Source organism: Cobetia sp. cqz5-12 (assembly GCF_016495405.1).
Taxonomy (GTDB): domain Bacteria; phylum Pseudomonadota; class Gammaproteobacteria; order Pseudomonadales; family Halomonadaceae; genus Cobetia.
Genome location: NZ_CP044522.1, coordinates 2647762 through 2762828, shown reverse-complemented (window position 1 = coordinate 2762828; position 115067 = coordinate 2647762). Strand labels below are relative to the sequence as shown.

The 115067-nt window shown below is 60.7% G+C and carries 105 protein-coding genes (2 of these 105 only partly in view); 61 read left to right on the top strand and 44 right to left on the bottom strand.

What is annotated here, in order from left to right:
- The 3 genes from F8A90_RS11545 to F8A90_RS11535 all read right to left on the bottom strand — a co-directional run.
- Window positions 1-1079: the 5' portion of an NAD(P)/FAD-dependent oxidoreductase gene (locus tag F8A90_RS11545; protein WP_200017251.1), read on the bottom strand. It extends 178 nt beyond the left edge of the window; only the first 1079 of its 1257 coding nucleotides appear in the window; it begins with the start codon at window positions 1077-1079; the stop codon falls past the left edge of the window.
- Window positions 1080-1273: 194 nt separating this feature from the next.
- The gene (locus F8A90_RS11540; RefSeq protein WP_200017250.1) at window positions 1274-1846 is read right to left on the bottom strand and encodes a carboxymuconolactone decarboxylase family protein; all 573 of its coding nucleotides are present in this window, start codon (window positions 1844-1846) and stop codon (window positions 1274-1276) included.
- Between the two features lie 64 nt (window positions 1847-1910).
- The gene (locus F8A90_RS11535) at window positions 1911-3239 is read right to left on the bottom strand and encodes an aspartate aminotransferase family protein (RefSeq protein ID WP_200017249.1); all 1329 of its coding nucleotides are present in this window, start codon (window positions 3237-3239) and stop codon (window positions 1911-1913) included.
- A gap of 160 nt (window positions 3240-3399) precedes the next feature.
- Between F8A90_RS11535 and F8A90_RS11530 the strand changes: the two genes are divergently transcribed.
- The 4 genes from F8A90_RS11530 to eat all read left to right on the top strand — a co-directional run bounded on the left by F8A90_RS11530 (window position 3400) and on the right by eat (window position 8398).
- The gene (locus tag F8A90_RS11530; RefSeq protein ID WP_200017248.1) at window positions 3400-4332 is read left to right on the top strand and encodes a MurR/RpiR family transcriptional regulator; all 933 of its coding nucleotides are present in this window, start codon (window positions 3400-3402) and stop codon (window positions 4330-4332) included.
- A 296-nt stretch (window positions 4333-4628) separates the two neighbouring features.
- The gene (locus F8A90_RS11525) at window positions 4629-6035 is read left to right on the top strand and encodes an ethanolamine ammonia-lyase subunit EutB (RefSeq protein WP_200017247.1); all 1407 of its coding nucleotides are present in this window, start codon (window positions 4629-4631) and stop codon (window positions 6033-6035) included.
- The gene (eutC, locus tag F8A90_RS11520; protein WP_200017246.1) at window positions 6032-6919 is read left to right on the top strand and encodes an ethanolamine ammonia-lyase subunit EutC; all 888 of its coding nucleotides are present in this window, start codon (window positions 6032-6034) and stop codon (window positions 6917-6919) included. The genes F8A90_RS11525 and eutC overlap by 4 nt, the downstream gene beginning before the upstream one ends.
- Window positions 6920-6991: 72 nt before the next feature.
- Entirely contained in the window at window positions 6992-8398 is a 1407-nt protein-coding gene (gene eat, locus F8A90_RS11515; RefSeq protein WP_200017245.1) for an ethanolamine permease, read from the top strand.
- Between the two features lie 93 nt (window positions 8399-8491).
- On the opposite strand, the gene thiE is transcribed toward eat, so the two are convergent.
- Together thiE and thiM are read right to left on the bottom strand one after the other, a co-directional pair.
- Window positions 8492-9115 carry a thiamine phosphate synthase gene (gene thiE, locus F8A90_RS11510; protein ID WP_200017244.1) on the bottom strand — a complete coding sequence of 208 codons (624 nt, stop codon included), beginning with the start codon at window positions 9113-9115 and terminating at the stop codon, window positions 8492-8494.
- Window positions 9105-9944 carry a hydroxyethylthiazole kinase gene (gene thiM, locus F8A90_RS11505; protein WP_200017243.1) on the bottom strand — a complete coding sequence of 280 codons (840 nt, stop codon included), beginning with the start codon at window positions 9942-9944 and terminating at the stop codon, window positions 9105-9107. The genes thiE and thiM overlap by 11 nt, the downstream gene beginning before the upstream one ends.
- 237 nt (window positions 9945-10181) lie before the next feature.
- Between thiM and F8A90_RS11500 the strand changes: the two genes are divergently transcribed.
- Window positions 10182-11408 carry an endonuclease/exonuclease/phosphatase family protein gene (locus F8A90_RS11500; protein WP_233593301.1) on the top strand — a complete coding sequence of 409 codons (1227 nt, stop codon included), beginning with the start codon at window positions 10182-10184 and terminating at the stop codon, window positions 11406-11408.
- A gap of 111 nt (window positions 11409-11519) precedes the next feature.
- Here F8A90_RS11500 and yghX read toward each other — a convergent pair whose 3' ends face one another.
- Window positions 11520-12407, bottom strand: coding sequence for a YghX family hydrolase (gene yghX, locus F8A90_RS11495; RefSeq protein ID WP_200017242.1), 888 nt, complete (start codon window positions 12405-12407; stop codon window positions 11520-11522).
- Window positions 12408-12651: 244 nt separating this feature from the next.
- On the opposite strand from yghX, the gene F8A90_RS11490 reads away from it, so the two are divergent.
- The 6 genes from F8A90_RS11490 (at window position 12652) to F8A90_RS11465 (ending at window position 17020) form a co-directional block, all read left to right on the top strand.
- On the top strand, window positions 12652-13830 hold the full coding sequence (locus F8A90_RS11490) for a FecCD family ABC transporter permease (RefSeq protein ID WP_233593300.1): 1179 nt from the start codon (window positions 12652-12654) through the stop codon (window positions 13828-13830).
- Entirely contained in the window at window positions 13827-14678 is an 852-nt protein-coding gene (locus tag F8A90_RS11485) for an ABC transporter ATP-binding protein (RefSeq protein ID WP_200017241.1), read from the top strand. The genes F8A90_RS11490 and F8A90_RS11485 overlap by 4 nt, the downstream gene beginning before the upstream one ends.
- Window positions 14679-14689: 11 nt before the next feature.
- A complete protein-coding gene (locus tag F8A90_RS11480) occupies window positions 14690-15916 on the top strand; it encodes an ABC transporter substrate-binding protein (RefSeq protein ID WP_233593299.1) in 1227 nt (408 codons plus the stop codon).
- Between the two features lie 118 nt (window positions 15917-16034).
- Window positions 16035-16205: a hypothetical protein gene (locus F8A90_RS11475; protein WP_166018387.1), complete on the top strand. Its 171-nt coding sequence runs from the start codon at window positions 16035-16037 to the stop codon at window positions 16203-16205.
- 51 nt (window positions 16206-16256) lie between these two features.
- Window positions 16257-16655, top strand: coding sequence for a Lin0512 family protein (locus F8A90_RS11470; RefSeq protein WP_200017240.1), 399 nt, complete (start codon window positions 16257-16259; stop codon window positions 16653-16655).
- The gene (locus tag F8A90_RS11465; RefSeq protein ID WP_166018383.1) at window positions 16652-17020 is read left to right on the top strand and encodes a Lin0512 family protein; all 369 of its coding nucleotides are present in this window, start codon (window positions 16652-16654) and stop codon (window positions 17018-17020) included. Before F8A90_RS11470 ends, F8A90_RS11465 begins: the two co-directional genes overlap by 4 nt.
- A 213-nt stretch (window positions 17021-17233) precedes the next feature.
- Here F8A90_RS11465 and F8A90_RS11460 read toward each other — a convergent pair whose 3' ends face one another.
- Together F8A90_RS11460 and F8A90_RS11455 are read right to left on the bottom strand one after the other, a co-directional pair.
- A complete protein-coding gene (locus tag F8A90_RS11460; RefSeq protein WP_200017239.1) occupies window positions 17234-18265 on the bottom strand; it encodes an HlyD family secretion protein in 1032 nt (343 codons plus the stop codon).
- An 86-nt stretch (window positions 18266-18351) separates the two neighbouring features.
- The gene (locus tag F8A90_RS11455) at window positions 18352-19929 is read right to left on the bottom strand and encodes an MFS transporter (RefSeq protein WP_200017238.1); all 1578 of its coding nucleotides are present in this window, start codon (window positions 19927-19929) and stop codon (window positions 18352-18354) included.
- Between the two features lie 123 nt (window positions 19930-20052).
- On the opposite strand from F8A90_RS11455, the gene F8A90_RS11450 reads away from it, so the two are divergent.
- Complete coding sequence (locus F8A90_RS11450; RefSeq protein ID WP_200017237.1) at window positions 20053-20802, top strand: IclR family transcriptional regulator; 750 nt, start codon at window positions 20053-20055, stop codon at window positions 20800-20802.
- A 247-nt stretch (window positions 20803-21049) separates the two neighbouring features.
- Here F8A90_RS11450 and F8A90_RS11445 read toward each other — a convergent pair whose 3' ends face one another.
- Window positions 21050-21745, bottom strand: coding sequence for a haloacid dehalogenase type II (locus tag F8A90_RS11445; protein ID WP_200017236.1), 696 nt, complete (start codon window positions 21743-21745; stop codon window positions 21050-21052).
- 133 nt (window positions 21746-21878) lie between these two features.
- On the opposite strand from F8A90_RS11445, the gene F8A90_RS11440 reads away from it, so the two are divergent.
- Complete coding sequence (locus F8A90_RS11440) at window positions 21879-22217, top strand: hypothetical protein (protein WP_200017235.1); 339 nt, start codon at window positions 21879-21881, stop codon at window positions 22215-22217.
- Between the two features lie 449 nt (window positions 22218-22666).
- A complete protein-coding gene (locus F8A90_RS11435) occupies window positions 22667-22912 on the top strand; it encodes a hypothetical protein (RefSeq protein ID WP_200017234.1) in 246 nt (81 codons plus the stop codon).
- Between the two features lie 151 nt (window positions 22913-23063).
- On the opposite strand, the gene F8A90_RS11430 is transcribed toward F8A90_RS11435, so the two are convergent.
- Window positions 23064-23579 (bottom strand): lactoylglutathione lyase family protein, encoded by a 516-nt coding sequence (locus F8A90_RS11430; RefSeq protein ID WP_043333918.1) that lies wholly within the window; start codon window positions 23577-23579, stop codon window positions 23064-23066.
- A gap of 225 nt (window positions 23580-23804) precedes the next feature.
- Here F8A90_RS11430 and F8A90_RS11425 point away from each other — a divergent pair, with 225 nt between their 5' ends.
- Window positions 23805-24680: a LysR family transcriptional regulator gene (locus tag F8A90_RS11425; RefSeq protein WP_200017233.1), complete on the top strand. Its 876-nt coding sequence runs from the start codon at window positions 23805-23807 to the stop codon at window positions 24678-24680.
- A gap of 26 nt (window positions 24681-24706) precedes the next feature.
- On the opposite strand, the gene F8A90_RS11420 is transcribed toward F8A90_RS11425, so the two are convergent.
- The 5 genes from F8A90_RS11420 to F8A90_RS11400 form a co-directional block, all read right to left on the bottom strand.
- Window positions 24707-25675, bottom strand: coding sequence for a LysR substrate-binding domain-containing protein (locus tag F8A90_RS11420; RefSeq protein ID WP_200017232.1), 969 nt, complete (start codon window positions 25673-25675; stop codon window positions 24707-24709).
- Between the two features lie 234 nt (window positions 25676-25909).
- Window positions 25910-26386, bottom strand: a complete 477-nt coding sequence (locus F8A90_RS11415) for a GFA family protein (RefSeq protein ID WP_200017231.1) — start codon at window positions 26384-26386, stop codon at window positions 25910-25912.
- Between the two features lie 139 nt (window positions 26387-26525).
- A complete protein-coding gene (locus tag F8A90_RS11410) occupies window positions 26526-26852 on the bottom strand; it encodes a gamma-glutamylcyclotransferase family protein (protein ID WP_077373980.1) in 327 nt (108 codons plus the stop codon).
- Between the two features lie 261 nt (window positions 26853-27113).
- The gene (locus F8A90_RS11405) at window positions 27114-27713 is read right to left on the bottom strand and encodes an HD domain-containing protein (protein ID WP_077373977.1); all 600 of its coding nucleotides are present in this window, start codon (window positions 27711-27713) and stop codon (window positions 27114-27116) included.
- A complete protein-coding gene (locus tag F8A90_RS11400) occupies window positions 27713-28882 on the bottom strand; it encodes a TauD/TfdA family dioxygenase (protein WP_200017230.1) in 1170 nt (389 codons plus the stop codon). The genes F8A90_RS11405 and F8A90_RS11400 overlap by 1 nt, the downstream gene beginning before the upstream one ends.
- Before the next feature lie 572 nt (window positions 28883-29454).
- On the opposite strand from F8A90_RS11400, the gene F8A90_RS11395 reads away from it, so the two are divergent.
- The 7 genes from F8A90_RS11395 to F8A90_RS11365 all read left to right on the top strand — a co-directional run bounded on the left by F8A90_RS11395 (window position 29455) and on the right by F8A90_RS11365 (window position 36579).
- Window positions 29455-30123 carry an ABC transporter permease gene (locus F8A90_RS11395; protein WP_107336399.1) on the top strand — a complete coding sequence of 223 codons (669 nt, stop codon included), beginning with the start codon at window positions 29455-29457 and terminating at the stop codon, window positions 30121-30123.
- A 45-nt stretch (window positions 30124-30168) separates the two neighbouring features.
- Window positions 30169-31350 carry an ABC transporter ATP-binding protein gene (locus F8A90_RS11390; RefSeq protein WP_200017229.1) on the top strand — a complete coding sequence of 394 codons (1182 nt, stop codon included), beginning with the start codon at window positions 30169-30171 and terminating at the stop codon, window positions 31348-31350.
- 4 nt (window positions 31351-31354) lie between these two features.
- Window positions 31355-32086, top strand: coding sequence for an ABC transporter permease (locus F8A90_RS11385; protein ID WP_200017228.1), 732 nt, complete (start codon window positions 31355-31357; stop codon window positions 32084-32086).
- 102 nt (window positions 32087-32188) lie between these two features.
- Window positions 32189-33070 (top strand): glycine betaine ABC transporter substrate-binding protein, encoded by an 882-nt coding sequence (locus F8A90_RS11380; RefSeq protein WP_200017227.1) that lies wholly within the window; start codon window positions 32189-32191, stop codon window positions 33068-33070.
- A gap of 78 nt (window positions 33071-33148) precedes the next feature.
- Entirely contained in the window at window positions 33149-34033 is an 885-nt protein-coding gene (locus F8A90_RS11375) for a glycine betaine ABC transporter substrate-binding protein (protein ID WP_200017226.1), read from the top strand.
- 164 nt (window positions 34034-34197) lie between these two features.
- Window positions 34198-35565 carry an MmgE/PrpD family protein gene (locus tag F8A90_RS11370; protein ID WP_200017225.1) on the top strand — a complete coding sequence of 456 codons (1368 nt, stop codon included), beginning with the start codon at window positions 34198-34200 and terminating at the stop codon, window positions 35563-35565.
- A gap of 171 nt (window positions 35566-35736) precedes the next feature.
- A complete protein-coding gene (locus F8A90_RS11365) occupies window positions 35737-36579 on the top strand; it encodes a nitrilase-related carbon-nitrogen hydrolase (RefSeq protein WP_200017224.1) in 843 nt (280 codons plus the stop codon).
- Between the two features lie 180 nt (window positions 36580-36759).
- Here the strand turns inward: F8A90_RS11365 and F8A90_RS11360 are convergent, their stop codons facing one another.
- From F8A90_RS11360 to F8A90_RS11350, 3 genes are all read right to left on the bottom strand, one after another.
- Entirely contained in the window at window positions 36760-38247 is a 1488-nt protein-coding gene (locus F8A90_RS11360) for a CoA-acylating methylmalonate-semialdehyde dehydrogenase (protein WP_200017223.1), read from the bottom strand.
- 106 nt (window positions 38248-38353) lie between these two features.
- A complete protein-coding gene (locus F8A90_RS11355; protein WP_176504044.1) occupies window positions 38354-39637 on the bottom strand; it encodes a M24 family metallopeptidase in 1284 nt (427 codons plus the stop codon).
- An 81-nt stretch (window positions 39638-39718) separates the two neighbouring features.
- Window positions 39719-40600 carry a HalD/BesD family halogenase gene (locus tag F8A90_RS11350; protein WP_200017222.1) on the bottom strand — a complete coding sequence of 294 codons (882 nt, stop codon included), beginning with the start codon at window positions 40598-40600 and terminating at the stop codon, window positions 39719-39721.
- 112 nt (window positions 40601-40712) lie between these two features.
- Between F8A90_RS11350 and F8A90_RS11345 the strand changes: the two genes are divergently transcribed.
- Window positions 40713-41651 (top strand): LysR family transcriptional regulator, encoded by a 939-nt coding sequence (locus F8A90_RS11345; RefSeq protein ID WP_200017221.1) that lies wholly within the window; start codon window positions 40713-40715, stop codon window positions 41649-41651.
- 80 nt (window positions 41652-41731) lie between these two features.
- Here F8A90_RS11345 and F8A90_RS11340 read toward each other — a convergent pair whose 3' ends face one another.
- A complete protein-coding gene (locus F8A90_RS11340) occupies window positions 41732-42745 on the bottom strand; it encodes a methylenetetrahydrofolate reductase (protein WP_200017220.1) in 1014 nt (337 codons plus the stop codon).
- The gene (locus F8A90_RS11335; protein ID WP_200017219.1) at window positions 42742-43206 is read right to left on the bottom strand and encodes a methylenetetrahydrofolate reductase C-terminal domain-containing protein; all 465 of its coding nucleotides are present in this window, start codon (window positions 43204-43206) and stop codon (window positions 42742-42744) included. The genes F8A90_RS11340 and F8A90_RS11335 overlap by 4 nt, the downstream gene beginning before the upstream one ends.
- A 721-nt stretch (window positions 43207-43927) precedes the next feature.
- Between F8A90_RS11335 and urtA the strand changes: the two genes are divergently transcribed.
- The 14 genes from urtA (at window position 43928) to zigA (ending at window position 57561) form a co-directional block, all read left to right on the top strand.
- Window positions 43928-45202, top strand: a complete 1275-nt coding sequence (gene urtA, locus F8A90_RS11330) for an urea ABC transporter substrate-binding protein (protein ID WP_200020002.1) — start codon at window positions 43928-43930, stop codon at window positions 45200-45202.
- Between the two features lie 134 nt (window positions 45203-45336).
- Window positions 45337-46989: an urea ABC transporter permease subunit UrtB gene (gene urtB / locus F8A90_RS11325; protein ID WP_442778867.1), complete on the top strand. Its 1653-nt coding sequence runs from the start codon at window positions 45337-45339 to the stop codon at window positions 46987-46989.
- Between the two features lie 3 nt (window positions 46990-46992).
- Window positions 46993-48162: an urea ABC transporter permease subunit UrtC gene (urtC, locus tag F8A90_RS11320; protein ID WP_200017218.1), complete on the top strand. Its 1170-nt coding sequence runs from the start codon at window positions 46993-46995 to the stop codon at window positions 48160-48162.
- Entirely contained in the window at window positions 48159-48986 is an 828-nt protein-coding gene (gene urtD / locus F8A90_RS11315) for an urea ABC transporter ATP-binding protein UrtD (RefSeq protein WP_200017217.1), read from the top strand. Before urtC ends, urtD begins: the two co-directional genes overlap by 4 nt.
- Window positions 48987-49078: 92 nt before the next feature.
- Window positions 49079-49831 carry an urea ABC transporter ATP-binding subunit UrtE gene (gene urtE / locus F8A90_RS11310; RefSeq protein ID WP_200020000.1) on the top strand — a complete coding sequence of 251 codons (753 nt, stop codon included), beginning with the start codon at window positions 49079-49081 and terminating at the stop codon, window positions 49829-49831.
- 11 nt (window positions 49832-49842) lie between these two features.
- Window positions 49843-50739, top strand: a complete 897-nt coding sequence (locus tag F8A90_RS11305; RefSeq protein ID WP_200017216.1) for an urease accessory protein UreD — start codon at window positions 49843-49845, stop codon at window positions 50737-50739.
- A 42-nt stretch (window positions 50740-50781) separates the two neighbouring features.
- A complete protein-coding gene (gene ureA / locus F8A90_RS11300) occupies window positions 50782-51084 on the top strand; it encodes an urease subunit gamma (protein ID WP_024952521.1) in 303 nt (100 codons plus the stop codon).
- Between the two features lie 11 nt (window positions 51085-51095).
- Window positions 51096-51425 (top strand): urease subunit beta, encoded by a 330-nt coding sequence (locus F8A90_RS17585; protein ID WP_054556303.1) that lies wholly within the window; start codon window positions 51096-51098, stop codon window positions 51423-51425.
- 102 nt (window positions 51426-51527) lie between these two features.
- Window positions 51528-53231, top strand: a complete 1704-nt coding sequence (ureC, locus tag F8A90_RS11295; protein WP_176494429.1) for an urease subunit alpha — start codon at window positions 51528-51530, stop codon at window positions 53229-53231.
- 74 nt (window positions 53232-53305) lie between these two features.
- Window positions 53306-53905: an urease accessory protein UreE gene (locus F8A90_RS11290; protein ID WP_200017215.1), complete on the top strand. Its 600-nt coding sequence runs from the start codon at window positions 53306-53308 to the stop codon at window positions 53903-53905.
- Window positions 53895-54596: an urease accessory protein UreF gene (locus F8A90_RS11285; RefSeq protein WP_200017214.1), complete on the top strand. Its 702-nt coding sequence runs from the start codon at window positions 53895-53897 to the stop codon at window positions 54594-54596. The genes F8A90_RS11290 and F8A90_RS11285 overlap by 11 nt, the downstream gene beginning before the upstream one ends.
- Window positions 54597-54677: 81 nt before the next feature.
- Window positions 54678-55316 (top strand): urease accessory protein UreG, encoded by a 639-nt coding sequence (gene ureG, locus F8A90_RS11280; protein WP_054556181.1) that lies wholly within the window; start codon window positions 54678-54680, stop codon window positions 55314-55316.
- 104 nt (window positions 55317-55420) lie between these two features.
- A complete protein-coding gene (locus F8A90_RS11275; RefSeq protein ID WP_200017213.1) occupies window positions 55421-56005 on the top strand; it encodes a HupE/UreJ family protein in 585 nt (194 codons plus the stop codon).
- Between the two features lie 287 nt (window positions 56006-56292).
- A complete protein-coding gene (gene zigA / locus F8A90_RS11270; RefSeq protein WP_200017212.1) occupies window positions 56293-57561 on the top strand; it encodes a zinc metallochaperone GTPase ZigA in 1269 nt (422 codons plus the stop codon).
- A 136-nt stretch (window positions 57562-57697) separates the two neighbouring features.
- On the opposite strand, the gene F8A90_RS11265 is transcribed toward zigA, so the two are convergent.
- Together F8A90_RS11265 and F8A90_RS11260 are read right to left on the bottom strand one after the other, a co-directional pair.
- Complete coding sequence (locus tag F8A90_RS11265; protein WP_200017211.1) at window positions 57698-58300, bottom strand: NADPH-dependent FMN reductase; 603 nt, start codon at window positions 58298-58300, stop codon at window positions 57698-57700.
- 19 nt (window positions 58301-58319) lie between these two features.
- Window positions 58320-59189 (bottom strand): EamA family transporter, encoded by an 870-nt coding sequence (locus F8A90_RS11260; RefSeq protein ID WP_167592985.1) that lies wholly within the window; start codon window positions 59187-59189, stop codon window positions 58320-58322.
- 131 nt (window positions 59190-59320) lie between these two features.
- Between F8A90_RS11260 and F8A90_RS11255 the strand changes: the two genes are divergently transcribed.
- Window positions 59321-59806, top strand: a complete 486-nt coding sequence (locus F8A90_RS11255) for a MarR family winged helix-turn-helix transcriptional regulator (protein WP_084208284.1) — start codon at window positions 59321-59323, stop codon at window positions 59804-59806.
- Between the two features lie 47 nt (window positions 59807-59853).
- On the opposite strand, the gene F8A90_RS11250 is transcribed toward F8A90_RS11255, so the two are convergent.
- Entirely contained in the window at window positions 59854-60705 is an 852-nt protein-coding gene (locus F8A90_RS11250; RefSeq protein WP_233593298.1) for a metal ABC transporter permease, read from the bottom strand.
- Window positions 60705-61517, bottom strand: coding sequence for an ATP-binding cassette domain-containing protein (locus F8A90_RS11245; RefSeq protein WP_200017210.1), 813 nt, complete (start codon window positions 61515-61517; stop codon window positions 60705-60707). Before F8A90_RS11245 ends, F8A90_RS11250 begins: the two co-directional genes overlap by 1 nt.
- Window positions 61518-61649: 132 nt before the next feature.
- Between F8A90_RS11245 and F8A90_RS11240 the strand changes: the two genes are divergently transcribed.
- The 6 genes from F8A90_RS11240 to F8A90_RS11215 all read left to right on the top strand — a co-directional run bounded on the left by F8A90_RS11240 (window position 61650) and on the right by F8A90_RS11215 (window position 67547).
- Window positions 61650-62684, top strand: a complete 1035-nt coding sequence (locus tag F8A90_RS11240; RefSeq protein ID WP_200017209.1) for a zinc ABC transporter substrate-binding protein — start codon at window positions 61650-61652, stop codon at window positions 62682-62684.
- Window positions 62685-62776: 92 nt separating this feature from the next.
- A complete protein-coding gene (locus F8A90_RS11235) occupies window positions 62777-63205 on the top strand; it encodes a DUF4440 domain-containing protein (RefSeq protein WP_084208287.1) in 429 nt (142 codons plus the stop codon).
- A gap of 140 nt (window positions 63206-63345) precedes the next feature.
- Window positions 63346-64245, top strand: a complete 900-nt coding sequence (gene folE2 / locus F8A90_RS11230) for a GTP cyclohydrolase FolE2 (RefSeq protein WP_200017208.1) — start codon at window positions 63346-63348, stop codon at window positions 64243-64245.
- 426 nt (window positions 64246-64671) lie between these two features.
- Window positions 64672-65634, top strand: coding sequence for a TRAP transporter substrate-binding protein (locus F8A90_RS11225; RefSeq protein ID WP_233593297.1), 963 nt, complete (start codon window positions 64672-64674; stop codon window positions 65632-65634).
- Between the two features lie 3 nt (window positions 65635-65637).
- Complete coding sequence (locus tag F8A90_RS11220; RefSeq protein WP_144727211.1) at window positions 65638-66267, top strand: TRAP transporter small permease; 630 nt, start codon at window positions 65638-65640, stop codon at window positions 66265-66267.
- Entirely contained in the window at window positions 66264-67547 is a 1284-nt protein-coding gene (locus F8A90_RS11215; protein WP_084208291.1) for a TRAP transporter large permease, read from the top strand. The genes F8A90_RS11220 and F8A90_RS11215 overlap by 4 nt, the downstream gene beginning before the upstream one ends.
- Before the next feature lie 437 nt (window positions 67548-67984).
- Here F8A90_RS11215 and F8A90_RS11210 read toward each other — a convergent pair whose 3' ends face one another.
- From F8A90_RS11210 to F8A90_RS11165, 10 genes are all read right to left on the bottom strand, one after another.
- Window positions 67985-69565, bottom strand: coding sequence for an aldehyde dehydrogenase (NADP(+)) (locus F8A90_RS11210; protein WP_200017206.1), 1581 nt, complete (start codon window positions 69563-69565; stop codon window positions 67985-67987).
- The gene (locus F8A90_RS11205; RefSeq protein WP_200017205.1) at window positions 69562-70611 is read right to left on the bottom strand and encodes an amidohydrolase family protein; all 1050 of its coding nucleotides are present in this window, start codon (window positions 70609-70611) and stop codon (window positions 69562-69564) included. The genes F8A90_RS11210 and F8A90_RS11205 overlap by 4 nt, the downstream gene beginning before the upstream one ends.
- A gap of 73 nt (window positions 70612-70684) precedes the next feature.
- Window positions 70685-71965, bottom strand: a complete 1281-nt coding sequence (locus tag F8A90_RS11200) for a TRAP transporter large permease subunit (protein WP_200017204.1) — start codon at window positions 71963-71965, stop codon at window positions 70685-70687.
- Complete coding sequence (locus tag F8A90_RS11195; protein ID WP_200017203.1) at window positions 71962-72630, bottom strand: TRAP transporter small permease; 669 nt, start codon at window positions 72628-72630, stop codon at window positions 71962-71964. The genes F8A90_RS11200 and F8A90_RS11195 overlap by 4 nt, the downstream gene beginning before the upstream one ends.
- A gap of 130 nt (window positions 72631-72760) precedes the next feature.
- Window positions 72761-73810 carry a TRAP transporter substrate-binding protein gene (locus F8A90_RS11190; RefSeq protein ID WP_200017202.1) on the bottom strand — a complete coding sequence of 350 codons (1050 nt, stop codon included), beginning with the start codon at window positions 73808-73810 and terminating at the stop codon, window positions 72761-72763.
- A 101-nt stretch (window positions 73811-73911) separates the two neighbouring features.
- Window positions 73912-74922, bottom strand: coding sequence for an amidohydrolase family protein (locus tag F8A90_RS11185; RefSeq protein ID WP_200017201.1), 1011 nt, complete (start codon window positions 74920-74922; stop codon window positions 73912-73914).
- A gap of 37 nt (window positions 74923-74959) precedes the next feature.
- Complete coding sequence (locus F8A90_RS11180) at window positions 74960-75958, bottom strand: TRAP transporter substrate-binding protein (protein ID WP_200017200.1); 999 nt, start codon at window positions 75956-75958, stop codon at window positions 74960-74962.
- Between the two features lie 172 nt (window positions 75959-76130).
- Window positions 76131-77138 carry an AraD1 family protein gene (araD1, locus tag F8A90_RS11175; protein WP_200017199.1) on the bottom strand — a complete coding sequence of 336 codons (1008 nt, stop codon included), beginning with the start codon at window positions 77136-77138 and terminating at the stop codon, window positions 76131-76133.
- A gap of 10 nt (window positions 77139-77148) precedes the next feature.
- On the bottom strand, window positions 77149-78321 hold the full coding sequence (locus F8A90_RS11170; protein WP_077373800.1) for an L-rhamnonate dehydratase: 1173 nt from the start codon (window positions 78319-78321) through the stop codon (window positions 77149-77151).
- Window positions 78322-78381: 60 nt separating this feature from the next.
- Complete coding sequence (locus F8A90_RS11165) at window positions 78382-79410, bottom strand: 4-hydroxythreonine-4-phosphate dehydrogenase PdxA (protein WP_200017198.1); 1029 nt, start codon at window positions 79408-79410, stop codon at window positions 78382-78384.
- 225 nt (window positions 79411-79635) lie between these two features.
- On the opposite strand from F8A90_RS11165, the gene F8A90_RS11160 reads away from it, so the two are divergent.
- Window positions 79636-80364: a FadR/GntR family transcriptional regulator gene (locus tag F8A90_RS11160; RefSeq protein ID WP_200017197.1), complete on the top strand. Its 729-nt coding sequence runs from the start codon at window positions 79636-79638 to the stop codon at window positions 80362-80364.
- A gap of 24 nt (window positions 80365-80388) precedes the next feature.
- Here the strand turns inward: F8A90_RS11160 and F8A90_RS11155 are convergent, their stop codons facing one another.
- The 4 genes from F8A90_RS11155 to F8A90_RS11140 form a co-directional block, all read right to left on the bottom strand.
- The gene (locus F8A90_RS11155; protein WP_200017196.1) at window positions 80389-81015 is read right to left on the bottom strand and encodes a helix-turn-helix domain-containing protein; all 627 of its coding nucleotides are present in this window, start codon (window positions 81013-81015) and stop codon (window positions 80389-80391) included.
- 212 nt (window positions 81016-81227) lie between these two features.
- On the bottom strand, window positions 81228-81608 hold the full coding sequence (locus tag F8A90_RS11150) for a nuclear transport factor 2 family protein (RefSeq protein ID WP_200017195.1): 381 nt from the start codon (window positions 81606-81608) through the stop codon (window positions 81228-81230).
- Window positions 81609-81742: 134 nt separating this feature from the next.
- Window positions 81743-83119, bottom strand: coding sequence for an NAD(P)/FAD-dependent oxidoreductase (locus F8A90_RS11145; RefSeq protein WP_200017194.1), 1377 nt, complete (start codon window positions 83117-83119; stop codon window positions 81743-81745).
- 174 nt (window positions 83120-83293) lie between these two features.
- Window positions 83294-85039, bottom strand: coding sequence for a BCCT family transporter (locus F8A90_RS11140; RefSeq protein WP_200017193.1), 1746 nt, complete (start codon window positions 85037-85039; stop codon window positions 83294-83296).
- A 642-nt stretch (window positions 85040-85681) separates the two neighbouring features.
- Between F8A90_RS11140 and F8A90_RS11135 the strand changes: the two genes are divergently transcribed.
- Complete coding sequence (locus tag F8A90_RS11135; RefSeq protein ID WP_200017192.1) at window positions 85682-87412, top strand: thiamine pyrophosphate-dependent enzyme; 1731 nt, start codon at window positions 85682-85684, stop codon at window positions 87410-87412.
- A gap of 196 nt (window positions 87413-87608) precedes the next feature.
- Here the strand turns inward: F8A90_RS11135 and F8A90_RS11130 are convergent, their stop codons facing one another.
- From F8A90_RS11130 to F8A90_RS11115, 4 genes are all read right to left on the bottom strand, one after another.
- Complete coding sequence (locus F8A90_RS11130; protein WP_233593296.1) at window positions 87609-89837, bottom strand: YjbH domain-containing protein; 2229 nt, start codon at window positions 89835-89837, stop codon at window positions 87609-87611.
- 65 nt (window positions 89838-89902) lie between these two features.
- A complete protein-coding gene (locus F8A90_RS11125; RefSeq protein ID WP_200017191.1) occupies window positions 89903-90835 on the bottom strand; it encodes a capsule biosynthesis GfcC family protein in 933 nt (310 codons plus the stop codon).
- A 109-nt stretch (window positions 90836-90944) separates the two neighbouring features.
- Entirely contained in the window at window positions 90945-91781 is an 837-nt protein-coding gene (locus F8A90_RS11120; protein ID WP_200017190.1) for a hypothetical protein, read from the bottom strand.
- Window positions 91782-91786: 5 nt separating this feature from the next.
- Window positions 91787-92503 carry a hypothetical protein gene (locus tag F8A90_RS11115; RefSeq protein WP_200017189.1) on the bottom strand — a complete coding sequence of 239 codons (717 nt, stop codon included), beginning with the start codon at window positions 92501-92503 and terminating at the stop codon, window positions 91787-91789.
- A 1801-nt stretch (window positions 92504-94304) separates the two neighbouring features.
- Between F8A90_RS11115 and F8A90_RS11110 the strand changes: the two genes are divergently transcribed.
- From F8A90_RS11110 to F8A90_RS11040, 15 genes are all read left to right on the top strand, one after another.
- Complete coding sequence (locus F8A90_RS11110) at window positions 94305-95468, top strand: polysaccharide export protein (protein ID WP_233593295.1); 1164 nt, start codon at window positions 94305-94307, stop codon at window positions 95466-95468.
- Window positions 95469-95549: 81 nt separating this feature from the next.
- A complete protein-coding gene (locus tag F8A90_RS11105; protein WP_233593294.1) occupies window positions 95550-97778 on the top strand; it encodes a polysaccharide biosynthesis tyrosine autokinase in 2229 nt (742 codons plus the stop codon).
- Window positions 97779-97827: 49 nt separating this feature from the next.
- Entirely contained in the window at window positions 97828-99123 is a 1296-nt protein-coding gene (locus F8A90_RS11100; protein WP_200017188.1) for an exopolysaccharide biosynthesis polyprenyl glycosylphosphotransferase, read from the top strand.
- A gap of 63 nt (window positions 99124-99186) precedes the next feature.
- Entirely contained in the window at window positions 99187-100290 is a 1104-nt protein-coding gene (locus tag F8A90_RS11095; RefSeq protein WP_200017187.1) for an O-antigen ligase family protein, read from the top strand.
- Window positions 100283-101404 (top strand): hypothetical protein, encoded by a 1122-nt coding sequence (locus tag F8A90_RS11090; protein WP_200017186.1) that lies wholly within the window; start codon window positions 100283-100285, stop codon window positions 101402-101404. Before F8A90_RS11095 ends, F8A90_RS11090 begins: the two co-directional genes overlap by 8 nt.
- Before the next feature lie 180 nt (window positions 101405-101584).
- Complete coding sequence (locus tag F8A90_RS11085) at window positions 101585-102577, top strand: glycosyltransferase (RefSeq protein WP_200017185.1); 993 nt, start codon at window positions 101585-101587, stop codon at window positions 102575-102577.
- Between the two features lies 1 nt (window position 102578).
- The gene (locus F8A90_RS11080; RefSeq protein ID WP_200017184.1) at window positions 102579-103649 is read left to right on the top strand and encodes a DUF1972 domain-containing protein; all 1071 of its coding nucleotides are present in this window, start codon (window positions 102579-102581) and stop codon (window positions 103647-103649) included.
- Between the two features lies 1 nt (window position 103650).
- On the top strand, window positions 103651-104727 hold the full coding sequence (gene rfbB / locus F8A90_RS11075; RefSeq protein ID WP_200017183.1) for a dTDP-glucose 4,6-dehydratase: 1077 nt from the start codon (window positions 103651-103653) through the stop codon (window positions 104725-104727).
- 2 nt (window positions 104728-104729) lie between these two features.
- The gene (rfbD, locus tag F8A90_RS11070) at window positions 104730-105623 is read left to right on the top strand and encodes a dTDP-4-dehydrorhamnose reductase (protein WP_200017182.1); all 894 of its coding nucleotides are present in this window, start codon (window positions 104730-104732) and stop codon (window positions 105621-105623) included.
- Window positions 105624-105731: 108 nt separating this feature from the next.
- Window positions 105732-106622, top strand: coding sequence for a glucose-1-phosphate thymidylyltransferase RfbA (gene rfbA, locus F8A90_RS11065; protein WP_200017181.1), 891 nt, complete (start codon window positions 105732-105734; stop codon window positions 106620-106622).
- A gap of 245 nt (window positions 106623-106867) precedes the next feature.
- A complete protein-coding gene (gene rfbC, locus F8A90_RS11060) occupies window positions 106868-107413 on the top strand; it encodes a dTDP-4-dehydrorhamnose 3,5-epimerase (RefSeq protein WP_200017180.1) in 546 nt (181 codons plus the stop codon).
- 71 nt (window positions 107414-107484) lie between these two features.
- The gene (locus tag F8A90_RS11055; protein ID WP_200017179.1) at window positions 107485-108651 is read left to right on the top strand and encodes a nucleotide sugar dehydrogenase; all 1167 of its coding nucleotides are present in this window, start codon (window positions 107485-107487) and stop codon (window positions 108649-108651) included.
- 252 nt (window positions 108652-108903) lie between these two features.
- Complete coding sequence (locus tag F8A90_RS11050; RefSeq protein WP_200017178.1) at window positions 108904-110217, top strand: O-antigen ligase family protein; 1314 nt, start codon at window positions 108904-108906, stop codon at window positions 110215-110217.
- Between the two features lie 206 nt (window positions 110218-110423).
- The gene (locus F8A90_RS11045; protein WP_200017177.1) at window positions 110424-111089 is read left to right on the top strand and encodes a DsbA family oxidoreductase; all 666 of its coding nucleotides are present in this window, start codon (window positions 110424-110426) and stop codon (window positions 111087-111089) included.
- 50 nt (window positions 111090-111139) lie between these two features.
- Window positions 111140-112057 (top strand): SDR family NAD(P)-dependent oxidoreductase, encoded by a 918-nt coding sequence (locus tag F8A90_RS11040; RefSeq protein ID WP_200017176.1) that lies wholly within the window; start codon window positions 111140-111142, stop codon window positions 112055-112057.
- A gap of 80 nt (window positions 112058-112137) precedes the next feature.
- Here the strand turns inward: F8A90_RS11040 and F8A90_RS11035 are convergent, their stop codons facing one another.
- Window positions 112138-113472 (bottom strand): aminotransferase class I/II-fold pyridoxal phosphate-dependent enzyme, encoded by a 1335-nt coding sequence (locus F8A90_RS11035; protein ID WP_200019995.1) that lies wholly within the window; start codon window positions 113470-113472, stop codon window positions 112138-112140.
- 312 nt (window positions 113473-113784) lie between these two features.
- A protein-coding gene (locus tag F8A90_RS17580; protein ID WP_233593293.1) for a type I polyketide synthase crosses the window boundary here: on the bottom strand, window positions 113785-115067 show its final stretch. The gene runs 6892 nt beyond the window's last position; 1283 of the gene's 8175 nt are visible here — the last part of the coding sequence; its start codon lies off the right edge, out of view; the stop codon is at window positions 113785-113787.

Below are 115067 nucleotides of genomic sequence, written 5' to 3'. Positions count from 1 at the left end.
GTGGGACGAAAGCCCAGCCAGCGCCGGGCTACCGGGGCATCCAGTCCCAGCACCCTGCGCACTCGGGTTTCCAGATAATCGAAGCGGGCCGGGTTGGCGGGCCCCGCAAGCGAACTCAACTCCACGGTGCCTGCCACTCGCAGACGCGGCCCTTCGGCGCCTCGCAGAGGCGTCATGTAGAAGGCACTCTCCACCGGACAGGTCGGGCGGTTGAGCGGCGAGTGCTCGAGATCGAATTCGATGTGGTAGCCACGCTCGGTATCCAACGGAATCCTGTCGCCGATCTGGCGGGCGAGATGTGCCGACCAGGCCCCGGCTGCCAGTACCACGCGGTCCGCCATCAACCGTCTGCCGTCGGCGTACTCCAGCAGCATGCCGGAGGCCTGAGAGCTCAGGCGGATGACTTCGGCGGTGACGAGCCGGCCCTCCTCGCGTAGCGGAGCGGCCAGGGTGTCGATGAACACCTGCGGGTCATCCAGATGACAGGAGGAGGGGAACAGCACACCGCCGGCGGTATGGCCTGCCATGGCAGGTTCCAGCGCGATCAGCTCATCCGCTGTCAGCACCTGCTGATGGATGCCGAGCTGGTCACGCAGCCGGATGTCACCCTGCGCGGCCTGCAGGTTCTCGGCCTTGCCATAGGCATAAAGGCAGCCCTTGCGCTGAATCATCGCGGCCGCCGCCGGGGCATCGTCCAGCAGCGGCTGATAGTCCGTGTAGGTATGGCTGAGCAGACGCGCCAGCATCTCGCTGTTGGCCCGAAAGCGCGTGGCATTGCACTGGCCCATGAATCGCATCAGCCAGGGCGAGAGCCTCGGCAGGCATTTCCAGTCGATGACGAAGGGCGAGTCAGGCGATAACAGCAGTGAAGGCATGCTACGCCAGATCTCGGGGCGGGCGATGGGCAGGCAGCCATAATCCGCCAGGGTACTGGCATTGCCGAAGGAGGTGCCGCTGGCGATGCCCTCGCGCTCGATCATCGTCACCTCATGGCCGCTGCGCCGCAGCCACAGGGCGCAGGCGACACCGACGGCGCCCGCGCCGATCACGGCCACTTCCGTGTGTTCGCTATCACTCATCGAATGCTCACCATGTTGTCTTGTCGTTGTTGTCGGGGTGTTTGCGCCGCAATGCATCGCGCCCCGGAGTCAGCCGGGGCGCAGAGTGGGGTCTGTCGAGCATGCCTCGCGGTGATTGGCTCGGCAAGGGCGTCATGCGTCTCGGCAGCGTGTCCGCCAAGGCGCAAGGCGATGAGCGACTCACGGCAAGCGGTTCAGGAGCCGTTCGGTTCCTCGAAGGGCAGCGCGATGTCATCGCCACGCCGCACGGCGAAGACATTCAGCGTCATCGCCACCAGGGCGTAGTAACCCAGTATGCCAACCAGTTCGACCACGACCGTCTCGCCGAACATCGCGACGGCCTCGGCATACAGCGCATCATCGACACGTCGCTCGGCGTAGAGCGCGCGAGTGACGCGATAGATCAGCTGCTCATCGTCTTGTTCAAACGCGGGTTCACGCTCCTCGCGCAGTGCCGTGATGACGTCCGGCGAGAGACCGGCCTGCTCGGCGATCGGCGCGTGGATCTGCCATTCCGCCTGGGACTTCCACCACACCGCCGTGGTGAGAATCGCCAGCTCGCTCAGGCGCAGCTCAAGGCCGGTAGCGTAGCGGCAGAAGGCGCCGAGGCGCTGGGCGTGATTGGCAAGCTCAGGACTGTGGACCCAGGCCAGAAATGGGCCATCGAGGTTGCCGCGGGGACCGCTGAGAATCTCGGCGATCACCTCGCGTTGGGCTGCACTCATGCTGGCCTCATCCAGTTCGGTCAGGCGCGATGTGATCGCCATGAAATTCACTCCATTCAAATCGATTCAAGGATCGTGGGTAGGCAATGCGCCTGCAGCTGAGCCGTCACAGGCTGGCCAGGGTGGTGTCGATGGCACGCCCCAGCTTGTCGGTGATCTCGTCCAGATGCGACTCCTGCAGAATGAACGGCGGTGCCAGCAGGATGTGATCGCCCTGGCGGCCATCCAGGGTGCCGCCCATCGGGTAACACATCAGGCCTTCGGCCATGGCGGCCTTCTTGAGACGCGCGTGAAGCTTGAGGGAGGGATCGAAGGGCTTTTTGGAATCGCGATTCGCCACCAGCTCAAGCCCACGGAAGAGGCCGCGACCGCGGATGTCGCCGATGTGGGGATGGTTCGCGAAGCGCTCGTCCAGGCGTGACTGCAGTCCCTCGCCGAGGACGTTGACACGTGTGAGCAGGTCGCGGGCTTCGATGGTCTGCTGGACCGCCAGCGCTGCGGCACAGGCGGTGGCATGGCCGATGTAGGTATGGCCGTGCTGGAAGAAGCCGGAGCCATTGGCGATGGCATCACGGATGCGCTTGCTGACCAGGGTCGCGCCGACCGGCTGGTAGCCGGCGCCCAGGCCCTTGGCGATGGTGATCAGGTCCGCCGTGACACCTTCCTGCTCGGCGGCGAACAGGCTGCCGGTACGCCCCATGCCGCACATCACCTCGTCGAGAATCAGCAGCACGCCGTAGCGATCACAGACCTCACGGATGCGCGTGAAGTAGCCCGGCACCGCCGTGACGGCCCCCAGGGTGGCACCCACGACGGGTTCAGCCACGAAGGCCATCACGTTCTCGGCGCCCAGGCGCAGGATTTCCTCTTCAAGCTCGGCGGCGAGACGCACGCCCATCGCCTCGGGGGTCTCGTCGGGCTGCTGGCCCCGGTAGGCGTAGCAGGGGCTGACGTGGCTGACATTGATCAGCAGCGGCTCGAACTGCTGACGGCGCCAGGCATTGCCGCCGGTAGCCAGCGCGCCCAGCGTATTGCCATGATAACTCTGGCGCCGCGCGATCAGATGCTTGCGCTGGGGCTGGCCGATCTCGACGAAATACTGACGGGCCAGCTTGAGTGCCGCCTCGACCGCTTCCGAGCCACCGGAGACGAAGTAGACGGACTCGAGCCCCTCGGGAGCGCGCTCGATGAGGAAGTCGGCCAGCTGCTCCATCGGCTCGCTGGTGAAGAATGAGGTATGCGCATAGGCCAGCTGGCTGACCTGGTCCTTGATGGCCTGTGCCACAGTCTCGTCGCTGTGCCCCAGGCAGGACACGGCAGCGCCACCGCTGGCATCCAGATAACGGCGACCCTCTCGATCGACGATGTAAGGGCCATCACCCTGCACGGCGGTGGGGTATTCCTGATTGAGGTTGCGATGCAGTACGTGGCTCATGCGGGCTCCGAGGGGCAGGGGTGCGAGAGTGTTATGCAAATATGTAGTGCATTTATGTTTTATGCAATCAGTCATTGCATATAATCGCCTGTGCCTTCGGACTCGACCGGTCAGAGATGCTACCGTTGCCGCCATCTGTCCCTTGCCAAGGAGGCATCCCATGCCCCCATCCTCCCAAGCCCCCGGGCCCGCATCCCCTGATTCGCCGCCGGAAACCCTGGAAGGGTTGAAACAGCTGCTGGTGGCGATCGATCGCCGTGAAGTGGAGATCCGCCTCGGCGCGAGTTCCCGACGCGTGCTGGCCGTGCTGATCGAATCGCCGCAGCGCACGGCGGTGTCTTCCATCAGCCAGCTGGCGGAATTGACCGGTGTGAATGCCTCGACCTTCTCGCGTCTGGCCCAGCGGCTGGGTTACGAGGGCTTCAGCCGGTTTCAGGATGTCTTCCGTCAGGCAGTGACGGACGGCGAGCACTTCTACAGTCAGCAGGCGGCGCGACTCTCGTCACGTGATGCCGACAGTGGTGCCATGGCACAGCTGGCACGACTGGGGCGTCAGGAAAGCGCCAACATCCTCGGCATGCTCGAGAGGGTGGACGCCGCGGACTTCGAGGCCGCGACCACCTTGCTGGCCGAGGCACCGCGCGTGCGCGTGCATGGCATGCGTCAGTTCAATTCTCTGGCACTGTTCATGGCCTATGGACTTGGCATGCTGCGCCCGGACGTGTCGCCGCTGGATGCCAGTCGTCAGGGCGTGGCGGATGCGCTGGCCCAGCTGACGGCCGATGACGTGCTGGTGGTGGCGAGCTGCTTCCCCTATACCCCAAGCGTGGTGGCCTGCGCCGAGGTGGCGGTGAAGCGCGGCGTCGCGGTGATCGCGTTGACCGACTCGTCCAGCTCTCCGCTGGAGCCGCTGGCGCGCCACAGTTTCCATGTGCCCAATCACAGCCTCTTCTACAGCAACAGCATGAGCGCCTTCATGTTCCTCGCCGAAGGCCTGCTCAGCGAGGTGGCCAGCAAGCTGGGCGATGCCGGGGTGGCCTCGCTCAAGCAGCGCGAGGCGATCATCACGGAGCTGGGAGGCACACGTCGCTGATCCGGCGCCGATGCACTTGTCCCATCTCACGCGGCATGACTGGGCGAGCGCACCAATTGGCAGCATCTGTCTGCTCGCATCCGTTCGCGAATGACTGAAGGCGCGCCAAACTGGTGCGAGGGGTGTCGCCGCGGCGATGTTCACTCTCGCCGTCTAGGCGTGTCAGTCATGCAGACACGTCTCGCAGCGTGGGGTCTGCAGGCCTATGCAGGACCAAAGAGGGGCCTGAAGAAATTGGCGTGATTCCTGCAAACCGACTGAGATGAAATGACATCTGTCAGTGCAAGGAATTTCCCATGAGCCGCGAGTACCGTTATACCCTGGGCAGTCAGGTCCATCGTTTCGCCAGTCTGGCGGAGCTGATGGCCAAGGCGACGCCCGCCCGCTCCGGAGATCGTCTTGCTGGCGTGATCGCGGAAACCGCTGAGGAGCGAGTCGTCGCTCAGCTGTGTCTGGCGGAGTTGCCTCTCAAGACCTTCCTCGAAGACGTGCTGATTCCCTACGAACAGGACGACATCACCCGCTTGATCATCGATGAGCATGATCCGGTGGCGTTCCTGCCGATCGCGCATCTCACCGTCGGCGACTTCCGCAACTGGCTGCTGAGTGACCTCGCGACGCCGGCGGTGCTGGCGCAGGTACGTGCCGGCATCACCCCGGAAATGGCCGCCGCGGTCAGCAAGCTGATGCGCAATCAGGATCTGATTCTGGTCGCCAGGAAGTGCGAGGTGGTCACGGCCTTTCGCAATACCATCGGCAAGAGCGGCCATCTCTCGACTCGCCTGCAGCCCAACCATCCCACTGATGATGTCACGGGCATCGCCGCCAGCATTCTCGATGGGCTGCTCTACGGCAACGGCGACGCGGTGATCGGCATCAATCCGGCCACCGACAACGTGGCCCAGAGCATCAAGCTGATGCGTCTGATGGACGAGGTGATCCAGAAGTATTCGATTCCCACCCAGTCCTGCGTGCTCACCCACGTCACCAACACCATTGAATGCATCGAGCAGGGCGCCCCGGTGGATCTCGTCTTCCAGTCCATCGGCGGCACCCAGGCCACCAACGAGAGCTTCGGTGTCGAGCTTTCCGTGCTGGCGGAGGCGCAGCAGGCGGCGCTGTCACTCAAGCGCGGCACGGTGGGCGACAACGTGATGTATTTCGAGACCGGCCAGGGCAGTGCGCTGTCCGCCGATGCCCATCACGGACTGGACCAGCAGACCTGTGAGGCGCGCGCCTATGCGGTGGCCCGCAAGTACTCGCCGTTGCTGGTGAACACCGTGGTCGGCTTCATCGGTCCCGAGTATCTGTTCAATGGCAAGGAGATCATCCGCGCGGGGCTTGAGGACCATTTCTGCGGCAAGCTGCTGGGGCTGCCGATGGGCTGTGACATCTGCTACACCAATCATGCCGATGCCGACCAGAACGACATGGATACCCTGCTGACGCTGCTCGGGGTGGCGGGCTGCAACTTCATCATGGGCATCCCCGGCTCCGATGACATCATGCTCAACTATCAGACCACCTCCTTCCACGATGCCCTCTATGCACGACGGGTGCTGGGCCTGGGCCCGGCGCCGGAATTCGCCGCCTGGCTCGAGGAGATGCAGATCTTCACCGATGTCGCCCAGCAGAAGCTGCCCGCTGACATGCCGTCCTGCTTTGCCGACTCCCTGCGTCAGGTATCCGGAGGTGAGGCATGAGCCACGACTCCTCCCCCAGTGATGCGCCATCCGCGGCTCGCGAGGGCCAGCAGGGAAAGGCTGTCAGCGATTCGCCCGCCATCGTCACGCCCAATGCCTGGCAGCTGCTGGGGCAGTTCACGGATGCGCGCATCGGCCTGGGCCGCGCCGGCATCAGCCTGCCGACCAACCGCTCGCTGGAATTTCAGCTGGCGCACGCCCGCGCGCAGGACGCCGTCCATCTGCCACTGGAGATTCCCCGACTGATCGAGGATCTCCAGCAGCTGCCCGCCCTCGAGAACGCCCCGGACATCCAGCATCTGCACAGTCGCGCCGTGGATCGCACCACCTATCTGCAACGCCCCGACTACGGGCGACGGCTCGATGAGGCCTCGTGTGAGCAATTGTCGAGCCTCGCACCGGAGCCTGCGGATCTGGCCATCGTGATCGTCGATGGGCTGTCGTCTCTGGCGGTGCAGAACAACGCCGCGCCCTTCATCGCGGCATTGCTGGAAACGCTTGCCGAGGATGGTCCGGATGCCTGGACGCTGACACCGATCAGCGTGGTGGAGCAGGGACGGGTCGCGATCGGCGATGAGGTCGGTGAGCTACTCAAGGCGCGGGCGGTGCTGGTGATGGTCGGCGAGCGCCCCGGTCTCAGCTCACCGGACAGCCTCGGGCTATATCTCACCTGGCAGCCGCGCGTCGGCCTCAGTGATGCCAGTCGCAACTGCATCTCCAACGTGCGCCCGGCAGGGCTCGACTTCGCGATGGCTGCCCAGCGTCTGCATTACCTGCTGCGCGAGGCCCGCAAGCTCGGCCTCACCGGGGTGGGGCTCAAGGACAGAAGTGGCGACAACTCGCTGGAGAGCGGGGGCGGTATCCAGAACTTCCTGCTGTCCTGACGGGATGGCAGCGCATCAGCGGGAATCTCCCGATCCAACAATGACAATACTTGACGGCAACAAGGCGGCACCATGACTCGCGACACGAAAGAGCAGGACTATCTGGCCAGACGCCAGTTGAAGAAGGGCACGGCGGGCTGGATTCTGCTGGCGGGACTCGGGGTCTCCTATGTGATCTCCGGTGATTTCGCCGGCTGGAATTTCGGTATCGCGGAGGCAGGCTGGGGCGGCTTCGCGATCGCAGCGTTGCTGATGGGCATCATGTATCTGGCACTGGTGCTGTCGCTGGCGGAAATGTCAGCGGCCATTCCCGCCGCCGGCGGCGGATACAGCTTCGCGCGCCAGGCCATGGGGCCTGCAGGAGGCTATCTCACCGGCCTTGCGGTATTGATCGAATATGCGCTGGCACCTGCGGCCATCGTCATCTTCATCGGCAGCGCGGTTGAGTCGCTTCTGGGCATCAATGGCCCGATCATCTACGCCATCTTCTACCTGGTGTTCATCGGCATCCACCTGGCGGGGGTCGGCGAGGCGCTCAAGGTGATGATGGTGATCAGCGGCCTGGCGGTGTTCGCTATCATCGCCACCGCGGTCGCGCTGATCGGTGATTTCGACAGCAGCCGCCTGTTCGACATCGCGCCGACGGATGCCTGGGGCGCCAGCGATTTCATGCCCAATGGGTGGTATGGCATCTGGGCCGCGCTGCCCTTCGGCATGTGGCTGTTCCTGGCCGTGGAAGGGGTGCCGCTGGCGGCAGAGGAATCGCGCAATCCGGCTCGTGATGTTCCGCGTGGCATCATCGGCGCCATGCTGTTTCTGATGTTCACCGCCGTGCTCGTCGTCTTCCTGTTGGCCGGCGCCGCGGGCGCCGAGGCGATCGGCAGCAGTGCCGTGCCGCTGGTGGATGCGCTGAACGCGACTGGCAGCGAAGGACTGGCGACGCTGGTCAACGTGCTGGCATTGGCCGGGCTGGTGGCCTCGTTCTTCTCGATCATCTACGGCTACAGCCGTCTGGTGTTCGCGCTGTCACGAGCCGGCTACCTGCCCAAGGCGCTGTCGCTGACCAGCAAGCGCAAGGCGCCGTCCTGGGCGCTGGTGGTGCCGGGCGTCTTCGGCTTCCTGGTCTCGCTGACCGGTGAAGGCGATCTGATCCTGGGCATGGCGGTGGTGGGGGCGACCGTCTCCTACGCACTGATGGCCGCCAGCCACATCCTGTTACGCCTGCGCCAGCCGCAGATGGCGCGTCCCTATCGCACGCCGGGTGGCATCGTGACCTCCTCCATCGCGCTGGTGCTCTCGCTGATCGCGCTGACCGGGGTCTATGCCTTCGATCCGCGTGCCTTCAACTACACCGTGGTGCTGTTCGTGGTGGGCATCGCCTACTACGCCATCTTCAGCCGCCATCAGCTGGTGGCGAAGACCGCTGAGGAAGAGTTTGCGCTGGTGGCCAATGCCGAGAGTGATCTTGCGGCCAGCTGATCCGCTCAGGCAGAATCTTTGGCAAAGACGACAACGCCCGCCATGGCTGACCATGGCGGGCGTTGTCGTCTCTATCTGATGGGCAGGATCAGATCAGAATGGGTATTGCGCCAGAAATTCCTGAGCGGCAGCAGCTGGGTCGGCGGCAGAACACAATGCCGAAACCACGGCGAGGCCGTCGGTGCCGCTGCTCATGACGTCTCCCGCATTGGCCAACGAGATACCGCCGATGGCGACCGTCGGCAGCGGGCTTGAGCGCACCAGCTGGGTGAGTCCCTCAATGCCCAGCGGTGCGGCGTGGTCCGGCTTGGTGGGAGTGGCATACACCGGGCCGAGGCCAAGATAGTCGATGCGTTCGATATCGACATCCTTGAGCTGTTCAAGCGTCTGCACCGACAGGCCGATCAGCACGTCATCGCCCAGCCGGCGGCGCGCCTCGATCGGGTCGCCATCGCTCTGGCCGATGTGCAGGCCATCGGCGCCACTGGCCAGCGCGACCTCGATACGGTCATTGATGATCAGCGGCACCTCGTACTCGTCCAGCAGCGCCTTGAGGCGGATGGCCTGGGCGATCATCTCCTCGTCACTGGCGTGCTTGTCGCGCAGCTGCACGACACTGACGCCGCCGCGCACGGCGGCCATCACGGTGGCTTCCAGGCCGCGCTCGGCGCACAGCGCGGGGTCGGTGACCAGGTAAAGGGATAGATCAAGTGACATCGGTCAGCTCCAGACGAGAGGCAATCAGGGGGGAATCGGCGTCGAGAGTATACAGGGCATCCAGGAAACGTGGCACGAAGCTGCCCGGGCCCTCTACTGACTGGCCCGCCGTCTCACCGGCTTCGGCGTAGCAGGCCAGCGCGGCGGCGGTGGCCTGCAAGGTGTCGTCATGTCCGTCGAGTGAGGCGGCGAGGAAGGCGGCGACCACGCTGCTCAGCGCGCAGCCCATGGCGGTGACGCGCCCCATCAAGGCATGACCACCGCGGACACGAATCACGCGCTTGCCATCAGTGACGACATCGATGGCGCCGGTCATCGCCACCACGCAGTTCTGCGTGCGCGCCAGAGAGATGGCGGCGCGGCTGGCGCGGTCCACTGCATCTTCACTGTCATCGCCACTATCGACGCCGCGACTCTGGCTGGTTTCACCGGCCAGTGCGAGTACCTCGGAGGCATTGGCGCGAATCACGCTGGGGTGATGCTCCAGCAATACGCGGCAGGCATAGTGGCGCAGGCGCGAGGCACCGATGCCGACGGGGTCCAGCACCCAGGGTTTACCCTCACGTTGGGCATACATCGCCGCCAGCTGCATTGCCTCGATCCAGCTTTGGGAGAGGGTGCCGATATTGATCGACAGCGCCGCGCTGATGGTGGATATGTCCTGTGCTTCTTCCTGTGCATGCGCCATCAAGGGGGAGGCACCAATGGCCAGCAGAGTGTTGGCGGTCGGCGTCATGGCGACATGGTTGGTGATGTTGTGCACCAGTGGCGCTGTCTGGCGCAGGTGATGGAGCAGGCTGCCGGGAGAAAGGGATGACGATGGGGTCATGGGATCTCGTGACTGGAGAAAGGAAGCATCAGCGTTCGAGAGTAAAAGCTGGTGCAGAAAGGTCAAGTGGCAAGGCCAGGTGCTGACGGTGGCGTCGCGCGGTAGCTCTCGGTCTCCATCAAGAGTCGCGCATTGGATAATAAATAATATCGTTGTTCTATAAACCTTGACGACAAGTCCATAAGATACAGTCTCTTACGGTCTTTTGTGTACGAGTCATCAGTCAAGGGTCATGCAGTGATACAGACAGGTCATCTCGGTAGCGCCAGCAATCTGGTCATCAAGAACTCGATCAACAAGAACACTTTCGACAAGAACAGCACATGCGTCTCTCATCATGCGCGCCGCTGGCTGGGGAGTGTCGGCAAGAAGGTACTGCTGGCACTGTCGGTCCCGGTCTTGCTGGGCGGTGCCGCCGCCAGCCAGGCGAACGCGGTGATCGCCAGCTGGAATCTGAAGCATGCGGGTTGGAACAACGGCAAGCATCTCGAGCAGGTCGCGGCGGTGGCCAGCCACATGGACCTGATAGGGTTGCAGGAGGTGATGAAGGAGGAGGTCGTCACCGAGCTTGAACATCAGCTGGAAGCGCTGACCGGCGATGAGTGGGACAGTCTGGTCAGCCATGCGGTCGGGCGCAGCACCTATACCGAGCGTTACGCCTATCTCTATCGTGACAAGGCCATCAGCTATCAGGGCGGCGCTGCGGTCTATCTCGACCCGCAGGATGTGTTCTCGCGCGAGCCGCTGCTCGCCACCTTCGTCGAGAAGGAGACTGGGCGAGCCTTCAGCGCCGCCAACGTGCACATCGTCTATGGCGACAGCAAGGCGGATCGCTCGCCGGAAATCCGCGCGCTGGCCGATATCTATGACCTGATGAAGGAAATCTCGCCCGGCACGCCGACGATCATCATGGGCGACTTCAACATGGCTCCGACCGAGCCTGCCTGGGGAGATCTGCGCACCCTCGGCCTGCGCCCATTGATCACCGAGGGTGCGACGACACTCTCCAAGACCGATGGCCGCTATGCCTCGCTCTACGACAACATCTGGTATGTGCCGAGTGAATGGCCCAAGGCCAATGGCGATGTGTTCCGCTTCCCGGACTATCTGGGCATCAGTCATGAGACAGCGCGTGCCGATGTCTCGGACCACGCCCCGATCTATCTGTCGGTGACCGGCGAGACACTTGCGTTGCTGCCGCTGGAGGGTGGTCAGCCCCAAGCGGCGGGCACAGAGGTGGCCAGTCGTGCGTCCAGTACCTCCAGTTCAGCGAGTCAGACCTGCATCGACCTCAACACCGCCAACGCCGACCAGCTGGATCAGCTGCCTAATATCGGGCCGGCGCGCGCCGCCGACATCATCCGTCAGCGCCCGTGGAGTTCCAGCGGCCAGCTGACCCGTATCAGCGGCATCGGCCAGGGCACCGTGAGCAAGATCGTCGCCAGCGGGCTGCTGTGCAGCTGAGAGATGGCCCGATGGTGTCCTGACATGCCCATGACAAGGCCCGCCCCCCATGGATGATGCATGGGGTGCGGGCCTTGTGGTTCAGCGAGGAGTCATATTGCGTCGAGCGGATCAGGTCAGATACTTGGCAAACCACTCAAGGGTTCTGTCCCAGGCAAGCTTGGCGGCTTCCTCGTCATAGCGTGGGGTCGAGTCGTTGTGGAAGCCGTGGTGGGTGCCGGGGTAGATATAGGCCTCGTAGACCTTGTCGTGCTCCTTGAGCGCGGCTTCATAGGCGGGCCAGCCGGCATTGACGCGCTCGTCATGCTCGGCGTACTGCAGCAGCAGCGGCGCCTGGATGGCTGCGACTTCCTCGGCGCGTGGCTGGCGGCCGTAGAAGGGCACGGCGCAGGCCAGTTCCGGATAGGCGACGGCGGCTGCATTGGAGACGCCCCCGCCGTAGCAGAAGCCGGTGATGCCGATCTTGCCGGTGGTGCGGTTCTCGGCCATCAGGTATTCGATGGCGGCAAAGAAGTCGTTCATCAGCTTTTCGGGGGCGATCTGCGCCTGCAGCTCCTTGCCCTTGGGGTCATTGCCCGGATAGCCGCCGACCGAGCTGAGTCCATCCGGTGCCAGAGCGATGTAGCCGGCCTTGGCCACTCGCCGTGCGACATCCTCGATGTAGGGGTTGAGGCCACGGTTCTCGTGCACCACCACCACGCCGGGCAGCAGGCCGGTCATGTTGGCAGGGCGCACCATGTAGGCGCGTACCTCGCCGTGACCCTCGGGGGAGGGATAGGTGATGTATTCGGCGACGATGTCGGGGTCGGTGAACTCGACCTGAGAAGCCAGCGCGTAGTTGGGGCTGAGGCTTGCCAGAATCGAGGTGGCCGTCATGCCCGCGACGGCAAAGGCCGCCGCGCGATCGAGAAACTGGCGGCGGGTGATCTGGCCATGAACATAGCCGTCGTACAGCTCCAGCAACTCGGGGGCAAAATCCTTTGCAGTGAGACGGGTCATGTCAGACTCCTGGGCAAGAGAAGGGACGAGCGAATCTTGAACATAGCAATCCGCCATGACGCTACCAAGTTTTTGCCGTCTTGTTCGCTGAGTCTGTCATTTTCCGAGCTGCTCATTTCCTGAGCCTGACGGTTGAATGGACGTGAGCCGGGATGCGCATATTGCCAGTCGCGGCCGTGTGCATTGTGACTGCAGGCGACAATCATTATCATCTGCGCATTCCTCATGCTGGCAGGCGTGTTCCATGACCTGTCGTGACAGCCGCTGGCTGGCCTTCCTGGCCTGCATGCTTCTTCCCTCTCCCGATTGGCAGACCTTGCTGGTGATTGAAAAAAGTCCGATGTCTCCCCCCGCGCACGCTCAAGCCTCAGCGCCTGATTCGTCGCCTACGCTCGCCCAGCAATACCGACGCTTCGCCTGGAAACGCGTGGTGATTCTCTCCGCGCTGGGCCTGGCGCTGTTGCTGGCCATCTTCGGCGACATCATGACCGGCCCGGCGGATCTCGCGTTGAGTGATCTGCTGGGGGAACTGTTCAGTCCCGGTTCCCACGGCCCCATCAATGAAGCCATCGTCTGGCAGATTCGCCTGCCGACCGCCGTGATGGCGGCGCTGGTCGGTGCCGCTTTGGGGCTTGCGGGTGCCGAGATGCAGACCGTACTCAACAACGCCCTGGCCAGCCCCTTCACGTTGGGCGTGGGCGCAGCGGCGACGCTTGGCGCCTCGCTGGTCATCATCATGGATGTCAGCCTGCCGGGCCTGCCGCCCAGTTACACCATCGCGCTGATGGCCTTCGTGTTCGCGGCGCTGTCGATTCTGGCCATCGATGCCGTGGCATCGCTGTATGGCGCCAGCCGCGAGGTCATCGTGCTGTTCGGCATCGCGCTGGTCTTCGTGCTCAATGCCGTCAATGCGCTGGTGCAGTTCGTGGCCAGTCCCGATGCGCTGCAACAGCTGGTGTTCTGGACCATGGGTAGCCTCTCGGAAGCCTCGTGGGAGCGGGTCGCGATCATCGCAAGCGTCTTGGTCGTCTGCCTGCCCTTCGCCATGCGGCGTGCCTGGGCGCTGACGGCGCTGCGTGCCGGGGAAGACCATGCGCGCAGCTTCGGCGTGCCGGTCACCCGCCTGCGCCGCACGGCGTTGTTGCGCGTCAGCCTGCTGGCGGCAGTGGCGGTGGCCTTCGTCGGCACCATCGGTTTCATCGGCCTGGTCGGGCCACACATGGCGCGTCTGGCGCTGGGGGAAGACCATCGCTTCTATCTGCCCGGCAGTGCGCTGGCGGGGGCACTGGTGCTGTCACTGGCCGCCACGGCCAGTGAGTCGCTGGTGCCCGGGCTGGTGCTGCCGGTGGGGATCGTGACGTCCCTGATCGGCATTCCGTGCTTCCTCGCCTTGCTGCTCGGTCAGCGCAGGGGGCAGGCATGAATCATCACGTCTTTGATTCGCAAGCGGCGCTGAAGATCTCGCAGCTGACCACCGGCTATCAGCGTCGGCTGATCTTCGATCGTCTCGATCTGCCTGCGTTGCCGGCGGGCTCACTGGTCGGTGTGCTCGGGCCGAATGCGGTGGGCAAGTCGACCTTCCTCAAGGCGATTGCCGGCATGCGTCCGGCCAAGGGCGAGATCCGCCTCGGCGAGCTTGAGCTGTCGTCGCTGCACGGGGCGAACCGCATGCGCCATGTCGGCTACCTGCCGCAGACGCTGCCGCAGCCCACCAGTCTGGTGGCCTATGAAGCCGTGGCCAGCGCCTGTCGCGCGGCGCGTGCCGAATTGAGTCGCGAGGCCACCGACTCGCTGGTCGAGCAGGTCTTCGCGCGCCTGTCGCTGCATTCGCTGGCCTTCCGGCGCATGGATACGCTCTCCGGTGGACAGCGTCAGATGGTCGGTCTCGCTCAGGCGCTGGTGCGCCAGCCGCAACTGCTGCTGCTGGATGAGCCGACCAGTGCGCTGGATTTACGCTGGCAGCTGGCCTTGATCGAGGGCGTGCGCGGTGTAGTGCAGGAGCAGCAGGCCATCTGCCTGATCGCGCTGCATGACATCAATCTGGCGCTGCGTTTCTGCGATCAGATCATCCTGTTCGCGCCCTCCGGCCTGCTGGCCACCGGGGCACCGCGGGAGGTGATCACCGCTGAGCATCTGCGTGAGGCCTACGGCATCGAGGCGCGGATCGAGAGTTGCTCGCTGGGGCATCCGGTGGTGCTCACCGACCGCGTCGCTGATTCGGCCCAGGCGGATATCGGTCAGATCACTCGTGATCTTGGAGTCCGTCGATGAACGTAGGGGCGATGACGACGATGCGGCGTGGCGGCAGGCACTGGGCCGGGGGTTGCCTGCTGGCGTTCACGAGTCTCTTCGCGGCGGGGCTCGCAAGCGCCTCGGACAGCGTCGCCCGTGAGGCCGAGCCGGTTGCCAAGGTGCCTTTCGCTACTGAAAAGGCTCAGGCCAGCTTCCCGCGTCAGGTGACGGATCTTGCCGGGCGCAAGGTTATGCTTGAGGCCTCACCACAGCGCATCTTCCTGGCCCAGCCGCGCCAGCTGTATGCGCTGCTGACGCTGCTGGATGCGCCACTCGAGCGTATCGTCGGCTGGGCCTATCCCCTGTCGGTGTTTGATCCCGCGATGACCGAGCGTCTCGAGGCGCGCTGGCCGCAACTCGCCACGCTGCCAGCGCTGAGTCGCGCCTCGACGCCGAGCCTTGAGGGCGAGGCGCTGCTGGCGCTGACGCCGGACCTGGTACTGTTCGATCTCTCCCAGCGTTCGCGTATCGAAGGCTCGCCGCTGGCAGCACTGCTGGACGAGGTCGGCACTCCCTGGCTGTATGTCGAGTTCAATCATCATCCGCTGCAGGATGCCCCGGTCAGCGTGCGCCTGCTGGGCGAGGTGCTCGGTGTTGAAGCGCGTGCCCACGAGGTGGATGACACCATGGCGGCGCATCTGGCGCTGATTGACGAACGTCTGGCGACGATAACCGAACGGCCGCGTGTGCTGATCAACATCGCACCGGGCGTGAAGGTGGATTGCTGCCGTACCAATCTGCACAACGGCGTGGCGGACCTGGTCACGCGGGCCGGTGGGCGCAATCTGGCCGCTGAACTGGCGCCGGTCAGCGGTGCCACTCTCAGCAAGGAGTGGGTGCTGGCACACCCGCCCGAGGCGATTCTCAATACCGGTGGCCAGTGGGCCAAGGGCGATGGCCTGCGCGCCGGCATCGGTATCTCGGGTGAGGATATCCAGCACGATCTGGCGCGCATGGTGCAGACACTGCCCGGCTGGCAGTCGCTGGATGCCGTCAAGCAGGGCCGGGTGATGGCGCTATGGCATGGCTTCCATCAAGGGCCTTATGCCATCGTCGCGCTGGAGGCCATCGCGCGCTGGCTGCACCCGGAGACCTTTGCCGATCTCGACCCCATGGCCACCTTTGCCTGGCTGATGAATGACCCGACGCTTTCACGCAACAGCGGCCACTTCTGGGGACAGCTGGCCATCGACGAGGAGACCAGAGGCGCCGAGTGAGTCTGTCGACAGCCTGGCGTCAAGGTTCGGAAGTCGTATTTCCTGATTGAGGCTTTCCTGAAACGATGGAGTCATCGTGATCACCTGACTCGTACGTCAGGCCCGTGGGGGAGTCTGCATGTCCGAACCCGATGACCATGGACCGGCCTCGACGATCAGCCCGGTGCGCAGTGCGCAGCTGGTGGCGATCGTCCTGGCGCTGATCGAGCTGTTCCAGGGAGATTGGCAGGGCGCCCTGCTGCTGGGCGGGACAGGTTGGGTGATCGGACTTTTCAAGCATCCGCGCTGAAAGGCGGCGCGAGTGGTACGTCTTTTCCGTGACAGGAAATCAGGGGGTAATGTGGCCAAGACACGCATGGTGACCCAGTTCGGCATGGGCACTTCCATTCGCAGCCAGAACTACACCGAGGCGGCGGCCCGCGGGATTCGAGATGCCCTGTGGCACAACTCCCTGAATGTGGCGGATGCCTTCGGCTTTCCCAAGGAGGCGATGCTGATCGAGGTCGAGATCGGTGTGCAGCAGCCCGACAAGGTCGACAGTGACGCCCTGCTGGGTATCTTTCCCTACGGTCAGCCCAGTGTGCGTGTGGTCAAGGGCGGGCTGGACGTCGCCAAGCCGGATGGCAGCGGTGTGAGCGTGATGGCCAATGTCGCCATCATCGTGTCCTTCGATATGGTCGCGGCTGGCGATGGTGCTGAGGCGGCCATGCCCGTGCAGGGCGCAGGAGGTCAATCATGAGCGAGCAACGCATCATTCTCGAGATGGGCACCGGCAATGACCTCTACGGTCAGGACTACACCAAGGCGGCCTGCCGTGCGGTGCAGGACGCCCTGCATCACTCCTCCATCGTGATGTTCCAGTCACTCGGCATCGATCACCAGCAGATGCGCGTCGAGGTCACCATCGGCGTGCAGCAACCCGACGCCGTCGATGTGGATGTCGTGACACGAGAGCTGCCGCGTGGGCGCGCCGAAGTGACGGTCGTGCATGGCGGTCTCGACGTGCATGACGAAGCCAATGGCCAGACGCATGTCGTGGCCTCGGCCGCCATCGCCGCCATGCTCGATATCGATCACGACGCCTGGCAGCTGTGTCAGTCGTAGGCGAGCGCGCTGTCTGAGGTCGTGTCGGTCAACAAGGAAAGCCCCTGTGCGTCAGTGACGTACGGGGGCTTTTCGGTTCAGGCCAGGTGGCGCAGGTGCTGACTCCGGACTCGTGTGGCGACATGGGGATGGCAGCTCTGGTGGCCATGATACGTGCCAGAGTTGCATGGCCCGGAAGTTGCCAGCGCAATCACCTGTTGGGCTGGTGTCGAATCAGGACTGCTGCTGGGTCGTGACATGGGCGATCACGGACATGCCGATGCGTACCTTGTCGAAGTCGGGCTGGTTCGGGTCGAACACGATCTTGACCGGCATGCGCTGGGTGATCTTGGTGAAGTTGCCGGTGGCGTTCTCGCTGGCCACTGCCGAGAAGGCGCTGCTGGAGGCCGGCGCGATGCTGTCGACATGGCCAGTGAAGGTCTTGCCCGGCAGGCTATCCAGCGACATCTCGACCGGTTGGCCCGGCGCCATCTCGGCCATCTGGGTCTCGAGATAGTTGGCGATGACATAGGCTTCCTTGTGCGGCACGATGGCCAGCTGCGAATCACCCGGTTGCACGTAGGCGCCGACACGCAGTGAGCGCTGGGTGACGATGCCATCCTTCGGCGCACGAACGACGGTATAGCCGGTGTTCAATTCCGCCTGCTCGAGCGCTGCACGTGAGTGCTCGACCTCGGCCAGGGCTTCCACGCGCTGGGCTTCAAGGACGCCGATCTGCTTTTCCGCCGAGCGCTGAGCCGCCTGGGCCTGCACGAGATTGGCTTCCCAGATGCCCTGCTGTTCATCGGCCTTTTCCTTGTCCTGCTGGGAGGCGGCGTTGGTCATGCGCAAGCTGCGGTAACGCTTGGCATCATTGCGCGCATAACGCAGTGAGGCCTGGGTGGACTTCACTTCGGCGATGGACTGCTGCACGACGGCGTGCTGACGCTCGATGTTGGCATCCAGATCACCGACCGCCGCCTGCTGGGCGGCGAGATCGGCCTGGGCGGAGTGCAGGGACGCCTGGTAATCGCGGTCATCCAGCGTGGCCACAATCTGGCCTGCCTTGACCACTTCGTTGTCTTCCACCAGCACCTTGTCGATCTGGCCCGCCACGCGTGTGGTCACCATCACGCTATCGGCGCGCACATAGGCATTGTTGGTGGCTTCGCGGCCATCGTGCCCCTTCCAGTAGAGGCCCGCGTAGGTTGCGACCAGCAGAAGCGCCAGAGCACTCAACAGCAGGGTGGTACGTGTCTTGTTCATGTCGGTGTCGTATCTCGTCGTCTATGTCGAAGAAGGGGGAAGTGGCTGAATCCTGGCTGGCGGGCAGCCGCCGGCTTTGTCTGTGTCTATGCCCCGGAGGGTTGTGCTTGAGGGGGCTGAGACTGAGTGCGCTGTGCTGGCTCTGGTTGAGGTGCCGGTGCCGGTGCCGGTTGTGGCGGATAGGCGCGGATCGGCAGCACCATGACCAGTATCAGCAGCGCCACCACGAAGGGGATGATGGCGAGGTAGGCATCCGCATAGCTCATCACGGAGGCCTGCTCGGAGATGCGCGTGGTGATATCGCTTGCCGCATCGACCTGGATGAGTCCGGCGGGCTGATTGCCCTGCAGGCCGAGTGCCTCGCCCAGGCGGGTGGTGTGCAGGGCTTCACGCGTGACGAGGAAGCTTGCGTAGACCGTGGAGGCCACCACCGTGAACAGGGCGCGCAGCGAGTTGACCATCGCGGTGGCGAAGGGGCCGTCCAGCGGACTGATGGCGCCGGTGGCATTCATCAAGAGCGGTACTACCACCATCGGCTGGCCCAGGGTGTTGAGCACCTCGATGAGATAGAAGTTGTCACGATTCCAGTCGCTGGTGAGCTGTGAGCCCAGCAGGCAGCTGATCAGGATCAACACCAGGCCCGTGGCCATCACGTAGCGGCTGTCGATGCTCCTGCGATTGATCAGTGTCGCCACCAGCGGTGCCAGCAGCAGCTGCGGCAGGGCCATGGTCAACATGACCGGGAACAGCTGCATGGGGCGATAGCCCTGCACTTCCCCCAGGAAGGCGGCAGGTAGGGTGCCGGCGGCCAGAGTCAGGAACATGAAGATACACAAGGTGATGATGCCGAAGGCAAAGTTGCGGCGTGCCAGCAACTGCAGCTTGTAGAGCGGCATCGGGTGGAACCACTCATGGATCAGGAAGGCCACGAAGACCAGCCCACCCGTGGTCAGCAGGGCGACGATCAACGGCGAGTTGCCCCAGTCGAGTCGCTCCCCCTGGGTCATGCCGGCGACCAACGAGCACAGGGCGGTGACGCCCAGCAAGGCCCCGAGCCAGTCGAATTGCTTGCAGCGCTCCAGCTTGAGCGGGTCCTGCGGAAGGCCCCAGGAGACGAGCGCGGCGGCGAGAAGACACATCGGTGCGGTTTCCCAGAACACCAGTTTCCAGTCGCCCAGGTCGCCATAGAGAGCAGCCAGCGGTGCCGACAGATAAGGGCCGAAGGTGGCCGTCATCGCATAGGCCGACAGGCCATAGAGCTTGCTGTGCCACGGCAGAAAGCGCAGCGCCGACATCATCAACAACGGCAGGATGCTGCCGGACGCCAGGCCCTGGGCAACGCGCAGTCCCGCCATCAGCGGAAAGCTGTCGGCCAGTGGCACCAGCAGTGAGAACACGGCCAGTGACAGGCAGGCACCGATGGCGAAGCGGCGCAGGCTGAAGGTCACGGCCAGCCAGCCGGCCAGCAGCATCATCGAGACTTCAGCAGCGCTGTAGAGGGTGGTCAGCCAACTGCCTTCATCATGGTAAAAGCCGAAATGACCGATCACATCCGTCAGCACCGTCTGAGTGACTCGCTCGCCGACACCGGACATCAGCGAGGCGAGCAGGATACCCACGAGGCCGAGAGCGATTCTGAGATTGAAGGGTTGAGCAGCAGCCACTGGCAGGTTCTCGCATCTGACGGAAGGACAGGAAGATATCGCGGCAGGTGTTTCGTTATACGGTACACTGTACCATTCAGTGGTTTTGTTGAGCAAGTAGTTAGCTTGTTAAGGAGATGTGTCTTGACCACACGTGAAGGTGGTGGCGTACAGGTCGTGGCCAGGGTCGCGGCGATTCTCAAGAGCCTGGAAGGCAATGAGCGGGGTATGAGTCTGGGGGAGATCGCTCAGCGCAGTGAGCTGCCGCGCTCCACCGTCAAACGGCTGGTGGACGCGCTGGCGCAGGAGGATCTGCTGGAGATTCATGGGCATGGCGGTATCCGGCTGGGGTCTGCCTTGATGCGGCTGGCGCGCCATAGTCAGCTCGACATCACTACGCACGCCAAGTCATTTCTGGAAGCCTTGAGTGTCACCACCGAAGAGACGGTGGTGCTCTGCAGCCTGAGCGGCAACGAGTTGCTGATACTGCACTCCGTATTGTCCCCGCAGCCCCTGCGGGTATCGCCGATGGCCGGTAATTTCCTGTCCTTGCATGCGACTGCCAGCGGCAAGGTGCTGCTCTCACATCTCGAGGACGAGCAGGTGGAGCGCCTGCTGGGCACGGATCTCACGGCTTATACGGACAAGACCGCGAGCATGTCCGAGCTACTTGAGCAGCTGGCGGAGATTCGTCGCTGCGGATACGCGTACGACGCCGGTGAGCACACCCGTGGGGTCGCGGCCATCGCCATGGGGCTCGAGACCAGTCAGGGGCATTACGCCATCTCGGTACTGGGGCCGGAGTGGCGCATTACCGGCCGGCATGCCGAGATAAAGACGGCTCTCGGCCAGACTCGTGACGAGATGCTCAAGGCCTTTCGTTCACTCAAGTGAGTCTGTCCCGGCAAGGCCGTCGGACTGTCATGTGCGGCGGCAGATCGAACGGCGAGAATGCGCAGAGCGCCAAGGTCGAAGAGGAGGCGAAGAAAGAGCGAACAGGAAGGCAGGCACAGCAAGGCCGCCCGTCCGAATGGGCGGGCGGCGTGTTGTCATGGGGCAGCACTCAGAGACAGAGCTGAGAATCTGAGCCTGGAAAGGGAGTTAGAGAGAGTCCAGAAAGAGAGCTCAGCGGCTTGTGCTCTCAGGTCTCTCTGGCCGCGATCAGCTGGTCCGCCAGGGTCATCAGTTCCGCTGCGATGAAGTCCGGGGTCGGCACATTCTCGGCCGGCAGCACGGCATTGTGCGGGCGCGTCAGCAGTGCGCCTTGCATGCCGGCGGCCTGGGCACCGATGGTGTCCCACACATGGCAGGCGATCATGCACATGTCGCCCAGCTCGACCTCGAGCTGCTCGGCCACATGCTGATAGGTGGCTGGCGCCGGCTTGAACTGCTTGACGCTGTCGACGCTGAAATGCTGCTCGAAGGCGTCGCTGATGCCGGCCTTCTCCAGCGGTGTCGGTGAGGCACCCGCGGGGGAGTTGGTCAGGGTCACCAGGCGGAAACCGGCCTGCTTCAAGCGCTCGAGCGCCGGTGCAACGTCGGGATGGGCCGGCATCTCGGCCATGCGCGACTTGAGCTCATCGATATCACTGTCCTTGAGCGTGACCTGATGGATGTCGGCGACCATCTTGAGAGCGCCCACGCCGAGCGCACCGAAGGGCGTGTAGCGCCCGGAGAGTGTCATGGTCTGCGAGTACAGCACCAGCTGCGCGAACCATTCACGTAGTACGCCGTCATCGCCGAACACGCGTGTGAACAGCGGTGAAAGGGTGGTGATGTCGAGCAGGGTCTCATTGACGTCGAATACCAGTACGTCAGGAAAGGTCGTGTCAGACATGGTGGCTCCCGGGAGGATTTCAGGTAGAGGAAGGGCGCGAAGCGAGGTGGCAGACCGACGGGGACGCCAGGGGGGCAGCGCCAGCGGATCAGCGTCAAGACGTCCGGGCTGGCAAGCTCACGCCATTCCATTCATGGCCTCAGACTACCTGTTGTTGAACGATTGCTCAAATCATGGCCGGTGGCAGTGCGATGACACCTGTCAAAGGCCGGAAATGGTACCGGCGGTCGCAGCGCCTGCTGCAGTCGATATTTTTATGATCAAATGTTGTACAAATATTGAATTTGCGCCATATTGCGTCGCAGAAGGGCTGAATAAACCAAGAAAACAGCAGGGGGAAGGGGCAATGAGCAATATCGCTATCTGGATGGGGCTTGGTTTGGCCGTCACCTTTGTACTGTTGGCGACTGGCGTCTTCGACAGGCTACTGACCCGTATCGAGCAGGATGATCCGGCGCGCAGGATGAAATGATCTGCTGGCGATCACGGTCGAATGGATTCTCGCAAGACCCACCCTCCAGGGTGGGTTTTTTCATGCCCGTTTGGCGAGGAAGCCTGCTGAGTAAGCGTGTCTTGTCGTTACGCGAATCTGAAGCTGGCTCTCCATGAGGCCAGAAAATGTAGCCTTGGGTATCGCTGTGTAACTATCGCGATGTGATTTGCTATCGGGATGTTCGTCGCGGCCAGGGTGGCTGGCAACTCGAGATCAGATCAACGTATTGAACACGCCAGCAAGTTACCCCTCGTTACCATTTCGAGAAATGATCCCGGCAAGAGAGAGTTGTACAGAAATCACATCACAGGTAGCGTGAGTTGGGTGGGTTTTACACAGCATGGGCGATGTTCACACCCGTAATGATTGACTGAACGTGTGTGATCATCGCCGTGAATTCCATCAGTGTGACGCCAGGGAATCGAATCATGGAAGAGAAAGCCAACGCCGTTCTATCCTGCCCGGTATGTAACTGCCTGAGCATGGATTACCAGTATCATGATCGCGCTGATGATTACCTGGTGCATTGTGGTGATTGCGCCGAGTTCATTGGCACCTGGTCATTGTTGCAACGTGAGCTTGCAGTGCAAAAGGCACGGATTGCCTTGCTCAGTCCACAACTCGCCAGTCAGAGTCTTTACCGTCGTGTGCGCAGCATGCCCGTCATTCATTGATGCTCATGGGTAGGGCTTTCACTGAATTCGCACTGCAACGCTCATCGCGTATCGTTGCGAAGGCCTTTCGGGATGTCTCGAGCGTATATGTCAGATACAGCAAGGCCCCGCCATGGCGGGGCCTTGCTGTATCTGACGTTGGCGGCCGTGCTCAGTTCTGGTAAGCGCCGGCGGCGTAGGTCATTTCATAGCTGTGGCTATAGACCTCGAGGATGTTGCCGAACGGGTCTTCCATGTAGACCATGCGGAACGGCTTCTCGCCCGGGAAGTACTCGCGTACCGGCATGCGCTGCTTGCCGCCGGCAGCCACGATGCGCTCGGCCAGTCCTTCGACGTCCGGGTCCTGGACACAGAAGTGGAAGATGCCGGTCTTCCAGTACTCGAAGTTGTTTTCCGGCGTCTCGTGGTTCGGGAATTCGAAGATCTCGACACCGATACGGTCGCCGGTGGACAGGTGGGCGATGCGGAAGCTGCCCCAGCCCGGACCGAAGACATCGCTGCACATCACGCCGATGGCGGAGTCATCTTCGGTAATGGTGGTCGGCTCCATCACCACGTACCAGCCCAGTACTTCGGTGTAGAACTTGACCGCGGCTTCCACATCACCGACGGACAGGCCGATGTGGGAGAAGGTGCGCGGATACGGTGTGTTCTTTTCGTTGCTCATGAGTCACCTCGATATGTGAGTCGTGAAGGAATGGCTCGGTCACTGCCTGCGTGACGTTGGATGCCATCTTGGGCGTCATGAGCAATAATGAAAACTACGTAGCTGTTATGATAATGATAAGACTTGCTTATGGTGATATGGACTCACCCTTGCAGTCTTGCTGACGCTGCCATTCTGATTCTGTCCACTGGCTCTGCCCCCTGACTCTTCCCTCCAGGAGCTTGAATGCTGCAACCCCAATGGCTTCGCACCTTCCGCACTCTGGTGAGTGTCGGCAACTTCACGCGCACCGCGGAGCGGCTTGATCTGACCCAGGCCGCCGTCAGTCAGCATGTACGCCAGCTGGAAACCCGGCTTGGCACGCTGTTGATTCGTCATCCGCGCAAGATCGAGCTGACGCCGGCCGGCCATGCGTTGCTGGATTACGCGCGCGAGATGGAAACCGCCGAACAGCGCCTGGCCCAGCGTCTGGCGGGCAATGAAGACAGTCATGGCGACATTCGGTTGATCACGCCGGGCAGCATCGGCCTGGCGATCTATCCGCGCTTGCTGGCGCTTCAGCAGGAGTCACCGGGCCTCAATGTCCACCATCGTTTCGCGCCGACGCGCGAGGTGGTGGAGGCCGTGCTGGAGAATCGCTTCGAGCTGGGAATCGTCACGCTCAAGCCCGATGACCCGCGCCTGAGCGTGACGGAATGGGCGCGTGAACCCCTCGAGCTGGTAGTGCCGGCGGGGGTCGAGATCCATGACTGGGGGGATCTCGAGACACTGGGCTTCATCGATCACCCGGATGGTCAGGACATGGCATCGCGCCTGTTGAGTCGGCGCTTTCCGGGCAATCCGGGCATCAGCTCGCTGCCGCGCAGTGGCTCCACCAACCAGATCAGCCTGATTCTGGAGCCGGTCGCCCGAGGGCTGGGCTTCAGCGTCGTGCCTCGCCATGCACGCGAGGCCTTCCAGAATCCTCAGGCCATCAAGGTGGTGGCACCCGCAGATGGGGATGTCGAGGTGGTGGATACGCTGTGGTGGATCACGCGGGCGGAGTGGCCGCTGTCAGCGCGTGCCAGACGGGTACAGCGCGATCTTCAGGCCGGTCTCTGAGACCTGATGAGTGAGGAGGGCGGGCGTCAGGCGTCAGGCAATGTCAGGCCGGAAAATTCGCGTGTCAGCCAGCGGGTGATGGGTTGGATCACGGCGCTGTTGGGATGGCGGACACTCATGCGATAGCCATGACGGTCACGCGAGATATGCGGCGTCAGGGCGATCAGCGAGCCGTTGTCGAGCAGGTCCTGGATGACGTGACTCCAGCCCAGCGCGACCCCTTGATGGTTGACGGCAGCATTCAGCGTCAGCGGGAAGTTGTTGAAGGGGAAGGCCTTGTCCAGACGCGGTGCCGGCAGTCCGGCATGACGACACCAGGTGGCCCAGTCCAGCCAGCGGCTATCGCGCATGTCCAGATGCAGCAGGGTGATGCGCGACAGTGCCTCGGCATCCAGCCCCTTCTCCAGCTCATGACGCCGCGCGTAATCCGGCGAGCAGACCGGAAAGGCGCGCTCCGCGACCACCAGCGTATCGCGATGATCGCCCGTCAGTGGCGGGCCGAAGCGGATCGCGATATCGGCCTGCTGCATCTGCGGGTCTTCATCGCGATCGATCGGCAGCAGCGTGAAGTGACACTCCGGAAAGGCCTGCTCCAATCGCTCCAGCCGCGGGCGCAGCCAGACGTGGGCGAAGCCGGCACCCGCGGCGATGGTGATGCGCGGTGTCGGCTTGTGCACCTTGCGACGTGCTTCGTCCACGGCGCTGCAGACCTGGCCAAGTCCGCCGGCCAGTTCGGCATGGAAGGTCTCGCCGTAGTGGTTGAGTATCAGCCTGCCGCCCTGACGATCGAACAGCGGATGGCCCAGGTGCTCCTCCAGCGCGCGGATGCGCTGGGAGATGGTGGGCTGGGTGGTATCCAGCTCATTGGCCGCAGCCGTCATCGAGCCCAGGCGAACCGTCACGTCAAAGGCGACCAGCCCGCGCAGGGAGGGCAGGTCATCCAGGCTACTGGCGGTATCGTCTGGCGCAGGGGAGCGTGTCTTTCGGGCCGGCACGGGAGTCCTCGCTGTGATGCACTGTCGCGGCGACCCTGTCCTGGAATATCCGGGCCTGCATGAGGCTTCACGCCGTACACCGTGGATATCAGGCAAGAGCGCCGCCTTGTATAGGCGGCACTTATACGCGACGCAGCGAGTGACATCAACGCTCAGTCCGGCGGATCAGGCCGCGAGGTCGCACCTGAGCCTGACCAGGGTCGCATCGAATCCTGTTGAAGGGCGTTCCTGAGCTTACCGAGTGCCGCGCTCGGCAATTCGCGCATGCCAGGCCGCGATGCTCTCGTCGGGATACTCGGCGTGATGGGCATCACGCGGCTCGTGTGCGACTTCCACCCAGTTGGTCTTGCTGTCGAGCATGATGTGGACATGCTCCGGTGGCACGGGCAGCGGGGTGTCGATCACCCCCGCCTGCGGGTGGATCAGCTCTGGCCAGCGGGCATCGTAGAGCCATAGTGCACTGCCGCAGCGCTTGCAGAAATGTCGTTCCGCCGGACTTTCGACGCCGTCGATCACCGCGTGATAGATCGAGATGTGCTCGCGGCCTTCCACCTTGAGGGTGCCGGCGTCGCCCGCCAGGTTGATCGCGTAGCCACCGCTGCCTGCCGTCTTGCGACAGATCGAGCAGTAGCAGCGCTGGTACGGGTAGGGATGCGGCGAGTCAAGCTGGAATGTGACGGCCTGGCAGTGGCACGAACCTTCAAGCTGCATGAGACATTCTCCTTGTGATGCTTGGGCAAGGGCGCTGGCAAGGCTGGGGGCTGAGAGCTGGGGACTGAGAGGGTGACTCGATCCAGAGGCAGGCTGATCGCTCCGTCACTTGTCGCTCTGCCTGCCCGGCAGGAGATTCTCACATCGCCAGTGCATAGACATAGACCTCGAGCTCACGATTGTCGTCGAGAATGACGGTGGTGACGCGACGCTGATAGATGGGGCCCTCGAAGTCATCGAGAGCGTCCCAATGCTCGGGCAGCTGCGGTGAGGAAAAGACGTGGCCGCGTATCACCTGCCCCGTGTTGTCGACCACCAGCCCGGGGAAGTTGTGCTCGGTACCCTGATCGCTGTTCTCGAGTCGGCCGCGCAGATAGGCCGGGCGCCATTCGCCATCGATGTTGGCGATGACATGTTCGTTGAGTCCGCCTGGCCCCAGCGGGCCATAGATGAAGAGGTGTTCCATGTGTCTGCCTGTCGGGTCGGGGAGGGGGAATGCGTCTCAAGGAGCGAGACTGCCGCATCATCAGGGACAGTCTTCATGGATATTTGCCTTGCCCCACGATGATGAAGGCTGAGTGGCGAGGTTCAACCCCCTGTTGGCGTGGTGCGCTCAACGCAACGCCCACAAACCACATTGCCCCCACTGGGCGAGCCAGTGGGGGCAATGGTCAAGCACAGGAGCGGAGGAGGTCAGGCGCGATTCATGCGCCCGCCATCCACACGTTCAGACGCGGCTGTCGAAACCGCCGGCGGGCTCTTCGCCGATCACGTCCGGATCGAAGGGCTTGCGTGCGAAGACGCGACGCAGAGCCGGCTCGAAGTGCTCCAGCGGCGGGGTCGGATAGTCCGGATCGAAGGCCGCCTGATCATAACGCTCGCAGAAATCCACACACTTCTGATACCAGGGGTGATCCTTGTAGATCTCGCGCTCGTTGCGGTCCTCGCCGTAGAAGTGACCGTAGTAGAACTTCTGGAACAGTCCATGGTGGTGGATGATCCAGGTGACCTCGGCACGCACATACGGGCGAATGATGGCGGCGGCCAGCTGCGAGTGATTGTAGGGCGCCAGCTCGTCACCCAGGTCATGCAGGAGGGTCGCGACGACGAGATCATCATCGCCACCGTCGGCTTCGGCACGTGCCGCTGACTGCAGGGAGTGCTCCAGACGGCTGACCTTGTAGCCGCTCAGACCATCATCGAGCTTGCGCAGGGCAAGCTTGAGACGCTCCACCAGCCCTTCATTGAACTGGTCTTCAAGACGCTCGAGCAACGCATAGTCTTCTGCGGTGCCGTCCTTCATCTGGGTGAATGAAACCTGATCCATTACGCCATTTCCTCACGGTTTTCTTGTTGTGCCTGCTGCTGACGCTGACGCATCAGGGTCGTGGCGAAGCGCTCACGCGGGCCGTCGCTGTCCATGTAGCAGCCCTGCAGGTGACGATGCCCCTCATTGGTGTCGAACGCCGTACGGCCATGCAGCACGCGGGTGTTGTCGAACATCATCAACTCACCGGACTCGAGCTGGAAGCGAATCTCGTTGGCAGGGTCCTGGAACAGCTGCCCCAGACGCTGGCGGGCCTGATGGTAGCGGCGCGTGTTCTCCAGCGACATGTGCGGCAGATGATCAAGACGCGGGCTGTAGTTGACGCCGATCGGCTCACCATCGGCGCTCTCACGGATCACGCAGCGACGGGTGGTCAGCTCGGTACCGGCATCCAGGAAGCGGAAGCCCACCGGGGTGGTACGCAGCAGTTCATAGCCTTCCGGCATCTCGGCCTTGAGCTGCTTGAGCGCATTCAGGCTGTCGACCAGCGTGGACAGGCCGCCAGTGGTCTCGTTGACCAGGCAATGCAGCATCTGGATGCCCGGCACCGGATCACGATACGGATTATCGGTGTGCGGTCCAAGTGCCACGCTGCGATAGGCGAGATCGTTGCCGGTCGGGCGCGAATACACCTCGAAGTAGCTGCCGAAGTTGGTGTCCTTCACGTAGCCGAAGTGACCGGCCACTTCCAGAATGCGCTCCGGATCGGTCGGCACGTTCTGCACGATGATGTAGCCAAAGCGCAGATAGGCCTCCAGTGCCTTCTGGAAGTCCTCATTGTTGCCCATCTTCTCCCAGTCGACGCGCTGCGCCTGCTGATCGATGCCCGCATCCCAGCTCTCGGCCTTGGGGAACGGCGTGATGCCCTGCAGCTCATGCGCCAGCAGGGTGAGGTCATACACCTCGCAATGCCCGTCACTGAAAGTGAATTCCACGTGCGTCTCATCGACCGGGCGCGCCGCGGTCAACTCGAGATTGACGTCGATGGCATGCGAATCGAACAGACGCTGGGTGGTGACCTCATCGAGCTGCTCCGGGTCCTGGGTGCGCTCGCGCAGCCACAGCGGGCTGACCGGCTCGTGGCCTTCAGCGGTGATCAGGTTCAGTGACAGCGGCGACTCGCTCAGGGTCAGCGGCAGCGCGTCGGACAGGGCATTGGTCAGGGACATGCAGGCATCTCTCCATTAGCACGGTTGTATATCGTGGCCATTATGGGAGCGAGGCATGGGACCTAAGTAGGGGGTGAGTGTTATTGGAGGGTATGCATTTTTCTTATGGAGTTGAGGGGGTGGAAGGCTCGCGCCCGCTGCATGACCGTCATTTCGCTGGGGGTAGGGCCTGCCTATATATGCTAAATGGATGATTTATAAATTGTTTTGGCTTTTTTGTTACCATCGTCGCGTACAAGGCGGATAGCGGTGACAAATTGGCCCTAAACCTGCAAAGCGAATCAGTGACACCTGCCGTCGGTGGGCCAGTCGTGCCCTCGGGGTCGCATGGGGCAAGGAGGATCACTGTTCTTGATAACTGGCATTTTGCATGCTCATCCAAATCGATAAATAACTGCTATCTCGCTTTGCTAAGCTAAGCAGATTCCCACATCGACCGGCTTCCGTCGTGCCTGACGACTCTGACCTTGTTGCCCTGATCTTTCGGGCTCTGATGCTTCGAGCTTTGATCATCAGGCGTGCGTCGCGGTGTGGAGTCTGTGCAGAACACAATAAAAGCAAGGAGATCTCGCTTGGAACTGATCCAGTATGCTCTGGACAATCTGGAGCTCTTGACCACACGCACGCTTGAGCACATCTCGCTGGTCGGGGTGGCGGTGGGAATCGCCACCCTGACGGGCGTGCCCATCGGTATCGCGATCACCAAGAACGAGCGAGCCGCCAAGACCGTTCTGTATATCGCCTCGATCATCGTGACGATCCCTTCCATCGCGTTGTTCGGCATCATGATTCCGATCCTGTCGTTGATCGGGCAGGGCATCGGCTATGTGCCGGCCGTGATTGCCGTGTTGCTGTATTCGCAGCTGCCGATCATTCGCAACACCTACACCGCGATCAACAATGTCGACCCGGCGCTGCGTGAAGCGGCCAGAGGGGTGGGCATGAGCCAGAATCAGCGTCTGTGGATGGTGGAGATTCCGTTGGCCGTGCCGATCATCATGGCCGGTGTGCGCACCGCCGTGGTGCTGAATATCGGGGTGATGGCGATTGCGGCCTATATCGGTGCCGGGGGGCTTGGCACCTTCATCAGCCGTGGCATTTCCCAGTCAGATCCACGTCAGCTGATTGTCGGGGCGGTGGCGGTCAGCGTGCTGGCCATCCTCGTCGACTATGCATTGTTGGCGCTGCAGAAGCGCCTGACGCCCAAGGGCATGGACCGCACGACAGCGGCCGCCGCCTGACGCGTCATTCGCGCGCGATTCTGCCAACACGACAAGGAACGCTTCATGATCGAACTCGACAACCTGACAAAAGTCTTCGATACCCCGAAAGGCGCCGTGACGGCGGCTGACCATATCAGCATGAAGGTCCCGAGCGGTGAGATCTGCATCCTGCTCGGCCCCTCCGGCTGCGGCAAGACCACCAGCCTCAAGATGATCAATCGCATCATTCGCCCGACTTCCGGGCGAGTACTGATCAACGGTGAAGATACTACCAACCTCAATACCCAGGACTTGCGCCGCAATATCGGCTACGTGATCCAGCAGATCGGCCTGTTCCCGAACATGACCATCGAGGAGAACATCACGGTGGTGCCCAAGCTGCTGGGTTGGGACAAGACCCGCTATCGCGAGCGTGCGCGCGAGATGATGCGCATGATCGCGCTGGAGCCTGATGCGTTTCTCAAGCGTTATCCGAGTGAACTGTCCGGTGGCCAGCAACAGCGTATCGGCGTTGCGCGTGCTCTGGCGGCAGATCCGCCCGTGATGCTGATGGATGAGCCCTTCGGCGCGATTGACCCCATCAACCGTGCGGTGATCCAGGATGAGTTCCTCAAGATGCAGCAGGACCTCAAGAAGACCATCATGTTCGTCAGTCACGATATCGATGAGGCGATCAAGATGGGCGATCGCATCGCCATCTTCCGCGGCGGCAAGCTGGTGCAGTATTCACCGCCCGATGAATTGCTGGCCGCGCCGAAGAACGAGTTCGTCGAATCCTTCCTGGGCGAGGACCGTGCCCTGAAGCGCCTCAACTTGGTCAAGGTGCGTGATCTGGCCAGCGAAGGTATCGGCATGGTCACGCCCGATGACACCCTGACCACGGCGCTCGAGCGCATTGAATCCTATGGCTACCAGAACAGCATCGTGATGGTGAACGACAAGCGTCAGCCGGTCGGGATCATCAGTGCTGCCATCGCACGCACCTCCAGGGGCCATTGCCGTGATCACTTCCAGAGCGTGCCCGTCGTGGTCACCCTGGATGATGACCTGCGCAAGGTCGCCTCACTGATGTTTGCCAACGACATGACCTGGATGCCGTGCGTCGATGATGAGGGACGAATCGTCGGGCAGATCACGCAGCGCGCCATCACCCACCATCTGGGGTCTCGCTATCGGGCGCATTCAGGTGGCGGGGCTGCGGGCCAGCAGGCTGAGATGTCCGCGACCACGCTGCACAAGGAGTAAGCCCATGCCGACACTCAAATTCACGGGCTTGCTGCGGCTGGTGGCCGTGGCCGCGATCTTCATGGCCGGGGTCTGGAGCCAATCGAGTGGCGTGATCGAAGAGTTTCTCTTCTATATACCCGACATCCAGTTCCTGACGGTACAACACCTCTGGTTGACGGCACTCTCAGGCGGGCTGGCGATCCTGGTCGCGGTCCCGTTGGGCATCATCCTGTCGCGACCCAGCATGACGCGCTACGCCGAATCCGCCATGCAAGTGCTCAACGTGGGCACCACCATCCCGACGCTGGCGGTGCTGGCACTGTCGATGAGCTTTCTGGGCATCGGCACCGTGCCGGCGGTCTTCGGTCTGTTCGTCGCGACCCTGCTGCCCATCACCCGCAATACCTACACGGGGCTCAAGGGAGTCTCACCTGCCTTGAAGGAAGCGGCGGCCGGGATCGGCATGTCGCCACTTCAGCGCCTGGTGCGGGTCGAGTTGCCCAATGCGCTGTATGTCATGTTCGCCGGGATTCGTACTGCTCTGGCCATCAATGTCGGCACGGTACCGTTGGCCTTCCTGATCGGCGCCGGTGGACTGGGGGAGCTGATCTTTACCGGGATCGATCTCTATGACCCCATCATGATGCTGTCCGGTGCCATTCCCACGGCGCTGCTGGCGATCGGGGTGGATGTGCTGGTGGCCTTGGTGGCCTTCCTCGTGGTGCCGCGAGGCGTCAACCCGGCGCGGGCATGAACGAAGACCCACGAGCCGGCCCGCTCGGCGCGTGGTGACAGACTGCAATACCTGAACAATAACAACCAGCTGGACCGACTTTTCACAGGATAGGAGAACACCATGAAGACCTTGACGACTCTGCTGACCGGCGCGGCACTGGCCGCTTCCCTCTCGACGGCGCACGCCGAAGAGATCGTGGTGGGGGGCAAGAACTTCACTGAACAACAGATTCTGGCGAGCATGACAGGGCAGTATCTGGAAAGCCTGGGCTATGACGTGGAAGAACGCTCCGGCATGGGCTCTGCCGTACTCCGTCAGGCGCAGGAAAACGGCCAGATCGATCTCTATTGGGAATACACCGGCACCTCACTGATCAACTACAACGATGTCAGTGAGCGCCTGAGTCCGGAAGACACCTATGCCCGCGTCAAGGAGCTGGACGCCGAGAAGGGCCTGGTGTGGCTGGAGCCGTCTGCGGCCAACAATACCTACGCACTGGCGATGCGTGAGTCGGATGCCCAGGAGCGCGGTATCGCCTCATTGTCGGACCTCGCGCAGGCGGTCAACGACGACAAGGGGCTGTCCTTCGCACTGAACGCCGAATTCTACGCGCGCGATGATGGCTGGCGTCCGCTGCAGAAAGCCTATGACTTCCGTGTCGGGCGCGCCGACGTCAAGCGCATGGATTCCGGTCTGGTCTACCAGGCACTGCGTGATGGTCAGGTCGATGTCGGCCTGGTGTTCGCTACCGATGGCCGCATCCCGGCGTTCGACTTCACGGTGCTCGAGGACGACAAGGGCTACTTCCCGGCCTACGCCCTGACGCCGGTGGTGCGTGAGGAGTCGCTCAAGGCCAACCCGGAACTCGAGTCGCAGATGAATGCGCTGTCCGCTGAGCTCAATGACGACACCATGGCGAGTCTGAACGCACAGGTCGATGTCGAGAAAAAGACCATCGAGCAGGTCGCCGAGGACTTCCTGAAGGAGCATGGCCTCAAATAACTGGTTCTTATAACAATAGGGTCGACGTGAGCGTCGGCCCTCTAATGCCTTTGATGTCGTTTATGAAAGGATTCAGCGATGAAATTTCCAAAACTGTTCGTATGCTTTTCGGTGGCTTTGTCGATATTGTCAAGCCAAGCATATGCTAAAGAAATATCAGTGGGTGGCAAGAATTTTACAGAGCAGCTGATTTTATCCAGCATGACAACTCAGTATCTTGAAGATAAAGGTTACGATGTTCAGGAGCGTTCTGGTATGGGAACGGCTGTGCTGAGGAATGCCCAAGAAAACGGTCAGGTGGACTTATATTGGGAATATACTGGCACGTCGTTGATTAGCTATAATAAAGTGACAGAGAAGCTATCTCCAGAGAAAGCTTATCAGCGGGTCAAACAACTGGATGGAGAGAAGGGGCTGATCTGGCTTTCCCCTTCAGAAGCTAACAACACCTATGCTTTAGCAATGCGTAAAAAACATGCTAAAGAGCTAGGAATAAACACGATTTCTGATTTGGCGCGAGCAATAAATTCAGGCGAAAAATTAGTTTTGGCGTCCAATGCTACATTTTATGCTCGTGATGATGGCTTACGGCCCATGCAGAAAAAATATGGATTTGAATTCGGGCGGAAGAATATCAAGCGCATGGATCAAGGTTTAACATTGCCATCCCTCGATAGCGGAGAAGTTGATGTGGCGATGACTACAGCTACCAATGGCCGTATTCCAGCGCTTGATTTAACCGTTCTAGAAGATGATAAGGATTTTTTCCCGGATTATGCTTTAACACCGGTAGTCCGTGAGGAAATCCTTGAAGCCAATCCTGAGCTCGAAGCTCAGATGAATGAGCTCTCAGCAAAGCTCAACGATAACGTTATGGCTGGTTTGAATTCACAAGTAGATGTAGATCGAAAATCTGTCGAGCAGGTCGCCGAGGACTTCCTGAAGGAACACGGCCTCAAGTGACCTTCAGGTACGCCTGATCCTCTGACAGCGAGGCTCAGGGGCCATGCCAGCACGACAAGGCCGCCTGCGGGCGGTCTTGTCGTCTCTGGCGGCCGCGTCTGCCTCGCTCGCATTTGCTGCCATCCCGTTGGTCATTTCCGTGTCTGCCAAATTGGAGAAGTCCCATGTCTGCTCCGGATTGTCTGCCTCACGCTATACCCACCTCTCATGCACCTGCCGAGGATCGCCTGGCGCCTGCGCCGCTGTCCCTGATCCATGAATATGATCTCACCCGTCTCAGTGCAGAGCAGCTGCACCAGGCCAAGCGCTGCCTGCTGGATTTGCTGGGCGTCGCGGCAGGTGCGACGCGGACTCCCCTGGCCGCCAAGGCGGTGCGCTACGTCACGCGCCAGCACGGCGGCGACTTGCCGCTGTTGTTCGCCAGCGGTACGGCCTCTTCCAGTGGTGTCGCCCTGCAGGGTGGCTGGTTGATCGATGCGCTGGATGCCCACGATGGCCAGGTGCTGACCAAGGGGCATGCGGGGGTGGCCTTGTTGCCCGGCCTGCTGGCACTCCCGCAAACCCGGCAGCTCAGCGGGCATGCGTTTCTGGCGTTGCTGGCCTATGGCTATGAAGTCGCCACGCGTGCGGGCATCGCCTTGCATGCCCAGAGCCCCGATTACCATACGTCGGGGGCCTGGAATGCGCTGGGCGTGGCCGCAGTGACTGCGCGTCTGCGCGGCTTTGATCGTGAGACGATGCACCACGCGCTGGGCATCGCCGAGTTCTATGGGCCGCGCAGCCAGATGATGCGCTGCATCGATCATCCCACCATGCTCAAGGATGGCTCCGGCTGGGGCGCGATGACCGGCATCTCGGCGGCGCTGCTGGCGGAAGATGGCTTCACCGGAGCGCCGGCATTGACGGTCACGGCACCGGAGGTCGCTGCGCTGTGGCAGGACCTCGGTCAGCGTCATTATCTGTTCGAGCAGTACTTCAAGGCCTATCCGGTGTGTCGCTGGGCGCAGCCGGCAGTGGAGGCGGTGCTGTCATTGGCAGATGCCGTGGCTGAGCCTGACGACATCACGCGTATCGAGATCATCACCTTCCATGAGGGCAAGCGGCTGCATGTCATGCACCCTGACACCACGGAGCAGGCGCAATACAGCCTGCCGTGGTCGGTCGCCTGTGCCCTGGGGCGGGGCAGCGTGGATGTGGCAGGTGTCTGCGATGCCCTTGACGATGACGGGCTCAAGGCGCTGGCGAGCAAGGTGGTCATCGAGGAGGATGCTGCATTCAATGCCCGTTTCCCTGCCGAGCGCTGGGCCCGTGCGCGAATCGTGCTGAAAAGTGGCGAGGTGCTGGAAAGCGCAGACCATGAAGCATTGGGCAATCCGGACAAGCCGCTGACGGATGCTCAGGTGCTGGCCAAGTATCAGGCCCTGGCGGAGCCGGTGCTGGGAGACCGCGCGGCCAGGTTGCGTGATGTCGTGATGGACCTGGAGTCACGCCCGGTCTCCGAGCTGCTGGCGCTTCTAGGCGCACCGGCTTGAATATGGCGGCCGCGGCTGACATTCTGCGCGGCGCTTGATACTCATTGGCCTGCTTTCTGGCCTTGGCCCTGGCCTTTCGCCTGGTTTTCTACCTGGCTCTGATCCTGGCCCTGGTCCTGACCCTGGCTTCTGCTGTTCGTTGCCTTCTCTTTTCATCACCGAGACATGCACATGCACCATCAAGATCATCTGCGCGTTGGCGCGGCCCAGATCAACGCCACCCTCGGCGATATTGAGGCCAACCTGGAACGTCATCTCGACATCATCCATCAGGCGCGGGATGTCGACCTGGACTTGCTGGTCTTCCCGGAGCTCTCTTTGACGGGCTATGGCATGGGCAGCCGGGTCATTGATCTGGCCTTTCCGCCGCATGACCCGCGTTTGCTGATGCTCGCGCGTGCCGCGGGCGACATGCAGCTGGTAGTGGGCTTTGTCGAGGAGGCCAGTCCGGGGGAGTACTACAACGCCCTGGCGATTCTGCAGCATGGCGCGCTGCAGGCCGTGCATCGCAAGCTGAATCTGCCGACCTACGGCGGGCTGGAGGAGGGCAAGTTGTTCACCCACGGCAGCGATCTGACCCAGAACGATGTGCGTGAAGGCTGGTCAGCCACCTCGCTGATCTGCGCGGACCTGTGGAATCCGGGCCTGGTGCACGCCGCCATGCTCGCGCGTCCCACCGTGCTGTGCGCGCCGATCAATTCGGCCTCGGGCATCGTCAGCGATGATTTCTCCAATGAGCAGAACTGGGCGATCAATCTCCAGTTCTACGCCATGACCTACGGCACGCCGGTCATCATGGCCAATCGCTTCGGGCCGGAAGGCGGCAGTCATTTCTGGGGCGGGTCGCGAATTCTTGGCCCGCGCGGGGAGACGCTGGCCCAGGCGGAAGACCGCGAGATGCTGATACATGCTGAACTGTCGCGCACCGCGATCGCCAAGGCCCGCTTCGAGCTACCGACGCACCGCGACGCCGATACGCTGCTGGTGCGTGACCTGATGCTAGGCTATCGCTGAGCGATTGGTGTTGATCAATAGGCGCTGAGCGATTGGTGTAGAGCAACAGGCGCTGAGCAGCAGGCACTGAGAAAGCCCAGCAGCAAGACAGATAAGCCTGTCGAGCAACAAGACGCCCGCGCCAGAATTCTGGCGCGGGCGTCTTGTTTACGGTCTTGTTTACGTTTTCGGCAATGCGGCTCAGGACGGGAAGCTGAATTGAGCGGCTTCCTGCGCACTGCGCTGCGGCCAGCGCTGGGACACGCTCTTGCGCCGGGTATAGAAGCGTACCGCGTCGGGGCCATAGGCGTGCAGATCACCGAACAGCGAGTCCTTCCAGCCGCCGAAGCTGTGGAAGGCCACCGGTACCGGCAAGGGCACGTTGATGCCGACCATGCCGACCTCGATCTGGTCGGCGAAGCGGCGTCCGGCCTCGCCATCGCGTGTGAACAGGCAGGTGCCGTTGCCGTACTGGTGGTCATTGATCAGCGCAATGGCATCCTCGAAGCTTGCCACGCGCACCACGCAGAGTACCGGACCGAAGATCTCGTCACGGTAGATGCTCATGTCCGGCGTGACGCGATCGAACAGCGTTGCGCCCAGGAAGAAGCCGGGCGAGCTCTCGACCAGCGGGTGAGTGCGACCATCCACGACCAGCTGGGCGCCAGCGCTGGCGCCTGCCTCGATATAGCCGGCGACCTTGTCGCGCTGCGAGGCATTGATCAGGGCACCCATGTCGTGACCGGGTTCGGTACCCGGGCCGATACTCATGGCGCGTGCCTGAGGCGCGAGACGTTCGATCAGGGCATCCGCGGTGTCATCCCCCACGCAGACGGCCACCGAGATGGCCATGCAGCGCTCGCCTGCGCTGCCGAAGGCGGCCCCGATCAAGGTGCTGGCGGCATTGTCGAGATCGGCATCCGGCAATACCACAGCGTGATTCTTGGCACCTCCCAACGCCTGGATCCGCTTGCCCTGACGGGTTCCCCCTTCATAGAGGCTCCGCGCCACGGGCGTTGAGCCGACGAAGCTCATCGCTTTGACCTCCGGAGCCGCGATCAGCGCCTCGACGGCTTCGCGATCGCCATGCACCACGCTGAAGAGTCCATCGGGCAGTCCGGCTTCGCGCAGCAGATGGGCCATCTTGTTGGCCGCCGACGGGCTTTGCTCCGACGGCTTGAGGATGAAGGCATTGCCGCAGGCCAGCGCCATGGGGAACATCCACAGCGGCACCATGGCCGGGAAGTTGAACGGCGTGACACCGGCCACGATGCCCAGCGGTTGATGGTTGGACCAGGTGTCGATGCTCGGCCCGGCATTGTGGGAATACTCGCCCTTGAGCAGCTCCGGCACGCCGCAGGCATATTCGACGTTCTCGATGCCGCGCTTGAGTTCGCCCATGGCATCGTCGATCACCTTGCCGTGCTCTTCACTGATCAGGGCGCAGATTTCCTGAGCATCCCGTTCCAGCAATGTCTTGAAGCGATACATGACCTGAGCGCGCTTGGCGGGCGGCATGGCGCGCCAGGCGGGCAGGGCATCCCTGGCGGCCACTATCGCGCGTTGCACGATGGCGGCATCGGCTAATGGCAGACGGCGCACGGCTTGCGCGGTAGCCGGATTGAGCACATCCAGGGTGCGTTCGCCAGTCACGGCGTCACCGCCAATCATGTGAGTCAGGGTATCCATCGGTCAGTTTTCAGCCTTGTGTTCAGTCGCAGAGAATGTGGTGAGGAAAGTCGCTGTCTTTTTCTGTCTTGAGCTGAGGTTGCCGTGAGCCTGGATTGACCAGTACTCAGAATTGACGCCCCAGCAGTGCCTCATCGAAGGGATAGCGCGAGATCTTCTCGATGCCGGTCTCGGTGATCAGCACCTCTTCCTCCAGCTTGACCCCATCGGCCGCACCGACTTCGCCGATATAGCTTTCCACCGAGACGACCATGCCGGGTTCCAGCACGCCATCCTTGGAGAAGCGATCAAAGTCCATGTGGTGCGCGACCAGCGGTGTCTCGCCATGCATGCCGACGCCGTGGATGATCGAGGGGTAACGGCGATCAAGGAAACGCTCGGGAATCTTCCAGGCGCTCTCGGCGATTTCGCGATAGCTGATGCCGGGCTTGAGGATCGACATGTTGTGGTGCACCTGCTCGTGCGCCATCTGGTACAGACTCTGCTGATAGGCGGTGGGTCGGCCCGGCCCGACATGGAAGGTGCGTGAGAAGTCGGAGTAGTAGCCGTGGCAGCCGATGGTGTCGGTATCCAGCGCGACCAGCTCGCCGGGGCGAATCACGCGGTCGCTGGCCTCGTTGAACCATGGATTGGTGCGCGGCCCGGACGACAGCAGGCGGGTCTCGATGAACTCACCGCCCTGGCGGATGACATCGCCGTACATGATGGCGAACAGCTCATTTTCGGTGACGCCGGGCTTGATGGCGGCTTCCACGGCGGCAACCGCGGCCTCGCTTCCAGCCATCGACTGGGCCAGGCAGGCAATTTCCTCAGGTGTCTTGAGGCGACGGCAATGCAGGGTGTCCTGCATGCAGTCGAAGACTTCCAGCCCCTGCGCTTCCAGCGAGCGCGCCAGATTCAGGGTGCAGCGATCCAGTCCGACCTTGCGATTGCCACCACCATGTTCCTCGACCAGCTGGGCGATCTCGATGCCGAACGGGTCGCTCGAGAGGTTGTCGCGCTGGTTGACGGCGGACCACACCACCTTGGACGTGCGCGCCTCATCGATGGTTTCAAGCCAGGTCGAGACGTGGGCGCTACCGGGGTATTCGAACAGGATCACCGGCCCCTCGAGGGGCACATAGATGTAGCGGGTGGAGTTGCGCAGGAAGTAGCCGAACATGTTGCGCGAGCCGGTGGCATAACGCTGGTTGTTGGGATCAAACAGCACCACGGCGGCGTAGCCCTGCTCCGCCATCATGGCGCGCAGGCGGGTCAAACGACCGCCGCGCAGCTGCACAGGGTCAAAGGCCGTGGGAATGCTGTCGCCATTGGCCATTGGCGCGGACGGCACGATCGGGAAACTTGCGGGTTCACTGTCGGTCAGGCGTTCAAAGTCGACGATGCTCATGGGTAGTCTGGGCTCACGGTCTGATGAAGAAGGGCAGAAAAAGCGCTGGGCAAAGGTGAATCACGTACGTCTTCTGGCGCGTCAGTCCGCCAGGTTGTCGCTGCGCTGCATGCCTTCCTTGAGCAGGCGCTCGTGGATAGGCGCCATGCGGCCGAAGATTCGCTGGGCGCGCTCAGGGCGACCAATGAAGCCGGGCTCCTTGGCGTACGCGAAGATCACGGTATGGCGTTCGCGCTCACCGCGAACCGGGGTGACGCGATGCAGGGAGTAGCGACCGAAGAAGATCTGCAGGTCGCCCGGCTTCAGATCGATGGCGGTCAGGCGCGAGCGGTCTCCGTCGAGCACCTTCTCGACGCCCTCGAAGTTCTCGCCCTCGGGACTGCGGATACCGGCGGCGTATTCGAAGCGGCCACCCGCATCGGACTGGCGGGTCATCATGGTGACGATGAATTCGTTGGTGTCGTAGTGCCAGGGATGCTGGCAGCCATCGCGCAGCACGTTGACGACCAGATCCGCGAGCGGGTCGGCGTATTGGTGAATGTCGTCCATGCCGACGACGCTGGCGATGAAGTGCTGGAAATCGGGATGCGAGTAGACCTGGCGAATCAAGGTGTCCGAGCCGATGCGGTCCCCCGCCACGAAACCGTTGGTGCGATCATCGAAGCGATTGCGCGGATGCGATGCGGGCAGTGAGTCATCACCGTCGCTGTTGTAGGGGTTGGTGACGGTCTGGTTGTAGTGCGCCAGCGGTGAAAGACGCTCCGTTTCCTGCTCCAGTCGGGCCAGCGCCTCTTGCGGCACGAAGCCCTCCAGCACGACGCAGCCATCCTGCGCGAGCTGTTCGCGACATTGGCGCATCAGTTCGCGACCCCGCGCTTCTGTCAGTCGATGGATGGGATAGTGTTCAAGATCTATCAGCCCATCGAGAGAGGTATCACTGTCCTGCTGCTGGATTGCGTTCATGCCCGGCCTCCTGTTCCCTGATCGCTAAATAACGTAGGAATAGGTTAGAGGGCGTGTTTTGATAATAGAAATGAATGGTCAAGATCAAATGCATTGCGAGGGCTCATAGATCATGGATACCGACCTGCTTCGTGCCTTTGTCACGGTGGCCGAATGTGAAGGGTTCAGCGCCGCCGGCAAGGTGCTGCATCGCACCCAGTCTGCCGTCAGTCTGCAGATCAAGCGGCTGGAGGATCAGATGGGCGGGGCGCTGTTGTCCCGCACCAGCCGTCGGGTAGAACTCACGGCGTCGGGAGGGCGGTTGCTGCCCTATGCGCGGCACATTCTCAAGCTGCAGGATGAGGCGCGGCAGGTGCTCGGGGTCGATCGCAAGAATGAGCTCATCCGGCTGGGCACGTCGGAGGAACAGGCCAGTACCTACCTGCCCGAATTGCTGTCGCGCTTCGCCGCGGATCACCCCGAAGTGCGTCTCGAGGTGACCTGCAAGATCAGCGCCTCGCTGGTGCATGATTTTCAGGAAGGCTTGCTGGACGCAGTCCTGGTGGTGCGTCACGGGCCGACCCAGACCGGGCGGCTGTTGGGGCGCGAACGCATGGTGTGGGTAGTCGCCGAAGACCAGTCGCTTGCAGACTGGGAGGTACTGCCGCTCGCGCTCAATCCGGAAGGCTGCATCTTCCGCGCGCATGCCTTCGCCGCCTTGGGCCGGGATGATCGACAGTGGGATGTGCGTTACTCGAGCCAGTCGCCGACAGGCATCAATCTACCGGTGAAGGCCGGACTGGCACTGACCGTCAAGACACCGCGCAGCGTGCCCTCCGGCTGTCGAATCGTCGGCGATGACGAAGGCTTGCCGCCGCTTGGCCATGTGGAAATCGAGCTTCATCGCTCGCCGGGTCATGTCAGCGATGCGCTGAGTGACTTCTGCGATCATCTGGAAGCCATCGTCACCGGCAAGGGCAAGCTTGAGGAAGTCGGGGCGCTGGAGGCGAGCGCTGAGGTTGGTACCGATTCAGATGTCGTCACAACGCGTGAGGCAGCGACCGCCGGTTGAGCAGTACTACCAGTGTTGCGAGCAGGTTGAGATGGTGAGCCTGGCGGAATAGCGATTCATGGATTAGACCCGGAGACATATCAGCCAATGGGCGGTGTAGCGCCCAGCGGGGCTTGCGGCGTGTACGGCCTACGCGCCCCCAGAATGCCCGCGCGCTGGATGATCTCGGGCACTAAGGCTTCCTGACGGTGCGCCATGATATGCACGCCGCTGACGCCCTCGATCTCCCGTAATTGCTGGATCATCTCGATGCAGAGGTCACGGCCCTCCGCCTTCTGATCCCTGGCTCCCTTCAAGCGCTTGAGCACGTTATCCGGGATATGCACGCCGGGGACATGGCGACGCATCCATTCGGCGGTGCGTGCCGAGGCCAGCGGGCCGACGCCGGGCAGGATGAAGCATTTCTCCAGCAGGCCCAGATCACGAGCACGATGCATGAAGTCCTGAAAGCGCGGCAGATCGAAGCAGTACTGTGTCTGGATGAACTGGGCGCCGGCAGCAATCTTCTTGGCCAGTCGATGAGGGCGAAACGCGAAGGGCGGGGCGAAGGGGTTGGCGGCGGCGCCCAGAAATACCTGAGGCGCTGAGGTCAGTGACCGGCCGCTGGCGAAGGCGTGCTTGTCACGCAGCCCGGCGATGATTTCCAGCAGCGACAGGGAGTCGAGGTCGAACACCGGCTTGGCCTCGGGGTGATCCCCGACCTGCACACCATCGCCGGTCAGGCACAGCAGGTTGCGGATGCCCAGCGCCGCGGCCCCCAGCACATCGCCCTGGATGGCGATGCGGTTTCTGTCACGACAGGAGATCTGCATCACCGTCTCATGGCCTTCTCGGGCCAGCAGGGCACACATCGCCACGCTCGACATGTGGCAGTTGGCGCCCGAGCCATCGGTGGCGTTCATGGCATCCACATGGCCGGCAAACAGCTGCGCGCGGGCATGCACCTCCTGTGGGTCTGCCGAGTCGGGCGGCGCCAGTTCGGCGGTGATGGCAAACTGACCGCTGCGAAGTACTCGCTCCAGGCGACCGACGTTGCCGTCGCGCTCGGCAGGTGGCAGCTGTGAGCTGTCCGGGATAGTGAGTCTGGAGGTCATTTCAGGTTCTCTCGGCGCTCTGCCGCCTGACGGGCTACACGTAGCCAGGATGAGGTGCCCTGCAGGCGATGGTCCACCGGCAACTGCACGATCTGGATCGTGTCGCTGTCCTTCATTTGCTGGCTACCTTCCCAGGCTTCCACCCAGACACAACGCTTGTCCGGCTCGACTTCACAGTTGCCATTCTGCATGACGCCGCCGCAGGGGCCGTTGCGCAGATTCTTGGGGCAGTTCATGGAGCAGGACATGCCGGTCGAACTCAGAATGCATTGGCCACACATCTGACAATCAAACAGCAAGCCCTTGCAGGCTTGCTCCAGCCTGGCGACAGGCTTCTCGGCGCGTGCGTAACCGACGGACTTCCACAACGGCTGCAGTTTGATGATCACCGGCTCGACGGCCTGATAGGTGAGCTCCAGCAGTCGCGCGTGACGTGCGGCCCACAGACGAATCGAATACACGCATGCCTCCTGTCAAACACTGGCGGGGGTAACGCCATGGGCGTTTCAAAGCGTTATCTTCGCATGGCCGCTACCCGAGCCGACATCCCGTGGGCGACAGCGTCACTATCGAAATACGCGGGCCAAGGATCAGTCGGTGGGACATTAAGGGTTCTTTGCTCGCGGCGAGGCTTTCAATGATGAAGCTCTCCATGGCCTGCGCCGCCGGTGACAGACTTGAGACCTTGCGGCTCGCGACTCTCGGGGACCTCGGCCAGCGGGATGAAGCGCAGACGCTTGTATTCTTCGGGGAACGACTGTCGTGATGCTGGTGATGGAGTGACCGTCACTTTTGCATCGTGCCTTCCCCACCTTCTCTATTGATGTATCAGAGTGCTGCCATTGATTTCGGGATAATTTTTGTCTGCACCAGTCAAGGTCATGCTTTTGACTGGTAATCTCCTCATTGCGCCATCCTGGGGGTGAGTTTTGTGCACGATATTCAGTAATTCACCTGTTTGGTGCAAATGACTGGCTGGCATATTTTTGATTGCGCATATTTGGTGCGGCTTATATTCAAAACGATATCGAGATTTCCTTTTGGCTGAACGATGGCAACGCACGGCACCGATGTTTCGTGCGATTGCCTGCTTTGCTGGCACATCAATTGCACTACACGAGGAGGGATAACAAGTACAACAAGATACGAGGGAATGTCGTGAACAAGAAAATCGCTGCCGCAATGCTGTCCGCCTGTGTCGGTTTCTCGCTGGCCAATGTCGCCCAGGCGGAAGAGGGGCCGATCAAGGTCGGCATCCTGCATTCACTGTCCGGCACCATGGCGATCAGTGAATCGACACTGAAAGACACCATGTTGATGCTGATCAAGAAGCAGAACGAGAAGGGCGGGCTGCTGGGACGCAAGCTGGAGCCCGTCGTGGTCGATCCGGCCTCCAACTGGCCGCTGTTTGCCGAGAAGGCGCGTGAACTGCTGGCGCAGGACAAGGTCGACGTGATCTTCGGCAACTGGACGTCCGTCTCGCGCAAGTCGGTGCTGCCGGTGGTCGAGGAGCTCAACGGCCTGCTGTTCTATCCGGTGCAGTATGAGGGCGAGGAGTCCTCGGAGAATGTCTTCTATACCGGGGCGGCGCCCAATCAGCAGGCGATTCCGGCAGTGGATTATCTGATGAACGATGTGGGCGTGGAGCGCTGGGTGCTGGCAGGTACGGACTATGTCTATCCGCGTACCACCAACAAGATCCTGGCCGCCTACCTCAAGTCTCACGGTGTGGCCGACGAGGATGTGATGGTCAATTACACGCCCTTCGGTCATTCCAACTGGCAGTCCATCGTCTCGGACATCAAGTCCTTCGGCAGCGCGGGCAAGAAGACCGCCGTGGTGTCCACCATCAACGGCGATGCCAATGTGCCGTTCTATCGTGAGCTGGCCAACCAGGGCATCGATGCCGAGGACATTCCGGTGGTGGCCTTCTCGGTGGGCGAGCAGGAGCTCTCGGGCATCGATACCGCACCGCTGGTCGGGCATCTCGCGGCCTGGAACTACTTCATGAGCGTGGACAGCGACACCAACTACGACTTCATCGATGAGTGGATCGCCTACACCGGCAAGGAAGATGCGGTCACCAATGATCCGATGGAAGCCCACTACATCGGCTTCAACATGTGGATGGAAGCCGCTCGCAAGGCGGGCAGTGTCGAGGTCGATGCGGTCAAGGACGCCATCATCGGCGTATCCGTCCCCAACCTGACCGGCGGTTACGCCACCATGATGCCCAACCATCACATCACCAAACCGGTGCTGATCGGCGAGATCCAGGACAACGGTCAGTTCTCCGTCGTCTGGCAGACCCCTTCCACCGTGGCAGGCGATGCCTGGTCAGACTATCTGGAAGGTTCCAAGGACCTGATCAGTGACTGGCGCAAACCGATGGAGTGCGGCAACTACAACGTCGTGACCCATTCCTGTGGGGCTCAACAGAACGTCGCCACGCAATGAGGCGTAGCACGTTCTGAGAGTGAGGCGGCGCGCATGTGAACCTGCGTGCCGCCTCGCTGAGTGTCGGCTCCGAGGTCGCGACGCCCTCGGAGACTGATGACGCCTTCGCGCGTTCACCATGGATGGCCTTCTTGATGTCTATCTCCGTTGCAACGATGTTCCGCTGGTGCTGGCAGAGGATGCTGCTGATCTGTCTTCTGTCCTTCCCCCTTTTTGCCGCTGCCCAGTCCGAATCCGCGACTGGGCAGTCAGCGCGTCTGTCTGACAGCGCTGCCCAGACCTTGCTGACCCGACTTGCCGAAGCGCGCAATCCCGCCAAGCCGGCCGTGATCGATGAGATCGCCGTGAGCGGTGATGAGCGCGCGCGTGGCTGGCTGGAAGCCTTCTCCTCAAGCAAGCTGGCTCGCCTCAAGAGCGGCGAGCGTTTCCTGATCATCGACAACAATCGCGGCCGCGAATGGGCCGTTTCCGACGCCCTGTCCGGCGACTCCGCCGGCAAGGTCTCGCGACGTGAACTCGAGACGCTGCGCAGCAACAACACGCTGCGTGGCCACATCGATGGTGTGCTGTCGATGATCGACCTGTCGTCCCCGGAAGCCGAGGTCAGACTCGCGGCGGCGCGCGGCCTGCGCGGCAGTGTCGATGAGCGCATGGCCGAGCGGCTGCCAAGCCTGATCGAGCAGGAAGCCGATGCTGATATCCGCGACACCCTGGCGGAGGCGCTCGCCATCCAGCAGCTGGAAGCCACTGGCGACCCTGCGGCGCTGGAGACGCTCTCCGGCAGCCTGAACGCCGCCGCCATCGCCGCCATCAATGGCGCCGCGGCCAGTGATGACCCGCAGCTGGCCCAGGCCGCCAAGGTGGCGCTGGCCGGTATCGAGCAGAAGCTGAAGCTCAACAGCGGGCTCGAGACGCTCTACTTCGGCCTCTCGCTGGGCTCGGTACTGGTACTCGCGGCCATTGGGCTTGCCATCACCTTCGGTGTCATGGGCGTGATCAACATGGCGCATGGCGAACTGATCATGCTGGGCGCCTACACCACCTGGGGTATGCAGCAGCTGCTGCCCGGGCAGCCGGGGCTGGCACTGCTGCTGTCGATTCCGGCGGGGTTTCTGGTTGCGGCGGCGGTGGGCGTCATCATCGAGCGCAGCGTCATCCAGCATCTCAAGGGGCGACCGCTGGAGACGCTTCTGGCTACCTTCGGCATCAGCCTGATCCTGCAGCAGCTGGTGCGTACCACCATCTCGCCCTTGAATCGCATCGTGGTCACGCCGGAATGGATGAGTGGCTCGCTGATGATCAACGAGGCGCTGTCACTGACGCTCAATCGCCTCTACATCATCGGCTTCGCGCTGTTCGTGTTCGCCGGCCTGATGCTGATCATGCGCCGCACCCGTCTCGGGCTGGAAGTGCGGGCGGTGACCCAGAACCGTGCCATGGCACGCTCGATGGGTATCAAGGCGACGCGTGTCGACATCATGACCTTCGCGCTGGGATCGGGTGTGGCCGGCCTTGCCGGTGTCGCGCTCTCGCAGATCACCAACGTCGGGCCGAACCTGGGCCAGAACTACATCATCGATTCCTTCATGGTGGTGGTGTTCGGCGGGGTCGGCAATCTGTGGGGCACGCTGGTGGCCGGCATGTCGCTGGGGCTGCTCAATCAGTTCCTCGAGCCCTGGGCGGGTGCGGTCCTCGCCAAGATCGTGGTGCTGGTCTTCATCATCCTGTTCATTCAAAAGCGCCCGCGGGGACTCTTCCCGCAGAAGGGCCGTGCCGCGGAGGGTTGATCCATGCCTGATTCACGTTCCTGGCTGGCGCGCCCCTTCACGGAGCGCTCCACCCAGATATTCCTGGCGGTGCTGACACTGTCAGTACTCGCGATCACGCTGCTGCATGTGCTGCTGCCCGAGAATAACCCGCTGCATGTCAGCACCTTCACCGTCACCTTGCTGGGCAAGTACCTGTGCTATGCGCTGCTGGCGGTGGCGGTGGATCTCGTCTGGGGCTACCTGGGTATCCTCAGCCTGGGCCACGGCGCCTTCTTCGCGCTGGGCGGTTACGCCATGGGCATGTATTTGATGCGCGAGATCGGTGATCGCGGCGTCTATGGCAATCCGGAGCTTCCGGATTTCATGGTCTTCCTCAACTGGCAGGAGCTGCCGTGGTTCTGGCAGGGCTTTGACATGCCGGCCTTCGCCTTCCTGATGGTGCTGCTGGCACCGGGGCTGCTGGCGCTGGTGTTCGGCTTCCTCGCCTTCCGCTCCCGCGTCACCGGCGTCTATCTCTCGATCATCACCCAGGCGCTGACCTTCGCCTTGATGCTGGCGTTCTTCCGCAACGAGATGGGCTTTGGCGGCAACAACGGCCTGACCGACTTCAAGGACATTCTCGGCTTCGATCTGCGCACGGATGCGGTACGCATCGCGCTGTTCATCGCCAGTGGCGTGGCGCTGGGGCTCGGTTATCTGCTGTGTCGCGGCATCGTCGGCTCCAAGCTCGGGCGCGTGAGCATCGCCTGTCGCGACGCCGAGGCGCGCACGCGCTTTCTGGGCTATCGCGTCGAACGTGTCCAGCTGTTCATCTTCGTGGTCTCGGCGATGCTGGCCGGAGTGGCGGGAGCGCTGTATGTGCCGCAGGTCGGCATCATCAATCCCGGCGAGTTCTCGCCGCTGTTCTCCATCGAGGTGGTGGTGTGGGTGGCGCTCGGTGGCCGTGCGACGCTCTACGGCGCCGTGCTGGGCGCGTTGATCGTCAATTACGCCAAGACGGTGTTCACCGGCATCATGCCGGACGCCTGGCTGTTCGCTCTCGGCGGTCTGTTCGTGCTGGTCACCGTGCTGTTGCCCAAGGGCATCGCCGGTCTGTTCGCCCAGCGTGGCTGGGGCAGACGCTCGTCGTCCAGGGCGAAGATTGATCCGACGAACGCGACTCGTCCCACCGAGCAGGAGGCCACTGCATGAGCCTGTTGAAAGAGATGGCCACGCGGGATCGCGTGTTCGACTTCCTGTCCCCGCGCGTCTCGCCGGTGGATGTGACCCACGGGCCGATCCTCTATCTGGAGGATGTCAGTGTCAGCTTCGATGGCTTCAAGGCGATCAACGACCTCAACCTGACCATCGACGATGGTGAGCTGCGCTGCATCATCGGCCCCAACGGCGCCGGCAAGACGACGATGATGGACATCATCACCGGCAAGACGCGCCCCGACAGTGGCTCGGTGTGGTTCGGCAGCCGCCACGATCTGCTGCACATGAGTGAGCCCGAGATCGCCACCCTGGGCATCGGCCGCAAGTTCCAGAAGCCCACCGTCTTCGAGGCGCTCAGCGTGTTCGAGAATCTCGAACTCGCGATGGCCACCGACAAGCGCATCTTCCCGACCCTGACCGCGCGCATGACCGGCGAGACTCGGGATCGGATCGAGGAAGTGCTGCAGACGATTCATCTCAAGGAATGGCATGCGCGCGAGGCGGGCATCCTGTCCCACGGCCAGAAGCAGTGGCTGGAGATCGGCATGCTGTTGATGCAGAAACCACGTCTGCTGCTGGTCGATGAGCCGGTGGCCGGTATGACCGAGCAGGAGATGGAGCGCACCGCGGAGCTGCTGACCAGCCTGGCGGGACGCCAGTCGGTGGTGGTGGTCGAGCATGACATGGGCTTCGTGCGCTCCATCGCGCGCAAGGTCACGGTGCTGCATCAGGGCTCGGTACTGGCGGAAGGCAGCATGGATGCGGTATCGAGCGACCCCAAGGTCGTCGAGGTCTACCTGGGAGAGAGTGACGGATGACGCAAGCGCAGATGACCAATACCCCGATGCCCCACGCATCGCCGACCCATGACCCGGCGACGAATGACGCGGCGACCAATGACGTGGCGCCGCTGCTGAGCATCGAGTCGCTCAATCAGTTCTACGGCGAGAGTCATACGCTGTGGGATCTCACGCTGGAGATTCCCGCCGGCCAATGCACCTGCGTGATGGGCCGCAACGGCGTCGGCAAGACCACCTTGATGAAGTGCATCATGGGTGAGGAGAGTGTCCGTGACGGCAAGCTGCTGTATCGCGCCGAGGGCGAGGGCGGTAGTGGTGAGAACATCAGTGGCGATGCCAGTGGCCACGAGCCCCTTGACCTGACACGTCGCAAGCTCGAGGAGCGCGCCCGCCTGGGCGTCGGCTATGTCCCCCAGGGGCGTCAGATTTTCCCGATGATGACGGTGGAAGAGAACCTGCGCACCGGGCTCGCCGTACGTCGTGATGGGCTGCGTCAGATTCCCGAGCGCATCTATGAGCTGTTTCCCGTGCTCAAGGAGATGCGCCACCGGCGCGGGGGCGACCTGTCCGGCGGCCAGCAGCAACAGCTCGCCATCGGCCGCGCGCTGGTGATCGAGCCGCGGCTGCTGATCCTCGATGAGCCCGGCGAAGGCATCCAGCCCAATATCGTCGCCCAGATAGGCGAGGTCATTCGCCGCCTGATCAAGGAAGACGGCCTGACGGTGCTGCTGGTCGAGCAGAAGCTGCCCTTCGCGCGCAAGTACGCCGATCGCTTCGTGATCATGGATCGCGGCCGGCGGGTGGCCGAAGGCGAGATCGCGGCGCTGTCCGATGAATTGATCAAGCAGCACCTGACCGTATGACGATCCAGCGCATGATTTCTGCAGACGGCGCGACGGATGTCGCGTCCGGCCATCGCTTCGATGATCAGCGTCAGTGGCAGGCCTCGCTGGCGCTGCGCTTCGAGACCGACACCCGCGATGGCGCAGGCCCCATCACGCGACTGACGCGTCGTCGTCATCACGGCCCGCTGCGCGTGCAGCGCCCGTTCTATCCGGAAGGCCGCCACGGCTGCTGCCATGTCTATCTGCTGCACCCTCCCGGCGGGCTGGTCAGTGGTGATGCGCTGCATATCACGGCAGAGATCGAGGAAGGCGCGCAGGTGCTGTTGACCACGCCGGCGGCGGCCAAGCTCTACAAGGCGGATCGCAATGGCGTGGCCTGGGGCCAGCATACGCACCTCAAGGTCGCCGACGGCGCCACCCTGGAATGGCTGCCTCAGGAAACGCTGGCCTTCAATGGCTCGCGCGGCGAGCAGACCACCACCCTCGAGCTTGAGGGCAATGCTCGCTGTCTGGGCTGGGAGGTGCTGGCGCTGGGCCGGCCCGTCGGTGAGCTGCCCTTCGTCAGCGGCCATCTGGAACAACGCTTTCGCCTGACGCGTGACGGCAAGCCAGTGTGGATCGAGCGTCAGTCGCTGGACCCGCTGCATGTGCGCTTCATGGGGCGCTGGGGGCAGGGTGGCTGCAGTGTCCAGGCCACGCTGTGGGCGGTGGGACTTAACGATGAGCCGGAGGCCATCGAGGCCCTGCGCGAGGCGATGCCTGCCTCTCCGCGATGGGCGGTGACGCGCCGCGAGGGCGTGCTGCTGCTGCGCTATCTCGGCCATGAACGCAACGAGGCCTGGGCACTGTGCCAGCAGGCATGGCAGATCCTGCGCCCCTTGATGACCGGGCGCGAGGCACAGGTGCCACGTATCTGGCTGACCTGACCTCGAGAGCCCCCACGCAATGACAACCACAAGAGCCACGACATGGAACTGACGCCAAGAGACAAGGACAAGCTGTTGCTGTTTACCGCAGCGCTGCTGGCCGAACGCCGCAAGGCCAAGGGCCTCAAGCTCAACTATCCGGAATCCATCGCGTTGATCAGCGCCGAGATTCTGGAAGGCGCACGCGAAGGATTGAGTGTGGCTGAGCTGATGGGGCGCGGGGCAGAGGTGCTGACCCGTGATGACGTGATGGAAGGCATCGCCGAGATGATTCCCGAGGTGCAGGTCGAGGCGACCTTCCCGGATGGCACCAAGCTGGTGACCGTTCACAACCCCATCGTGTGAGGTGAGCAATGATGATTCCCGGTGAATATCAGGTGGCGGACGGCGAGATCTCTCTCTGTGAGGACCGCCTGCGCACCACGCTCTCGGTCGGCAATCGCGGCGACCGACCGATCCAGATCGGCTCGCACTATCACTTTGCCGAGGCCAATCCGGCGTTGGTGTTCGATCGCGAGGCCGCCCTCGGACAGCGCCTGGACATCGCCGCCGGAACGGCGATTCGCTTCGAGCCCGGGCAGACGCGTGACGTCACGCTGATCCCCTTCGCCGGCAGTCGCCATATCTATGGCTTCCGTGGCGAGGTGATGGGACAGCTCAAGGATGACGGCAGTGTCGAGCGCTGAGCGAGTGACAACCTTTCCGTCAAGGCGTCAGGCAATGGCGCCGACAGGCATTTACCTTGGAGCTCATTCAGAGACTGCGGCTCAGGGATCAAGAGGCAACCCATGAAGATAACGCGACAGGCCTATGCCGACATGTACGGCCCGACCACTGGTGACCGCGTGCGTCTGGGCGATACGGCGCTGTGGATCGAGGTGGAAAAGGACTTCACCCACTATGGCGAAGAGGTGAAGTTCGGCGGTGGCAAGGTGATTCGCGATGGCATGGGCCAGAGCCAGCGCGCTGATGAGAGCGTGATGGATACCGTGATCACCAATGCGCTGATTCTGGACTGGTGGGGCATCGTCAAGGCGGATGTCGGTCTCAAGGCCGGGCGCATCGCGGCCATCGGCAAGGCCGGCAATCCCGACACCCAGCCTGACGTGGATATCGTGATCGGCCCGGGCACCGAGATCATCGCCGGTGAGGGCAAGATCCTCACCGCCGGCGGTGTCGACCCGCATATCCACTTCATCTGCCCCCAGCAGGTGGAAGAGGCGCTGATGAGCGGCATCACCACCATGCTCGGCGGTGGGACGGGGCCGGCCACCGGCACCAATGCCACCACCTGTACGCCGGGGCCCTGGCATATCGGCAAGATGCTGCAGGCGGTGGACAGCCTGCCGATGAACATCGGCTTGCTCGGCAAGGGCAATGCCTCGCTGCCCGAGGGGCTGGAGCAGCAGATCGAGGCCGGCGTGATCGGCCTCAAGCTGCATGAGGACTGGGGCACCTCGCCGGCCTCCATCGACAACTGTCTGACAGTCGCCGATGCCTACGATGTGCAGGTGGCGATCCATACCGACACCCTGAATGAATCAGGCTTCGTCGAGGATACGCTGGCGGCCTTCAAGGACCGTTGCATCCATACCTTCCACACCGAAGGCGCCGGTGGCGGCCATGCGCCGGACATCATCACCGCCTGTTCGCGCCCCAACGTGCTGCCGTCCTCCACCAACCCGACGCGTCCCTACACCGTCAACACGGTGGATGAGCATCTCGACATGCTGATGGTCTGCCACCACCTGGACCCGAGCATCCCCGAGGATGTGGCCTTCGCCGATTCGCGCATTCGCCGCGAGACCATCGCCGCCGAGGACATCCTGCATGATCTGGGTGTCATCTCGATGATGTCCTCGGATTCCCAGGCGATGGGCCGTGTGGGCGAGGTGATCTGCCGCACCTGGCAGACCGCGCACAAGATGCGCGAGCAGCGTGGCCTGCTGGCGGAGGATGCCGAGCGTGGCACCGACAACTTCCGTGCCCGCCGCTATATCGCCAAGTACACCATCAACTCGGCCATTACCCACGGTATCGCCCATGAGGTCGGCTCCATCGAGGTCGGCAAGCTGGCGGATCTGGTGCTGTGGTCACCAGCGTTCTTCGGCGTCAAACCGGCCTGCATTCTCAAGGGCGGCATGATCGCCGCCGCGCCGATGGGCGACCCGAATGCCTCGATCCCCACGCCGCAGCCAGTGCATTACCGCCCGATGTTCGGCGCCTTCGGCAAGGCGGCCAGTGCCACACGCCTGACCTTTGTCTCCCAGGCGGCACTCAAGGCCGGTGTCGGCGAGGCCCTCGGACTCGACAGCCCGTTGTCCGCCTGTCGCGACGTACGCCAGGTGCGCAAGCGTGACATGAAACTCAACGATGCCTGCCCGGAGCTCAAGGTCGACCCCGAAACCTACGAAGTCTTCGCCGACGGTGAACTTCTGACCTGTGAGCCTGCCACCGAGCTGCCGCTGGCCCAGCGCTATCACCTGTTCTGAGGGCCTGTTTCCAGTGCCTGTTCTGAGGGCCTGTTTCCAGTGCTTGTTCTGATTCCCTATTCGAGATTGACGCCATGATGGAACTGATACATCGCCTGCCAGACGCCAGTGGCTCAGGCGACCCAGCGAGCGCTCACACCGAGGCGGAGCCTCTGGATACCTTGACTCTGCCGCTGGAGCTGCGCATCCGTGGGCGGCTACGTGCCACCACGGACGGCGGGCGCGAGGTCGGCCTGTTTCTGGATCGCGGACCGGTGCTGCGTGACGGCGATCGGCTGGCCTCGCGCGAGGGCGAGGTGATCCGCATCCGCGCCGCGGATGAGCCGGTAGTGACTGCCCACATCGCCGCCGGGCGTCCGATGGCGGCACTCTGCTATCACCTGGGCAATCGCCATGTGCAGCTGGCGATCGGCATGCAGACGCCTGACGCTGATGCTGAAGCCAAGGGCGAAACCGGCTGGGTGCGCTTCCCGCCGGACCACGTGCTGGAAGCGCTGGCCGAGCGCCTTGGCGCGACCCTCACTCATCACGAGGCGCCCTTTGATCCTGAGCCGGGTGCCTATGCCCAGGCGGGACAGGGGGCTCATTCTCACGATCATGGTCATTCGCACGGGCATGAGCACAGCCACGGTCATTCGCACAGCCACAGCCATGAGCACACGCATGAGCACTGATGCCATGGCGGGCCTGCCGGCTCAGGAGGACCTGGCACTGCTGGGGCTCCTGCAGCTGGTGAGTCCGGCCTTGCCCATCGGCGCCTTTGCCTGGTCCCAGGGGCTGGAGAGTGCCTTCGAACTGGGGTGGGTCACTCAGGAGCAGGAGCTTGGCGAGTGGATCGACGGCGTGCTGGAAGACGGGCTCGGCCGTTGCGAACTGCCGCTGCTGGTGCGCCTGCAGCAGGCATGGGCCGAGGAGGATGCGGCGGCGCTCAATGAGTGGGATGGCTGGCTCAAGGCGACACGCGAAACCGCCGAACTCAGCGATGAGGACGCGCGTCTCGGGGCGGCGCTGCTGCGCCTGCTCAGAAGCCTCGCGCTTGAACCGCCAGCGGCGCTGATGCCCGAGACACCGGGCTACGTCACGGTGTTCGCCTGGGTGGCGCATCAGCGTGGGGTGCCACTGCGCCAGACCTTGATCGGCTTCGCCTGGGCCTGGCTGGAAAACCAGCTGGCGGTGGCCTGCAAGGCCATGCCGCTGGGGCATACCGCCGCGCAGCGCCTGACCGAGCAACTGCGCCCCCGCGTGGTGGAGGTCGTCGCACAGGCGCTTGAGTGCCCGGATGCAGCGCTTGGCCCGATACTGCCGGGGCTGGCACTCGCCTCCGCCCAGCACGAAACCCAATATTCCCGTCTGTTCAGGAGTTGAGTGAACGCCGCCTGTCCTGAGGCGGCGGCGCCTGAACCGACCGACACGAACGCCTGATATCTCACGAGAAAGGAAGCTGTCATGAAGCATTGTCTACGCGTAGGAGTGGGTGGGCCGGTGGGCTCCGGCAAGACGGCGCTGTTGCGTCAGCTGTGTCTGGCCCTGCGCGATCACTACGACATCGGGGTGGTCACCAATGACATCTACACCCGCGAAGATGCCGATTTCCTGCTGCGCCATGAAGCACTGGAGGCGGACCGCATTCTCGGCGTCGAGACCGGCGGCTGCCCGCATACCGCGATCCGCGAAGACGCCTCGATGAATCTGGCGGCCATCGATGATCTCCAGGCGCGTCATCCGAACATGGAGCTGGTGCTGGTGGAATCCGGCGGTGACAACCTGTCCGCGACCTTCAGCCCCGAACTTTCCGATCTCACGCTCTATGTGATCGACGTCTCGGCAGGCGACAAGATTCCGCGCAAGGGCGGGCCGGGCATCACCAAGTCCGACCTTCTGATCATCAACAAGATCGACATCGCCGAGCAGGTGCATGCCTCGCTTGAGGTGATGGACCGCGACTCGCGCAAGATGCGTGGCGAGCGGCCCTTCGTGTTCGCCAACCTGTATGACGGCGTCGGCCTGGAAGAGATCATCGCCTTCATTCTGGATCGCGGCATGCTGCCGGAGCGCCGCCCGGAAAAGCTGGCCGCACAGGCCTGACGGCGCAGCGTTTTCTGCCGCTTGCCAGGAATCCATTGTCTCCCGGTAGTCGACACATGACGGATATCGGGTGAATTCATCATCATCTTGTTCAGGAATGACACATGAAGCGTTCTCACTCCGCACTGCTGGCCACCTCACTGTTGCTGGTGGCGACCTCGGCCTCCGCACACCCCGGCCATGATGCCCAGGGACTGATGGCCGGCCTGACGCATCCCTTCACCGGGCTGGATCACCTGCTGGCCATGCTGGCCATCGGCATCTGGAGTGCACGCCAGTCACGGGCCTTGAGAGTCGGTACGCCGCTGCTGATGGCCTTCGGCATGCTGGCGGGGGCCGGTATTGCGCTTCTCAGCGGTGGACAGGCGCTGCATGCGCTGATCGCCGAGCAGGGCATCCTGCTCTCGGTGCTGGTGTCCGGTGCTCTGGTGGCGCTGCTGCTGCGTCTGCCGACTCTGGCTGGCGCCGTCATGGTGGCCGGCTTCATGGCCTTCCACGGCTTCGCCCACGCGCTGGAAATGCCGGCGGCTGGCAGTGCCATGGGTTACATGGCGGGCTTCGTGGTCGCGACACTGGCTCTGGCGTTGCTGGGCCGTGCAGTGGGTCAGCGACTGATGAGCGTGCCACCCATCGCGTCTCGTCTGGTGGGTGGGGCTGTGATGGCCTCTGCCGTGATGATGGCGGTCTGATCGTCACCTGACATTCTGCTCACGACGAGAAACGCCCCGCTGGCTTGCCAGCGGGGCGTTTTCTTTCTTTCTGATGCTGATGAGACAAGGAGGTGGGGCGGTTCATCAGAAAATGGCTGACGGAAGATTATGTTATAACGTATCATTTTCCGCATCTGATGATCGAGAAACCAGCGGTCCCCCACGTCCAGGCACTCACCTGTCCCTCGCCCTGACCCTGCGCCGGCAAGAATGCCTCCAGGCGAAAGCGACGTGGCCAAGACCCTATCCTATCGAGGTACCGCCTGATGACTTCCCCCCGAGTGTCTCCAACGCAATCCCCGTCTCAAGCCCTGTCGCGGCCCCTGCCACAATCCCTGCCAGTCACTGTGCTGTCCGGTTTTCTGGGCGCCGGCAAGACGACGCTGCTCAATCACATCCTGGCCAACCGCGAAGGGCGGCGGGTGGCGGTGATCGTGAATGACATGAGCGAGGTCAATATCGACGCTGCCATGGTGCGTGGCGCGCCCGGCACAGGCAGCGAGGTAGCGCTCAATCGCGCCGAGGAGCAGCTGGTGGAGATGAGCAATGGCTGCATCTGCTGCACGCTGCGCGAGGACCTGCTCATCGAGGTGCGCCGGCTGGCCGAGGAGGGGCGCTTCGACTGCCTGGTGATCGAGTCCACCGGCATTTCCGAGCCACTGCCGGTGGCGGAAACCTTCACCTTCGAGGATGAGGATGGCCAGTGCCTCTCCGATGTCGCGCGCCTCGACACCATGGTCACTGTCGTGGATGGCGCCAACTTCCTTGCCCAGTATCGCGAGGCGCAGTCACTGGCCGACGCCGGGGAAAGCCTCGGCGAGGACGATGAGCGCAATGTCGCCGACCTGCTGGTTGACCAGATCGAGTTCTGCGATGTGCTGTTGATCAGCAAGACGGACATGATCGAGGCAACCCAGCTGGATGAGCTGTCGGCCGTGCTGCGCTCGCTCAACCCGGAGGCCGAGATTCTGCCCATGGCGCAGGGCGCCGTGCCGCTTTCCAAGGTGCTGGATACCGGTCGCTTCAGTTTCGATCGTGCACAGCAGGCACCGGGCTGGCTGAAGGAGATGCGCGGCGAGCACGTGCCGGAGACCGAGGAGTACGGCATCTCGAGCTTCTCCTACCATGCGCGCGTGCCGTTCCATCCCGAGAAATTTTATCAGCTGCTCCACGGTGACTGGTTCGGTGGCAAGCTGCTGCGCTCCAAGGGCTTCTTCTGGCTGGCCACGCGCCCGCAGTTCGCGGGGCAGTGGAACCAGGCCGGTGGCATCGCCCACTACGGATTTGGCGGCATGTTCTGGAAGGCGGTACCGAAGGTCGAATGGCCCGAAGACCCCGAGTATCTGGCGTCGATCCAGGAGAAATGGCAGGAGCCCTTCGGCGACATGCGCCAGGAGCTGGTGTTCATCGGTCAGAACCTGGAGGAAGCCCGTATCCGCCAGGCGCTGGACGACTGTCTGCTTGATGACGCCACGCTGCTGGCGGGCAAGGAAGCCTGGCGTGACCTGCCGGACCCGTTCCCCGCCTGGGAGTGAGTGACGGGCAGATAGTGCCCGATGACTCTCGCGCGCCACGACAACGCCCCATGACAACGCCCCACTGATCGTCGGTCAGTGGGGCGTTGTCATGGTGGATGAGAAGACGTCAGCGCCATCCCTGCTGGCCAGAGCATTACATCCCGAAGGCAAAGCTCCTTGAGGGGACGCCCGGCAAGTCTCTTATCGGCGTGAGGGCGCGTGCATAGTGGGCCAGCAGGCTCATGGTGTAGCGGCTCCGAGCCTCGAACGGTTCATCGTGACACAACGAATCAGCATCAATCAGGCTATCGACCTGACGAAAGATCAGCTGCTCCGGAATCAGGCACAGGTGATTGTTCTTTGTCCCGCTCATGCGAAGCTCAGCAATGGGATACACCCCGTTGTCTGCCGCAGATACCCCTGCCAGCAATCCAGCCTTGTGCCCCAGCTCATGTTGGGTGCACAGCATGAGAAAGTTCTTGGCCGCCGGTGTGGCCATGCCATGCCACTCGGGCGTGACCAGAATCACGGCATGGGCTGCCTGCACCCGTTGTCGAAGGTCCGGCATGTCGGACCAATGGCCTACATGACTGTCAAGATCAGTGTCCCACAAGGGGAGTGGTGTCTTGCCAAGGTCAAGAATGTCACAGTCCGCAAAGCCGCTAGAAAGGGCCTGACGTTCCAGAAATCGTGCGCATCGCAGGCTGGCGGATTCAGGGCGTTGACTGGCGACGATGATCATCAGGTGCAAGTTCATGGTGAGTTCCTTGGGAGTGTCATTGGGTAGGTGCAGGTTGGCTGCGTTGAGCGACATGTCGCTTGAGTGAGAATCCGAGAGGGAGTGTCAGGGCCGTGAGAATGCACAAGGTGCCAAGCCATTGAAGCGGTCCGAATGACTCGTCCATCCATAGGAAGCCCAATACCGTCGCGGTCAGCGGACTCAAGGTCCCCAGCAGAGAGGCGGAGAAGGCGGACATTTTCTGGATGCCGGCGAACCAGAGCCCATACCCGAGCACGCCCCCCAGAAGGATCAGGTATCCGTAGCCAAGCAGATGACGAGGATCGAGGGAGGTGGGGATCCCTTCCGACCAGGCAGCCAGGGGGAGCAGCAAGAGCCCGCCGAACACCAGTTGCCAACCAGTCAGGCTCAATTGACTGACGTCGGGCGGACGTGCCCAGCGTTTGCTCAAGACGATGCCGGCTGCCATCGAGAGCGCGCCGAGCAGGGCAAATCCGAGTCCCGCCGGGTCCAGCCCGTTCTGATCGGGAGTGACCAGCAGCACCACACCCCCCACGCCGAAGCCACATTGCAGTACTGCCGTCACGCTGAAGCCGGTGCCTAGCCACCAGCGGCTCAATAGCAGTACCCACACCGCCTGGCTGGCCAGCAGCAGTGCGGCCAGGCTACCGGGAATGCGGTAGGCAGCGGCGAACAGGCAAGTGAAGAACAGCCCGATATTGAGCGTGCCGAGCACCATGGCCTTCAACCACCACCCACCTGTCAGGGTCTGCCGAGTCCAGAGAAGTATGAGTATCCCAGCGGGGATGGCGCGGATGGCCGCTGCAGTGAAGGGGGTATCCAGGGGCAGCAGGGTCTGCGTCACCAGATAGGTGCTGCCCCATATGATCGGGGCCATGGCGGTCATGGCCAGGCTCCTGGCGTTGGTGAGTGGCATAGCTGTCTCTCCTGAAAGTATCTTTCTTAAAAGATATATTTACAGTACTCGCAAATCTCCAGGGATCAAAGTATCTTTTTGAAAAGATATTCAGGAGAGACATGATGACGGATGGTGTGGATCGTATTCTTGCGCAGTGGGAGGTGGCTCGCCCCGACCTGGATTGTCGGCCGATGGGCATTTTCGGACGTCTTCGCCGAGCTGGTCGATTGTTCAGTCCAGCCATGGAGCAGGTGTTCGAGAGGTTTGGCCTGTCTGCTGTCGAGTTCGATATCCTGGCGACACTGCGACGTTCTCGAGAACCGCTGACGCCGACTCAGCTGTATCAGACGTTGATGCTCTCTTCTGGCGCCATGAGCACGCGGATTGATCAGTTGGTAAAGCGAGGGCTGTTGCAGCGACAGGCCAGTGATGAAGATCGGCGTAGCAATCGCGTCGTGCTGACGAAGGAAGGGCGTCATCTGATCGACGATGCCCTGGCGGGGCATGTCGAGAACCTGCATCAGATGGCGAGTGTGCTGGACAGTGAGGAGCAGGAGCAGCTTGCCCGTCTATTGCGCAAGCTGCTAATTGACGCAGAAAAGTAGTCGTCTCGCCATTCGGCGTTCCGGCATCCTGTCAGTGTCTGAGAGGCTCACTCGACTCGCTTTCGTGGATCAGGTGCGTCGGGGGCTGTGCGGGAGGCCAGACGCGAGAGCTGTGCCGAGACGCTGCTCAGGGCAAACAGCGAGGCGGCGAGACACACGATGGTCGGGCCGGTGGGGGTATCCAGCCAGTAGGCCGCCTGCAGTCCGCCGGTGGTGGAAATCCCGCCGATGATGGCAGCGGCAACCGCCATGAGTTCGGGGGTGTGACAAAAGCGGCGTGCCGTGGCCGCCGGGATGATCAACAGAGCGGTGATCAGAAGCGCCCCGACCACCTTCAGGGCGACCGCGACCACCACGGCCAGCGACAGTGTCAGTACCAGCTGTTCGCGTCGCGGGTTGATGCCGCTGGCACGCGCCAGGTCCTCGTTGAGCGTGGCGGTGAGCAATGCCGACCAGCGCCAGCGGAGCAGCCCGAGTACCAGCAGGCCGCCTGTGGCGATGATCGCAAGATCCGTCTTGCTGACGGCCAGGATATCGCCGAATAGATAGGCCATCAGGTCGATCCGTACGCCAGGCAGGAAGGAGACGGCGACCAGCCCGAAGGCGAGCGCGGAGTGCGCCATGACGCCAAGCAGGGTGTCCATGGCATAGCCGCGTCCGCTGAGCAGGGTCACCAGCGTCGCCATGATCAGCGAGACGATGAGCACGCCTGCCAGCATTGAGGTGGACATCAACAGTGACAGCGCCACCCCGAGAATCGCGGCGTGGGCCGTGGCATCACCGAAATAGGCCATGCGCCGCCAGACGACGAAACAGCCCAGGGGCGCTGCCGCAAGCGCCACGGCAATGCCTGCCAGAGCGGCGCGGACCATGAAATCGTCCATGACATTGTCCAGCATCAGTGCAATCTCTCGGTGATCGGTGTCGCGGGTGTCGTGAGGGGCTGTGCAGGCGGCGCCCTGTCATCCATCGGCGGCGCCGTGTGGCTGTGGTGATGACTGTGTCGATGGCTGTGTCGATGGTCATGTCGGTAGAAGGCGAGGGCGTCTGCGGTGTCGAGTCCGAACAGATCCTGATAGGCCGGTGAGGCCATGACGCGCTCAGGCGTGCCCTGACAACAGACGTGCCCATGCAGGCAGACGACGCGGTCCGAGGCGCGCATCACCACATGCAGTTCGTGGCTGACCATCAGCACTCCGCAGCCGAGGGTGTGACGGACACGGTCGATCTGACGATAGAAATCCGCGATGCCACGATGATCCAGGCCTTGGGTCGCCTCATCCAGCAGCAGGAGATCAGGCGAATCCAGCAGTGCACGAGCCAGCAGAATTCGCTGGAACTGACCACCGGAGAGACTGGCGATCTGCTGAACCTCGGCACCGGGAATGCCGGCCTGCAGGAGGGCATGCGCCACGGCATCCAGCGAGTGTCGATGTGGCAGGTTCAGGAAGCGTTCCACCGTCATCGGCAGCGTCGGGTCAAGGCTCAGACGTTGAGGGACATAGCCGATCTTGAGTCCCGGCTCTCGTTGTATCCGACCGTGCGATGGGGCAATGGACCCGATGATGCTGCGAAGCAGCGTGGACTTGCCGGACCCATTGGGGCCTACGAGGGTGACGATTTCACCGCGTTCCACCTGTAGCTCGATCTCCTCGAGAATGCGATGCTTGCCGAGGGTGACGCAGAGGTTCTCGATCGATAACAGCGGCATGGGGAGCAGGCCCTTGAAGAATGACAACGTTGACGGTTTAGTGATCGTAAGTGTTATGTTATAACATATTGAGTCGAGGCGGTAGCGTCTCCGAACTTCCTTCCGTGTCATCGCATCTTCTGGAGAACCGTCATGCGCAATCGGTTGCTGCCTTTCCTCTCGCTGCCAGTGTTGATGCTGCCCGCCGTGGCCATGGCGGAGGTGCCATCCGTCGCAGTAGACATCCCGCCGGTGCATTCACTGGTCTCGCGCGTCATGGGGGAGCTGGGCAGTCCCGAGCTTGTCATCCAGCCCGGCGCCTCGCCGCATGGCTATTCCATGCGGACCTCGGAGGCCAGATCACTGGCCGACGCGAATGTCCTGGTCTTCGTCAGTGATGAGCTGACGCCCTGGCTTGCCAAGGCGCGTGCGTCGCTGGCCGCGGATGCCGACACCCTCGAGCTGATGGAAGTGCCCGGCACCCTTCATCTGCGCTATCGCGAGGGCGCCACCTTCGAAGCACATCATCATGATGACGAGGCATCTTCCGAACATGATGAAGTGCATGGCGATCACGAAGAGCATCACGATGGTGATCATGAAGAGCACGGTGACCATGACGAGCATCATGATGGCGGACATGACGAGCACCATGAGCATGCCCACGCCGGCATGAACCCGCATGGCTGGCTGGACCCGATGAATGCGCGTCTCTGGCTGGCGGCGATCGCGGAATCGCTGGCAGCGCAGGACCCGGAGCATGCTGCGACCTATCGCAGCAATGCCCAGACGGGCCAGCGGGAGCTCGACGCCATGACAGAGTCACTGTCAGCGCGTCTGGCACAGGTGCAGGGCACTCGCTACATCGTCTTCCATGATGCCTACCAGTACTTCGAGCACCGCTTCGATGCTCCCGCGTCCGGTGCCATCTCACTGGGGGATGCCTCCACGCCCAGCCCGGCGCGCGTCAAGGAGATCCAGGCGCGCGTGGCGCAGGACAACATCCAGTGCGTCTTCCGTGAGCCACAGTACAACCCTGCGTTGATCGAGAGTGTCTTCGAGGGGACCGGCGTCAAGACCTCCATCGTCTTCGAGCCGCTGGGGGTCGGGCTGCCGCTGGGCGAGACACTCTATCCGCAGCTGATCGAGCGTTTGGGGCAGGGCATCCTGCAGTGTGCCGACGCCTGAGCGATCACGTGACATCAGGACGGGGAGGCCGGCAGGTCCCCGTCTTTCCTTCCAAATCCTCAAGAGCCTCATCCTCAAGGGAGAGCTACAGCATGCCCCATCCGACGTCCCCTCCATTGACGGAACGTGACGCTGAATTCTGCATCAATGCCGCGACGCGCACGCTTGAGCGCTGGGCGATCGCCGTCACGCGTGGGGAAAAGGAAACGCTTCTCTCGCTGTATGCCGAGGACGCGATTCTGGTGCCGACGGTCGCCGATGATGTGCGTGAGAATCGCCAGCAGCGGCAGGCCTATTTCGATGGCTTTCTCGCCAATGAGGCGCTGGCCTGCGAGCTGGGTGAGTACTCGCCACGGGTCAGTCGCAAGCTGGGCACCGTGGTGATCGGCGGGCATTACACCTTCGAGTATCGCGTCGCTGACGAGACGGTCACGATTCCGGCCCGCTTTCTGTTCACCTTCGAGGAGATCCTCGGCGAGTGGAGGATCACCGGCCATCACTCCTCGCGACTGGCGGGATGATCCAGCGCTGACGGCGAGCCGTCCGCGCTGTGTTCTTCACCTCTCCTGATACTCCCCCACACTTCGGCGGAACTCAGTGCCTGCCTGCCACCGGCGTGAGGGAGGCGGTACTGATGAGAGCCGCTCTGGATATCTGACGAATGACCGCAATACTCCCCGACGTTTCCCTGACCGAGCGCTCCCGTTCCCTGAGCCCCCTTGAGTGGGTGGGCATGCAGGGGATCGATCTGCCCGTGCTCATCGAGGAGGGCGATTACCGCCGTGAATTGCATGCCTGCGTGGATGCGCAGGTCGACCTGTCGATGCCGCACACCAAGGGCATTCACATGTCGCGCCTCTATCGTCTGCTGGATGGGCTGGCGGAGGGCAAGGCGCTGACCCCCGGCAGTCTGCGGGATGTGCTCGCTGCAATGGTGGAGAGCCATCATGACTGCGCCTCGCGCAATGCCCGCGTGAAGATGGCGTTCGCACTGCTGGTGAAGCGTCCGGCGCTAGTCACGCCGGCACTCTACGGATGGAAGTCGTATCCCGTCACGCTGGAGGCCAGTCTGCACGAGGGGAGGTTCACGCTGCAGGCCAGTGTCACGGTGGGCTATTCCTCCACCTGTCCCTGCTCGGCGGCCCTGTCGCGTCAGCTGATCGAGCAGGCGTTCCTGGAGGCTCACCGCCATGATGCAACGCTGACGCCTGAGCAGGTCGCCGAGTGGCTCACCCACCATGCCACCCTGGCCACGCCCCACAGCCAGCGCAGTGAAGCGATTGTCCAGGTCACGCTCAAGCCTGAAGCCGAAGATCTGGGGCTGATCGCGCTGATCGATGCCATCGAGCAGGCCGTGGCGACGCCTGTCCAGACGGCCGTGAAACGCGCCGATGAGCAGGCGTTTGCCGCGCTCAATGGTCAGAATCTGATGTTCGTCGAGGACGCCGCGCGCCGCTTGATCAATGGCCTGGCGGTCTCACAGGGTGAGGCGCATGTCCATGTGCGGCATATCGAGAGCCTTCACCCCCATGATGCCGTGGCCTGGGGAGGTGGTGCGTAAGACCCCCCCTGCGCCATGGTGAGTGCCAGCTCATGGCCCCGCTGAAGAGATATCGAGGTTGATGTCCTGATCTGTCCAGGCCCTGCCGGCGATGCCGGTGGGGCCTTCGCGTCTGGAGCACCGCCATCAGGCATCATGTGGTTTGCAAAACAGGCCAGATGTTATGGTGTAGAGCGATATGTTGCGTATTTGTCTAGACAAAGGTCTATTTCTGCGCCAATTGGATTGACCCTTGAGTCGGAAGGCGTCTAAGTTCTGCTCTATCTGGTATGGTTTGCAGTCCACTTGAGGGAAGCGGCTCTTGCGCGTGAAGCGCTCGAAGCTCCGTCACCAGCACACGCTCACCGTCCTCAAGCGTCATGCCAGACGCGATACGTCCATACCCATAATCAGAACAATCAAAGGGATTCGACAATGAAGCGAGTCATGCTTGCCGCCACGCTGTTAGCCGCCGCCTTGGGTACCACGACCGCGCATGCCGAGAAGATCGTGTTTGCCATCGGGGGAAGTCCCAACAGTCTGCAGGGCCAGACCGCGCAGTACTTCGCCGATAGCCTGCAAGCCCGGCTCGGCGATGAGCATCAGGTCGAGTACTACCACAGTGGGCAGCTGGGGGATGAGCGCCAGCTGATCCAGAAGCTGCGCCTGGGTACGGTCGACCTGGCCGCGATTTCCTCGGTGATGTCGTCCGTGTCACCAAGCTTCGCCCTGTTCGACATGCCGTTCATGGTCAAGGACCGCGAGCACCTCAAGCGCATCGATGACGCGATCGTGATGACGGATCTGGCCGAGGATGCCAAGTCCAAGGGCCTCAAGCTGGTCTCCACCTGGGAGAACGGCTTCCGTCAGATCACCAACAACGAGCATCCGATCGTTGCGCCAGAAGATCTGGACGGGCTGAAGCTGCGTACCCCACAGAGCGAATGGCGGACCGGCATGTTCAACGCCTGGGGCGCCAACCCGACACCGATGGCCTTCTCGGAAGTCTTCGTGGCGCTGCAGACCGGGGTCGTCGATGGTCAGGAGAACCCGCTGTCCAACATCGATGGCGCCAAGTTCCAGGAGGTGCAGAAGTACCTGTCACTCTCCAATCATGTCTATTCGCCCATCTGGTTGACCAGCAGTCAGGCTGGCTGGCACAAGATGCCCGAGGACGTGAAGGCAGCGATTGCCGAAGTCTCCGCCGAGACCCAGAGCTGGGCCTTCGCCAAGGGTGCGGAGCTTGATGACAAGCTTCTGGCAAGCCTCAAGGCGGGTGGCATGGCCGTCAACGAGGTGGACCGGGATGCCTTCGTCACTTCAAGTGCGCCGGTCTATCAGGCGTTCTCCGACAAGGTCGATGGCGGCCAGGCGCTGGTTGACCGGGCCATGGCACTGGCCGAGGAGTAAGTCATGAGCTCGCATTCCCATGCGGCCAAGGCAACCTTCCCCACCGAGAGTGGGGAAGGACTGACGGCCAAGGCTGACTTGACAGTGCTGGACAGGATCAACCGTGTGGTAGAACGCTGCCTTGAGGTATTTACCGTCGGCCTGCTGTTGTCGCTGACGGTGATCGTGCTGGCGGCAGTGGCCTTGCGTACCTTCGGTGGCTCCTTGCCGTGGTATGACGAGGTCGCCTCGATCAATCTGGCCTGGCTCAGCTTCTATGGCGCTTGTCTCGCGGCCTTGAAGCGTTCGCACATGGGCTTTCCCGGCTTGATCACCAAGGCGCCCATCGCACTGCGCAGCACGCTGTTCATTACCTCTGAGCTAATCGTGATCGGATTCTTTGCCGTGGTGGGCTGGTTCGGGTATCAGGTGCTGGACGTGCTGGCCTGGGATGCCTTGATCGCCTTGCCGAGCATCGGCCTGGATGTCACCCAGTCGGTGATCCCGCTCAGTGCGGCACTCTTCATCGTGTGTGAGCTGCTGAGCCTGCCCCACGCATGGCGCAAGATGTGTGAAGGCGTCAACAGCGAAGAGGAAGAGATCGCGGAAGCCATCCGCCTGGCCGAGGAAGACCTCAAGGAGCACCGCTCATGACGCTACTGATCATTATCGCGGCCCTGTTCGCACTGGTGCTGATCAACGTGCCCATCGCGGTTGCCATCGGCACGGTGGGGGTCGTGGGGGTGGTGATCTTCATGGGTGTGGACGCGCTGGTGAACGTGCCGCTGACGCTCTTCAATGGCGCGACCAAGTTTCCGCTGATCGCGATTCCGCTGTTCATCCTCGCCGGTGCGCTGATGAACACGTCAGGCATCTCCATGCGGCTGATCAATCTCGTCACGGCGATGGTGGGGTTCGTGCGCGGTGGCCTGGCCATGGTCAATGTCGGGGTGTCACTGTTCTTTGCCGAGATTTCCGGCTCGGCTGTCGCGGACGTGGCAGCCACGGGGTCGGTGTTGATTCCCGAGATGAAGAAGCGCAAGTACACGCCAGAGTTCTCGGCGGCCATCACCTCATCCTCCGCGTCATTGGCGATCATCATTCCGCCGTCGCTGTCGATGATCCTGTATGGCGCCATCGCGGATACCTCCATCGTCAAACTGTTCGTGGCGGGGATCATTCCGGGCCTGTTGGGGGGATTCGGCCTGGCAGTGCTCTGCTACTACTATGCCCGCAAGTACGACATGCCGCGTGAGGCTGCCTTCTCGCTGTCGGCGCTTGGCAAGGCATTCCGGGAAGCCTTCTGGGCGCTGACGTTGCCGGTCATCATCCTGGGCGGAATCTTCGGCGGCTTCGTGACCGCCACGGAAGGGGCGGGCATCGCTGTGCTGGCGGCGCTGGTCATCGGTGGACTGGTCTATCGCGAGTTGAATCTGCAGGTGCTGTATCGGGCGGTGATTGATGGCGTGATCCAGACGTCCGTCGTCATGCTGCTGGTCGCGACCTCAGCCGTCCTGGGACTGTTTTTGACCGAGATGCAGCTACCGCAGCAACTGGCGCAGGAAATCACCTCACTGACCACGGACCCGGTGGCGGTGCTGGCGTTGCTCAATATCCTGCTGCTGTTGCTGGGGATGTTCCTGCATGGTGCAGCGGCCATCATTCTGGTCGTGCCGATCGTGATGCCGCTGATCCAGCAGATCGGGATCGATCCCATCCACTTCGGCCTGATTCTGACGCTCAACCTCGCCATCGGTCAGCAGACACCCCCCGTCGCCTCGGTGTTGGCGACCTCCTGCTCGATTGCCAGAACGGACATGTGGGAAACCACCAAGGTCAATCTGCCGATGATCTTCGTGCTCTTCCTGGTGCTGATGCTGGTCACCTACGTGCCGGCGATTCCCATGAGCCTTGTCGAGCACTTCTATGGGTGATGGGGGCGGATGAAAAGAGAGCCCATTGGTCGTCGAGTGCAATGAAGACGTTGCTCTACCGACACGAGAAGGCCGCCTCCCGGGGCGGCCTTCTCGTGTCTGAAGTCAGCAAGCGAACCCCGAGGTGCGTGCTCCTCAGGCAAGTCACGCTGCAGAAGGCGGGGGATTTCACTTTTCCGGTCCAGCAACCGGCACGCCTTGTGCTGTTTGGCGGGGGCCGGACACGTGCTGTTCGGCACGGAGAATCCAGGTGACACCTCCGGGCATCAGCAGCATGCCTAGCACTTCGTTGATCTTGGGCCATTGTCGAAGCTCAGGACATATAGTGCGACGGGGCAGGATGTCTTGGCAGCAGCCCTGAATGTGAAAGAGCCACCCCGTGGGGTGGCTCTTCTAACAGGCGTGGACTGCACTACATCTTGTTCGATGGCGAGGCATCACCCCTCCCGCACCCCATCCACCAAGCGGCTGATGCCTTCTGCTGGAGCATGCTTGAGTTCCGGTGGCAGCAGGGTATCCGGCAGGTCCTGATAGCAGACCGGACGCAGGAAGCGGTGAATGGCGGCGGTGCCCACCGAGGTGGTTCGGCTGTCGGAGGTGGCGGGCCAGGGGCCGCCGTGCACCATGGCGTCACAGACTTCGACTCCTGTCGGCCAGCCATTGACGAGGATGCGTCCGGCGCGGCGCTCCAGCACCGGCAGCAGCTGACGTGCGGCGTCGTGATCGGCGTCATCCAGGTGCAGAGTGGCGGTCAGCTGACCTTCCAGCGCGCTGCAGACCTGCTTGAGCTGAGCGAGATCATCGCATTCGATGATCAACGAGCTGGAGCCGAACACTTCCGCCTGCATGGCCTCATTGGCAAGAAAGTCACTCGCCTGGGTGCTGAACAGCTGGGTCTGGCATGGGCTGGCGATGGGAGAGTCGCTTTCGCCACTGGCCAGGCAGGTAATGCCGGGCTGTGAGGATAGGCTCGCCACGCCTTCGGCATAGGCCTTGTGGATGCCCGGCGTCAGCATGGTCTGCACCGGACTTGCCTGGATGGCGGGAATGGCGGCTTGCTTGAAGCGTTCCAGCGCTGCGCCTTTCACTGCCAGTACCAGCCCCGGGTTGGTGCAGAACTGCCCGGCGCCCATGTTGAGCGAGCCGACGAAGGCCTCACCCAGCAATTCGGCGCGGGCTTCCAGGGCCGCCGGCATCAGGATGACCGGATTGATGCTGCTCATCTCGGCGTAGACCGGAATCGGCTGCGGACGCGATTGGGCAAGCGTCAGCAGGGCGGTACCACCACTGCGCGAGCCAGTAAAGCCGACCGCCTGGATCTCGGGATGCTTGACCAGTGCCTGGCCGACCTCATTGCCCGGGCCGAACAGCAGCGAGAAGACCCCTTCCGGCATGTTGCAACGCCGAGCGGCGCGCGCCACGGCCTGTCCGACCAGTTCCGAGGTGCCCGGGTGTGCCGAGTGTCCCTTGACCACCACCGGGCAGCCCGCTGCCAGCGCGGAAGCGGTATCGCCACCGGCCACCGAGAAGGCCAGCGGGAAGTTGCTGGCCCCGAAGACGGCCACCGGACCCAGCGGGATCTGACGTTGGCGCAGGTCGGCACGCGGCAGGGGCGCACGTTCCGGCAGCGCAGGGTCGACGCGCACATCCTGCCACTCACCGCGGCGCAGTACCTTGGCGAACAGCTTGAGCTGCCCGCAGGTGCGGCCGCGCTCACCGTTCAGGCGTGCTTCAGGCAGGCCGGTTTCCTGCATTCCACGCTGGGTCAGGGTCTCGCCGAGTGCCTCGATTTCCTCGGCGATGGTCTCGAGGAAGATGGCTCTTTCTTCATGTGTCGTGGCGCGATAGGCATCAAAGGCCTGACCTGCCAGTCGGCAGGCGTCTTCCACATCCCCTGCATTGGCCCCCGGGTAGCCGGGCGCCAGGCGCTCTCCGGTGGCCGGATTGATGGCGTGGATCGCCTCGCCCTTGGCGGCAAAGCTGCGCTGTCCGATAAGCTGATGGCCGTTGAGTGTCATGGTGCCTCCTGTCTGGCATGTTGGGTGGGTCTGGCATCGTGGGTGATATCGGCATCGTGGGTGATATCGGCATCGCGGGTGATAGCGGCAATCGGTAGCCGATACCAGTGAATGGCGTTGTCGTGCAGAACCTGGTCGAACGCGATCTGGCGTTGGTCGTGAGACGCCGTCTGCGCGATGGCGCCGGTCACCAGCGATAGCCAGTCGCCATAGCTGACCTTGAGGCCGGAGACCGGGAAGTTGCTGGCGAACAGGCAACGTCGGGTGCCGAAGATGTCCAGTACCTCACCGAGCAGCTCGTGATTGGCGCTGGCATCCCAGGCATGCCAGGGCGTGCCCAGCTCCGAGAGCTTGACGGCGATATTCGGGTTCTCAGAAAGCGCCCGCATACCTGCGCGCCACTGGGCGAGGCCTTCCTGCGTGCGATCCCACGGCAGGCCGCTGTGATTGAGAATGACGCGCAAGCCGGGGTAGTCCTGAAGCGTCGTGGCCGCCTCTTCGAGATGCCAGGCGGGCACGCGCAGGTCCCAACTCAGGTCACGCTCCGTGAGCAGCGCCAATCCCTCGCACCAGCGCGGATCTTGCAGACTGCCACTGGTGCCCGCCACCGACTGGCGGGTCTGGGGCGTGGCGGCGGTGACTGGCTTGGCACGCACGCCACGAAACAGCGGTGAGTCACATTGCGCGTCCAGCTGTGCGGCGCACGCTTCAGTACCAAAGGCCGCCCAGCCGACATGCGCACTCGGCAGGCCATGAATGGCTGCTTGCTCGGTAATCCAGCGCGTCTCTTTCTCAGCCTGTGGGCGTGACGCTTCGGCTTCGCAATGCACGCTGCCTACCAGGCGATAGCCCGCGGGGATCAAGCGCTTGAGATCCGCGACCTGAAAGGGCTGGCGGATCGCGGCATAGTCGCCGAGAAAGAAGTTCTCTACCGGCGAGTCTTCCAGCCAGGGGTACGCCACCTGGCCATCCAGCGCCCAGAAGTGATGGTGCGCATCGATCAAAGGGTGCGCGTGAATGTTGCTGTTGATCGAAGGCGAGGTCATCTGCATCTCCTTGCATTCATGATTGAGCGCAGGGTTGCCCTGTGTAGCGTCCACGTCTTCATCGTCAAAGCCATCATGAGGTCATCCAGTACAGGGGCGCGGTGATGATCTGCGGGAAGGCCACGAACAGCAGCAGAATCACAACATAGGCGAGGGCGAAGGGCGCGACCCCGCTGACGGCCTTCTCGAACTTGAGGTTGCCGACGCTGGTGATCACGTTGAGCACGTTGCCGACCGGCGGGGTGATCAGGCCGATGGCGCAGTTGAGGACGAACATGATTCCGAAGTAGACGGGGTCGATACCGGCCAGCTTGACGATGGGCATCAGGATCGGCGTGAGCACCAGAATGGTCGGCGTCAGGTCCATCACCATGCCGACCACCAGCACGATGCCCATGATGGCGAGCATCAGGATGCGCGGATCATCGGCCAGCGGCTGTAGGAGACCGGCGACCATCAGCGGCAGCTGGGCGATGCTGATCAGCCAGGAGGCGACCATGGCGGCGGCCACCAGGAACATCACGATAGCGGTGCTGCGGGCGGCCTGGGCGAGTACGGCGTAGAGCTGGCTCAAGTCCAGTTCGCGGTAGATCACGGTGGCGACGAAGATGGCGTAGACCGCCGCGACCACACCGGCTTCGGTGGGGGTGAAGATGCCGCTCTTGATGCCGCCGATGATGATGACCGGCAGCATGATGGCCCAGAAGCTGTCCTTGAGTGCCTTGAGGCGCTCACGCCCGGTGGCCTTCTTGGTGACGACCAGATCTTCCTTGCGGGTCATGAACAGCCACATCACCACCAGGGTCACGCCCATGATCAGCCCCGGCACGATCCCGGCGAGGAACAGCTTGCCGATCGAGATGCCACCGGCGACGCCGATGATGATCAGCGGAATCGAGGGCGGGATGATCGGCGCGATGATCCCGCCGGCGGCCATCAGGCCGGAGGAGCGGCCCAGCGGATAGCCCGCCTTGCGCATCATCGGCAGCAGCATGCTGGCCAGCGCGGCGGTATCCGCGACCGCGGAGCCGGACAGACTGGCCATGACGATGGCGGCGAAGATGGCCACGAAACCCAGTCCGCCCTTGCGGTGACCCACCAGCGACATCGCCAGCGTGACGATGCGCTGGGAGAGCCCGCCACGCGACATCACTTCTCCGGCGGTGAGGAAGAAGGGGATGGCCAGCAGGGTGTAGCTGTCGGCGCCGTTGACGAGGTTCTGGGCCAGGATCTGCGAGTTGAACAGATCCAGGTGCAGCATCAGCACGATGGCACTGACCAGCAGGGCAAAGGCGATGGGGAGGCTCAGGCCGATGGCGGCCAGCAGGGAGCCGAGGAAGAGCCCGATGGTCATGGCGTGTCTCCTTGCTGATCAGATGAGGGGCTGGGGGCATTCGGTGGCGTGATGCCATGCAGGGCAAGGGGCGTCAGTAGTCGCCACAGCAGAATCAGCGACATCAATACGCCTGCCATAAGGCCGGCGAGATAGAAGACGCCGACGGGAATGCCGCTGATGGGGGAGAGATTGCGCCAGTTGAGCAACGTCTGGTCGAAGCTGCCCTTTAGCAGCATCAGGCAGCAGCCGAGCATCACCAGGGTGACGACGCGATCCAGCACCCTGCGACATGCCGCCGGCAGCTTGTCGGCGAAGGTGTTGACGCTCAGGTGCTCCTGGCGAATCAGCGCCGTGACCGCGCCCATGAAGGTGACCCACACGAACAGGAAGCGGGACAGCTCGACACTGATCGAGATGCCGCTGTTGAAGCCGTAGCGCAGCACCACATTGACGAATACCAGTACGATCATCGCCACCAGCGCCAGAACCATCAGCAGGGTCAGGGTCTTCTCGAGCCCCTTGAACAGCGCCGTGATGCCGACGGCAATGTTCGAGGGGGCGGCCGTGTCCTGCGGAGCTGTCTTTTCCTGCGCGGCGCCAGCGGCCTTGCGGGACTCGGCGTGCGTGGCAGAGGGCGGTTTGATCGACATGGATAACGGCATCTCTTGGGTCAGTTTGTTCATGGTGTCATCCCCGAAGGAGGCATCTCGATGACGGTGCGGCAGCGCTGTCATTGCGCCCCTCTGGTTGCAGCGAAAAGGGCGCTGCCGCGTGTCGGTGGCTGGGACTGATGTCAGGGGCTGATGAAAGTGTTCAGCGCGCGTCGGCCAGGGCAGTCTGGAATTGCGTCACCACGCCTGCGTCAAGCGCCTGGGTGTGCTGCTCGATCACCGGTGCCAGGGCCTCACGCATGCGCTGGCGCTCACTGTCCGCGACCACGTTGACGGCCATCTTCTTCTCAAGGGCACTCAGCAATTCATCGTTCAGGGCGCGGCTCTGTTCGCGCTGATAGAGCGTGGCTTCGCGGGCGGCCTCGCGGACCAGCTGGCGTTGGGCGTCATCGAGTGACTGCATGAAGCCTGCCGAGGCGACCAGTACCTGGGCGTCATAGGCATGCGCGGTACGCGACAGGTACGTCTGGACTTCGAAGAAGCGCTTGGCGTCGATGACGGTGTAGGGATTTTCCTGGCCATCCACCGTGCGGGTTTCCATGGCAGTGAACAGTTCATTGACCGACATGGGCACGGCGTTGGCATTCAGTCCATTGAAGAGGTCGATGTAGAGGGCGTTCTGCATAGTGCGAATCTTGAGGCCCTCGATGTCCTCGAGCGTCTCGATGGGACGGCGGCTATTGGTCATGTGACGGAAGCCATTCTCCCAGTACTCGAGTGCCACCAGCTGCTTGTCATCCAGGCTTGCGAGCAGGGCGCGGCCAGCCTCGCCATCCAGCACGGCATCGGCGTGTTCACTGTCATCGAACTGGAAGGGCAGGCTGACGATGTTGAAGTCAGGGTTGAGGCTGCTCAACGTGGCAGTGGAGGGTGCGGTGAAGTCCAGGGTCCCGGACTGCAGCATCGAGGTCATGTTGACGTCATTACCGAGAATGCCGTTGGAGAACACCGTGATGGTGATCTCGCCATCCGATTTTTCCTCGACGAGCTCCGCAAACTTCTTGGCGCCCAGTGTCTGGGGATGTGCCTCCGGCAGGCTGGTGCCCATGCGCGCGGTGATCTCGGCGTGGGCGGTGGTCGCGAAGCTCAGCATCAGTCCCAGCCCCAGTGCAGAGGCCGACTTGAGCAGAGCTTTGTTGGACTGGGCTTTGTTGAGCAGCGTTTTCTTGAGCAGAGCGTGGCGGATGGACATGGCGAATTCCTTGCAGGTTGTTGTTATAGGGACTGTTGTTATAGGGACTGTTTTGCAGAGCTTGTTGTCATTGGGACGGATGTCATTACGTCGAACGAGCGCTAGGTACTGGTGTCCAGCGAGTAGCAGCGCACGGCGTTGTCACAGAACAGCTTGAGGCGGTGTTCGGGACTCAAGCCGCGGCTGAGGTCCTTGAAGGCCTGCCACAGCGTATCGAGCGAGATCACCAGTCCATCGACCGGGAAGTTGCTGGCGAACATCACGCGGTGGACCCCGAAATGGCGCAGCACGATCTCGAAGACCTCGCGGTTGTCTTCCAGCCGCCAGGGCTGGCCCGCGATGCCGAGTCCCGAGAACTTGATCATCACCTGTGGCCAGGCGGCGACCTTGTCCAGGGCCCGTGACCACTGACGCAGGGTGTCGGGATGACGATCGCCGGGCACGCCGGCATGATTGATCACCACCGGCATCTCGGGATGGCGTTGCAGCAAGGGCAGCAGTTCCTCGAGGTGCCACCAGGGCACCTGCAGCTCGAAGATCAGGCCACGGCGCGCGACTTCACTGACGCCGTACTGATAACGCGGGCAGCGCAGCGAGCCGGGCAAGGCGTGGGTGGCAAGCCTCGGATCGTGACGCTCCAGTGCGGCTGGCTTGTGACGGACACCCTTGACCAACCCTGACATGCAAAGCCTCTCGAGCTGCTCGCCGATGTCATCCTGATCTAGCCAGGCCTGGCCGATCATGGCGTTGGGCCAGCCGCTCTCGCGGGCAGTCTCCTCGATCCAGCGCACTTCCTTGAGCGCATCACCCCTTGCCCATTCCGCCTCCATGTAGACACACCCCAGCACCCGGTGCGCCTCGCCCGCCGCCTGGAGATGCTCGGCGGGCAGGTAGGGGCGACGGATCGCGGAGTAGTCGCCGTAGCGGAAGGGGATCATCGGCCCATCACACAGCCAGGGGTGGTAGTTGTGCGTCGGGTCCCAGACATGCATGTGGGCATCAATGATCGGCAGGTCATTCTCTTGCTGCGTGGCCAGATAGCGCTCGCGTTGCTCGCCCAGTTCGGCAAGCGACACGGGCACCACCGGGGATTTGAGTGAGTTAGAGAGCATGGCGGGCTTCCTCTGGTAGCGAGTCAGGCGAGCGTGATCAGCGCGCGAGGGCGGTGTCGATTCGATCCAGCAGCTCGCTGCCGTGCTTCTCGGTGAACTCGGCGCGTACCGGCTCGGCGACCTTGGCACGCATGCTGGCGGTATCGGGCTCGCGCACGACCTGCATACCCTGATCTTCCAGGAAAGCCAGATCGCCCTGCTCGTTGTCGTGATTGAGCTGACGCTGATAGCGGGCCGCTTCCTGAGCTTCTTCCTTGATCAGCGTCTGCAGTTCGGGCGCGAGGCTGTCGAACGTCTGCTTGTTCATGATCAAGGGCGCGGCGGTGTAGGCATGTGCAGTGAGTGACAGGTGATCCTGCACGGAATACAGGTTGGCGGAGCGGATCAGGCTGACCGGGTTCTCCTGGCCATCCACGGTGCGGGTTTCCAGCGCGGTATAGAGCTCCGCGAAGGGCATCGGGGTCGGATTGGCGCCGAGTGCCTGGAAGGCGGCGATATGCGCCGGGTTGGGCGTGGTGCGCAGGGTCAGGCCGCTGACGTCCTCGGCATTCTCAATCGCACGTCGCGAGTTGGTCAGGTTGCGGAAGCCGATTTCCCAGAAGGCGAGTCCTTCGATCTGTTGCGGCTGCATGGCGGTCAGCAGATCCTGGCCGATATCGCCATCCAGCACCTGATAGGCCTGTTCACGGTTCTCGAACAGGAAGGGCAGGTCGAGCACATTGAGCTCGCCGACCAGCCCGCTGAAGTAGGGGTTGCCTGAGAGCTCGATATCGATGGTGCCGCTGCGTACGCCCGAGATCATGGCCTGATCATTGCCCAGCTGGCCGTTGGGGAAGATCTTGACGGTCAGCTCGCCGTCACTGCGTTCAGCCAGACGTTCGGCAAAGCGTTCGGCGGCCAGATGCTGCGAGTCGGTGACCGGATGCGCATGGGCGAAGGTCAGTGAGGTTGCCGCACTGGCCGTACCTGACAGCGCAAGGCTTGCCAGTGCAGCGGTGATGAGTGAGGCGGTGGCGTGGCGGGTCGAGAGTGTCATGGCGAAGCCCTTTTCTCGTTATTGTCGTGATGCTTCTGGTGCGTACAGGCGTTATTGACGCCGGTTTTGCTGCTGGTACTGGTGATGCTGGTGCTGCCGGGATCAGGGCCGTGTGATGGCGGAAATCTCAAGACCCTGATCCTTGCTCTACTTCTTGTGTTGATCGGTGGCCCTAAAGCACTGCCATGGCGGAGGGCTGCTTGGCGTCGTTGTCGTGGGACTCGAACGCGACCGGGTTGCGTAGCGCGCGACCGAAGGCGGGCAGTTCGATCTCGAAGCGATCGCCTTCCTGCACCTTGATCTGATCGGCGAAGCTCAGGGTGGCGGTGCCGAAGAAGTGCACGTGCAGATCCCCCGGCGCGCGGAACTGGGCGTACTTGAAGTGGTGGTGTTCCAGATTGGCCAGGCTGTGGGCCATGTTGGCCTCCCCGGTCAGGAAGGGTTTTTCCCACAGAGTCTGGCCGTCACGGGTAATGCGGCTGGTGCCTTCCAGGTGCTGGGGCAGCTCGCCGATCAGCAGTTCAGGGCCGTAGCTGCAGGCGCGCAGCTTGGAGTGGGCCAGCCACAGGTAGTTGGCGCGCTCGGTGATGTGGTCGGAGAACTCGTTGCCTACCGCGTAGCCGATGCGATGCGGCTGACCGTTGGCATCGTTCAAGTACAGGCCGACCAGCTCGGGCTCTTCGCCGGCGTCTTCGGCAAAGGCCGGCACGCTGATCGCGGTTTCCGGTGCCACCACGATGCTGCCGTCACCCTTGTAGAACCACTCCGGCTGCGCGCCGACCTGCCCCTCGGCAGGCTTGCCGCCCTCGAGTCCCATGCGGAACATGCGCATCGAGTCGGTAAGGCTAGCCTCATCCTGCGCCTGAGCGGCGGCATGCATGGCGTCGCGGGTATCGGCGCTGCCCAGATGGGTCAGGCCGGTACCGGTGACGGTGCAGCGCGCGCGATCCGGGTGGGTGACCGGCGGCAGCAGTTCGCGGCGATCGATGGCCTGCTTGTAATCGACCAGGGTGTGGGAGTAGTGCTGCTCAATCAGTGCACTGAGTCCGATACCCAACTCGATGGCGCGGGAGGCCAGCTCATAGGTGCCGCCCGGGAAGTCGAGCAGGCGCAACTGGTCGCGGCTTTCGACCACGGCGACCCGCGGGCCATTGGCGGTGCGAAGTTGGACGAGTCTCATGATGGCTTCCTCACTCGATGATGTTGAACTGATCGAAGTAGTCGCTGTTCAGCTCGAGGCCCAGCCCCGGGGTCTCTTCGTCGAGGTCGATGAAGCCGTTCACCGGCTCCGGGTCGCCCTTGAAGATGTAGTAGAAGAGCTCGTTGCCGATCTCGACGTCGTGCACCGGGAAGTACTCGCTCATCGGGGAGGCCAGTGAGGCCATGGTCAGGTGGTAGTTGTGCATCTGGCCGGCGTGCGGGATGACCGGCACGCTGAAGGACTCGGCGAGGGCGTTGATCTTGCGCGCGGCGGTGATGCCACCGACCCGGTTGGTGTCGTACTGGATGACGGAGACGGCGCGCTTTTCCAGCAGCTGGCGGAAGCCGTAATGGGTGAATTCGTGCTCGCCACCGGAGATGGGAATGCTGGTCAGCTGATTGAGTTCGGCGTAGCCATCGATGTCATCGGCGATCACCGGCTCTTCCAGCCAGCGCGGCTGGAAGCGTTCCAGCTTCGGCAACATGCGCTTGGCGTAGTCCAGGTTCCAGCCCATGTAGCACTCGAGCATCAGGTCGACATCCTCTCCGATGACTTCGCGCACGGCGGCGACGCTATCCAGATTGGCACGTACGCCTTCGACGCCGTCACGCGGACCGTAGCCGAAGCGCATCTTCATGGCGGTGAAGCCTTGATCCAGATAGGACTGGGCCTCTTCCTGCATGCCCTTGAGGTCGGTGCGGTAGAGCTTGGAGGCGTAGCAGGGGATCTTGTCCTTGGTGCGCCCGCCCAGCAGCTTGAAGACCGGCTTGCCGACCGCCTTGCCCATGATGTCCCAGATGGCGATATCCACGCCGGAAATGGCGGCCATGCCGATGCCCTTGCGGCCCCAGGCGTGGGTGGAGCGGTACATGCGCTGCCACAGGTATTCGTAGTCGAAGGGGTCCTGACCGATGATCAGCGGCGCGAGGTATTGATCGATGATCGCCTTGGCGATGCGCGGGGCCAGTGCCACGTTGCCAAGCCCTACCAGTCCGTTGTCGGTCTCGATTTCCACCACTGTCCAGCCGTGGAAGCGGAAGGTGCCCATCGAGTCCCCCTTGTCCCAAAGCTCATCCATGGCGTTGGAGCAGAAGTGGGCAGTGGGAGGAACGGTATGGCCTTTCCATTCGAAGACGCGGGTTCTGACCTTGGTGATCTTCATCGAATTATCCTTGTTGTGGATGGCGTTGATTCAGGTTCATGAGCGTGAGGCGCAAGCGCATCAGGCAGACGCGGTCTCGAGCCGCAGCGCACGCAGGTTGGTGCCCATGCGCTTGGCGATCGCGAAGGCATTGCGGGTCGGATTGACGTCCGCCTTGCCCTGGCCTGCGATATCGAAGGCGGTGCCGTGAGCCGGCGTGGTGATGGGGATCGGCAGGCCGCCCTGGACGGTGACGCCGGACTTGAAGCCCAGCAGCTTGATCGCGATCTGCCCCTGGTCGTGGTACATGGTCACGATGGCGTCGTACTCGCCATCGCGTGCCTTGAGGAAGATAGTGTCAGCCGGGAAGGGGCCTTCCACGGGATAGCCCTGGGCGCGGCACTCGGCGACGGCCGGCGCGATGACATCGATTTCCTCACGCCCGCAGGTGCCGCCCTCGCCACCATGGGGATTGAAGGCGGCCACGGCGATGCGCGGGCGCTCGACGCCGGCCAGTGTCAGCGAGTCATGAATCAGCTGGCTGGCGGCGATGATGCGTGGCTGGGTGACGTACTCGGCGGCATCCTTGAGCGGGATATGCGAGGAGATGCGCGAGGTCCACAGCGTCCCCAGGGTGTTGAACTCGCAGAAGTAGCCGCTGACGCCAAGCTTCTCGGCGAAGAAGTGCAATTCATCTTCATGGCCCAGGCCGCCTTTCTTCATCGACAGCTTGTTGAGCGGCGCGAAGCAGATGGCGTCGACTTCCTCGTTCTGGGCCGCTTCCAGGCAGCGAGACAGCACCGCGAGAGACGAGGCGCCGCAGGCAGCGCTCTCCTCGGCAATGGTGACGTCGGCCTTCGCTACGCTGTCCACGGTCATCATGGTCAGGCCCTCATGATCGCGGGCAGCTGCAAAGCTATCGACACGGGGGAGATCACTGAACAGGCCGGCCTGCTGCTGGCCCTGTTCCCACAGCCATTGATCGCCGATCAGCACCGTATGGGTATCCGCGAACTGTTCGCGCTCCGCGATCAGGCGCGCGATCAGCTCCGGGCCGATACCGGCAGGGTCACCAAGGGTCAGGGCAATGACGGGGCGTGTTGCGGACATGTGAGTTCCAGCCTTGTGAGAGTTGGCGTTGTTGTTGGTATCTACAAGTGAATTCGCATCTTATGGTCTGCTGGTTGGTTTACCAGACCAGTTGATGAAAAAGCTAGCTGACAAGTTCTCTTCTGGTCAAGGTTTTTGGTGAATTTGCGACTATGGTCGGTTTTCTGGTGCGGCATACGAGCGTTTCAGTTATGCTGGTATGAAATGTATACCAGTGGGGGCCGCATGAACCAGACGCCTTTCGCCTTCGAGAAAGCGCTGAAGAATCAGACCAAGAAGGAAATTCTCGCCGACAAGCTCATCGAGATGATCCTGACCGGCCTGCTGCGCGATGGAGATGAGCTGCCCAGCGAGCGTGAGCTGGCGCAGCTGTTTGAAGTGAGTCGCGAGACCGTTCGTGGGGGGCTGGCGCTGTTGACGGGCCATGGCCTGCTGAATGTCTCGCATGGCAGCAAGTCACGGGTCTGCGCGAGCGAGGCGGTGATCGACAGTTTCCGCAATCATCCCGCGCGTCAGCAGGGCGATGAGCTCAACAACCTGGATATCGAGAGCGTCTTCGAGAGTCGGATCGTGGTGGAATCGGCCATTGCCCGTCGTGCCGCACGACATATCGATGAGGCAGGGCTCAAGAAGCTGGACGCCTTGCTGGATGCCCAGTCCCAGCACTTCGACTCACCGGTGAATTTCCAGCTCTCGGATCAGAACTTCCATCACGTCATCGCCGAATACTCGCGCAACGAGATCCTGATCCGCTATGCCGATGAGCTGTATACCTACGCGCTCAACATTCGCCGTCAGGTCATGGCCGAGCACGGCTCGATCAAGCGCAGCTATGAAGAGCACGTACGTATCGTCGAAGCGCTGCGCGCCGGCGACCCTGACGCCGCCGAACGTGCCATGCTCTCGCATATCGACAGCGTCTATTACACGACGCGGGACAAGATGCCCCGTTGAAGGTGCCTCATGGAGATGAGGGGCTCAATACTCCACGCCCGTCATCACCCAGACGATACGGGTCTCGGTCTCGCCGGGGTTGCGAATCCAGTGGGGATCCTCCCCGGTCAGCGAGAAGCTGTCGCCCGGGTTGAGCAGGAATACCTGCTCGCCGATGGTCAGTTCCAATTGGCCACTTTCCACATAGCCCGCTTCCTCACCGCGCCGCTCACGAGGCGTCTCACCGCCGCTGCCGCCGGGCTGCAGGCGGGTCATGATCAGGATGAGCTGACCGCTCAGGCGGGGGGAGAGCAGTTCTTCCCGTGCACCGATGGCGCTGAGATTCATGGCACGGCGTTGATCCGCGCGCACGATAGTTTCCTGTTCGGCCGCCGAGTCACTCCCGCCCGGCTGGAAGAACCAGCTGACGCGCACACCGAGGGCATCACTCAGGGCCTGTAGTACCCCGATGGGGAGGGATGAGACGCCGCGCTCCACCTGGCTCAGATAGCCGACGGATTTTCCGACGCGCTTCGCCAGCTGGCTGAGTGTCATCTGCCGGGACTTGCGCAGGTCGCGCAGCTGTCTGCCGATACGACGGTCTTCCTGTTCTGCATTGCTGAGTGCGGTGCTGCCGACTGATGCCTGTGAGGAGTCTGTCTCCGTGGTCATCCGGTTTCCTCTTGGCAATGGGAGCTGGCGGTCAATGCGTGGCGTTTCATGTGGATGAAAAGCATGCTGCAGTTTTCATCAGCAAGATTATCAGCATGCGGCGTGAAGAGATAAGCCTGTGTCGTTATCAAATCGTCGTGTTGAAATAGGTATTGATAAGCAAAAGGCCAGTCATGATGACTGGCCTTTTGCTTATGCGCTGCGCGTTACCCTCAGGCAGCTGGAGTGAAGGCCGGTCGTTGCTTGCGGAAGGCCTGTTTGCGGGTGATCTTGCCCTTCTCGATGGTGAAGAGATCCACGCTGTCGGCCTCGACACGCAGGCCATCGGGCTGGGTCGCCATGAAGGTGCATTCGGAGACGACACGCTGATCGGCGAAGAAGAACTCGCCCTTGGCCCACTTTACATCGGGCATGGTCGTCCAGGTGTTCACGAAGGCGTCGCGCACGGCGGCCTTGCCGACGATTCGCGTGCCGTGCGCCTCATCGCCGGACACGGTATCGAAGACCACATCATCGGCGAAGTACTCCATGACGTCATCGATGGCGTGGCGATTGAAGGCATCGAACATGGCGGTCATCTGTTCACGGTTCATGGTACGGGTCTCTGGTGCATGCATGCCGCGAGTGGCATGCCAGTGGGAGGTGCCGCGACATCATTCGGGAGCGCCGCGGCGTGTTGAGCAACATGAAAGACGGTGGTCGATGAGCGTAGAGAGCGAGTCGTGGCTCAACTCACCTTGTCCAGCACCTGGAAATACTTGTAGAGCAGATGCTGCCCCATGCGCCGGATCGGCCTGAGCGGATGGGCGGGCAGTGGGGAGTTGAAGATCGGCAGGTGGCGCTCGGGCAGTGACTGACCGGCGATCAGCGCGGCGAGTTGTCTGGAGGCATAGGCCGAGAACGACACGCCGTTGCCGCTGTAACCCTGGGCATAGAAGATCTGCTGCTTGGGGTCCGGCTGCACGATGCGCGGCATCATGTCGTGGGAGATATCCATCCAGCCATGCGAGAACCACGGCGTCTCGATGGCGGCCAGCGCCGGGAACTTGCGTGCAATGGCGGCATGCACCACATCCAGATGACGAGCATTCTGCGCATCCGCGCCGCTGATGGCGCTGCGCGTGCCGATCTGCAGGCGTTTCTCGGGCAACAGCCGATAGTAGTAGCGCAGCTTGCGGGTATCCGTGGTCAGGATGGTCGAACGCAGGCCGCAAGCCTCGATCTCATCGTCGGTCAGTGTGCGCGTCCATACCGAGTTGGCCATGATCGGCATGTTGCGATAGGCAGTCAGTGAGTGGAGGTTGGGGCTGGTGTAGCCCGCCGTGGCGATGCCTACCGCGCGTGCCTTTACCGTGCCTCCCGGTGTCTGCAGATAGTGGATGCCGTTCTCTGTCGTCCACTGCTGCACCGGGCTGCTGGTGTGGATTCTGGCGCCGTGGCGGCGTGCGATACGCGCATAGCTGTAGGCCAGCTTGAGCGGCTGTACCGCGATGCCCTCGGGCTCCAGCATCGCGCCGTGACTTTCCTGATCGCCCATGAAGTCCCGATGTACCGTCGCACGGTCCAGTGTCCGGGTCCGGTAACCGAGGATGTTGTTGCACAGGCGTGATTCGGCCTCGAGATGCTGCATGGCCTGTGGGCTGTGGGCGATCAGCAGATTGCCCAACGGTTGAGGCTCGCAATCCACTTCGGGGTCCTGGGTCAGAGACTTGAAGACCTCGAAACCCTCGAGGCTATTGGCGTGCAGCTGGCGCGCCATGTCGATCCCCCATTTTCTGACCCACTGGCTGCGACTCAGGCGTCCCCAGGCCAGATGGCCCTGGCCGCCATTGCGGCTGGTGCAGCCCCAGCCGATCTGATTGGCCTCCAGCACCACCGCCTTGATGCCGTGCTCGCGCGCCAGGAACATCGCCGTGGCAAGGCCGGTAAAGCCGGCGCCGATCAGCACCACGTCTGCCTCCATGTCGTCAGTGACGGGGCCATCATCCTCGGGAGGCGGGCCGGCGTGGTAGCGCCAGTAGCTCGGCGCATAATCCACGCCTTCGCCCGGGGAGCTGTCCTTGAGAGGATCGTAGTGAGGGTTGTAAGGCTGTTTGACGGTCATCGTGGGTCACCATCCGTGTTGTTGTTGGCGATCGTTGTCATTGGTGATCGTTGTCATTGGTGATCGTGGTTGTCGGTGATCAATGTCATTGGCGATCAATGGCGGTCCTTGTCCAGGCGCGTTGCGCTGTGGGGTCTCTGCCTGCCCGAGTCGACGTGAGGCGCATCATGCCGCTCAGGTCGCGCCCGGGATGGGTTGGCTTCCCGATCCCGGGAGGGCGTGCGGTGTTGACGTGGGCGTACTAGCTGGCGTGGCGGGTGTGGCAGCGCTCGAGGCTTCTGGCGCGGCAGTGTCCGCAGGCATCGGTCTGGCCTGAGGGGCCGGTTGCATGGCCGTCGCCGGCTGCTCGTGGGTCGCCTTGAGCATGCGATAGACCGAGAACATGTAGGCGATGCTGACGAGGAAGAAGGGCGCACCGACCACGATCGCCAGGCTCTTGATGGCGTTGAAGCCTCCGGCGAGCTGGAAGACGATGCCGGTGACACCGATGATCACGCCCCACAGCAGACGCATCAGGATCTTCGGATTCTCGTTGCCATTGGAGACCTGCATGGCCGAGAAGAACGAGGCCGAATCCGAGGTGGTGACGGCGAAGACGACGATGTTGAACAGCACCGCGAGGCACAGCCACCAGCCGCCGGGCATGCTCTGCAGCAACAGGTAGATGCCGGATTCCGGGTTGCCCTGCACGCTCTCCCATAGCGGCACGATCTGATTGACCTCGGCATATCCGGCCGAGCCACCCCAGATGCTGAACCACACGATCGACAGCAGCATCGGCACCACCACCACGCCGAACACGAATTCGCGCAGGGTACGGCCACGGGAGATGCGCGCGATGAAGCCGCCGCAGAAGGGGATATAGGAGATGTACCAGAGCCAGTAGAAGATCATCCACCAGCCCACCCATTCGCGCTGTTCGAAGCTGCCCGCGTCGGTCCAGAACTGAGTGACGAACACCGAGCCGAAGTAGTCACCGAACTGCTGGGTGATCATGTTCAACAGGTACTGCGCCGGTGCATGACCGAAGGCCAGCAGCGCCAGCAAGATGGCGCCGGCCATGACCATGTTGAGCAGGCTGAGGTACTTGATGCCGCGCTCGATGCCGGTCGCCGCCGATGCCACGTAGGCGATGATGATCACCAGCATCACCATGGCCTGACCGAAGGCACCGAACTCGAGCCCGAACAGCACCTTCAAGGCATAGCTGATGGAGGTGACGCCCAGGCCGATCATGGTGGCATTGCCGCCGATGGTGCCGATCACGCCCAGCCCGTTGGCAAGCTTGCCCCACAGGCTGCTGTTGCAACGCTCTCCCAGAAGACCGTAGAGGCCGGTGGCGACCGTCAGCGGCTGCCCCAGGCGATAGGCCGGAAAGGCGATGGCCCAGGCGGCCACGGCAAACAGTGCCCAGCCATTCATGCCCCAGTCCATCAAGGTGTCGAGAATCGCGGTCGATACCCCGGCCTGCTGGCCGACTTGATTGAGGTCCTGCACATGCGAGGAGGTGTAGAGATGCGTCAATGGCTCGGCGACGCTGAAGAACACGAAGCCGATGCCCAGTCCGCAGCTGAAGATCATCGAGATCCACGCCACATAGCTGAATTCAGGGCGCGAGTCGTCCGGCCCCAGCCGGATGCCGCCAAAGGGGCTGAGCAACAGATAGAAGCTGAAGATCAGTGTCGCGGCGACCCCGAGCACGAAGCTCCAACCGAAGTTGAAGATCAGGAAGTCACGTATGCCGGACAGCGCCGCGCCGGTCTGCTCCGGTGCCGCCAGGGCGTAGATCATGATCAGGGTGTAGATGCTGAGAACGGGCCAGAACAGCCCCTTGTCGTAGTCGCCAAGCAGACCGGACGAGCGCGGAACGCCATTGCTGCCAGCGTGCTCAGCCGCTGCGGGATTGCGTGTTGCTGTCACTGGGATGCCTCCAGGAAGGGGCCCTGATGCTCCAGCCAGATCTCGTCAGACACCTGACAAGCCGACAGGAATATCGAGAGCAGATTTTATTGTTGTCATGGGAGCGGGGGCTGGGACTTCGCCATTCATCGAAGCGGCAAGGTCCCCATTCATCGTCAGTGATTGCGCTGCAGCTCATACAGCACTCGATGAATTCTCTCGCGTCACAAGTGAAAATAGACGGCGGCATGAATCGCGCAAGTGAAATTTTTAGTTATTTTTTCATTTACATGTAAAGTAATTCCATGTCGACATCAACTCATTGAAATACAGCGAAATTAACGCCGATACGCAGCCCGGTCCGATGCTGGCAGCTCAGTGGACAGAGGTCGGGATGGGAATAGAGAGGGATGGGAGTAGAGAGGGAGGGGGGAAAGAGAGCAGCGAGCAGGGAACAGGGAGAGCAGTAGGGGAATCGGCTTGGAAGTGGAAGAAAATTTTGACTCCGGCCCCACTGCACGCAACGCCGTGTGCCACTTGTGTCTTGTGCCCCCACCATTGCAATTCCTCGGGGCATCCCAACGTCTTATGTACTGTTTATTCGAATGAGTGAATGCATTGCTCATCCTTCACCGCAACTCCACGGAAAAGGAAAGCGCCCCCATGTCCAAGTCCCATTCTTCAGCACATAGCGTCTCCGAGATCATCACCGAATCCCTGCTCGAGGCAGGTGCCAAGCGCTGTTACGGCATCGTCGGCGATACCATCAATCACTTCACCGACGCCATTCGGCGCTCGGAGATGGAGTGGGTGCATGTGCGGCATGAAGAGGTGGCCGGCTTCGCGGCAGGGGGCGAGTCCTTCATCAGCGGGGAGCTGACCTGCTGTGCCGGCACCTGTGGCCCGGGGAGTACCCACTTTCTCAATGGTCTGATCGAATCGCATCGCAATGGGGCACCGGTGGTGTTCATCGCCTCGCAGATCGATACCGCCGAGATGGGCGTGGGCTTCCCGCAGGATGTGGATCAGAAGGCGCTTTATTCCCAGTACAGTGTGTTCTGTGAATACCTGACCAATCCCGAGAATGCTCGCCGCATGGTGGCCATCGCGGCGCAGAAGGCGCTGGCGGAAGGTGGAGTCGCGGTGCTGATCGTCCCGGGAGACCTTTTCCCGCAGAAGCCCAAGGGCTCGCTGCCCTGGCGCGCCCACCGCTTCTCGCCGGTGATCTGTCCGGGTGAGCAGGAGCTGGCCGCCGTCGCCGAGGCGCTCAATCAGCCGGGCAAGGTGTCGATCTACGCCGGGGTCGGTTGTCAGGATGCGCAGGAAGAAGTGCTGGCATTGGCACGTCGCCTCAAGGCGCCAGTGGCGTGGACGTCGCGTGCCAAGGACTTCATCGAGCCCAACAATGAACTCGAAGTCGGCATGACAGGCGTGTTCGGGCTTCAAGGCGGCTACGAGGCCGTCGCGGAATGTGACACCTTGCTGCTGCTGGGCTGCAGCTTTGCCTGGTCCCAGTTCTATCCGGACAAGGCCACCGTGATTCAGGTGGATCTCGACCCCGGCAAGATCGGTATCCGTCATCCGGTGGATCTTGGTGTCGTCGGTAGCGTCAAGGACACCTGTGACGCGCTGCTGACCCGCGTGGACCCGCGTGATGACAGCGGCTGGCTGGACAGCTGCCGCAAGAAATATCTCGAGGCGCGCGATGAGGCCGCCGTCACCTCCGACGATGAGCATCTGATTCACCCGCAGGAGCTGACCCTGGCGCTGGACCGCCATGCCAGTGAGGATGCCGTCTTCACCGCCGATGGCGGCAGCCCCATGGTGTGGTGTCTGCGTCATATCCGCGCCAACGGCAAGCGCCGCACGCTGCCAAGTCTGATGCATGGCACCATGGCCAATGCCTACCCTCAGGGAATCGGCATCCAGAAGGCCTACCCTGAGCGTCAGGTGATCGCCATGTGCGGTGATGGCGGTCTGTCGATGCTGATGGGGGACCTGCTGACTCTCAAGCAGGAAAAGATCCCGCTCAAGATCGTCATCTTCAACAACAGCACGCTGGGCTTCGTGGAGCTCGAGCAGAAGGTCGAGGGCATCCTGGATACCTACACCGAACTCGAGAACCCCGACTTCTCGCTGGTCGCCCAGTCCATGGGGCTGTGGGGGCGTCGTGTCGAGGAGAAGCACGAGCTGGATGAGGCAGTGCAGAGCCTGCTGGCCCAGGAAGGCCCCGGCATTCTCGAGGTCAAGGTCAACCGCATGGAGCTGGTGATGCCGCCACATATCGAAGCCGGGCAGGTCGCCTCCACCGCACTCTACTCCGCCAAGGCGGTGCTCAATGGGCGCATGGATGATGTGGTCGATCTGGTGCGCAACAACTTCACCGGTCGCTGAGTATGGCGCGAGAGATTGTGGTCCACTCATGCCTTCACTCAAGAAGGCATGAGTGAAGGCGCAGACCAGAAGGTGCCAACGACAAGGCCCCGATCCAGAGGATCGGGGCCTTGTCGTTGGCACGGCAGATGACGGAAGGAAACTTCAGCACGACCGGACGTTGTCTGCGAGAGCAGAAGTCAGCTCGCGGCCAGGATCACTTCCATACCTGTGAGGCGAAGCCACGCCAGTAGTCATCCATGTCGCGATAGCTGGTCATGTCATACAGGCTGAACTTGCGATTGAGGCGAGCGCCACCATCGCGGGTCAGCGGGTTCCAGGCCAGGCCGACAGTGTCACGGCTGGAGTGCATGAAGAACGCATCCAGCGGCAGCACGATGTAGAGGCCCTTGTCGAAGCTACCCTCGCCGAAGTCGTCGCCGGCATCGGTGAAGGTGGCCCAGGCACCCATGCGTGCGCCATTGGCGAAGCCGCGTGAAACATCCAGCGTCATGCCGACATCTTGTGCCAGGTAGCGGCCGAAGCTGGCCTTGGCCAGCACGTCTTCATAGCCGGTATCCCAGTAGATGCTGGCATGACCAGTGGTGGTCGAGTAATCGCGCAACCCGAACTGCTGATCGAACTCGCGCTGCTTGACCCAGTTCACATCGACCCCGTATGCCAGTGGAGAGCCAAGCGGGCGATAGAGCACCTCGGCGCCGACACCGGCATACATCATCTCCAGAATGCCGCCGTAGGCCATGCCGTACCAATCACGCCCGAACTGGTGAGTGCGGGTGTACTGCAGGTTGTCGATACCGACGTCGGTCTCTTCGATGTAGCGACCGATATAGGAGCGAACCCTGGGCAGCTTGGAGTCCGAGATGTAATCGAACTTGTCGAAGTTGTCGAACAGGGTCAGCTGTGCCGAGCCGGAGAGCCAGCCGTGGCGATCGGTACGCCAGGCGGCCGAGCCACGCAGGTAGGCCTGATACAGATAGCCATCCGGGCCGCCGATGTTCTGGTTGAGGCCAGGTGAGAAGCCAGCGCTCCAGCGATCATCAGGATTCTCGAGCAGCACCTTTTCACCGGTATAGCGGGCCGCACCTTCACCATCCCCATTGGTCGGCTCGGTGGCCGCCAATGCATAGACGCTGTGGGTATAGCGCAGCTGCTGGCGGGCATCGTGACCGGCGTTGACGATATCGGCGCGCTGGTGGACATCTTCCCGAGTATCCAGCCCCCCGGAGCGCAGGCGGTAATGGAAGCTCTCGAAATAGTCATCCAGTCGGTTGTGCAGCACGCGGTTGGCACGGCCTTCGGCCTGAGCGGTAGAGCGGAAACGCGTACTCTCGCCACTGACGATCAGCGCCGTGCCTTCGCGGGACAGGCTATCGACCCGAATGCCGGATTGCGCCTGGATCTCGCGGGAAAGCTCAGGCCAGCTGACCTGGTTGCGCGTGGGGGCTTCGGCCTTCAGGCGCTCCGGCGGGCTATCCAGCTTGGCCTGCGAGAGCCCGGCGAGATCCACCCCGAAATTGACGCCGAACATCGCGGTATTGCCACGCTCCCAGCCGGCCTTGACGGTGAGGTTGTCGGTCACGCTCAGGCGGGCACCCAGGTTGATCGGGCTGTCCTGCGCTTGATCGTTGTCCTGTGGCTCACTCTGATAGTCATTGCCATCAAGCTCTGCCATCAGCACCAGCGGGTCCCATGGGGTCTGCCATTCCACACCGCCGAAGATACCGACATCGCCCTTGAACAGGCTGTTGAGTGAGAACTCACCGCCCTGGTCACCGCCGGTCTCGCCACGGCCGGGACGGTCGTTGTAGCTGTCACGCACCCAGCCAAGCGGGTTGCTGATGTCACCGCGTGAGCCGAGATAGCCCCAGCCCAGCCCCAACGTGAAGTCGAGGTCATACCAGCGCTTGCTGGCGACCAGGTATTCACTGCCGAACAGGCTGGTACCGCCCATGTCGCGCAGGCCGACCGCGACTTCAGGCAGATAACGGCTCTCTTCCCAAAGTCGGAACTTGGCATCGACACCCTTGTCCAGGTAGTCGCGGTCACCGGCGATGGCTTCGCCATACAGGCGGTTGGTGACTTCCGTGTAGCGAAAGCCGACCTCCAGCCAGTCGAGCGGCTGCAGGCTGACGTTATAGCGCTGATACGGTTCGACCTGGCTATAGGAGAAGTGAATGCTGCCCGGCTTCTGCATGCGCGCGGTCGGGGTCTGCATCAGGCCGACGCCGCCGAAATCCGATTGCCCGTGTCCCAGGCCGCTGAGACGCGTCTCTATCGGCTGCGGACCATCCAGCAGGCCGGCGTAGCTCATCGGGGCCAGCAGCATGCCCGCACTGAGCATGGCCAGTTGCCGGATGGCGCGCGTCAAGGGGATAAGCCGGGCACGCGCCGGCGCCATGGAAGTGAAGTGCGAATGATCCATGCTGTCTGCTGCCATCCTTTGCCTGCCTGAGCACGAGGCGTCCTGCTGTGTCATTGTCGCGTCGCTCATGGAGTCTCGCCCTGAGGGTGCGCGCCACTGTCCGTGTCATCACTTTCATTACTGTCATCACCCTCAGCGTATTGGCGCGCTACCTGCAGATAGTCGCGCTGCTGGGGCTCACCGGTGATGGCGTCCACGCTGCGGCACTCCTTGCCCGGCCATTGCAGACTCAACCACTCGGGCAGGCTGCGATTGACCCAGGCGGCGGCCGCCGAGATACGCGGCATGTTGACCACGACACGGTCACCCGGCGCCAGCGTATAGGGCTGATCATTCCAGGCGCTGATGCCGCGGACGATGATTCTGCCGCCCAGCGTGATGACGCTGGCGTGTTCCGAGTCCGCCTGCGCGCCCGGCAGGCCAGCGATGGCGTCATGCAGCGTCAGGCCGGGGCGCCAGTCCAGCTGGCGCACGCCAACGGCACTCCAGAGTTGAATGCGAGTCTCTGTCTGGCATTGGCCTATCCAGTCGCCCGTCGTGAGCGGGATGTCCAGGCGCGGAAAACGCCACAGAGCGATGGGATCGATCCGCCCGACCTGACGTCCCTCGACCGGTGTGCGACCGATGATGCGCATCCAGTGCTTGAGCCCCTCAGCCGACAGTCGATCATCAAAGACGGCCTGCGAGCTCAATTGACGCAGCTCGAAGAACAGGCGGCGCCCAAGCTCACGTGTCCTGTCGCGCGTCTGCTGGGTGGCCACGAACGCATGCGGCCACTCGATACCGTTGGCATTGGTCAGCACGCCGAGCTGGCGCGATAGCGCCTCACTGATGGTCAGTGTCTGGGCGCAGGCCTCCTGGTCTTGGGATAGGCCTGACGATACTGTCGGAGTCTCGCTGGCCAGCGCTGCGCCAGGCAATAGAAGTACACCGCAAGTAGATGCGAGCAACGCTGCGCCAAGGGCGGCCTTCAGACGTTCATGCAGATAGCGTTTCACGACACCTCGGCGGACAAGAGAAGCGGCACCACGATGGACAAGCGATACACCGCCGACTCGTGCAGGCGGGGCAACATGATCCTGGCGCTGAAAGAAAAATTCTTGGCACTTACCACCAGCCACGCGCCACCTCCCAGCTCCAGTAATGGGAATCCGGCCAGGGTTGAACATCCGCCGCCCAGATTCTTGGTGCCGCATTGGCATCAGTCGCGGAGGGATCAATCACAGCAGCAACTGCATAGCGATTGACGCTACGCGAGCCATCTTGCCAGAGGATGTTTTCCTCACACTGAGCCACTGTCTGATCGCCCAACGGCAAGGCCTGTACGGAGGGGGGCGCGCATTGCCAGCTTGCCTGACCCTGGGCGTAGCCCTCTATGCCATCAGCGCGCTGCCAGCGCGAGTGAATCGCATAGCTGGGCGTGGGGCCACCCCTTTCCAGCGCTGACATCAGCGTGGCCAGTGATGCGTCGCGCCGCATGTCCAGCAGGTCGGTGTCAAAGCCGGCGGTACCGCTCAGCCAGCCGTTCTCCAGACGCACGAAGGCATGATCTGCAGTTTCAAAACGTGCCAGCTCTGTCGTGCTCGAAGGCTGGCTTGCCTTCGATTCAACAGGCGTGGCGGAAGAGGGCAGGGCTGCCAGAGGTGTCAGCCCTGTAGGTTCTCGCTGGTAGGTCGCGTCCGTTGCGTCCATGTCTTTGCGGTTCGCTGTCTCCAGCGACGCCAGCACCACCATCCCGGTGTTGCCGTCATAGCTGAAGCGCAGCGTGGCATAGGGCAGGGCGCGCGCGCGCTCGGCATCGAATTGATCGCTGCCGAGTATTGCGCTGGCCGTCTGCCCCAACTGCCCCTGCTCAAGTGCGGAGCAGCCCCCAAGCATCAATGCGCCGGACACAAGCAAAGGGGCCGCCAGGCGGCCCCCCATCATGATGGATGTCGGCTTCATGGTGATCAGAAGGTACCTGTGGTGCCGGTGGTGCCAGTCGTACCGGTAGACCCTGTGGTGCCAGTCGTTCCGGTCGTACCCGTTGTGCCAGTGCTGCCGGTGGTGCCAGTCGTGCCCGTTGTACCATCGCCATCACCCGGCTCGCCGCCTTCATCCGGGTCACTGCCGTCATCGGGGTCGGTGGTGCCGGTAGAGCCTGTGGTCCCGGTGGTACCAGTCGTGCCGGTGGTGCCGTCGCCATCACCTGGATCCGTGCCATCACCCGGATCGGTACCGCCGTCACCGCCGTCACCCGGATCAGTACCGCCGTCGCCACCATCACCCGGGTCAGTGCCGCCGTCGCCGCCGTCACCCGGATCAGTGCCGCCATCACCGCCGTCACCCGGATCAGTACCGCCGTCGCCGCCGTCACCCGGATCAGTGCCGCCGTCGCCACCGTCACCCGGATCAGTGCCACCGTCGCCGCCGTCACCCGGATCAGTGCCGCCGTCGCCACCGTCACCCGGATCAGTACCGCCGTCGCCGCCGTCACCCGGATCAGTGCCGCCATCGCCACCATCACCCGGATCAGTGCCGCCGTCGCCGCCATCACCCGGATCAGTGCCACCGTCGCCACCAGTACTGCCGCCACTGCTGCCGTCACCCCCGGAGGCTACGGTGGCAGCGACACCGACTGCCGCCGCCAGACCAGCAGCGACAGCTGCAATGGTGCCAGCGGCCATGCCACCAGCGGCGCCAGCGCCTGCTGCCGTACCCCCAGTACTGCTGCTTCCTGTGCTTGAAGATGCCGAGCCAGTCTGAGCCGGCGCTTCACTTTCGGCACGGGCTATCCCTGCAACCAAAGGGGATAAAGCCAGACCGGCGATGACCAATGTTGTAGCAGTGCGTTTCATTTACGTTCCCTTGTCTTCCCGTGTAGGAAATTCTCACGCTCTCTGTGTTGGCACAGGCGCTGATTATGACTTGCTGGGTGATTGATTCTGTTTTTGAAACAATGGCGGGCGTTGGTGACTTTCCGTGCACAACGTTCTATCGCCTTGTGAGACAGATTTCAATACGCGAATGTTGTGAAAATTAACAGAGTTCAGGTTGTGGGTCGACTGACATCTAACCGTAAACAATCATCGAATATGATGATCGCGCCATCATGCTCGACAAGAATGACCTCGGCTTCTCGACAATAATCGCAAGAGATACCTGTCGGAAAAAATCCGGCAATCTACGAAGAGAGCTTCTGGATTTCAATGCTGGGTCGGGAAACTCATTATCATGACCTGCAAGTTCATTTCGTGCTTATGGATTATTTTTTGATGGTTTGACTAATCAATCGGTAATTGAAAGACTAATTCTTTATGTAACTCAACTGTTTCAGTTTGAGTGCATGGAGTAACTCGATGGTCTTGGCACAGGCTGTGCGTCTCCTTTTGGCTACGCACTGATTCATGCTCTGAGCCCATGTCATGCGGTCCCTGGCGATTAACTTTCCGTATAGTGCTATTAATATCAGTGATTTAGATGCCATCATCACGCTTTGATGCACTGCTGGATGACAGGCGAATATGAATAAAGGGTGGAACGAGAGTCCCAGAATGCAGTATCATGCGTCCCTTATTGAAAAGCCTGTGTTTCTTTTTTGCGACACAGATAGGATGAGTCGCCGGTTGAATGACATGCCGTGTTGACGACACGCAGGAAGGATCTTGCGCTTGCGGTGCTGGTGTCTCTACCAATACCCGATGATTCTCTCCTCAGCAGTGTCGGTTACAGGCTGTCATGGCTTGTCTACCGTTTGATTCGTGGTGACTGGCCCCGTCCAGACAGTATGAGTCGATAGGGTTGTACAAGTCTTATTGGCCCGAAACCTGAATCCTGTACTCATTTGAACAAGAACAAGTCCTTATCTGATAGCACTGGCGATCTACAAGACGATTGCCCTGCTAGGGTTTGCTGCGTCTTGAGTATCGGAATTACCTTTCTGGTTGTTAAGTATTAGCTAATTGAATTTTGTGCTCGATATCTGCCCACGAGTTCAGAGCGCCGGATTTTCCTCAAGAAGAGTGATCCTGCCTTGAATTCGGGTTGCCACTCGCAGCAAGGATGTCTTGCGCCAGTGAAAGATTGATGCTGCCAGGGAAACAGGTGGCCAAGCGCGATACAAGCTGGAAGACATCAATATCTTCATGTCAGGGCCTCAGGGATGCGCCGTCAACCACCCTGGGGCGGTAGCGTGTCCAAATTCAGGTCGCGCTCACGAATAGTCGATTGGGGTGGAGAGGCTTGTCACAGGTCTTGCGCAATGCAGGCCGATATCAGACAGCCTCCTGGCAGTCCTCGAGATTCACCCAGCGCCGCCTTTCTCTACATCCTGTCTCTTCACCCTGACTGACATGTCGGGCTTCAGCTGCTGAGCCCATTTTCGGCTGACGGCTTTCGATCGACTACGTCGCGGCCTGACCACGACGCCTTATCTTTCAGGGCAGCATGAGGCTGCCCATTTCATCTTGCCGTTTTCGGGGGTTTTACATGATCAAGGTCACCATGTTTGGCAAGGGCTGCGCGCTGTCGCCGCGCCCCCGCCTGGCAATGACCACCGCGCTGTTGATTGCCATGCTGTCTACCACGGGTTGTGCTTTCGCCCCCGGTGGCGATATGGACTATCAGACAGAAACGGCCCCGCTGGATGATGCGCTTGAGGTCAAGCCGATCACCTTTGGCATGGTAGATGCCCTGAATGACAGTCGTGGCCAGGGCCAGCGTGACAATCAGCTGCTTGAGCAGCAGCTGGCCGATTACGATTACCGCATCGGTCGCGGTGATGTGCTCAATATCATCGTCTATGACCACCCTGAACTGACCATCCCGGCCGGCTCCGAGCGCAGCGCCATCGAATCCGGCAACAGCGTTCACAGCGATGGCACCATCTTTTATCCCTATATCGGGCGCGTCAAAGCGGCGGGCCTCACCGTCAAGGAATTGCGGGCGGTCATAGAGCGTCGCCTGTCCGGGTATATCGCCTCCCCGCAGATCGATGTGCAGGTAGCGGCATTCAAGTCGCAGAAGGTCTATGTCACCGGGCAGGTGGAAACGCCGGGAATCCTGCCGATCACCAATGTGCCGCTGACCATCCTCGATGCCGTCAATCAGGCAGGCGGCCTGTCGCCGCTGGCCAACTGGCACGACGTGGTACTGACACGTGATGACAGTGATGAGCACTTCTCGCTGTATGACCTGCTGCAGAACGGCGCGCTGAGCAACAACCGTCTGCTGCGCGACGGCGATGTGCTGCACATCCCGGATGTGGGCAATCAGAAGGTCTACGTGATGGGCGAGGTGCAATTGCCGGGCAGTCTGGCGATGGGCAATTCGCGTATCTCGCTGACGGATGCCATCGCACAGTCTGGCGGTATCGATGAAGGTCAGGCAGATGCCAAGGGCATCTTCGTCGTGCGGCGCGCGGACACCAACACTGGCAAGCTGGCGACGGTCTACCAGCTGGATGCGCGTGATTCGGCGGCCTTCGTGATCGGCGCGGAATTCATGCTTCAGCCCTCGGACGTGGTCTACGTCACGGCCGCGCCGCTCAGTCGCTGGAACCGTGTCGTCAACCAGCTGATGCCGACCCTGACCGCCGTCTATCAGGTGACGCGTTCCGCCAGTGATTTCGATGACCTGCGCAGTGACGATTGATCCGCGTCAGCCTCCTGTCTTCTTCCTCTCTACCTACTACCACTGGTTCTCACGAGAGCCGCAGCACTCGAAGGGTGTTTCATGAATCAGACCCCGCAAAATACAGCCACTGGGGCGATGTCGTCGGCTGCCACTCGCGATAACGATGATGATGCGATTGATCTGGGTCGCCTGTTCGGCATCTTGATTGATCACAAGCAATGGATCATCGCGATCACTGGCCTGTTTGCCGTCATCGGGGTGGTCTACGCGCTGTTGGCGACGCCCATCTACAAGGTGGATGCCCTGATCCAGATTGATGATGCCCCTTCGACCAATCCATTGGCTGACGTCAATTCGATTCTAGGCAAGGAGCCGCCGTCCCAGTCCGAGATCGAGATCATCCGCTCGCGGATGGTACTTGGCCGCGCGGTGGACCTGCTCAACCTGGATATCACCGTCACGCCGAAGCGACTGCCGCTGCTGGGGGATTTCCTTGTACGCCGCGGGGTGGAACGTCCGGATTTCGCCCAAGGCTGGGCGAATACCTGGGCAGGGGAGAGCATCACTGTCAGTGAAATGCCTGTCGGTGACGCCATGCTGGGTAGCACCATTACCCTGCGTGTCGTTGATGATGCACATTACGAGCTGATCCAGGACGGTGAGTTGCTGGGCAAGGGGCGCATCAATCAGCTGGACAGCTTTGCCGATGGTCAGCTGAATCTGCGTGTCACTGCCTTGAATGCCGCCACAGGCGCGGAGTTCGCGCTGACACACATCAGCCGCATGCAGGCGATCGAGAATCTGCGCAAATCATTCTCCGTCTCGGAGCAGGGCAAGGAGACCGGCATTCTTTCCTGGTCGATGACGGGCGAGCAGCCGCGTGAGCTACAGCGCACGCTGAACACCATCGCGGATATCTACTATTCACAGAATGTTCAGCGACAGAGTGAAGAAGCACGCAATAGCCTCGAATTCCTCGATAATCAGGTGCCCAAGGTGCGGGCGCAGCTGGATGCAGCGGAATCGCGCCTGAATGAATTCAGGACGTCACGTGACAGTGTGGACCTCTCACTGGAGACCCAGTCCGTGCTGGAGCGCATCGTGAATCTGGAGGCACAGGTCAATCAGCTGGATCTGACCGAAGCCGAGATCGCCAAGCGCTATACGCCCAGCCACCCGACTTACAAAGCCTTGCTCGAGAAGAAGGCTCAGCTCAAGCGCGAGATGGACAAGTTGAATGCTCAGGTGAAGAACCTGCCTGAAACCCAGCAGGAAGTGTTACGTCTTACACGCAGTGTGGAAGTGACCCAAGCCATCTACGTGCAGCTGCTGAATAAAGTGCAGGAAATGGAGATCGCCAAGGCCAGTACGGTGGGGAATGTCCGTATTCTGGACGATGCCGGTATCTTGCCGCAGCCCGTCAAGCCGAAGAAGGCCATGATCGTGGTCATCATGACACTGCTGGGTGGCATGCTTTCCGTCGGTGTCATTCTGCTGCGTGCGGCGTTCCGGCGTGGCGTGGAATCGCCGGATCAGCTGGAGGCGCTGGGCCTGCCAATGTATGCCACCATCCCGCTCTCGGACGAGCAGGGCAAGCTGAGCCGCAAGGTGAAGCGTGCGACAGACAAGCATTCACGTGAAATCCCCAATGGTTTGCTGGCCGCGCGCAATCCGGCTGATCTCGCGATTGAAGCGCTACGCGGTCTGCGTACCAGTCTGCACTTCGCGATGATGGAAGCCTCTACCAATACGCTGATGATTACCGGCCCTAGTCCGGGCATCGGCAAGAGTTTTGTTTCTGCCAACCTGGCCGCCGTCTGTGCCCAGGCTGGGCAACGTGTATTGGTGATTGACGCCGATATGCGCAAGGGCCACATGCACTCCATCTTCGATGAGCGCTCCGAGTGTGGTTTGAGTGATTACCTGGCAGGCAAGAAGTCGCTGGAAGATATCATTCGCCCTGTTTCCGCCCTTCAGACACTTTCCTACGTGGCGCGTGGCATTGCGCCACCCAACCCCTCGGAACTGCTGATGAGCGCACGCTTCCAGGACTTCCTGGCTGCGGTCAGCGAGCGTTATGACCTGGTCATCATCGACTCTCCGCCCATCCTTGCCGTCACCGATGCCGCCGTCATCGGCAAGCATGTGGGCACGACACTGCTGGTCACTCGCTTCGAGGTGAACGCCCCCAAGGAAGTGGAAGTCTCTCTCAAGCGCCTGGCCGCTTCTGGGATTGTCGTGAAAGGCGGCATCCTCAACGCCATGGAGCGCAAGGCCGCCGGTGCCTATGGCGAGAATTATGGCTATTACAACTACAGCTATAAATGATCCCGCTGTATTCCGTCATCAGTCATATTAAATTCGAAGGGAACCAGACATGAAAGACATGAGCTCTACCATGGAGCATCAACGGCGCTATTCACGTCATCACGAGCGCTTGCTTGCCAGCAAGCGCCTGCAGACATTCTTTGGCGTGTTGCTGGTTGTCGTTCTGCCTGCCATGTACCGCTGGGGATTCGATTTCTGGAATACCTCCACCTTGGCACAATGGAATGCGATTCTGGGTACTGCAGCTGCCTTCACCTTGTCCCTGACGCTGATCAACCGTCTTTGCCAACTGCCGGGGACACGCTCCTTCACGTATGTCATTCCGACAGTTGCGGCTTCCTATACCTTGCTCATCATCATCTGCGGTGTGCTGGAAATCGAGGTGTCACGTCTGCAGGTCGGGATTTCCTTCGTGCTGGCCATCGTCTTCGGTGGGGCCTTCTACTATGTCGACAGCAAGCTGACCACCAAGCGTATGGCAGTGGTGCCCTTCGGGAAAGCCCCGTCCTTGTGTGATCACCACAGCAAGTCAGTGTACTGGTATGCGATGAAGGAACCAACACTGGTCGGGTTCAAGCGTATTGATGCGGTGGTTGCGGACCTGCGTGCAGATCTCCCCGAAGAATGGCAGCGCTTTCTCGCCGACTGCACGATTCACCGTATTCCGGTGTATCACGCTACCCAGGCCCATGAAATGATTACCGGCAAGGTACTGCTGGATCACCTCTATGCCAACGAATTTGGCTCTCTGACGCCGCGCGAAGACTATGAAGTCATCAAGCGCGGCATGGATATCCTCGCGGCCTTGATCCTGATTCCGCTGTTGGCCCCTGTCATGTTATTGACGGCACTTGCCATCCGTCTGGATAGCCCGGGCAAGGCGCTATTCTGTCAGCCGCGCATGGGATTCCACTGCCGCCCGTTTACGGTCTACAAGTTTCGTAGCATGTATACCGACATGAAGGGCACTGGCTTTACCCAGGAAGGCAATGATCCACGTATCACGCGTGTGGGTCGTTTCATTCGCAAGTGCCGCCTGGATGAGCTTCCGCAATTGTTCAATGTCTTGAAAGGCGACATGAGCATGATTGGCCCACGACCTGAATCCATGACCCTGACAGAGTGGTATGAGAAGGATGTGCCGTTCTTCCACTACCGTCATGTGGTACGCCCAGGTATTACCGGCTGGGCACAGGTAGAGCAGGGCTATGCTGCAGAAGTTGAGGGAATGATTGAGAAACTAGAGTATGATTTTTATTACATCAAAAACTTTTCTTTTTGGCTAGATATGTTGATTTTAGTGCGCACAATTAAGACAGTATTATTTGGTTCAGGTGCTAGGTGAATGAGACTAAGAAGGTTATCATTTCTATTCGATGTAGACTTTATAGTATTTTTTGCGGTCTTCATGGCATTGATATTTGGCCAGATTACTCCCCATGACAGGATGACATTATATAGTTTTCCTCTTAATACAGTTTATATGTTGATTGTAGTAACATTGGTAGTAGTGACTGGTAAGTTTGCAGTTAACTTACCAATACTCTATTTATTCCTGGTTTTTTTTATTTGGGGTATGACTCTACTATATTCAGTGGATTTAGAGTACGGGAGCTTCAAGTTACTTAACCTTGTGTTCGTTTATACATTGTGCGTGGGCTATCTATATTCTCAAATGCGATCTAAGGGATTAGATGAAGTATTAAAATACTTTGTTACTTGCTTTATTATACTTGCAATCCCTAGTATATTATATAAAATTATTTTTGGGTTTTTCGATAGAAATATTCCATTCTTTATCAACGGTCCTATAGTTTTTGCTAGGTTAATGTCTTTGGGACTTCTGTTTTCTTTATTTATGTATAAAGAGAGCAAAAATGTTCACTTATTATTCTTTTCATTTTTTTTCTTACTTGCTATTTTTTGGACTGAATCGAAAGCTCCTATTGGGATAGCTCTTCTGATGGGATTATTTACAGTTTTTGACTTTAAAAAAATTAGAACTTACGCTATTTTTTTGGTTATCTTTCTAATGGCTGTATATATGTATGAATGGGGGATATCTAGAATAGATACGTTAGCAGAAATCCCCGGTTTATCTCGCATTATTATTGGGGTTGGCCAAATTACTGGAGATATTTCTATGAATGATTATAGCTCTGGTAGCGTTTCAAGCAGAATAGACAATGTGAATACATCCCTGTCAATGATATATGAAAATCCGTTGACTGGCGTCGGGCTAGGCAGCTGGGGTGATTATAATCTAATAAATGAGTTAGTGTATCCTCATAATATTTTTTTAGAGATAGCATCAGAAACTGGATTAGTTGGGTTTTTCCCATTTGCTTTTATTTTAGGCATTGCTTTCATTTACGGGAGAGGGATTCTATTAACAGCTTGGTTGACTTTATTGTTTAATCAATTGTTTAGTGGCGACTTATTAGATGCCCGCTTTTTGTTTATTTTCATGATACTTTCTTTATACAACAATAAGGATGCGAGAAGTGTTTAAAGGCATATTTTTGAAACTTTTAAGTTTAGCTTCTAAGCTGCTTTTTTTAATTATGATAGCACCAAATCTGCAAAATGGTGTTTTTTCTACATATTTTATAAGCCTAACTTATTCAATGCTGTTTACAAAGCTATTGTTTGGAGGAGTTGAGGAGTACTTACCTACAAGAGTTAAAGGTGTCAAAAGAATATCTGATTTATATATATCTGAGTCACTTGCTTTCTTTGTTTTTATTTTTATTTTTTCGCTATTGTTATCAATCTATCTTTCAAATTATATTGCTTTGGCAGTCGTGATTTTTTCTTTCAGCTTTCTTGTTAATGGTGTGATTAGGACTATCTCTCCTAATGGGTTTGACTTGATGGTTAATCTGCCGTGGCTTATATTTTTGCCTTCAGTAGTTATATTTGATCCTAGTAGCGGCAATGAACTATTGATCATGCATTTAATTACTCATTTTTTTGTTACCATTTCTATTTTGTACATTTTAAGAGTTAATTTACTATGGAAAAAGCATTATAGCTCAAGCATTTTTGTGTTTAGGTTAGTGCGAGATTCGATAAGTAAAAGCGTATCGGGTTCAATTTTCTATTTTGCTTTTAGAACACCAGTATTGATATTGTCTAATATCTACGGTGTTTTGTCTGATATTATGTCCATCACTTACTCTGTAGCAGAAGCTTTTTGGCAGATTAGTATGGTTGTGGTAAATCGTAGATATGCCTATAGGCTAAACAATAAGCTTAAAAGTGTCCCGATTTCAATTCCTATTATATTTATGCTTCTTTCGGCATTCGTGTTTTATTGTATAAGTTATATGAATATCTATCCTTTCTTAGGACGTTATTTAGATTTTATAAATAATATAGATTTCGCTTTATTACCTGTATTTATATTATATTTATTCTCGTTGTTGATGTTTGTAGACGCTAGATATTTTATTTGGGGACAAAATCGGAGTGCACTGAGAATTAACATATGGTTAACGGGTATTATGTTTTTAGCTTGGGCAATAAATTATTTCACGAGCAACTTTAATCTTGGGATATTAACGGCCGCTTTTTGCATTGGCGTATTAACCACTACATACTCTGTATCAAGCAATAGAAGGTAAAAACAGATGTTACATGTAATAGCTCCCTTTGAGTCTGAAAACTTCATTAAAGATATATCAAGCCGTAATATAGAATTTATACGCAATAGTAGACAAGATGCTATATTGATAACATCTAGATTTGATCACAGATACAAATTGTTAAGGAGTAAGACCGAGCTAAAAGATAAATTATTTAACATGAATATTTCTAACGTTATTTTACCTATATTAAAGTATAGTGATAATATTTCTATAATGCGAGTTTTATCCAATATGTCATTTGCATTCATGCTATTGATGTATTTGTTATTTCGAGCTAAAAGGGGGGATTCAGTATTAGTGAACGCGATACCTCCAGAAGTTTTGTTTGTATGTAACCTAGCATCGAAAATAAAAAAATTTAAGCTAATAGTTGATGTCAGAGATATATGGCCAGATGCATTGGTGAACTCTGAATCACAAAGTAAAATGATTGAATTGTTTTCTGCCTATTGCAATTTTTTCTATAACTACTCATTCTCTAACGTTGCTAAAATATTGTATGTAGCACCTGGCTTTTTGCCATGGATACATAAAAACACTTCGATGAGTATAAATTCGGAAAATCTTAAATTTATACCACTTGGTTATGATGATTCTAGATGGAAAGCCGATTGTAATGGCCACAAGGAAGTAGAGTTAGATTCTAGCTATATTAATATAGCTTATGTTGGTTATTTATCCCAACAATTCGATCTTACTAGCTTTATAAGAGCTTTGTCCTCTTTATCTTCTCAAAACATCGTACTTCACGTTTTTGGTGGTGGAATAAATTTAGAAAAATATAAAAATATGGTTTCATCAAATAGTATTGTATTCCACGGTATGTGTCATCCGCTCTTTATATCCAAAAACCTCTCCAAGTTTGATATCGGTCTTCTACCACTAAAAAAAGGGGCTGCTTCTTATTTGCCGAATAAATTTTTTGATTTTATGGCATCTTCTTTACCGATAATATCTTATAACTCTAATGATGTTAATGAGCTGATAATGAAAAATGGCATTGGATGGGTTATGCAAGACGATAGCGATGAGTTGACGAAGTTTTTAGAAAAATTAGACCTACACGATATAAAAGAGAAAAGGGAGAATGTATCTAAGGTTAAAGAAATATATGGTATGCACTATTTATACTCAAATGTAGAGTTGTGATATGAGAGTTTCCATTGTAGGTATCGTTGGTGTTCCAGCATCATACGGCGGTTTTGAAACGTTAGTAGAGAATTTACTATCAAACGGTATGGCTAATAATAACTCCGTGGCTGTTTACTGCTCAAGTAAATCTTATACTGTAAGACAGAAATACTATAAAGGAGCAAGTTTAAAGTATATTGATTTAAATGCCAATGGTATATCTAGTATTGCTTACGATATAATTTCAATATTTTCTGCCATCAAAAATAGATCTGATTGTATACTAATACTAGGTGTTTCTGGTGCTATAGTTCTGCCAATCATTAGATTAATACAGCCAAAAACTAAAATTGTCACTAATATTGACGGTTTAGAATGGAAGCGTGATAAATGGTCAAGGTTAGCAAAGAGCTTTCTAAAATTCTCTGAAAAACTGGCTGTGAAGTTTTCGCACGTTGTTATTACAGACAATCAAGCAATAACAGACTATGTCCAGGATGAATATAACAAAGCATCTGTCACTATTGCTTATGGTGGTGATCATGCTGTTTTGGATATGCCTGATAGTGTTGAATCACCAGTAAACTTTGAGTATGCTCTTTCAGTTTGCCGCATAGAGCCAGAAAATAGTGTTGGACTCATATTGGAAGCCTACTCTCTAACAAATAAAAATATTATCTTTATAGGTAACTGGCAGAATAGTGAGTACGGGCAAGAATTAAGAGAGAAGTATTCAGGGTTTAACAATATTCATATGCTCGACCCTATTTACGATGTAGGGCTTTTATATGCGTATAGATCTAACGCTAGTGCATATGTGCATGGTCACACCGCTGGTGGCACGAATCCGTCTTTAGTTGAAATGATGCACTTTTCTGTCCCTATATTAGCGTTTGACTGTTGTTATAATCGTGAAACTCTAAAAGGGCAAGGCACATTTTTCTCAAATCCTGATTCTTTGAAAGAAGTTATAAATTCGAACCAGGAGAAATGCACTAAGTCTATTCTTGAAGTAAAATCAATCGCTAATCGATTTTATACTTGGGAAGTTATTGCTAAGAAGTACTTTTCTGCTCTTGGGTTGAATTAAAATGTCTATCTACTTAATTACTGGTGGAGCTGGTTTCATTGGTTCTGCGGTCGTCCGTGAGCTGATTCGCTCAACTCAACATACCGTCATCAATCTGGATGCATTAACCTACGCGGGGAACCTCGAGTCATTGGCCGAGGTGGCGGACTCGGATCGCTATCACTTCGTGCAGGCGGACATCTGCGATGGCGAGAAGATGAAAGCCGTCTTCGCAGAATTCCAACCGGATATCGTGATGCACCTGGCGGCCGAAAGCCACGTGGATCGCTCCATCGATGGCCCCGCGGATTTCATCCAGACGAATATCGTCGGCACCTATCAGTTGCTGGAAGCGGCGCGTCAGTACTGGAAGGGGCTGAAGGAGACTGATGCCGAGAAGGCTGCTGGTTTCCGTTTCCATCACATCTCCACTGATGAGGTGTATGGCGATCTCGAAGGGCCGGAAGACCTCTTCACCGAGACGACTGCCTATGCCCCCAGCTCCCCGTACTCTGCCAGCAAGGCAAGTTCGGATCACCTCGTGCGGGCTTGGCAGCGTACCTATGGTCTGCCGACGTTGGTCACCAACTGCTCCAACAACTACGGCCCGTACCATTTCCCCGAGAAGCTCATCCCGCTGATGATTCTCAATGCGCTGGCAGGCAAGGCGTTGCCGGTGTATGGCGATGGCAAGCAGGTGCGTGACTGGTTGTACGTGGAAGACCACGCTCGTGCGTTGATCAAGGTCGCCACCGAAGGCGAGATCGCCGAGACCTACAACATCGGCGGCCATAACGAGAAGCAGAACATCGAAGTCGTCAAGACACTGTGTGCCCTGCTGGAAGAACTGGTGCCCGAAAAGCCGGCGGGAATCTCCAAGTACGAAGACTTGATTACCTACGTGACGGATCGCCCTGGCCACGATGTGCGCTATGCGATTGACGCCGCCAAGATCGAACGTGAACTGGGCTGGGTACCACAGGAAACCTTCGAGACCGGTCTGCGCAAGACGGTCGAGTGGTACCTGGCGAATGAAAGCTGGTGGCAGCGTGTTCAGGACGGCAGCTATCGCGGTGAACGTCTGGGTACCGGGAGCTGATGATGACGACGTCCACACGCTTTGGCCGCATTCTGATTCTGGGTGGCAATGGCCAGGTCGGGTTCGAGTTGCAGCGCAGCTTTGCGCCCTTCGGTGAGGTGAGTGCACCGCGCCGCAGTGAACTGGATGTCAGTGATCTCGCTGCGGTATCAGCCTGGGTGCAGGCGTATCAACCACAGCTGATTCTCAACGCCGCCGCCTGGACGGCAGTCGATAAGGCAGAAGATGAGCGCGACGGCGCGATGCGCCTCAATGCAGAGCTGCCTGCCCTGTTGGCCGAAAAAGCCACTGAGCTCGACGCCACCCTGGTGCACTACTCGTCGGATTATGTCTATCCGGGAGATGGGGATCAGCCGTGGCGTGAAGACAGCCCGACGTCGCCGCTATCCGTCTATGGCGAGAGCAAGCTGGCTGGCGATGAGTCAGTATTGGCCAGTGGCTGTCGTCACTTGGTGTTCCGCACTAGTTGGGTGTATGCCGCGCGTGGCAACAACTTCATGAAGACGATGCTCAAGCTGGGGCGTGATCGCGATACATTGAATATCGTCCATGATCAGATCGGTGCGCCGACTCCTGCGCGCTTGATCGCCCAGCTCACCTGTGAGGCACTGCGCCAACGGATCGACTCTGGGCTTTATCACCTGGCGCCGCAGGGCACCACCAGCTGGCACGGGTTCGCCCAGAGCATCTTCCGCCTGGCCATCGCGCAGGGGGAAACGCTGGCGATAGACCCGCAGACGCTGGGTGGCATCTCGACAGCGGAATACCCGACACCGGCGACACGCCCACTGAATTCCCGTCTTGCGCTGACGAAACTCGAGGTAGCACTTGGCCTCGAGCTGCCTGACTGGCAGTCTCAGCTGGCGCTGACACTCAAGGAACATCTGGATCGCTGAGTCAGCGGTCTCTGTCACATTGGCAGGTCATCTTCAGTGTGTGGCATCCCGCGGCACCTGATCTTCTTCGAATGAAACGCTAGACGTCGATACGACAAGGATTTTGATATGGCGCGCAAGGGTATCATCCTCGCCGGTGGTTCCGGTACACGACTGCATCCGATCACTCGCGGTGTATCCAAGCAACTGCTGCCGATCTACGACAAACCAATGATCTTTTATCCGGTCTCTGTCCTGATGCTGGCCGGTATTCGCGAGATCCTGATCATCTCTACCCCGGAAGATCTGCCGCAATATGAGAATCTACTGGGCAATGGTGAACAGTATGGCGTGAGTTTCGAGTATGCCGTGCAGCCGAGCCCGGATGGACTGGCGCAGGCCTTCATCATCGGTGAGGAATTCATCGGCGATGATTCGGTCTGCCTGGTGCTGGGTGACAACATCTTCCATGGTCAGCACTTCTCGGATCAGCTGAAGCGTGCCGCGACTCAGCCGAGCGGCGCGACCGTCTTTGGTTACCTCGTGCAGGACCCGGAGCGCTTCGGCGTGGTGGAGTTCGATGACTCTGGCAAGGCGATGTCCATCGAGGAGAAGCCGCTGAAGCCCAAGTCGCCCTATGCGGTGACAGGCCTCTACTTCTATGACAATGATGTGGTCGAGATCGCCAAGTCCGTGGAGCCGTCCGAGCGTGGCGAGCTGGAAATCACCAGCATCAACAATGCCTATCTGGAACGTGGTGACCTGCGTGTCGAGCGACTGGGGCGTGGCTTCGCCTGGCTGGATACTGGCACCCACGACAGCCTGCTGGAAGCAGGCCAGTACGTGCAAACCATCGAGCATCGTCAGGGCCTGAAGGTGGCATGTCTCGAGGAAATCGCCTGGACCAACGGCTGGATCAGCGACGAGCAGCTCGAAGAGCAGGGCACCGCACTCAAGAAGACCGGTTACGGCCAGTACCTGCTCAAGCGCCTGGATGACAAGCGCCGTGGCAACTACTGAGCTTGATACCTGAGTTCGACATCTGAGAGCGGGCGCTGTTGCCGGGTACGCATGCAGTGAAGTCAATGCTGATGTACCCGCTTTCCCGCAGTCCTCGCGAACATGGCGAGGACTGCGGGAATTTTCATTGCGACCTGCCACGCCTGCGTGCTATCGAAGCAGAGCCTTGCCGTGCCTGGGCCGGCAGGGCATCGAGCCTGTGACTGTTGAAGTGATATCTGTCCCCTACAAGGAGCGAAGACCGCATGAATTTTGAAAGACTCGCCATCCCGGATGTCGTGCTGCTGACCCCGCAAAAATTCGGTGATGAGCGTGGCTTCTTCATGGAGACCTTTCGCCAGAGCGAATTTGTCGAGCACTGCGGTGATTACACCTTCGTGCAGGACAACCACAGCAAATCCCGTCAGGGCATTCTGCGTGGCCTGCACTACCAGCTGAATCAGCCGCAGGGCAAGCTGGTGCGTGTGACTCAGGGCGAAGTCTTCGATGTGGCCGTCGACATGCGCAAGAGTAGTCCGACATTCGGTCAGTGGGTCGGTGCCCATTTGAGCGAAGACAATCAGCAGATGCTATGGGTGCCGCCGGGATTCGCCCATGGCTTCTATGTCATCAGCGAAACCGCGGAGTTCCAGTACAAGTGCACGGATTATTATGCCCCGGGGGATGAGTACTCACTGAAATGGAATGACGCCAGCGTGGGGGTCGAATGGCCGTTGGTAAATGGCGAAGCTCCGAAGTTATCAAATAAAGACTCGTTAGCTGTTAGTTTTTTTAGCGCTAACTATTTTTAGTTTTGCTGGTTTTCTTGCTACTTGAAAATTTATCTTCAGTTAAAATTCAATATCATTGAAGGCTATTCTTAATGAAAATTGCCATCGCAGGCACCGGTTATGTCGGTCTCTCCAACGCCATGCTGCTGTCTCAGCATCATGAAATCGTCGCGTTGGATATCGTGCCGGAGAAGGTGGAAGGCCTGAACCGTGGTATCTCACCTATCGTCGATAATGAGATTCATGAGTTTTTGGCGCGTGGAGATCTGAATTTCCGCGCTACCCTCGACAAGGAAGAGGCCTACCGCGATGCCGATTTCGTGATCATCGCGACGCCGACGGATTACGATGCCACCACCAACTACTTCAACACCAAGAGTGTGGAAGCGGTGATTCAGGATGTGTGCGACATTAATCCTGATACGGTGATGGTGATAAAGTCTACTGTGCCGGTAGGCTATACGGCTGAGGCGCGTGAGCGTTTCCAGACTCAGAATCTGATGTTCTCGCCGGAATTCCTGCGTGAAGGCAAGGCGCTGTACGACAACCTGCATCCGTCTCGCATCATCGTCGGTGAGCGCTCCGAGCGTGCCGAGGTATTTGCCGGGCTGCTCAAGGAAGGTGCCATCAAGCAGGGTGTCGATGTGCTCTTCACTGACAGCACCGAAGCAGAGGCCATCAAGCTGTTCGCCAATACCTACCTGGCAATGCGCGTCGCCTACTTCAATGAGCTGGATACCTACGCCGAATCACATGGCCTGGATGCCAGGCAGATCATCGAAGGGGTGGGACTGGACCCGCGCATTGGGCAGCACTACCACAACCCGTCATTCGGGTATGGGGGCTACTGTCTGCCGAAGGATACCAAGCAGTTGTTGGCCAATTATCAGGAAGTGCCCAACAACATGATCCAGGCCATCGTCGATGCCAACACTACGCGCAAGGACTTCATTGCGGAGTCCGTGCTCAAGCGCAACCCGCAGGTGGTGGGGGTGTATCGTCTGGTGATGAAGTCCGGCTCTGACAACTTCCGCGCCAGTGCCATGCAGGGCGTGATGAAGCGCATCAAGGCCAAGGGTGTGGAAGTGGTGGTGTACGAGCCGGTACTGGAAGAGGATACCTTTTTCGGGTCACGCGTCATGCGGGATCTCGAGGCGTTCAAGCAGGAAGCTGACGTCATTCTGAGCAATCGCATGGCGGAAGAGCTCGCCGATGTGGTCGACAAGGTCTACACCCGCGATCTGTTCGGCAACGATTGATTCTGAGCGCTGGTTCTTGATCGAAAATACAACGCCGCATCCACGTGATGCGGCGTTTTCATATGGGGTCACAGGGCACCGGGTAGAAGAGGGCATAGGTGAAGACTTTCATGCTGCTTGCCTGATGCCAAGGAGAAGGGCAGTTGTGTCAGGCTATCTCTCCCATGGAGTCCTCAATAGCCCTCTGCAGCGTGCGCTTGAGTGGCTCGTGCCATCCTTCATAGAGTCATCACTGGGTCAGGAAGGCCAGGTATGCCGTCATACGATTCCTTCGCTCGATCAGCTTCATCCCCCGTTGACGCCGATGTTTCCTCGGTGACGTCGCGTCCCGTGTCCTGCGGCGTTTTCCTGTTAGGTCTGCTCAGTCTGGTCCTGCCCTCTGGCTATAGCATCGGGCCGGCACTGCTGATGTTGATCAGTGGCTATGGGTTGCTGCGCGAACCGCGCACGCTTCTGCGGGCGCCTCGCAAGGAGGACATGGCCGTCATCGGCGTGATGGCGGGCCTCGTAGCCTTGTTGCTGGTGAGCATCCTGCTGCAGGGGGATGCGTGGCAGACGACCGGCGTGCCTATCCGCCTGTTGCTGGCTGTGCCGGTGCTGTTGCTGGTGTTGTCGTGTCCGCCGTCGCTGGGGGCGATGTGGGGTGGGTTGATCCTCGGCAGCGTGCTGACCGGCATCTGGGCGATGTGGCAGAAGCTGGTGTGGGGCGTACACCGCGCCGGTGGCTTTACCAACACCATCAACTTCGGCGATATCTGCATGTTGATGGGGCTGATGTGTCTGGCCGGACTTGGCTGGGCCATGAGTCAGCCAGGTGCCCGGCGGCGTTATTGGATACTGGCGCTGCTGGTTGGCGGGGCCTTCGGCATCATCGGCTCGTTGATGTCTGGGACACGCGGTGGTTGGATCGGTTTTCCCTTTGCGGCCTGGGTGCTGTATCGCAGTTATGGTGAGGTAATTTCACGCCGTGTGCTCAGGCTCGGTGTCTTCATGTGTGCTGGCGTGATCGCCTTGATGGTGATGATGCCGGCGACCGGTATCCAGCAACGTGTCGAGGCCGGCGTCTCGGATGTCACGAAGTACGTGGAGGACCGCAATGCCGGCACCTCCGCGGGGGCACGACTCGAGATGTGGCGGGGCGCTCTGCTGATGATTGCCGAGCAGCCGTGGCTGGGCAGGGGCGAGACGGGGTATGCCGAAGCGCGTGATGCGATGATCGAGCGGGGAGCGCTGAGTCGCCACGTTCAACCTTATGAGCATCCCCACAACGAGTTTCTCGATGCCTGGGTCAAGCGCGGAGTACTGGGCCTGCTTGCATTGCTGGCCCTCTATCTGGTGCCGCTGCGACTCTTCTACCGTCGCCTGGACAGCGACGACCTGACGTTGCGCTCACTGGCTGTCGCCGGCGTGTTGCTGCCGCTGACCTTCCTCGATTTCGGCATGACCTGGGTGATGTTCTCCCAGGCCAGCGGCGTGATGGTCTATGCCTTCTGGTTGGCGATCGTGTGGGGCACGCTGCGCGCCCACGAGCGTCGCCTTGAGCTGCAACAGGCAAGGCCGCGCTGAGCGACAGCCTCCCCATCCATTGCCGACCATCTCTATGTAATTGGTTGCGCCGCTGGCCTGCGCCCATGATCTCAAGGGGGCCCCTGGCCGTGTCGCCACTTTGACCTTGGCTGGCGAGAGGGCTACAGTACGCGCAAATTTGAGCAATCGCTCACGAATATTGACGTGCGGTGTGGAAGGCTGTTTCACCGCTCAGGAGAATGGACATGCAAGACAAGCTCAAGATCGACATCGTCTCCGACGTGGTGTGCCCGTGGTGCATCATCGGCTACAAGCGCCTCGAAAGCGCCATCCAGTCACTGGGCCTGGAAGACAGGGTCGAGATCGAATGGCAGCCCTTCGAGCTGAACCCGGACATGCCGGCGCATGGCGAGAACCTGCGCGCGCATTCTGAACGCAAGTACGGCACCACGCCCAAGGGCAGTGTCGAGGCGCGCCAGAACCTCGCCAACTTGGCCGCAGAGGAAGGGCTAGTCTTCAACTACTTCGACGACATGCGCATGGTCAATACCTTCGAGCTACACGTACTGCTCGAGTACGCCGCCGAGCAAGGCATGCAGCATGACCTGATGATGCAGTTCTTCGCGGACTTCTTCACGTTGCAGAAGGACATGTCGGACCGCGCGGTGATGGCGGACTCCCTGGCAGCGGTCGGGCTGGATGCCACGGAAGGCCTCGCGCAACTCGATGACGCCGAGGCGCGTGAGCAGGTCGTGCAGCACGAGAACCACTGGAAGCAGATGGGGATCTCCAGCGTACCGACCTTCGTCTTCAACCGCCGCAGCGCCCTGAGCGGTGCTCAGCCCAAGGAAGTGTTCGAGCAGGTGCTGAGCGAGCTGATGGCAGAGCAACAGGCCGAATCCGGCAAGTGATACGCCCGGCTACCTCTCCAGCGATTCACCCAGATGAGGGAGAATGATCCATGAGCAAGATCATGATTACCGGTGCCAATTCCGGTCTCGGCAAGGAATGTGCGCATCAGCTGGCGCAGCATGAGGATGTCGACACCCTCTATCTGGCCTGTCGCAACCCGCACAAGGCGGAGGCCGCGCGTCGAGAGCTTGAAAGCAGCACCGGGCGCAGCATCTTCGAGATCGTGATCATGGATGTTTCAGACCCAACCTCGGTACGCGAGGCGGTTGCCGCCTTCGATGGCACTCTGGATGGCCTGATGATGAATGCCGGTGGCCTTGGGGGATCGACCTTTCTTGATCAGACGCCCCAAGGGGTGACCCAGATGACGGCGAGCAATCTGCTTGGGCATGTGCTGCTGGCAGAAGAATTGCTCTCAGCGAACAAGCTGCGCGGTATCGTGATGTATACGGGGTCCGAGGCGGCGCGCGGTGTGCCCAAATTTGGCATCACTCGACCGGAGCTCAAGACGGGTTCCCGGGAGGAGTTCATCTCGATCTGTGATGGCAGTGACTTCGAGAGCGCCAGTGACCCGATGCCTCCCTATGCCTACGTCAAGCTGATGGGCGCGCTGTGGATCTCCTCTCTGGCTCGCCAATATCCTGACGTGCGTGCAGTCACCGTCAGCCCCGGCCATACCGCCGGCACACGGGTGGGGGATGGTCTGCCACCGCTCAAGAAGGCGCTTTTCAAGTCTGCCTTCAAGATTCTGCCGTTCTTCAAACTGTCACATGACCTTGAGTTCGGTGCCCGTCGTCTCGTTGATGTCATGCATGATGATCAGTACCGCAGTGGCATCTTCTACGCGAGCAAGGAGAAGGTACTGACCGGCCCGATGATCGACCAATCCACTCTGTTCGCGGACCTGGCCAATACTCAGTATCAGGACAATGCTCGGGCGGCGCTCTGGCACTTTCTGAAACGCTGACCGAGGTACGCTCCATAACGCACACGGCCCCGCTTTTCAGCGGGGCCGTGTGCGTTATGGAGCATCGAATAGCTGGGGAGTTAGAGCCCCGCCTTGATATTGCTCAGTTGCTGCATGAGCGTGTCCAGAACGGCGTCGACCTGCGCTTCGGTATGCTCACAGGAGAGGAAGAAGCGCAGACGGGCGCTCTTCTCCGGCACGGCGGGGTGCAGGATGGGCTGGACATTGAAGCCGGCCTCGAACAGCTGGTTGGAGAGGCGCGCGGCCACCAGGGAGCTGCCCAGAATCACTGGTACGACGGCAACGCCAAGGCTGTCGCCGACATCGAGTCCCAGTGCGCGGGCGCGCTTGAGGAAGTAGCCGGAGACGGCGTGCAAACGCGCGATGCGCTGTCTGGCGTCGTCGCCCTGGAGCAGTTCGAGAATCTTCAGCGACGGGGCGGCGACCTGGGCCGGCATGCCCACCGAGTAGAGGAAGCCCGGTGCGAAGTAGCGCAGCATGCTGACCAGTTCCTTGCAGCCGGCGATGTAGCCGCCGCACCCGGACAGCGTCTTGCTCATCGTGCCCATCCAGATATCGACGTCACGCGCAGTGATGTCGAAGTGCTCCCTCAGGCCGAGCCCGCGCTCGCCGAGTACGCCGAAGGAGTGGGCTTCGTCGACCATCAGCCAGCAACGGTACTTCTGCTTGAGGGCGATCAGGCGCGGCAGGTCCGGCACGTCGCCGTCCATGCTGTAGAGACCTTCAGTGACGATCAGCACGCGCTCGAACTTGCCGCGCTGACTGCTTAGCAGGGCTTCCAGCGCGTCCGGGTCATTGTGCGCGAAGGGCATGCGGCGGGCGCCGGACAGCTGGGCGCCGACCAGCGAGCTGTTGTGGATCCACTCGTCATGCAGGATCAGGTCCTTCGGCCCGAGCAGATAACCCAGTGTGGAGACATTGGTGGCGTGGCCGCTGACGAAGACCACCGCATCCTCGACGTCGTAGGTGCGCGCGACGGCGGCTTCCAGCTGTTGATGGATCGGACGTTCGCCGGAGACCGCGCGTGAGGCCGACACCGAGGTGCCATAGTGCGCGGCAGCGTCCGCCGCGGCCTTGACCACTTCCGGATGGCGCGAGTAGTCGAGGTAGTTGTAGCTGGCGAAGTTGACCAGCTCACGCCCCTCGATACGCGTCGTGGCGCCGGCGCAGCCTTCATGCACACGAAAGAAGGGCTCCGGCACGCCAAAGGCGGCGCCGGCCTGCTGCATCATGCTGAGTTGCTGATAGCCGGGCTGGCGATCGAAACGCACGAAATCATCGCTGATCTGAAGCGGTTCAGCGCTCTTGTGGGCGAAGATATCCTCATCGTTCGACTGGGTATTGGCCGGGCGAGTGCGGCGCGCACGCGCCTTGTCGAGCAGTTGCTGCTTCATGTCACTGGCGGATGAACCGGGGGAATTGCGGGTTGCCAAGAGTCGATTTCCTTACACATGTGATGCTGACCCAAAAACGGGCGCAAGAGCCTTGGCTCTCCGCCCGTCGGGTATCTTCAAGCTGATCGTGTGCGCTGACGAGGCATGGGCCTTGGCGAGAGCGGGGGACTGCTGTCAGGGCCCGAACCGGCAAGTTCCGTTTGCCTGTCACCGTCGCGCGAATGGGTCGACGTTACGCCAAGATGGCGCATGGCACCAGCCCACACCTGCCATCCGGCATCACGGCGTGGGCTGGGTGCCGGGGGAAGATGGCTACTTGCTGACCATCTCTCCCCGCTCTGTCACCGTCGGCGTCTCCCCGCCATGCTGCTTCACCAGCTGCGCCATGGCCTGGTCTTCCGAGCGGCTTTCGGCTTCCTCGTCGTCGGCATTGCCCATCTTGTGCATCAGGCGCTCCGCGAGTCGCCACAGGGTGGCGGCTTCGCTGATCATCATCACCGGAATGCTGATGCCCAGGCGCGCCTCCACCGCCGTCATCAGCTCGACTCCCATCAGTGAGTCGAAGCCCATGTCGTAGACGCTCTTGTTGACGTCGATGGCGTCTACGTCGATCAACAGAATCTTGCTCAGCTCGCCCTTGAGAATCTCGACGATGGCGGTCTGCAGCGCTTCGCCGCTCAAGCCCGCCAGTGCCGCGGCGATATCATCCTGCTGCGCCTGACTGTTGTCATCCTCACCGGCGCGGCGGGCGATTTCCTCGAAGCGCGGCGTGGCAGCGGTCGGCAAAAAGCGCGCCAGCGCGCCCCAGTCCAGTTCCAGCACGCCCAGTGAGTGACCCGGCAGGCCGAGCGCCTGGGCCTTCTGATCCGCGCTGATCATCTCGCCGAGACAGGCCAGTGCGTGGTCTGCCATCAGTGCGTCACCGCCGAGGCGATTCTTGAGTGCTTCACGGGTCTTCTCGTTGCGCGCCAGGAACCCGGCATCCTCGATCGCACCCCAGCGCGCGCAGGTAGACGGCAGACCACGGGCACGACGGTTGGCGGCAAGCCCCTCCAGCCAATGATTGGCTGCCACGTAGACGCTCTGTCCGGGATTGCCGAACAGCGTGGTGGCCGAGGAGTAGAGCACGAAGAAGTCCAGCGCATGCTTGGCACTCAGGCGATCCAGCAGGCGCGCGCCTTCCAGCTTCGGCGTCATCACGCGCTGGATGCGCTCGGCATCGAGGTGGCGAATCAGCGCATCATCGATCACCGCCGCGGCATGGATGATGCCCTTGAGCGGTGCGATGGCATCGTCCGTCTCACTGGTATCAGTCTCACTGGCATCAGGGGTCTTGGCGAAGCGTGCGAACACCTTTGATAGCGCGGCTTCATCGGCGACATCACAGGCCAGGGCATGCACTTTCACCCCCTGGGCCTCGAGACGCGCGACGCCTTGCTGCGCTTCTTCACTGGCCGCACCGGAGCGCCCGAGCAGTACCAGCTCACGCGCGCCCATCGCGGCCAGCCACTCGGCACTGCGCAGGCCAAAGCCGCCCAGTCCGCCGGTGACCAGATAGCTGCCAGCCGGGTCGAGACTCAGTTCGCCGGACAGGT

Bases quoted from the DNA above. Each gene is read 5' to 3' on its own strand.
- F8A90_RS11185 (WP_200017201.1), bottom strand. From the start codon at position 74,922: ATGCTCTCTAACTCACTCAAATCCCCGGTGGTGCCCGTGTCGCTTGCC.
- F8A90_RS11055 (WP_200017179.1), top strand. From the start codon at position 107,485: ATGAAAATTGCCATCGCAGGCACCGGTTATGTCGGTCTCTCCAACGCC.
- ureA (WP_024952521.1), top strand. From the start codon at position 50,782: ATGGAACTGACGCCAAGAGACAAGGACAAGCTGTTGCTGTTTACCGCA.
- F8A90_RS11345 (WP_200017221.1), top strand. From the start codon at position 40,713: ATGGATACCGACCTGCTTCGTGCCTTTGTCACGGTGGCCGAATGTGAA.
- F8A90_RS11285 (WP_200017214.1), top strand. From the start codon at position 53,895: ATGAGCACTGATGCCATGGCGGGCCTGCCGGCTCAGGAGGACCTGGCA.
- F8A90_RS11445 (WP_200017236.1), bottom strand. From the start codon at position 21,745: ATGTCTGACACGACCTTTCCTGACGTACTGGTATTCGACGTCAATGAG.
- F8A90_RS11255 (WP_084208284.1), top strand. From the start codon at position 59,321: ATGATGACGGATGGTGTGGATCGTATTCTTGCGCAGTGGGAGGTGGCT.
- urtD (WP_200017217.1), top strand. From the start codon at position 48,159: ATGAGCCTGTTGAAAGAGATGGCCACGCGGGATCGCGTGTTCGACTTC.
- F8A90_RS11435 (WP_200017234.1), top strand. From the start codon at position 22,667: ATGGAAGAGAAAGCCAACGCCGTTCTATCCTGCCCGGTATGTAACTGC.
- F8A90_RS11100 (WP_200017188.1), top strand. From the start codon at position 97,828: ATGAAAGACATGAGCTCTACCATGGAGCATCAACGGCGCTATTCACGT.
- F8A90_RS11360 (WP_200017223.1), bottom strand. From the start codon at position 38,247: ATGGATACCCTGACTCACATGATTGGCGGTGACGCCGTGACTGGCGAA.
- F8A90_RS11165 (WP_200017198.1), bottom strand. From the start codon at position 79,410: ATGTCCGCAACACGCCCCGTCATTGCCCTGACCCTTGGTGACCCTGCC.
- F8A90_RS11105 (WP_233593294.1), top strand. From the start codon at position 95,550: ATGAATCAGACCCCGCAAAATACAGCCACTGGGGCGATGTCGTCGGCT.
- F8A90_RS11155 (WP_200017196.1), bottom strand. From the start codon at position 81,015: ATGACCACGGAGACAGACTCCTCACAGGCATCAGTCGGCAGCACCGCA.
- F8A90_RS11235 (WP_084208287.1), top strand. From the start codon at position 62,777: ATGCCCCATCCGACGTCCCCTCCATTGACGGAACGTGACGCTGAATTC.
- F8A90_RS11160 (WP_200017197.1), top strand. From the start codon at position 79,636: ATGAACCAGACGCCTTTCGCCTTCGAGAAAGCGCTGAAGAATCAGACC.
- F8A90_RS11530 (WP_200017248.1), top strand. From the start codon at position 3,400: ATGCCCCCATCCTCCCAAGCCCCCGGGCCCGCATCCCCTGATTCGCCG.
- F8A90_RS11110 (WP_233593295.1), top strand. From the start codon at position 94,305: ATGATCAAGGTCACCATGTTTGGCAAGGGCTGCGCGCTGTCGCCGCGC.
- rfbC (WP_200017180.1), top strand. From the start codon at position 106,868: ATGAATTTTGAAAGACTCGCCATCCCGGATGTCGTGCTGCTGACCCCG.
- F8A90_RS11365 (WP_200017224.1), top strand. From the start codon at position 35,737: ATGCACCATCAAGATCATCTGCGCGTTGGCGCGGCCCAGATCAACGCC.
- folE2 (WP_200017208.1), top strand. From the start codon at position 63,346: ATGACCGCAATACTCCCCGACGTTTCCCTGACCGAGCGCTCCCGTTCC.
- F8A90_RS11485 (WP_200017241.1), top strand. From the start codon at position 13,827: ATGAATCATCACGTCTTTGATTCGCAAGCGGCGCTGAAGATCTCGCAG.
- araD1 (WP_200017199.1), bottom strand. From the start codon at position 77,138: ATGAGACTCGTCCAACTTCGCACCGCCAATGGCCCGCGGGTCGCCGTG.
- urtA (WP_200020002.1), top strand. From the start codon at position 43,928: ATGCTGTCCGCCTGTGTCGGTTTCTCGCTGGCCAATGTCGCCCAGGCG.
- urtC (WP_200017218.1), top strand. From the start codon at position 46,993: ATGCCTGATTCACGTTCCTGGCTGGCGCGCCCCTTCACGGAGCGCTCC.
- F8A90_RS11130 (WP_233593296.1), bottom strand. From the start codon at position 89,837: ATGGATCATTCGCACTTCACTTCCATGGCGCCGGCGCGTGCCCGGCTT.
- F8A90_RS11120 (WP_200017190.1), bottom strand. From the start codon at position 91,781: ATGAAGCCGACATCCATCATGATGGGGGGCCGCCTGGCGGCCCCTTTG.
- F8A90_RS11200 (WP_200017204.1), bottom strand. From the start codon at position 71,965: ATGACCATCGGGCTCTTCCTCGGCTCCCTGCTGGCCGCCATCGGCCTG.
- rfbB (WP_200017183.1), top strand. From the start codon at position 103,651: ATGTCTATCTACTTAATTACTGGTGGAGCTGGTTTCATTGGTTCTGCG.
- ureC (WP_176494429.1), top strand. From the start codon at position 51,528: ATGAAGATAACGCGACAGGCCTATGCCGACATGTACGGCCCGACCACT.
- F8A90_RS11540 (WP_200017250.1), bottom strand. From the start codon at position 1,846: ATGGCGATCACATCGCGCCTGACCGAACTGGATGAGGCCAGCATGAGT.
- F8A90_RS11385 (WP_200017228.1), top strand. From the start codon at position 31,355: ATGCCGACACTCAAATTCACGGGCTTGCTGCGGCTGGTGGCCGTGGCC.
- eutC (WP_200017246.1), top strand. From the start codon at position 6,032: ATGAGCCACGACTCCTCCCCCAGTGATGCGCCATCCGCGGCTCGCGAG.
- F8A90_RS11265 (WP_200017211.1), bottom strand. From the start codon at position 58,300: ATGAACTTGCACCTGATGATCATCGTCGCCAGTCAACGCCCTGAATCC.
- F8A90_RS11220 (WP_144727211.1), top strand. From the start codon at position 65,638: ATGAGCTCGCATTCCCATGCGGCCAAGGCAACCTTCCCCACCGAGAGT.
- F8A90_RS11490 (WP_233593300.1), top strand. From the start codon at position 12,652: ATGACCTGTCGTGACAGCCGCTGGCTGGCCTTCCTGGCCTGCATGCTT.
- F8A90_RS11405 (WP_077373977.1), bottom strand. From the start codon at position 27,713: ATGGATCAGGTTTCATTCACCCAGATGAAGGACGGCACCGCAGAAGAC.
- F8A90_RS11440 (WP_200017235.1), top strand. From the start codon at position 21,879: ATGGCCTCAGACTACCTGTTGTTGAACGATTGCTCAAATCATGGCCGG.
- F8A90_RS11195 (WP_200017203.1), bottom strand. From the start codon at position 72,630: ATGAACAAACTGACCCAAGAGATGCCGTTATCCATGTCGATCAAACCG.
- F8A90_RS11290 (WP_200017215.1), top strand. From the start codon at position 53,306: ATGATGGAACTGATACATCGCCTGCCAGACGCCAGTGGCTCAGGCGAC.
- F8A90_RS11190 (WP_200017202.1), bottom strand. From the start codon at position 73,810: ATGTCCATCCGCCACGCTCTGCTCAAGAAAACGCTGCTCAACAAAGCC.
- yghX (WP_200017242.1), bottom strand. From the start codon at position 12,407: ATGACCCGTCTCACTGCAAAGGATTTTGCCCCCGAGTTGCTGGAGCTG.
- F8A90_RS11535 (WP_200017249.1), bottom strand. From the start codon at position 3,239: ATGAGCCACGTACTGCATCGCAACCTCAATCAGGAATACCCCACCGCC.
- F8A90_RS11210 (WP_200017206.1), bottom strand. From the start codon at position 69,565: ATGACACTCAACGGCCATCAGCTTATCGGACAGCGCAGCTTTGCCGCC.
- F8A90_RS11465 (WP_166018383.1), top strand. From the start codon at position 16,652: ATGAGCGAGCAACGCATCATTCTCGAGATGGGCACCGGCAATGACCTC.
- F8A90_RS11275 (WP_200017213.1), top strand. From the start codon at position 55,421: ATGAAGCGTTCTCACTCCGCACTGCTGGCCACCTCACTGTTGCTGGTG.
- F8A90_RS11400 (WP_200017230.1), bottom strand. From the start codon at position 28,882: ATGTCCCTGACCAATGCCCTGTCCGACGCGCTGCCGCTGACCCTGAGC.
- F8A90_RS11145 (WP_200017194.1), bottom strand. From the start codon at position 83,119: ATGACCGTCAAACAGCCTTACAACCCTCACTACGATCCTCTCAAGGAC.
- rfbD (WP_200017182.1), top strand. From the start codon at position 104,730: ATGACGACGTCCACACGCTTTGGCCGCATTCTGATTCTGGGTGGCAAT.
- F8A90_RS11375 (WP_200017226.1), top strand. From the start codon at position 33,149: ATGAAATTTCCAAAACTGTTCGTATGCTTTTCGGTGGCTTTGTCGATA.
- F8A90_RS11305 (WP_200017216.1), top strand. From the start codon at position 49,843: ATGATTTCTGCAGACGGCGCGACGGATGTCGCGTCCGGCCATCGCTTC.
- F8A90_RS11250 (WP_233593298.1), bottom strand. From the start codon at position 60,705: ATGCTGGACAATGTCATGGACGATTTCATGGTCCGCGCCGCTCTGGCA.
- F8A90_RS11035 (WP_200019995.1), bottom strand. From the start codon at position 113,472: ATGAAGCAGCAACTGCTCGACAAGGCGCGTGCGCGCCGCACTCGCCCG.
- F8A90_RS11480 (WP_233593299.1), top strand. From the start codon at position 14,690: ATGACGACGATGCGGCGTGGCGGCAGGCACTGGGCCGGGGGTTGCCTG.
- F8A90_RS11225 (WP_233593297.1), top strand. From the start codon at position 64,672: ATGCTTGCCGCCACGCTGTTAGCCGCCGCCTTGGGTACCACGACCGCG.
- rfbA (WP_200017181.1), top strand. From the start codon at position 105,732: ATGGCGCGCAAGGGTATCATCCTCGCCGGTGGTTCCGGTACACGACTG.
- F8A90_RS11095 (WP_200017187.1), top strand. From the start codon at position 99,187: ATGGCATTGATATTTGGCCAGATTACTCCCCATGACAGGATGACATTA.
- F8A90_RS11170 (WP_077373800.1), bottom strand. From the start codon at position 78,321: ATGAAGATCACCAAGGTCAGAACCCGCGTCTTCGAATGGAAAGGCCAT.
- F8A90_RS11240 (WP_200017209.1), top strand. From the start codon at position 61,650: ATGCGCAATCGGTTGCTGCCTTTCCTCTCGCTGCCAGTGTTGATGCTG.
- F8A90_RS11410 (WP_077373980.1), bottom strand. From the start codon at position 26,852: ATGGAACACCTCTTCATCTATGGCCCGCTGGGGCCAGGCGGACTCAAC.
- F8A90_RS11045 (WP_200017177.1), top strand. From the start codon at position 110,424: ATGCAAGACAAGCTCAAGATCGACATCGTCTCCGACGTGGTGTGCCCG.
- F8A90_RS11050 (WP_200017178.1), top strand. From the start codon at position 108,904: ATGCCGTCATACGATTCCTTCGCTCGATCAGCTTCATCCCCCGTTGAC.
- F8A90_RS11415 (WP_200017231.1), bottom strand. From the start codon at position 26,386: ATGCAGCTTGAAGGTTCGTGCCACTGCCAGGCCGTCACATTCCAGCTT.
- F8A90_RS11135 (WP_200017192.1), top strand. From the start codon at position 85,682: ATGTCCAAGTCCCATTCTTCAGCACATAGCGTCTCCGAGATCATCACC.
- F8A90_RS11205 (WP_200017205.1), bottom strand. From the start codon at position 70,611: ATGACCTCGCCTTCGATCAACAGCAACATTCACGCGCACCCTTTGATC.
- F8A90_RS11150 (WP_200017195.1), bottom strand. From the start codon at position 81,608: ATGAACCGTGAACAGATGACCGCCATGTTCGATGCCTTCAATCGCCAC.
- F8A90_RS11390 (WP_200017229.1), top strand. From the start codon at position 30,169: ATGATCGAACTCGACAACCTGACAAAAGTCTTCGATACCCCGAAAGGC.
- F8A90_RS11085 (WP_200017185.1), top strand. From the start codon at position 101,585: ATGAATATTTCTAACGTTATTTTACCTATATTAAAGTATAGTGATAAT.
- ureG (WP_054556181.1), top strand. From the start codon at position 54,678: ATGAAGCATTGTCTACGCGTAGGAGTGGGTGGGCCGGTGGGCTCCGGC.
- F8A90_RS17585 (WP_054556303.1), top strand. From the start codon at position 51,096: ATGATTCCCGGTGAATATCAGGTGGCGGACGGCGAGATCTCTCTCTGT.
- F8A90_RS11525 (WP_200017247.1), top strand. From the start codon at position 4,629: ATGAGCCGCGAGTACCGTTATACCCTGGGCAGTCAGGTCCATCGTTTC.
- F8A90_RS11260 (WP_167592985.1), bottom strand. From the start codon at position 59,189: ATGACCGCCATGGCCCCGATCATATGGGGCAGCACCTATCTGGTGACG.
- F8A90_RS11460 (WP_200017239.1), bottom strand. From the start codon at position 18,265: ATGAACAAGACACGTACCACCCTGCTGTTGAGTGCTCTGGCGCTTCTG.
- F8A90_RS11215 (WP_084208291.1), top strand. From the start codon at position 66,264: ATGACGCTACTGATCATTATCGCGGCCCTGTTCGCACTGGTGCTGATC.
- F8A90_RS11475 (WP_166018387.1), top strand. From the start codon at position 16,035: ATGTCCGAACCCGATGACCATGGACCGGCCTCGACGATCAGCCCGGTG.
- eat (WP_200017245.1), top strand. From the start codon at position 6,992: ATGACTCGCGACACGAAAGAGCAGGACTATCTGGCCAGACGCCAGTTG.
- F8A90_RS11115 (WP_200017189.1), bottom strand. From the start codon at position 92,503: ATGGCCGCTGGCACCATTGCAGCTGTCGCTGCTGGTCTGGCGGCGGCA.
- thiE (WP_200017244.1), bottom strand. From the start codon at position 9,115: ATGTCACTTGATCTATCCCTTTACCTGGTCACCGACCCCGCGCTGTGC.
- urtB (WP_442778867.1), top strand. From the start codon at position 45,337: ATGTCTATCTCCGTTGCAACGATGTTCCGCTGGTGCTGGCAGAGGATG.
- F8A90_RS11180 (WP_200017200.1), bottom strand. From the start codon at position 75,958: ATGACACTCTCGACCCGCCACGCCACCGCCTCACTCATCACCGCTGCA.
- zigA (WP_200017212.1), top strand. From the start codon at position 56,293: ATGACTTCCCCCCGAGTGTCTCCAACGCAATCCCCGTCTCAAGCCCTG.
- F8A90_RS11350 (WP_200017222.1), bottom strand. From the start codon at position 40,600: ATGAACGCAATCCAGCAGCAGGACAGTGATACCTCTCTCGATGGGCTG.
- F8A90_RS11080 (WP_200017184.1), top strand. From the start codon at position 102,579: ATGAGAGTTTCCATTGTAGGTATCGTTGGTGTTCCAGCATCATACGGC.
- F8A90_RS11040 (WP_200017176.1), top strand. From the start codon at position 111,140: ATGAGCAAGATCATGATTACCGGTGCCAATTCCGGTCTCGGCAAGGAA.
- F8A90_RS11430 (WP_043333918.1), bottom strand. From the start codon at position 23,579: ATGAGCAACGAAAAGAACACACCGTATCCGCGCACCTTCTCCCACATC.
- F8A90_RS11370 (WP_200017225.1), top strand. From the start codon at position 34,198: ATGTCTGCTCCGGATTGTCTGCCTCACGCTATACCCACCTCTCATGCA.
- F8A90_RS11425 (WP_200017233.1), top strand. From the start codon at position 23,805: ATGCTGCAACCCCAATGGCTTCGCACCTTCCGCACTCTGGTGAGTGTC.
- F8A90_RS11380 (WP_200017227.1), top strand. From the start codon at position 32,189: ATGAAGACCTTGACGACTCTGCTGACCGGCGCGGCACTGGCCGCTTCC.
- F8A90_RS11355 (WP_176504044.1), bottom strand. From the start codon at position 39,637: ATGAGCATCGTCGACTTTGAACGCCTGACCGACAGTGAACCCGCAAGT.
- F8A90_RS11340 (WP_200017220.1), bottom strand. From the start codon at position 42,745: ATGACCTCCAGACTCACTATCCCGGACAGCTCACAGCTGCCACCTGCC.
- F8A90_RS11245 (WP_200017210.1), bottom strand. From the start codon at position 61,517: ATGCCGCTGTTATCGATCGAGAACCTCTGCGTCACCCTCGGCAAGCAT.
- thiM (WP_200017243.1), bottom strand. From the start codon at position 9,944: ATGACCCCATCGTCATCCCTTTCTCCCGGCAGCCTGCTCCATCACCTG.